Source organism: Spirillospora sp. NPDC048824 (assembly GCF_043198455.1).
Lineage (GTDB): Bacteria > Actinomycetota > Actinomycetes > Streptosporangiales > Streptosporangiaceae > Spirillospora.
In genome coordinates, this window is the sequence record NZ_JBICUS010000013.1 from 157,296 (window position 1) to 254,258 (window position 96,963).

Here is a 96,963-nt window from a genome sequence, read left to right on the forward strand (position 1 = left end):
ACGCCCCCGCCGGCCTGGACCTGATCACCGGGCGCCTCACCCCGCGCGGCACCCTCGCAGTGTGGAGCGCGAACGCGGCACCGGCGTTCGAGACGCTGCTGCGCAGCCGGTTCACCCGCGTCCGGGCCCGGCCCGTCCCCGTCCCGCGCGGCGAACCCGACATCGTCTACCTCGCGTCCGGGCCCCGCCCCGCCGCGCCCTGACACCACCGGCCCGTCCCCGGCCCGCACCACCGGCCCGCACCACCGCGCCCCCGTTCCGGCCCGTTCGGTGACCCGGCTGAACCGAACCGTAAACCCCATTCGCTAGGTTTCGGGCTGACAACACCTATTTGGGAGGATCTGTGGCTACTGCCCACGCAGCCCAGCGGCGCCCCGCCGTCCTGGGCGACCTGCTGCCCGGTTCCCTGGCCCGCGACGCCGCCCTCGTCGCCGGCGCCGCCGCGTTCGTCGGCGCCGCCGCGCAACTCGCGATGCCGCTGCCCGGCACACCGGTCCCGGTCACCGGGCAGACCTTCGCGGTCCTGCTGTCCGGCGCCGCGCTCGGCTTCGGCCGCGCCGGCCTCGCCATGATCGTCTACCTGCTGGCCGGGATGGCGGGCGTGCCCTGGTTCACCGACGCCGGATCCGGCACCGGCGCCCCGACCCTCGGCTACGTCATCGGATTCGCCGCCGCCGCGGCCGCCGTCGGCGCCCTCGCACAGCGCGGCGGCGACCGCACCCCCCTGCGCACCATCGCCACGATGCTCGCCGGAACCGCCATCATGTACGCCGCCGGCGTCCCCTACCTCATGGCGTCCCTGCACATCGACCTCGGCCGCGCCCTCGACCTCGGCGTCACCCCCTTCCTGGCCGGCGACGCACTGAAGGTCCTCCTGGCGGCGGGCCTGCTGCCCGCCGCGTGGAAACTCACCGGAGCAGCCCGCGGCCGCTGACCCGCACCCCCCCCCGCCCATGCCCGCCCGACCCGCACCCGCGCCCCGCGCATGCCCCGGGAACGGGCGGGCATGGGCACACCGGACCGCCACCCCGCCAAGCCGACGAGCGCAGGCAGCCGCCAGCCGCGCACCACCGGGCACGGCCCGTGTGGCGCACACCTCACGCACACCCCCGCCCCGCCCGTTTGAACAGGTTCAAATCTGTCGTACAGTGGCATGCGTGAAGCTCGCCGTGACAGCACCGGACCGCCTGTCCGTCCGCACCGTCCCGGTCCCCGACCCGGGCGACCTCATCGCGCGGCTTCCCCACCCCGCCGCACTGGCCTGGATCCGCCACGGCGAAGGCATCGTCGGCTGGGGCGAAGCCGCCCGCCTCACCCTCCCCGGCGGAACCGACCGCTTCGCCGCCGCCGAACACCACCTCCGCGAACTGTTCGCCGCCGCCGCCGTCGACGACCCCATCGCCCTCCCCGGCACCGGCCCCGTCGCCTTCGGCTCCTTCGGATTCGACCCAAAATCCCCCGACTCCACCCTCATCATCCCCCGCCGCATCCTCGGCCGCCGCAACGGCACCGCATGGCTCACCACCATCGGCGGCGACACCGACCCCCACACCCACACCAACCCCCCGCACACCCCCGCCCACCTCCAATGGACCGACGGCGCACTCCCCGAACACGCCTGGAAGAACACCGTCGCCGCCGCCGTCCACCGCATCAGGCAAGGCCACCTCGGCAAAGTCGTCCTCGCACGCGACCTCAACGCCCGCGCCGACACCCCCATCGACGCCCGCACCCTCCTGCACCGCCTCGCCACCCGCTTCCCCGGCTGCTACACCTTCTCCTGCGCCGGCCTCGTCGGCGCCACCCCCGAACTCCTCATCCGCCGCACCGGCGAACACATCGAATCCCTCGTCCTGGCCGGCACCACCGCCCGCGGCACCGGCCCCGCCGACGACCACGCCCGCGCCCAGCACCTGTTCACCTCCGCCAAAGACCGCGAAGAACACCGCTACGCCGCAGACATGGTCCGCGACGCCCTCACCCCCCTCTGCGCCGACCTCACCATCCCCACCGAACCCGAACTGCTCACCCTGCCCAACCTCACCCACCTCGCCTCACCCGTCCGCGGACACCTCGACACCGACCGCTCCGTCCTCGACGTCGTCGCCGCCCTCCACCCCACCCCCGCCGTCTGCGGCACCCCCACCGACATCGCCATGGACCTCATCCGCGAACTCGAAGGCATGGACCGCGGCCGCTACGCCGGCCCCGTCGGCTGGGTCGACGCCCGCGGCGACGGCGAATGGGGCATCGCCCTGCGCTGCGCCGAAATCGACGGCACCCGCGCACGCCTGTTCGCCGGCTGCGGCATCGTCGCCGACTCCGACCCCGACGCCGAACTCGCCGAAGCCCGCACCAAATTCCGCGCCATGCAGTACGCCCTCCACGGCTGACCCGCCCCCGAACTGCGACGATCACACACCGCACCCGGCGACACAAACCCGGCGTACCCCATGTACGGTCATGGACGACCACGCAACACACAGACGGAGGACGAAGCACCGTGGACGTCGAACGGACCGCTTTGCCCGGCATCGGCCTACAGCACGTCATGACCACCGCACGCGGCCGCCAACTCGGCGTCATCTCCCACCGCACCGGCCGACGCGACCTGGTCATCTACGACAAAGAAGACCCCGACAGCTGCATCGCCACCGTCGCGCTGTCCGGCGACGAAGCCAGCGCCATCGCCGAACTCCTCGGCACCGGCCGCATCATCGAACACCTCGCCGAACTCCACCGCCAGGTCGAAGGCCTCGTCACCGAACAAATCCCCATCGCAGGCGGATCCCCCTACGACGGACGCCCCCTCGGCGACACCCGCTCCCGCACCCGCACCGGCGCCTCCATCGTCGCCGTCGTCCGCGAAGGCAAGGTCATCGCCAGCCCCCGCCCCGACTTCACCTTCACCGCCGGAGACATCGTCGTCGTCGTAGGAACAGGCGAAGGAACCGCCGCGGTCGCCCAAATCCTCGCCAACGGCTGACCCCCGCATGCAGTCGGCCGTTCAACTCATCGAACTCGGCGCGATCATCCTGGCCCTCGGCCTCCTCGGCGCCGTGTCCGTCCGCTTCTCCATCTCCCCCATCCCCCTCTACCTCATCGCCGGCCTCGCCTTCGGCTCCGGCGGCATCCTCCCCCTCACCGACAGCGAAGAATTCGTCTCCATCGGCGCCGAAGTCGGCGTCATCCTCCTGCTGTTCACCCTCGGTCTCGAATACACCGCCGACGAACTCGTCGGCACACTGCGCACCTCCGCACCCGTCGGCCTCGCCGACCTCGCCCTCAACGCCACCCCCGGCGTCGCCGCCGCACTCCTGCTCGGCTGGGGACCCGTCGCCGCCGTCGCCATGGGCGGCATCACCTACGTCACCTCCTCCGGCATCACCGCCAAAGTCATCGGCGACCTCGGCTGGCTCGGCAACAAGGAAACACCCGCCGTCCTGTCCATCCTCGTCTTCGAAGACCTCGCCATGGCCGCCTACCTCCCCATCCTCACCGCCCTCCTCGCCGGCGCCGGACTCCTCGGCGGCGCCGCCGCACTCGGCATCGCCGCCGCCACCATCACCGCCATCCTCTACATCGCACTCCGCCACGGAACCCTCGTCCAGCGCTTCGTCGCCTCCCCCAGCGAAGAAGTCCTCCTCCTCAAAGTCCTCGGCCTCACACTCCTCGTCGCCGGCATCGCACAACAACTCCAGGTCTCAGCCGCCGTCGGAGCCTTCCTCGTCGGCATCGCCCTGTCCGGCACCCTCGCCCACACCGCCCAGAAACTCCTCGCACCCCTACGCGACCTCTTCGCAGCCGTCTTCTTCGTCTTCTTCGGCCTCCACACCGACCCCGGCGACCTGCCACCCGTCCTCGGCATCGCCGCCGCCCTCGCCCTCATCGGCATCCTCACCAAAATGGGCAGCGGCTGGATCGCCGCACGCCACGCCCGCGTCGCCATCACCGGACGCCTCCGCGCCGGAGCCGCCCTCGTCCCCCGCGGCGAATTCAACATCGTCATCGCCGGCCTCGCCGTCAGCGCCGGCATCAGCGCCGACCTCGGCCCCCTCGCCGCCGCCTACGTCCTCATCCTCGCCGTCGCCGGCCCCGTCATCGCCCGCGGCACCGAACCCCTCGCCGGCCGCCTCCGCACCCGCCGCGCCCAACGCCGCGCCCCCCAGACCGACGACGACGTACCGGTCCCCACCCTCCGCCACACCGACGAAGAACACCACACCGCCGACGCCGTCTGAACCCCGCCCCGGCCGCCCTCACCCACCCGGCACAGGCGGCTGGCACCCCGGACACCAGAACAGATTCCGCGCCGCCAGCTCCACCACCCGCACCTCGGCCCCGCACACCAGACACGGCTGCCCCGCCCGCCGGTACACGTACACCTCACCGCCATGACCGTCCACCCGCGGCGGCCGCCCCATCGCCTCCGGCGTATGCTCCGCACGCACCGTGTCGATCCGGCCGTCCCGCACCCCGTCGGCCATCAACACCACCAGATCCGCCCAGATACCCGCCCACTGCTCCCGCGTCAGCCGACGCCCCGGCGACCGCGGATCGATCCCCTGCCGGAACAGCACCTCAGCCCGGTAGATGTTCCCCGGACCCGCCACCACCGACTGATCCATCAACAACACCGCGACCGGCGTCCGCGCACGACTCACCCGCCGCCACGCCACCTCCGGATCGGCGTCCCCACGCAGCGGATCAGGCCCCAGCCGGTCACGCAGCAGCTTCACCTCACCCGGATCCAGCAGCTCACACCTGCTCGGCCCACGCAGATCCGCGAACCCGCCGGCACCCGCCAACCTCAGCCGCACCGCCCCCACCGGCTCCGGCACCGGCAACGCCCCGAACACGAACCGCCCATAAATGCCCAGATGAACATGCAACGTACGCTCATCATCGAACCCCAGCAGCAAATGCTTGCCGTGCGCATCCGCCACCACCAGAACACGCCCGTCCAACCACGCCGCCCCATCGGCGAAACGGCCCTGCGGACTGGTCGCGGCAACACGACGGCCGCCGAACATCCGCTGATGCTCGGCGGCCAGACGATGAACGGTATGTCCCTCCGGCATGGCCGGAGCATAACCCGCCCCTACCGCAGCGGCTCCCCCACCTCACGCATGTGCCCCAGAGCCTGCCGGTACGACGCCACCAGACCCGTCTCCACGTAAGCGACACCCACATCCGCGCAATGCTCACGCACCAGCGGCCGCACACGCCGCAGATTGCACCGCGGCATGCTCGGGAACAGATGATGCTCGATCTGATAGTTCAACCCGCCCATGAACCAGTCGGTGAACAACCCACCCCGCACATTCCGCGACGTGAGAACCTGCCGCCGCAGATGATCCCACCGCTCCCCCGGCTCCGGCATCGCCATGCCCTTGTGATTCGGCGCGAACACAGCCCCCAGATGCACACCGAACAACGCATGCTGCACCGCGACCAGCACCAGCGCCTGCGCCGCAGGCAGCAACGTGAACGCCAGCGCCAGATACCCCACGGCATGAGCGACCAGCAGCCCACCCTCGACCAGCTGATCACGCCGCCGCCGGCCCCGCAGGAACAGCAGGCTCCCGACCTTCAGATTCAGACCCTCCAGCGTCAGCAGCGGGAAGAACAGCACCGCCTGATGCCGCGCCACCCACCGCAGCACACCCCGCTGCCGCCGCGCCTGCTCATCGGTCCACGCCAGGATCCCCTCCCCCACATCAGGGTCCTTCCCGACATGATTGGGGTTGGCGTGATGCCGGTTGTGCTTGTCGCTCCACCACCCGTGCCCCATCCCGAGCAGCAGATTGCCCAGCAGCAACCCCAGCCACCGGTTCCCCCGCGCACTGCGGGCGATCTGCCGGTGCCCCGCGTCATGGCCGAGGAACCCGGTCCGGGCCGCCAGAACGGCCAGCGGAACACCCAGCAGAACCGTCCACCACCCGTCCCCCGCCCAGGCCACCGCGCCCCAGACCGCGGCCGTAGCGGCCAGGTTCAGCCCGATGGCCCGCACGTAGTACCCGGGACGGCGGTCCAGCAACCCGCTCTCACGGACACGCCGCGCCAGCGGCGCGAAGTCACTGCCGGCCGCCCGGCCCGGCGAAACGGGCGGAACAGGCGGGGCGTTCAGGGCTGAGGGCATGAAGGCTCCAATCACCGAACAGGGGGGACGACTCCCTCCAAAGCTACGGAGTGTGACACCGGTCGGTAACCCGCCACGGAGCCATCCACCGCCTGGCTCCCAGGTCCCGGTTACCTCCCCGGACCGGTAGAGCTACCTCCCCGCCACGCCCCCAAACCGAACAGGACCCTCGGCAAAAGACCGGGCACCGCGGCCATATAGGCTCACAGTTCATGGACGACGGAACGCGGTGGATCGAACTGGACGGCGCGGTCAACGCCCGTGACCTCGGCGGGCTGCCCACCGCCGACGGGCGGACCACACGACGCGCGCGGGTGCTGCGCTCGGACAACCTCCAGGCCCTCTCCGTCGCCGACGTGCGGCTCCTCCTCGACGACTACGGCCTCAAGAACGTCATCGACCTGCGCAGCGACGCCGAGGTGCACCTCGAAGGCGCCGGGCCGCTGGTACGGGTACCGTCGGTGACCGTCCACCAGCTGTCGCTGTTCCCCGAGGGCGGACGCCACACCGACGTCGCCGCCGACACCGCCGACCCCGGCGCCGTGGACGTGAACCGGGTCCTGCCCTGGCAGGAACGTTCCGCCGGCGGCACCGAAACCGACCGCCCGGCCGGTCACTACCTCGGCTACCTCAACGACCGCGGCGACTCCATCGTCTCCGCCCTCCGCGTCATGACGCGCACCGACGGGGCCGCGCTCGTGCACTGCGCCGCGGGCAAGGACCGCACCGGCGTCGTGTGCGCCCTCGCCCTGGAGGTCGCGGGGGTCACCCGCGAGGCGATCGTCGCCGACTACGCCCAGACCGGCGAACGGCTGGAGGCCGTACTGCGCCGCCTGCGCGCCAGCGACACCTACGCCGCCGACCTCGACTCGCGCCCCGCCGACTCCCACCGCCCCCACGCGGCGATCATGGAGAAACTCCTCGCCCGGGTCGACGAGCAGTTCGGCGGGACCCTCGGATGGCTGTCCGGGCACGGCTGGACCACCGATGACACCGACGCGCTCCGCACCCGCCTCCTGGGCTGAGCCCCAGCGACGACTGAGGTTCTCGTCGTTGGAGTTGTCTTTTAGAAGATTGAGGTGAACGTCTCCGCCCGCCGCCTTTACGTTGTAAATTGAAAGGTGAAACGTTCAGGCGGCCGGCGGTTTCCGGGGACGCCGGTCAGGCAAGGGCCTCGCGGACGGCGGCGTGGGCGGCCTTGCGCATCTCGGCGTGCAGCGCGGCGTTCGCGTTCCGGTCCGTCCGGGCCTCCACGATCCGCAGCCCCTCCCCCGCCAGCGTCTTCGGCACCTCCGCGGCGGCCTCCAGACGCCGGTACGGGACACCGTGCGCCGCGGCGACCGCCTCCAGGTCCACCCGGTGGGGGGTGCCGAAGACCCGCTCGAACGGATCGGCCAGCGCCGCCTGCGGCAGCAGCGAGAAGATCCCGCCGCCCTGGTTGTTCACCACGATGATCGTCAGGTCGGGGCGCGGGTCCTGCGGACCGAGGATCAGCCCGTTCTGGTCGTGCAGGAACGCCAGATCGCCGAGCAGCGCGAACGAGCGGCCGCCATGCGCCAGCGCCGCGCCGATCGCCGTCGACACCAGCCCGTCGATGCCGCTCGCACCCCGGTTCGCCAGGATCCGGATACCGCGCCGCGGCCGCATCACCTGGTCCAGATCCCGGATCGGCATGCTCGCCGCCGCCAGCAGCAGCGACCCGCCCGGCAGCGCCGCGACCAGGTCGCGCGCCAGCCGCGGCTCGCTCACCTCCGGCACCGAGTCCAGCACCCCGTCCACCGCCGCGGCCGCGGCCAGATCCGCCGCACGCCACGACTTCAGCCACGCGTCGTCACCCGACACCACCGGGATCTCCACCTCCGGCGCCACCTGCGTCGCCGACCGGACCGGATCGGGCCAGTGCGCCAGATCCGGCGCCAGGACGATGTGCTCCTCGGCGCGGCGCAGCAGCGACAGCAGCGGACGCGACAATCCCGGCTTGCCCAGCGTCACCACCACCTCCGGGCGGTGCCGCTCCACGAACTCCGGGACGCCCAGCAGGAAATGATGCGACGACAGCGCGTGGTCGCCGTAGCGGGCGTTGCCCTGCGGCTCGGCCAGCACGGGCCACCCGGCCATCGACGCCGCCGCCACGTACCGCTTCACGTTGGACGCGCCGTCCCCCACCACCAGCACGCCGCGGCGCGTCGGCGGGACGTGCAGCACCGACCCCGGCGTCGCCGGGCGCACCTTCGTCCACGCACCCGTCGCGTCACCGTCGAGGGGCTCGCACCACGACTCGTCACCGTCGGGGATCAGCGGCTCCCGGAACGCGGCGTTCAGATGCACCGGACCCGGCACCGGAGCCCGCGACAGCCCCCACGCGCGGCTCACCAGCGACCGCCAGTACGCCACCATGCCCGGACGGTTCTCCGGGACACCGATCTCAGTGCACCACCGCACCGCCGTCCCGTACAGCTTCACCTGGTCGATCGTCTGGTTCGCGCCGGTGTCGCGCAGCTCCGGCGGACGATCCGCGGTGATCACGATCAGCGGCACCCCCGACTCGTGCGCCTCGATCACCGCCGGATGGAAGTTCGCCGCCGCCGTCCCCGACGTGCACACCAGCGCCACCGGCCGCCCCGACCGCTTCGCCAGCCCGAGGCCGAGGAACGACGCCGACCGCTCGTCGATCCGCACATGCAGCCGCACCCGGTCCGCCTCCGCCGCGGCGTGCAGCGCCAGCGCCAGCGGCGCCGAACGCGACCCCGGCGCCACGACCGCGTCCGTCATCCCGCCGCGCAGCAGCTCGTCGACCAGGACGGTCGCCAGCGCCGTCGCCGGGTTCACGGCGCCGCCCCGATCACCGCGGGCCCGCCCAGATGCGCCTGAGCCTCGGCGGCACGGTCCCGCCACCCCGGACCGGCGACCTCCCACCGGCGCAGCGCCTCCTCGTCCACCACCGGCCGCCGCACCCCGATCTCGCCCTCCACCGGCCACAGCGGATCACCGACGACGTCCCCCTCCAGCAGCGACAGCGTCCCCAGCCCGCACGCGTACGGCAAATCCGGCAGCGCGGCCGCCAGCGCCACCCCCGCCGCCAGCCCCACCGACGTCTCCACCGCGCTCGACACCACCACCGGCAGCCCGCACGCCTCCGCGACCCGCAGCGCCGCGGCGACACCGCCCAGCGGCTGCACCTTCAGCACCGCCACGTCGGCGGCGCCCGCCGCCCGCACCTTCAGCGGGTCCTCGGCGCGGCGGATCGACTCGTCCGCCGCGACCGGCACGTCCACGCGGCGCCGCACCAGCGCCAGCTCCTCCAGCGTCGCGCAGGGCTGCTCGACGTACTCCAACTCCCACCGGTCCAGCGACCGGATCATCCGCGCGGCGTGCTCGACGTCCCACCCGCCGTTGACGTCCACCCGCACCCGCCCGTCCGGGCCGATCGCGTCGCGGACGGCCTCCACCCGCGCCAGATCGTCGGCGTCGGCCTGGCCGCGCTCGGCGACCTTCACCTTCGCGGTGCGGCACCCGGACGCCTTCGTCATCTCGAACGCCCGCTCCGGCCCCACCGCCGGGATCGTCACGTTCACCGGGATCCGGTCCCGGACCGGGGCCGGCCAGCCCTCGTGGGCCGCCTCGCGGGCGGCGGCGAGCCACCGCGCGCACTCGGCCGCACCGTACTCGGGGAACGGCGAGAACTCCGCCCATCCGGCGGGGCCCTGGATCAGCACGCCCTCGCGCCGCGTGACACCGCGGAACCGCGTCCGCATCGGGATGGAGTAGACCCGCACCCACCGACCCCCTGACCTGCCCGTCCAATCACGGTATTCCGGATCACACCGCGCGTTCGGACATTTAGTAGTACCACGGGTAGCGGGACCAGTCGGGATCCCGCTTCTCCAGGAACGAGTCCCGCCCCTCGGCGGCCTCGTCGGTGCCGTAGGCCAGCCGCGTCGCCTCCCCGGCGAACACCTGCTGCCCGACCAGACCATCGTCGACCAGGTTGAACGCGTACTTCAGCATCCGCTGCGCCGTCGGGCTCTTGCCGTTGACCTTCCGCGCCCACTCCAGCGCCGTCGCCTCCAGCTCCGCGTGCGGGACCACCGCGTTGACCATGCCCATCCGGTGCGCGGCCTCCGCGTCGTAGGCGTCGCCGAGGAAGAAGATCTCACGGGCGAACTTCTGCCCGACCTGCCGCGCCAGGTACGCCGACCCGAAACCGCCGTCGAAGCTCGCCACGTCCGCGTCGGTCTGCTTGAACCTGGCGTGCTCACGGCTCGCGAGGGTCAGGTCGCACACCACGTGCAGGCTGTGCCCGCCTCCCGCCGCCCAGCCGGGCACCACGCAGATGACGACCTTGCCCATGAACCGGATCAGCCGCTGCACCTCCAGGATGTGCAGCCGCCCCGCCCGGGCCGGGTCGATCGTCTCCGACGTCTCCCCCTCGGCGTACCTGTAGCCGTCCCTTCCCCGGATCCGCTGGTCGCCGCCGGAGCAGAACGACCACCCGCCGTCCTTGGGCGACGGCCCGTTCCCCGTCAGCAGCACGCACCCGATATCGCTGGACATGCGCGCGTGGTCCAGCGCCCGGTACAGCTCGTCCACCGTGTGGGGACGGAAGGCGTTGCGCACCTCGGGACGGTTGAACGCCACCCGGACGGTGCCGTGGCCGGCGGCCCGGTGGTAGGTGATGTCGGTGAAGCCGAACCCCTCGACCTCTTTCCAGGCGTCCGCGTCGAACAGCTCCGAGACCATGTCTTCCTCTCCGCTAAGGCGACCGCGGCGGCCCGGGCCGCGGCGGTCGTCCCATTCAACCCGCCTTGGATTCGAACACGTTCAGCGGGGTCGTCTACGCTGATGAGATCATGGATCGCCCTCTGCACGCCGCCGTCCTGCCCCCCGGCCCCCGCCTGCTGCGGGCCCTCGCCGACGCGCTCGGCGGCGGCCCGGCGATCTGCCCCCTCTCCCCCGACCTGCCCCGGCCGGCGCTGCGGGCCCTCCTGGACGCCCTGGCCCCCGACGCGATCGAGACGCCGGACGGGCTCGTCCCCCATACACCCGCCGGCGGGCACGTCCCCGCCGCGGAAGGCACCGCGGTGCTGATCGCCACATCCGGCTCCACGGGCGCGCCCAAGTTCGTCGAGCTACCCGCCGCCGCGCTGCGGCATTCCGCCGAGGGCACCCTCACCCGCATCGGGGCCGCGTCCGGCGACCGGTGGCTGTGCTGCGTGCCCACCAGCCACATCTCCGGCGTCCAGGTCCTGGTCCGCTCCCTCGTCGCCGGGACCGACCCGATCATCACGCCGCGCTTCGATCCCGCCGCCGTGGCCGCGGCGGCGGGCGCGCACGTCTCGCTCGTGCCGACCCAGCTGCGCCGCCTGCTGGACGCCGGGACCGACCTGTCGCGGCTCGGCGCGATCGTCCTCGGCGGCGCCGCCGCGGCGCCCGGCCTGCTCGCGGAGGCCCGCGGCCGCGGCGCCCGCGTCTTCACCACCTACGGGATGAGCGAGACCTGCGGCGGCTGCGTCTACGACGGGACGCCCCTGCCCGGTATGCGCGCCGCCGTCGGGGACGACGGGCGGATCCGGCTCGCGGGCCCGTCCCTGTTCACCGGCTACCGGCTGCGGCCGGACGACACCGCCGAGGTCAGGGACGGCGAATGGTTCGTCACCCGGGACCTCGGCGCCATGGAGGACGGCCTGCTCCGGGTCCGCGGCCGGCTCGACGACGTGATCAACACCGGCGGGGAGAAGGTCGTCGCCGGGGAGGTCGCCGCCGCGCTGTCGCGCCACCCGAAGATCCGCGACGTCGTGGTGGTCGGGCGCCCCGACCCCGAGTGGGGCGAGCGGGTCACCGCCGTCGTCGTCCCCGGCACGTCCGGCACACCGGACCTGGCCGAACTGCGCGCCTTCGTCCGCGAGACGATGCCCGGGTACGCGGCGCCGCGCGAGCTGGAGCTGGTGGAGGCCATTCCGCTGCTGGCGTCCGGCAAGCCCGACCGGGCTCGTCTCCGCTCCCCCGCCCGCTGATATCCGGTGGCCTTTGATATCCGGTGGCCTTCGTCACGCTGCCACGACCCGCAGCCTTTACGCAGTAAGGTAGGTCCCGGGTCGTGTTCGCCCGTGTGAGGCGGCCCTTCCCGGGCACCACACCCCTCCGGATCGCTCCTCCACGATCCGCCGGGAACCGGACGCCGGGAACAATGGCCCGGCCGTGCGACGTTCCGGTAAGTGCGTGCGCCACCAGCGAACAACAATCCGCGCCGCACTCACACACCGAAGGGAGAGGGGTGCCCCATGCCGCGAAGCGCCGTCGAGACCCCGCTCACGGAGTCGGCGGGCCCCGCGCTCGACGACCTCCTCCAGCGTGGCCGCGCCCAAGGGCGCCTCTCGCTCGACGAGGTGAGGGGGGCCTTCGAAACGGCCGGCATCAGCCCGGCCCAGGGCCGTTCCATCCTGCGCGAGCTGTCCGAGGCCGGCATCAGCCTGGCGGGCGAGTCCGACACCGTCCGCAAGATGGCCGCGGCCGCCGAGCACGACGGAGGGGACACCGCCCAGGCGACGCCGGGCGCCGCCAAGCGCGCCTCCCGCAAGAAGTCCGCCGTCCCTGCCGCCAAGGCCGCCGGGACCGGCGCGGTCAACGGCACCGGCAAGAGCGCCGCCACCGGGGACGCCCCCGACGGGGGGTTCGAGGTCACCGAGGTCGAGACCGAGCCCACCGACCTGGACGACCAGTCGACGACCATGGGCGATTCGGTCCACACCTACCTCAAGGCCATCGGGCGCCGGCAGCTGCTCACCGCCGAGCAGGAGGTCGACCTCGCCAAGCGCATCGAGGCCGGCCTGTACGCCGAGCACAAGCTGGAGACCGAGAACCTCGGCCCCCGGCGGCGCGCCGACCTGGAATGGGTCGCCGCCGACGGCCGCCGCGCCAAGGCCCACATGCTGGAGGCCAATCTCCGGCTCGTGGTGTCGGTCGCCAAGAAGTACTCCGACCGCGGCCTGTCGCTGCTGGACGTCGTGCAGGAGGGCAACCTCGGCCTGATCCGCGCCGTGGAGAAGTTCGACTACTCCAAGGGCTACAAGTTCTCCACGTACGCGATGTGGTGGATCCGGCAGGCCATACAGCGCGGCTTCGCCGACTCGGCCCGCACCATCCGGCTGCCCGTCCACGTCCTGGAGATGCTGAGCAAGCTCAGCCGCGTCGAGCGCGACATGCACCAGCGGCTGGGCCGCGAGCCCACCCCGGAGGAGCTGGCCGTCGAGCTGGACAAGAGCCCCGAGCAGATCCGCGAGCTGCTGCGCACCAGCCGCCAGCCGATCAGCCTGGACTCCACCATCGGCGAGGACGGCGAGACCCGCATCGGCGACCTCATCGAGGACACCGACAGCCCGGAGGCGTCCGAGCTGGTCGACCGGCAGCTGATGGCCGACCAGCTGCGCCGCACGCTCGACATCCTGTCCCCCCGCGAGGCCAAGATCATGGCGATGCGGTTCGGGCTGTACGACGGGACGCCCCGCACCCTCGACGAGATCGGCAAGGCCCTCGGGCTGACCCGCGAGCGGATCCGCCAGCTGGAGAAGGAGTCGCTGTCGAAGCTGCGGCACCCCAGCAACGCCCGCCCGCTGCTGGACTACGCCGTCTGACCCGCGCGGAACGCACCGGGGCCCGCCGGACCGGCCATGGTCCGGCGGGCCGTCCGGTGGTCAGTCGGAGTGGCGGAACTCCAGGATCGCCACGCCCATCAGCCCGACGCCCATGCCGACGACGATGACGAGCTCCAGCCAGACCGGGACGACCCAGCCGTTCCACGTGACGCCCGGGTTGAACGCCCGCTGCAGCGCCGGCGACAGGTCCAGGCGGGCGAACACCGCCTGGCGCATCGGGTCGACGGCGTAGGTGAGCGGGTTCAGCCGCGTGAGGACGCTCAGCCACGTGGGCAGGCCGTTCAGCGGGTACAGGGCGCCCGACAGGAACATCATCGGCATCATCGCCATCTGCATGAGGGCGAAGAACGACTGCATCTGCTTGATCCGCGCGGCCATCATCACGCCGAAGCCGGTGAGCGCGAACGCCCCGAGGAACATCAGGCCGATCAGCTCGGCCAGCAGCAGCGGATCGTAGGGGACCCCGGCCAGGCCCGCGAGCGCCACGATCACCACGCCCTGCAGCGTCGCCACGAGCGCGCCGCCGATGCACTTGCCGATCACGATGGCGCTGCGGCTGACGGGGGCGACGAGCATCTCGCGCAGGAACCCGAACTCGCGGTCCCACACGATGGACCCGGCGGAGAACATCGCGGTGAACATCACCGACATCGCGCACACGCCCGGGAACAGGAACGTCTTCAGGTCGATGTCGCCGTCGGCGCCCCCGCTGGCCATCAGGTTGGACAGGCCGGTGCCCATGACCAGCAGCCACAGCACCGGCTGGACCAGCCCGGAGACCATCCGCAGCTTGTCCCGCCAGAACCGGAGCAGCTCCCGGTGCAGAACGATCTTCACGGCGCGCACGTCCTGCCGGAGACCCGGCTCGGGCACCCGGACGCGGGCGACGTCGGCGACCGGCCCGGCCGCCCTGGTGGAACCCGCCATCGTCATCTCCTCATCGCGCGCATCGTCATCCGGTTGCGGTCGCTCGACCCGGCCTCGGCGTCGCGGATCGTCGAGCCGGTGAAGGACATGAACACATCGTCCAGGGACGGCCGGGACACGCTCACCGACCGGATCGGGACACCGAGCCCGGCGAACAGCCGCGGCACGAACTCCTCGCCGGAGGCCACCCGGAACGTCACGGCGCCCTCGGACATGACCGCCTCCAGATCGAACCGCTCCTTGATCGCGGCGATCGCGGCCTCGTCGTCGGCGGTCTGGATGCGGACGCGGTCCTCGCCGACGCCGGCCTTGAGCGCCTCGGGGGTGTCCAGCGCGACGATCGTCCCCGAATCCATGATCGCGATGCGGTCGCAGTACTCCGCCTCGTCCATGTAGTGCGTCGTCATGAAGATCGTGATCTCTTCGGCCTCCTTGAGCTGCCGGATGTAGTCCCAGATCGACGACCGCGTCTGGGGGTCGAGGCCGACGGTCGGCTCGTCCAGGAACAGCACCCGCGGCGAGTGCAGCAGCCCCCGGGCGATCTCCAGGCGGCGCTTCATGCCGCCGGAGTAGTTCTGCACCAGGTCACCGCGCCGGTCCCACAGCCCGACCATCTCCAGCACCTGCCGCATGCGCTCGCCCATGACCGCCCGCGGCACCCCGTACAGCTCGGCGTGGAAGCGCAGGTTCTGCTCCCCCGACAGGTAGCCGTCGAGCGTGGGGTCCTGGAACACCAGCCCGATATTGCGGCGCACGCTGTCGCGCTCGCGCAGCACGTCGTGCCCGGCCACCAGGGCGCGGCCGCCGCTGGGCTTCAGCAGCGTGCAGAGCATGTTGATCGTGGTGGACTTGCCCGCGCCGTTCGGGCCGAGGAACCCGAAGATCTCCCCCGCCCGGACGGTGAACTCGATCCCCCGCACCGCCTCCACGTCGCCGAACCGTCTGGTCAGGCCGTCGACCTCGACGGCCGGGTCCCCGTCCGGCATCGGGCCTCCTTCCGCATCGGAACAGACCCATATTCTGGGCCATCCAGCGGTAGGGCCGCACCTGCCCGTCCAGGGGTGCGCCGGGCGGTCGCCCATCACGGCGAGCGCTTCACCGGGCCCGCCGGCGAATCCCGCCGGTCCGGCGTACCCCGCCGCGCCGACGACCACGGTGTCCGGCCGGCGCGGCGGGAGAACGGAGTCCGGCCGGGCGGCGCCGTCAGCCGCCGGCGCCCGCCCGGAGCCGGTCGGTGAGCCGCGGGTCGCACGCCAGCCGGTAGCCGCGCTTGACGACGGTCTCCACGATGCCGGGGCGGCCGAGACCGCGCCGCAGCCGCGCCACGGCCATCTCCACCGCGTGCTCGTCGGCCTGCGGCCGCGCCTCCCGCGGCCGGGTCTCCCGCGCCCACCCGTCCCTGGGCCCGGTGCCGCCCGCGACGAGCCGGCTCGGCAGGACGCCGGACAGCTCCGCCCGCGACACCACGTGCCCGGGACGCCGCGCGAGCGCCCGCAGGATCGCCATCGGCGCCGGCGCGATCGGCCGCAGCTGCCCGTCCAGGACGACGGCGTGGCCGCGCAGCTCCAGCGAGAACCCGTGCACCGACAGCCGCCGCGACCGGCGCCTCGGCAGGTCCGACACCAGGGCCCGCACGAGCGCGCCGAGCCTGGCCCGTTCCGGCTGGACCGTCGGGACGCCGTGGCCGGTGAGCGCCTGCGCGGTGACGGGCCCGACGCACGCCGCCACCACCTGGCCGCGCATGGCCTCCAGCAGCGCCTCCTCCAGCCCGTCCTCGGCGGCGACGGCCAGCGTCGCGGCCACCGCCGGCGCGCTGGTGAACGTGATCGCGTCGACCGTGCCGGCGACGGCCTGGCCGACGAGCCGGCGCAGCGGCGTGGAGTCCTCGGTCCGCGACCACCGGTACACCGGGATCTCGATCACCTCGGCGCCCGCGGCGCGCAGCGCCCCCGTCAGCTCCGGCTGCCGCTCCCCGTACAGCTGGACGGCCACCCGAGCGCCGGCCAGGTCCTTCTCCAGCAGATGCCGGGTCACCTCCGCGCACTCCTCCGACTCCGGCGACCAGACCTCCCGCAGGCCCGCCGACCGGATCGCGCCGCGCGCCTTCGGGCCGCGCGCCACGATGCCGCTCGCGGCCAGCCGGGCGACGAGGGCGTCCCGCATCCCCCACCCGTCGGCCGCCTCCAGCCAGGCCCGGAACCCGATCCCGGTGGTGACGACGACGTGGTCGAGGCCGCCCCCGGCGCACGCCCGGGTGGCCTCCAGCAGCTCGGCGTCGTCGGCGAGCGGGGCCAGGCGGATCGCCGGGGCGAGCACGACCCGGGCCCCGCGCCGTTCCAGGAGCGTCGCGAGCTCCTCGTGGCGGCGGGCCGCGGTCACGCCGACGGCGAACCCGGCCAGCGGCTCACTGCCGGTGCTCATCGGGGAGCGCCACCTCCACCCGGTCGCCGGCGCGGCGGACCGGGAACGCCGGCAGCGCCACCCGGGGATCGTCCAGGCACGCCCCGGTCCGCAGGTCGAACACCTGCTTGTACATGGGGGACGCGACGGTCGGTGCGCCGTCCCGGGTGCCGAGGATCCCCCGCGACAGCACGTAGGCGCCGCTGAACGGGTCGAGGTTCGACAGCGCGTACAGGGCGCCGTCGAAGACCCGGAAGATCGCCACCTGCGTCCCGTCGACCATCGCGCAGGCGCCGCGCTCGGGAGTCAGGTCGGCGTAGGAGCAGATGTCGAACCAGCGGGCCGCGCCGGGCCGGGCCGCGGGCCGTGCCGCCGGGCCTCTGGTGATCGTCGCTTCGTGTGTCGTGGTCATGCGCGGCAACCTCCTGGCGGGAACTGGGCGCCGGGACCACTGCCGTCCGCGCGTGAAATCCGCGTCCGCGCGGCCCCGACGTTCATGCACCGATCCTCGGCAGGGGCCGTTTCGCGGTTGGGTCCCCTTTGTCACCGGCGTGTTAAAAGGCGCTCACGCCTCGGGCGGGGCCGCCGGTTCGAGGCGGACGGCGCAGACCTTGAACTCCGGCATCCGCGACACCGGGTCGAGGGCCGGGTTGGTGAGCAGGTTCGCGCGGCCCTCCCCGGCCCAGTGGAACGGGACGAAGACGGTGTCGGGGCGGATGGCGTCGGTGAGCCGCGCCCGGACGGTCGCCGTCCCGCGGCGGCTGCGCACCCGCACCTCGCCGCCGTCCTCGATGCCGAGCCGTTCCGCGAGGTCGGGATGCAGCTCGGCGAACGGCCCGGGCGCGGCCTCGGCCAGCGCGGCGACCCGCCTGGTCTGCGCACCCGACTGGTACTGCGCGAGGACGCGGCCCGTGATCAGGTAGACGGGGTAGCCGCCGTCGACGTCCTCGTCGGGGCCGCGATGCTCGGCCGGGACGAACCGGGCCCGCCCGTCCGGTGTCGGGAAGCGGTCGAGGTAGGGCCTCGGGGTGCCCGGATGGTCCTCCGACGGGCAGGGCCAGAACACCCCGCCCTCCGCCTCGATCCGCTCGTAGGTGATGCCGGAGTAGTCGGCGATCCCGCCCGCGGCGGCGCGGCGCAGCTCGCCGAACACCTCCGCCGGGTCGGTGCTCCACTCCCCCGGCGCCTTCAGACGCTCGGCGAGCGCACCGATGATCTCCAGGTCGGTGCGGACGCCGTCCGGCGGCGTGACGGCCCGGCGGCGGCGCAGCACCCGGCCCTCCAGGTTCGTCATCGTCCCGGACTCCTCGGCCCACTGCGCGGCGGGCAGCAGCACGTCGGCGCGCCGCGCGGTCTCCGAGGGCACGAAGTCGGCCACCACCAGCAGGTCGAGGGCATCGAGCCGCTCCTCCACGGACGCGGCGCGGGGCGCCGACACCACCGGGTTCGACCCGAACAGCAGCAGCGCCTTCGGCCCGCCGGCGGTGCCGAGCGCCGACAGCAGCTCGTACGCCGAACGTCCCGGCCCCGGCAGGGACTCCGGGTCCACGCCCCACACCCCCGCGACGTGCGCACGCGCCGCCGGGTCGTCGATCCTGCGGTAGCCGGGGAGCTGATCGGCCTTCTGCCCGTGCTCGCGTCCGCCCTGCCCGTTGCCCTGCCCGGTCAGGCATCCGTAGCCCGAGCCCGCACGGCCCGGCAGCCCGAGCGCGAGCGCGACGTTGATGAACGCGCCGACCATGTCGGTGCCCCGGGCGTGCTGCTCGGCGCCCCGCGCGGTCAGGACGTGCGCGCGATCGGCGCGGGCCAGCAGCCGGACCGCCTCCCGCATCTGCGGGACGGGCACACCGGTGATCCTCTCGACCCGGTCCGGCCAGTAGGCGTTCACGACCGTCCGGACGGCGTCGAACCCGGTGGTCCGGGCGGCGATGTAGTCGCCGTCGGTCAGTCCCTCGCCGATCAGCAGGTGCAGCAGCCCGTTGGCGAGGGCGATGTCGGTGCCGGGCGTGGGCTGCAGGTGCAGGTCGGCCTGGCGGGCCGTGGCGGTGCGGCGCGGGTCCACGACGATGAGGGCGCCTCCGCCGTCGCGCATCTCGGTCAGGTGCCGCATGAACGGCGGCATCGTCTCGGCCGGGTTCCCGCCGGCGAGCAGCACGGCCCCGGACGCCGCCAGATCCGTGACGGGGCCGGGCAGCCCGCGGTCCATCCCGAACGCCCGGCCGGACGCCGCCGCGGCCGACGCCATGCAGAACCGCCCGTTGTAGTCGATCTGCGACGTGCCGAGCGCCACGCGGGCGAACTTGCCGAGCTGGTACGCCTTCTCGTTCGTCAGACCGCCGCCGCCGAACACCGCGACGGCGTCCGGCCCGTGCAGCGCCCGGAGCCGCGCCACCTCCGCGGCGACGCGGTCGAGCGCCTCGTCCCACGTGCAGGGCTCCAGCGGCGCGTCGCGGTCGCGGCGCATCATCGGCGTGGTCAGCCGGTCCGGGACGGTGAGCAGCTCCGCGGCCGTCCAGCCCTTCTGGCACAGCCCGCCGCGATTGGCGGGCACGTCGTCGCGGGGCGTCACCCGGATCGCGGCGCCGCTCGTCCCGGTGCCGCCGGTTTCCGTGCCGTCCCGGCTGAGGGTCATGCCGCATTGCAATGCGCAGTACGGGCAGTGCGCAGGAGTCCCGATCATGCACCGAGAATCGGCGGGCGCCGTTTCGGCGGCGAGTCCCCGGTGTGACTCCAGCGTTAAATGGCGTTCACGCCGCGCGTTCGCCGAGGCCAGAGCGCCCGCTCGGGCCACCGCCGCCCGGCGCCCGCACGGACGCTCCGGCCTTGACGGTCGCGGGTCAAGCGTTGTTGATCCCAGTCATGGCCCTTTCGTCGCCATTTACCCGGTTATCGAACGGATTCATGGCGGCACGGCGGTCACGTGGACGGATGCGGCCCCGCCGCCGCCCGCCCCGGACCACCGCGCGATGATCACACCTAATCTCGGTACATGCCCGACCTTGCTTACTACGCCTCACTGCCGCGCTCCCGCGGCGCCGCGGCGGCGCTCCTCCTGGACGACCTCGGGCGGGTCCTGCTGGTCAAACCCACCTACAGCGAGGGCTGGTACCTGCCCGGCGGGGTCATCGAGACCGACGAGTCCCCCCTGTCGGCCTGCGTGCGCGAATGCGAGGAGGAGCTCGGCCTCGTCCCCCGCCTGAACGGCCTGGCCTGCGTCGACTGGGGTTCACCGCGCGCCGACGGCGTCGACTCCGTCAACGTGTTCGTCTTCGGCGGCACGATCACCGGCGCGGAGATCGCCGCGATCCGGCTGCCGCCCGACGAACTGTCCGACCACATCCTCGTGGCGCCGGAGAAGATCCCCGAGCTGGCGCCGCCGCACGTGGCACGCCGCATGGACCCCAGCCTGCGGGCCATGGCCGCGGGCCGCGCCGTCTACCTCGAAGACGGCCGCGAACAACCCTTCGGCGTCCCGCCCGGCTGAGCCGCCGGCGCGGCCCGATTCACCCGCCCGTAGGGGCCGCGCTACGCGGGCACGGCGTCCCTGGCCTGCCGCCCGCGCTCGGGATCGGCCGCGCGGGCGCAGTGCGCGCAGCAGTAGAAATGGCCGTCCACGTCGATGCCGTGCCCCATGATCCGGCACTGGCAGTTCTCGCACACCGGCGCCATCCGGGTGATCGCGCACTCGAACGAGTCGAACGTGTGCACCGCGCCCTGCGCGTGCACCTCGAACGCCATGCCGTAGTCGTTGCCGCAGACCTCGCAGGTCGCCATCGCTCCGTCTCCGTTCCCCCGCCGCCCTCGCGGTCACTCCCTACCCGGGCCGGTCCGGGTCACCCCTGCCTCACAGCCGGCGGAGACACGCTGTGCGGCGGAGTTTTCACCCACGTATGACCGCTCACACAGCGGCGAAACCCGGCGCTCCTACGGTCGTGCCGCCCACCGACCCGGAAAGAGAGAGCCGATGACCGTCACCACCCGAGCCGCCCGCCGCGACCGCGCCCGTCCGCCGAAGGGCCGCCGGATCGACGACTGGCGGCCCGAGGACCCCGCCTTCTGGACGGCCGGCGGCGCGCGCATCGCCCGGCGCAACCTCGTCCTGTCGATCCTCACCGAGCACATCGGCTTCTCGGTGTGGACGCTGTGGTCGGTGCTCGTGCTGTTCCTCGGCCCCGCCTACGGCATCGACGCGGCCGGCAAGTTCACCCTGACCGCCGTCCCGGCGCTGATCGGGGCCGCGCTGCGGATCCCCTACACCCTCGCCGTCGCCCGGTTCGGCGGCCGCAACTGGACGATCTTCAGCACGGCCCTGCTGCTCGTCCCCGCGGTCCTCGCGGCGTTCCTCATCGAGCCCGGCGTCTCGTTCACCACCCTGCTGGTCCTGTCGGCCGTCGCCGGCGTCGGCGGCGGCAACTTCGCATCCTCGATGGCCAACATCAACGCGTTCTACCCCCAGCGGCTCAAGGGCCGGGCCCTCGGCGTCAACGCGGGCGGCGGCAACCTCGGCGTCGCGGTCGTGCAGCTCGCCGGGCTCCTCGTCCTCGCCACCGCCGGAAAGGACCACCCCGGGCTCGTCGCCGGCGTCTACATCCCGCTCATCGTCCTCGCCGCCCTCGGCGCCGCCCGCTACATGGACAACCTGACCCAGGCCCGCAACGACCGGCACGCGATGCGGGACGTCTGCAAGGACGCCCACACCTGGATCATGTCGGTGCTCTACATCGGCACCTTCGGATCGTTCATCGGGTTCGGCTTCGCGTTCGGGCAGGTCCTGCAGGTGCAGTTCGCCGCCGACTTCGACACCCCGGTCAAGGCCGCGTACCTGACGTTCCTCGGCCCCGCACTCGGCTCCCTCCTGCGCCCCGCCGGCGGGTGGCTCGCCGACCGGCTCGGCGGCGCCGCCGTCACCTTCTGGACGTTCGCCGCGATGGCCGCCGCGGCGGGCCTGGTGCTGACCGCCTCGCTGCGCGGGTCGCTGCCGCTGTTCCTCACCGGGTTCGTCCTGCTGTTCGCGTTCAGCGGCGTCGGCAACGGCTCCACCTACAAGATGATCCCGGCGATCTTCCGGGCGAAGGCGCAGCGCGGTGCCGCCCGCGGCGGCGACCCGGCCGCCGCCGCCGAGCACGAGGCCCGCAGGCTCGCCGGCGCGCTCATCGGCATCGCGGGCGCCGTCGGCGCGTTCGGCGGCGTCCTGGTCAACATCGCCTTCCGGCAGTCGTTCCAGGCCTACGGCACCGGCGACGGCGCCTACCTCGCGTTCATCGCCTTCTACGCCGTGTGCTGCGCCCTCACCTGGATGGCCTACCTGCGGACCCGCCCGGGGAGGCCGGCGGGCGTCTGACGTCCCGCACCGCCTGCGCCGGTCGGCCCGCGCGCCGCCCCCGCGTCCGGCCGGGCCCCTCCGCGGGTTCCGGCCCCGCGGGGTCCGGCCACCGCGGCGACCGGCCCGAGGCGCGCAGCACCGACTCCCACGCGTCCCCCGGCGCCAGCGGCAGGTGCGGGACGCCCCAGTGCCACGCCGACACCAGCAGATCGGAGTCGCGCGGCTGGTACCGCTCCCCCACGGCGCGCGCCATGTCCCAGGCGTGCAGATGCCATTCCACGCAGGCCGCGCCCGCGTGGTCGCCGACGGTGTACTTGGTGCCCCGGTAGATCAGATGCGTCCGGTCCCACATGTCCGGCATCAGGTCGGCGTACGCGCCGGCCGACACCCCGAACGCCATGATCCGGTCCGGCCCCGGATCGGGCGGCAGCACCGCCAGCTCGGCCGCGTTCTGCCGCGCCTGCTGCCTGATCAGGACCGCCGCCGCCGTGTCCCGCGCGAACAGCGTGGCCAGCCGGCTGTCGGGCGCGTCCTGCAGGTACTCCAGGAAGTTCTCGGCGACGCACCGCAGATGCCCGGCCAGATCGATCAGCCGCCAGTCGGCGCAGGGCGTCGGGACGTCCCAGTCGCCGGCCTTCTCCGCCAGCGCACGGATCGCCCGCACCCCGTCCTGGTAGGACTCGAGTACGCGGTGCCGGTCCGGCGGCGTGCGCTCCACGTGACTTCCCCCCGCGTCCAGAGCACCGTGTGCCCTCTCCGCCGGGACGCGGCCTCGCGCCCGTCGCGGCAGGCGACGTGCGGCACGGGCCTCCCCCGGCGTTCCCCGAGAGGGCAGACTCTCAAAGTTCGGTGGCCTGTGCCACCCGGTCACGCTGTGTCGTCACACGTCGGAGACGGCTCAGACGATCACGGTGGGCCGCGTCCGGAAGCTGAGCCGGTGCGCCTCGCGGGCCGTGCGCAGCCGGTCGACCTCGTCGGTCCACGGGGCCACCGCCGGGCGCGCCTTGGCCTTGCGGTAGGCGATCTCCGCCGCGCGGCGCGTCCGGGCGTCCTGCGACTCGGCCGCGTACACCTTCGGTCCCATCGCGGCCCGCTCGGACGCCTCGGCGGCGGCGAGCACGGACGTCATCGCCTTGTCGAACGCCACCGTCAGCTCCCGCAGCATCGGCTCGGGCGCGTCCTGGCCCTGCGCGTCCCGCAGCGCCCGCTCCGCCTCGCCGGCCGCCGCCAGCCGCGCCTCGTACTCGGCGGCCAGCCGCTGGTCGGCCTCGTGCAGTTCCGCGACGTCCTTGCTCACCCGGCGCCCCAGCGGCATGGTGGTACTCCCTCAACGGTCTTCGAATCCGGTCGGGGCCAGCGTACGCGGGCCTGCGGCGTGTCGCGGCGGTGGACACCCGGCTTCGGCCCTTTACACAGTAAGGTCGGTGCTCATGGTCAGGCAGCCCAGCATCAACGCCCAGCACCGCACGCCGCTGTCCACCGAGCGGATCATCGAGGCGGCCCTGCGGATCGTCGACGGCCAGGGACTCGGCCGGCTCACCATGCGCCGGCTCGGCGACGCGCTGGAGGTCGAGGCGATGGCGATCTACCACCACCTCCCCCGCGGCAAGGAGCAACTCCTGGACGGCCTCGTCGCGCACGTCGCGTCCGCCCCCCTGCACGCGGACGGCGCGGCGTCCGGGACATGGCGGGACGTCCTGCGCGCGTGGGCCGCCGACTACCGGGGCCGGCTGCTCGCGCACGCCGGCGTGCTGCCCCTCGTCGTCACCCGCCGCAACCCCGCCGCGCTCACCGCCACGGTCGCGTCACTGCGCGAGGTCCTCCGCCGCGGCGGCGTCGCGGAGGACACGGCGGCGGTCGCCGCGCACACCCTCCTCGGCTACGTGATCGGCCACGCCGCCCTGGAGGTGCGGGACACCATGGAGGACGGCGCGGACCGCCCGGTCGACTGGGACGCCCGCTTCACCGCCGGCCTCGACCTCGTCATCGGCGGCGCGGGCTAGCCGCCCGCCGCCCGTTCAGTCCTCCACCACGAGGACCTCCAGGTGGCAGGGGCCGTGAACGCCCTCCACCCGGACCATCTCGATGCCGTCGGTGGCGGAGGGACCGCTGATCCACGTCAGCGGACGCGCCGGGTCCAGCCGCCCGACCGCCTCCGGGACCGTTCCCGCGATCTGGTCGGCGTGCACCACGCACAGGTGGTAGCCGGGGACGAGGGACAGCACCCGCCGCCCCTGCGCGCGGCCGCCGTCCAGGACGACCGTGCCCGTCTGCGCCACCGCCGCCGCGCAGCCGGTGACCACGCCGTCCACGGCGGCGAGGGTGCCGAGGTCCACCGCCGGGGTGTCGGCCAGCGCCCGGACGCCGTCCAGCTCCGCCAGCCACCCGAACGGCAGGTCCGCCGGGACGACGATCTCCTTGACCTCCCGTCCCCACAGCGCGGCGGCCACCGCGGTGCCCAGCTCGTCCGCGCTCACATGCCGCACCGCCGCCCGGTTGTCGGCGAGCCGCTCGGTGAACAGCGCGACGACGTCCGCCCTCGCCGCGGCCTCCGCCTCGGGCAGCCGGCGTGCGTAGCCGCGCGGCACCGGCGGACGCGCGCCGCCCGCCCCGCCGAGCGCCTCCCGCACCCGCCGCAGCACCTCCGCCCGCGACCCGGCGCCGCCGCCCGCGGTCACCGCCGCCTCCGCGTACCGGCCGTCACGGCCGCGTCCACGCCGTCACGGCCGCCTCCGCGTCCACCAGGCGCGGAAGCTCTCGGCCGGCGGCGCGGGCAGGTCGCGGGCCTCCGTCCACGCCCCGAGCAGGCCCGGCAGGCGGCGGATCCGCCCGCCGCGCGACAGCAGCCGCGCCCACCGTGCGCCGCGCCGCACCGCCGTCTCGTGGCGGCGCGGGTCGCCCATCGTCCACGCGAGGCCGCGCATCAGCACCAGCTCGGGCGTCGGGACGGGACGCCTGCGGCGCGACTCGACCACCTTCCCTCGCAGATGGACCAGCACGTCCGGAATGTCGATCTTCACCGGGCACACGTCGGCGCAGGCGCCGCAGAGCGTGGACGCGTACGGCAGCGACGCATCGGCGGCGCGCTCCACACCGCGCATCTGCGGGGTGAGGATCGCGCCGATCGGCCCCGGGTAGACCGGCCCGTACGCCTGACCGCCCGTCCGCTCGTAGACGGGGCAGACGTTCATGCAGGCCGAGCAGCGGATGCAGCGCAGCGCCGCGCGTCCGACCTCGTCGGCGAGGGCCTTGGTGCGGCCGTTGTCGAGCAGCACGAGGTGGAACTCGCGCGGCCCGTCGCCCGGCGTCACCCCCGTCCACGTCGAAACGTACGGGGTCATCCGGTCACCCGATGACGAACGCGGCAGAAGCTGGAGGAACACCTCCATGTCCGCCCAGGTCGGGACGACCTTGTCGATCCCGGCGACGGAGATCAGCGTCTCGGGAAGCGTGAGGCACATCCGCGCGTTGCCCTCGGACTCCAGCACCACGGCCGTCCCCGTCTCCGCCACCAGGAAGTTCGCGCCGGTGACCCCGACGCGGGCGCGCAGGAACCCGTCGCGGAGGTGGGCGCGGGCGGCGGCGGCCAGCGCCGCGGGGTCGTCGGACGGGCCGGGCCCGGCGGCGGGCACCTCCCGCCGGAACAGCTCCCTGATCTCCGCACGGTCGCGGTGGATCGCCGGCGACAGCAGGTGCGAAGGCCGGTCCCCGCCGAGCTGGACGACCATGTCGGCGAAGGCGGTCTCGCGGGCCGCGACGCCCATGCGGGCCAGCGCGTCGTTCAGGCCGATCTCCCGCGTGGTCGCGGAGGAGGCCTTCACGACCTCCTCCGCGCCGGCCGCCCGCACCAGGCCGGTGACGATCCGGCGCGCCTCGGCCGCGTCCACCGCCCAGTGGACGACGCCGCCCGCCTCGGTCACCGCCCGCTCCAGCTCCGCCAGGTGGAGGTCGAGGTCGAGGAGCGTCCCGTCCCGGACGGCACGCCCGGCCTCGCGCAGTTCCTCCCAGTCGGCGGGCTCCTCGGCCGCGGCGGCCTCCCGCTCCCTGACGGCCGCGGTCGCGCCGCGCAGGTTGCGGCGCAGCCGGGTGTCGGCCAGCGCGGACCGCGCCGCGGCGGCGAACTTCGGCGCCGGCGGCGGAACCGGCCCGCCCGTCCCGGCGGAGGACGGGGGCGTCCGCGGGACGGGGCCCGTCACGCCGGCCCCGTCTCGGCGAGGATCTCGGCCAGGTGCATGGTGCGGACGCCGCCGCGCAGCCGCGACAGCGCGCCGCCGATGTGGGCCAGGCAGGAGTTGTCGACCGCGCACACCACGTCGGCGCCCGTGCCGCGGATGTGCCCGACCTTGTCGGCGACCATCGCGACCGACACGTCCGCGTTCTTCATCGCGAAGGCGCCCCCGAACCCGCAGCACTCCGCCGCCGCGGGCAGTTCCACCAGGTCGAGGCCCTTGACGGCGCGCAGCAGCCGCAGCGGCCGGTCGCCCACGCCGAGCGTGCGGGCGGACTGGCAGGACGGGTGGTAGGTGACCCGGTGCGGGAAGTAGGCGCCGACGTCGGTGACGCCGAGGACGTCGACGAGGAACTCCGTCAGCTCGCAGACGGTGAGGGCCTCGGCGGCGCGGGCCAGGCCCGGGTCGCGGGACGCCCGCGCGATCCGCGGGTAGGCGTCGCGGACGGTGGCCGCGCAGGACGCGGACGCGGCGACCACGACCTCGGTGCCCTCGAACGCGGCCGTGTACGCGCGGGCGAGGCCGGCGGCCTCGCGGTGGTAGCCGGACGTCCAGTGGATCTGGCCGCAGCACGTCTGCCCCGGCGGGTACACGACCTCGTGCCCCAGCCGTTCCAGCAGGACGGTCACGGCCTTCGCGGTGCCGGGGAACAGCGCGTCGTCGAAGCAGGCGACGGACAGCGCGACCCGCACCGGCCTCACTCCCCCCACGCCTCGCAAAGCCGTTCCCGCCGAACATCGTAGGGGTTTCCGCTCCCCGACGGCGTGTCGTTCTTCATCCGTCACGTGCGGGAGGGACGCTGTGCCTGGCACCCCGGGGTGAGACGGGTCACAGCGCTCCGGTACCCCGGTACCAAACGACAACCGTCCCAACGGGCTATAGCCGGTCATGGCGAACCGTTCCACACTGGGGTGCGTCAATTAGAGAAAGCACCACGACCGACCAGTAGTTGAGACCGGAGGCACCACGATGTGCCCGCACCAGCCGCCCTGTCCCGCACACACTGCACCCGACCGCGACGCCGCCCGGACGCTGATCTCGCACCCCGAGCAGGGGTGGAGCCTGCTGTGCAACGGCGTCGTGCTCTTCGAGGACACCGGTGAGCTGCTGCCCGACGGGGGAATCATCGCACCGCACCGGCCGACGGACCTGCAGGCTCCGTCCGCCGCTTGAACGGGGTCTCCACGGGGGACTAGTTCGAACGGATGATCATCCTCGGGGGCACGGCCACCTGCCCGGAGTCTCCGGGCCCGCACGGGGCCCGGAGCAGATCCGCCACTACTCCCGGCCGCCCGTCCGCACCGGACGGGCCGCCCATCTCCGCAACCACGGCTCCGCCGCCCTCCCGGCCGCGGCGGGGTCCCGGTTCAGATCGTGCCGCTCCCCCGCCAGCACCGCGACATGCGCCGCGTCCGCCGCGTCCGGAACACCGAACGGGTCACGGTCGCCGTTGACGACGAGGACCTCCACCCCCGCCGAACGCAGCTCCTCCACCCGGGTCTTCTCCGGGTTGCGCGGCGGGCGGAGCGGGAAGGCCAGCGCCACGACGCCCGCCGCACCGGCGGGCGCCGCCGTCCGGCACACCACCCGGGCGCCGTTGCTCCGCCCGCCCTGGATCAGAGGGACGTCCCCGAACCCGTCCCGGACCACGCCGACGATCTCCAGCCACGCCTCGTCCTGCTTCGCCGCGGGGCCCGGTGCGCGGCGCCCGGCGAGCCGGAACGGCTGCGTCACCCGCGCGACGGCGCCTCCCAGGCCGAGCGCGGTCTCCCGGACGGCCAGCAGGTCGGGCGCGTCCACTCCCCCGTTCGACCCGTGCGTCAGCACCAGCAGGAACGGCGGATCGGCCGCCTCGTCCAGCGTCACCTCCGCCGGCCCGTGCACCGTCACGATCTCCATGCGGCTCACCGTAGCCGCCCGCGGGACGATCACTGCGGCAGACTGTCCCCATGGAGAAGATGACCGACGAAGAGTGGCGCGACTTCGTCTCCGAGGGCACCCGCACCGGCAAGGCGGGCGTCACCCGCAAGGACGGAACACCGCACGTCACGCCGGTCTGGTTCGTCCTCGACGGCGACGACGTGCTGTTCAACACCGGCCGCGACACCGTCAAGGGCCGTAGCCTGGCCCGCGACCCGCGCGTCTCGATCTGCGTGGACGACCAGACGCCGCCGTTCTCCTACGTGCTGCTCCAGGCCGAGGCGTCCCTCGTCGAGGACCTCGGCGAGATGCGCCGCTGGGCCACCGTCATCGGCCGCCGCTACATGGGCGCGGAACGCGCCGAGGAGTTCGGGGCCCGCAACGCCGTCCCCACCGAGTACCTCGTCCGCGCCCGCATCACCAAGGTGGTCGCCGAACGCGCCATCGCGGACTGACGGGTTCAGGCGTCGGGCCAGCCGGGGACGGGCGTGCCCGTCGCGAGGCGGAGCCGCTCGGCGAAGCTCTCGTGCAGCAGCGGACCCCACGCGTAGTCGCTCGGGACCCGCACCGCCTTTCCGAGCACCTCGTGCGTCTCGCCCGGCCGCCGCTCGGCCGGGCCGTCGGCGTACCGGACGCCGAGCAGCGCGTACATGTGGTCGAGGGCGCCGAAGGCCTCACCGGTGAGCGCGGGGAGCGTCCCGTCCGACGCCGCCTGCTCCAGGACCGGCTCCCACCACAGGTCGGCGGGTTCGCCGTCCTCCTCGCCGTCGCCGAAGTCGCGGCGCAGCCGCGCCCGGACCTGCCCCGCGGTGCCCGGGTCGGCCAGGCCCCGCCGCCACACCTCGCCCGCCTCGGCGGCGCGTCCCCGCAGCGGCAGCGTCCGCGCCAGCAGCTCGGTGGCCAGCGGCCCCACCTCCGGGTCGGGCGGCTCCTCCCCCAGCGCCGCGCCGAACGCGCCGATCGCCTGATCGAGGTAGGAGATGCCGAGCGCCACGGCGAGCCGCGCGTAGGCGTACGGGGCGGTGGCCCGGTCGATCAGCCTGAGCCCGGCGGCGAGGATCCGCTGGGCCCGCGCGGGATCGCCGCGTTCCAGCAGCCGCTGGGCCAGGTCGTGCGCGGCGGGCGGCCCGTACTCGGCGTCACCGGTCCCGATCACCGCCTCCCAGTGCTCGCGGGCCTCGTCGAACTCGCCGGCGTCGTCGGCGATCCGGGCGAGCGCCAGGTGGGCGGGCGGAAGGTAGGCGGCGTTGCCGAAGTCGACCACGACCCGCCAGGCGGGCGCCGCCCGGCCGTGCTCACCGGCCCGCTCGTGCGTGAGGGCCAGATGGTAGGCGGCGCGCGGCCCGTACTCGGGATCCCCGGTGGCGATCGCGGCGCGGTCCGCCTCCCGCGCCCCCTCCACGTCACCGGAGTCGTCGAGGACGACGGCCAGCCCCAGCGCGGCCTGCGCCCGCCAGGGCGTCTCACCGAGCGCGAGCACCCTCTCGAACAGCGGCGCCGCCCTCTCCGCCGCACCGTTCTCGGCGAGGTTCCGCGCCTCCTCGCACAACTGCGCCGGGTCGTCGGACACACGCTCCGGTGACTCGCTCATCGATCTGCCCTCTGGGGGTCGGGGTCGCCGGAAAAGCCTAGCGATCCGGCCCTTCCACGTCTCGCGGCGACACCCTGAACCTCACCAAGATCACGAATTGTGCCCCCGCTTCCGGGCTCAGTCCTCGAAGGCGTCCGGGGGCGGGCAGGAGCAGACGAGGTTGCGGTCGCCGTACGCCTGGTCGATGCGGCGGACGGGCGGCCAGTACTTGTCGTCGCGCAGGGCGGGGACGGGGTAGGCGGCCTCCTGGCGGGTGTAGGCGTGCTTCCAGTCGTCGGAGATGAGGCAGGCGGCGGTGTGCGGGGCGTTCTTGAGGGGGTTGTCCTCGCGGTCGTAGCCGCCGTCGGCGACCCGCTGGATCTCGCGGCGGATCTCGATCATGGCGTCGCAGAACCGGTCGAGCTCGGCGAGGTCCTCGGACTCGGTCGGCTCGATCATCAGGGTTCCGGCGACGGGGAACGACAGGGTCGGGGCGTGGAAGCCGTAGTCGATGAGGCGCTTGGCGACGTCCTCGGCGGTGATCCCGGTCTCCTTCGTGATCTTCCGGAGGTCGGCGATGCACTCGTGGGCGACGAGGCCGTTGCGGCCGGTGTACAGGATCGGGTAGTGCGGCGCGAGGCGGGCGGCGAGGTAGTTGGCGCCGACGATCGCACCCTCGGTGGCGGCGCGCAGGCCGTCCGGGCCCATCATCGCGATGTACGCCCAGGAGATCGGCAGGATGCCCGCCGAGCCCCACGGCGCCGCGGAGATCGGGCCGACGCCCGTCTCGGGGCCCGCCTCGGCGCGGAGCGGGTGGTTCGGCAGGAACGGGGCCAGGTGCTCGCGGACGCCGATCGGCCCGACGCCGGGGCCGCCGCCGCCGTGCGGGATGCAGAACGTCTTGTGCAGGTTGAGGTGCGAGACGTCCGACCCGAACTCGCCGGGACGGGCCAGGCCGACGAGCGCGTTGAGGTTGGCGCCGTCCACGTAGACCTGGCCGCCGGCCTCGTGCACGGCCGCGCACACGTCGGTGATCGTCTCCTCGAAGACGCCGTGCGTGGACGGGTAGGTCACCATGATCGCGGCGAGCCGGTCGCCGTGCCGGCCGATCTTGGCGTGCAGGTCGTCGAGGGCGACGTTGCCGCCTTCGTCGCACTTGACGACGACGACGCGCATCCCGGCCATGACGGCGCTGGCGGCGTTGGTGCCGTGCGCGGACGACGGGATCAGGCACACGTCCCGGTGCCGCTCGCCGCGGGATGCGTGGTAGCCGCGGATGGCGAGCAGGCCGGCCAGCTCGCCCTGCGAGCCGGCGTTCGGCTGGACGGAGACTTCGGCGTACCCGGTGATCTCGGCGAGCGCGCGCTCCAGTTCGCCGATCAGCTCGACGTAGCCGGCGGCCTGGTCGACGGGGGCGAACGGGTGGATGTCCGCGAACTCCGGCCAGGTGATCGGCTCCATCTCGGCGGTGGCGTTCAGCTTCATCGTGCAGGAACCGAGCGGGATCATGGAGCGGTCGAGGGCGATGTCCTTGTCCTGGAGTCTGCGCAGGTAGCGCAGCATCGCGGTCTCGGAGCGGTGCGCGTGGAAGACCGGGTGGGTCAGGTAGGGGCTCTCGCGGCGCAGCCCGTCCGGGAGCGCCTCGGCCGCCTCGGCGGCGCCGGCGGCCGGGACGCCGAACGCCTCCAGGACGGCGGTGACGTGCCGGGGCAGCGTCGTCTCGTCGCAGGCGATCCCGACGTGGTCGGCGCCGGCGGGACGCAGGTTGATCCCGCGCTCGCGGGCCGCGGCGACGACCTCCGCGGCGCGGCCGGGGACGCGGGCGAGGACGGTGTCGAAGAACGCGTCGTGGACGATCTCCACGCCGCCGCCGCGCAGCCCCGCGGCGATCTCCGCGGCGCGGCGGTGCGTCCGCTGGGCGATCGCGGCGAGTCCCTCCGGCCCGTGGTAGACGGCGTACATGCTCGCCATGACGGCGAGGAGGACCTGCGCGGTGCAGATGTTGCTGGTGGCCTTCTCGCGCCGGATGTGCTGCTCGCGGGTCTGCAGCGCCAGCCGGTGCGCGGGGGCGCCGCCGGCGTCGACGGACACGCCGACGAGCCGTCCGGGGAGCTGCCGCTGGATCCCCTCGCCGACCGCCATGTAGCCGGCGTGCGGGCCGCCGAAGCCGTACGGGACGCCGAACCGCTGCGTCGAGCCCACGGCGATGTCGGCGCCGGACTCGCCCGGCGGGCGCAGCAGCGTCAGCGCGAGCAGGTCGGCGGCGACGACGACCCTGGCGCCGCGGTCGTGCGCCTGGCCGATGACCGGCTCCAGGTCGCGGACGGCGCCGGACGCGCCCGGGTACTGCAGCAGCACGCCGAAGAAGTCCCCCTCGGGAAGCCCGCCGGCCAGGTCGGCGGTGACCACCTCGATGCCGAGCGGGACGGCCCGCGTCCGCACGACGTCGATCGTCTGCGGGAGGGCGTCGGCGTCGACCAGGAACGTCCCTGGGTCCTTGCGCCTGGAGACGCGGTGGGCGAGGGCCATCGCCTCTGCGGCGGCGGTTCCCTCGTCCAGCATGGACGCGTTCGCGACCGGCAGGCCCGTCAGGTCGGCGACCACGGTCTGGAAGTTCAGCAGGGCCTCAAGGCGCCCCTGGGATATCTCCGGCTGGTAGGGGGTGTAGGCGGTGTACCAGCCGGGGTTCTCCATGACGTTGCGCAGGATGACGGCCGGGGTGACCGTGCCGTGGTAGCCGAGGCCGATCATGGACGTCAGGACGGTGTTGCGGGCGGCGAGCTCGCGCAGCCGTTCCAGCGCGGCGGGCTCGCTCAGCGCGGGCGGCAGGTCCAGCGGCCTGGACGTGCGGATCGCGGCGGGCACCGCGTCGTCGATGAGGGCCTCGATGCCGGAGTAGCCGATCACGGCGAGCATCCGGGCCTGGTCGGCGGCGGAGGGGCCGACATGCCGGTCGGCGAACGTGGAACGGGGGTGCTGCGGCGAGGCCACGGGGGCGAAGAACTGGGCGGTCATGGAGAGCCTCCTGGCTGCTGCGATGCTCAGATCCGCCGCCGGCGCGGGGCCGGCGGCCGGTCTCCCCCTCTGTCATCGGCACCTGAGAGCTTCACCCGCGCGGCGGGGTTTCCCCTTCGGTGAGACGCCCTTCCCCGCGTGCGGGGACCGACGCCTGCTTTCCAGAGGTGCCTCGCCCAGCGGTCCTTTTGCCTGAGAGGTTCCGGGGAGGTTGCCCCTTCGGCGCCCCACGCTGGCGGCGTGGGGTCTCTCCCGCACAGGGTCGACGGCATGTCCTCGACAAACCCTACCCAAAGCCGCGGCCCGGGATCGGCCCTCCCCGGCCCGGCGCGAGCGACCGGCGGCATCCCGCCTTACCAATGAGTAGGATATGGAGGTCTGACCTGGGAGGTAACGGGCCTCGGGGCCTCGGGACGCGAGATGGGGCTGCCGGTGCACACACGACGGCCGGACGGCCGCCGGCCGCTCGACGGCGCGCCGCCGGTTCTGGGACGCTGATCGCGATGACGGATGGTCAGGGCGGCGGTACGGCGTGACGCAGACCCGCGACGGAACGGTGCGTCCCAGGCAGGGCGCGGCCTCAGGTGTGCCCGTCGACGAGCCCGCCCAGCCCGACCGGATCCGCCGCCCGTCGGACGCCATCAGGTTCGCCGCGTCGGTGACCGGCCTGGCGGCGGTGATGCTGCTGGTGTCGTTCGCGAAGGGGACGACGCACGGCCTGCACGCCGACATCCAGGAGGGCACCGCGCACGCGCCCTGGCTGCTGCTGTCCCTGGCCACGCTGATCTCCAGCTTCGGCGTGCTGGCCGCGCCGATCGCGTTCGGCATCGAGCGGCTGTTCCACAAGGACGGGACGCGTGTCGCGATCGCGCTGCTGGCCGCCATGATCGCATTCGGGATCACGGTCGGGCTGGACGACCTCGTGGTGCGGGCGGCGCCCGGCGGCGTCTTGGACTCGCTGATCTGGGGCGGCACGGAGACGGCCCCCATCCACACCGACATCGCCCCCGTGATCGCTTTCGTCAGCGCGGTCGGAATGGCCGGGCGCGCCCGGTGGCAGGCCGCGACGTGGACGATGATCGGGCTGGCGGCGCTGACCGGCCTCACCGCCAACTACGCCTCGGTGTCCGCGCTGGCGGCCACCTACTTCCTCGGACGCGCCATCGGCCACGGCACCCTGTACGTCGTCGGCACGCCGAACCCGCGTCCCGCGGGCACGGCGGTCGTCGCGGCGCTCGAACGGCTCGGGCTGCGCCCGGAGCGGGCCGCGCGCCTGGACGACCCCGCCGGCGGCGCCGAGGAGACCCGCCGGTACGGCGTCGTCCTCGCCCCCCGTCCCGAGGACGGGGACGGGGACGGGGACGAGGAGGGGGACGGCGGCGGTGCGCGTCTCCCGGTCCGCCACGGCGGCCGCGGCGAATGGGACCTCGAACTCCGCGTCTTGGACCGCGACCAGCAGACGGCGGGGGTGCTGTATCGCGTCTGGCGGCTGCTGCGGCTGCGGTCCACGACGACGGGGCGGGCGCTGCGGTCGCTGCGCAGGTCCCTGGAGCAGGAGTCGCTGATGGCGTACGCGGTGGACGCCGCGGGCGCCCGGACCCCCCGTCTGGTCGGCACGTCGGAGGTCGGCACGGAGGCGGCGCTGCTGGCGTTCGAGCACGTGCCGGGGCGGCGGCTCGCCGACGTCCCCGGCGAGGAGATCACCGACGCGCTGCTGACGGACGTGTGGCGGCAGTTCCGTTCGCTGCAGGCGGGCCGGCTCGCGCACCGGCGGCTGCAGGACGAGGCCATCGTGGTCGGCGGCGACGGCCGCGCCTACATCACCGACCTGCGGGCCGGGGAGACCGCGTCGGGCGACCTGGCGCTGCGGCTCGACCTGGCGCAGCTGCTGACGACGCTCGCGCTGCGGGCGGGGCCGGAGCGGGCGGTCCGCACCGCCGCGTCGGTGCTGGGCGAGGAGCCTCTGGCCGCCGCGGTGCCGCTGCTGCAGAGGGTGGCGCTGTCGCGGACGACCCGGACGGCGCTGCGCCACGACCGGGAGGTGCTGACCCGCATCCGGGAGCAGATCGTCCGGTTGAAGCCGGAGACGGAGGTCGCACCGGCCAGGCTGGAACGGTTCCGGCCCCGGACGATCTTCAGCATCGTGGCGCTGTCGATCGCGGCCTACATCGTCATCCCGCAGGTCGCGAGCATGGACGTGGGGACCATGGCGTCCGCGGCGAGCTGGCACTGGGCCCTGGCCGCGCTGGGCGGGGCGGCCCTCACCTACGTGGCCGCGGCGCTCATGCTGATGGGGTTCGTGCCGGAGCGGCTGCCGCTGGGGCGGACGGTGCTGGTCCAGGTCGCCGCGTCGTTCGTGAAGCTGGTGGCGCCGGCGGCCGTGGGCGGCGTCGCGGTCAACACCCGCTACCTGCAGCGCTCGGGGCTGCGGCCCGGCCTGGCGGTGGCGAGCGTCGGCGCGTCGCAGCTGATGGGGCTGGTCACGCACATCCTGCTGCTGATCCTGTTCGGGTTCCTCACCGGCTCGACGACGAAGGCGACACAGGACCTCGCGCCGTCCCGCACGATCGTCATCGCGGTGCTGTCGCTGGGGCTGCTGGCGGGGCTGGCGATGACCGTCCCGCGGGTCCGGCGGGAGGTCACGTCGCGGCTGAAGAGCATGTTCTCCGGTGTGGTGCCCCGGCTGGTGGACGTCCTGCAGACCCCGAAGAAGCTGGTCACGGGAATGGGCGGGACGCTGCTGCTGACGGCGGCGTTCGTGCTCTGCCTGGACGCCTCGATCCGCGCCTTCGGCGGGTCGCTGCCGCTGACGACCGTCGTGGTGGTCTTCCTCACCGCCAACGCGGTCGGGTCGGCGGCACCGACGCCCGGTGGCCTCGGCGCCGTCGAGGGGGCCCTGACGCTCGCGCTGACGATCTCGGGGCTCACCGCGGAGACGGCGACGTCGGCGGTGCTGCTCTTCCGGCTTCTCACGCTGTGGTTGCCGGTCCTGCCGGGATGGGGCGCGTTCACCTACCTGCAGCGCCGGGAGTCGCTCTGATCGCCTGCCCGTGGTCGTCAGGCCGTGGTCGTCAGGCCGTGGTCGTCAGGCCGTGGTCGTCAGGCCGTGGTCGTCAGGCCGTGGTCGTCAGCCGGTGCGGCGGGCGCGCCGCCGGCCGGCCAGTTCGTCGTGGGGGTGCTCGGACGGGTCGTCGTCGGCGGCGGCGGCCCGCTCACCGGGTAGTTCCGCGAGGCTGCCCTCCACCTCCTGCCACACCCTCCCGAGCGCGATGCCGAACACGCCCTGCCCGCCTTGCAGCAGATCGACGACCTCGTCGGGCGAAGTGCACTCGTACACGCTGACGCCGTCGCTCATCAGCGTGATCTGCGCCAGGTCCCGGACGCCCCGGTCCCGCAGGTGGGTGACGGCCGTGCGTATCTGCTGCAGCGACACACCGGTGTCCAGGAGCCGCTTCACGACCTTCAGGACGAGGATGTCGCGGAAGCTGTAGAGCCGCTGGCTGCCCGACCCGTGCGCCGGCCGCACGCTCGGCTCCACCAGTTTCGTGCGCGCCCAGTAGTCGAGCTGCCGGTAGGTGATCCCCGCCGCCGAGCACGCGGTCGGGCCGCGGTAACCGACATCCTCCGGCGGCGCCGAGACCTGGGTTTCGAAGAGCAGGCCCTGCTCTCCGGCCTGCCGGGACGCCATGTGCCTGTCGGGGGTCGCCTTGCCCTCGCCGCTGCTCACCGCCACGCGGACCTCCGGCTTCTATCAGCCCGTGCCGCTTCGTCAAGGGGGTTTGACGAATTACACCACGGGTGTTCCACCAGCACGGTAGGTGCCGGTCAGGGTGTGGTCAACGTTCACCGTCGGCGCGTCGCATGCCCGGATGAACCGGCTTCACGTGGGCAAACTGCGCACCTTCACCGCCTCACCACTCTTACCCCGGAGGCCGCCCGGTAAAAACCGGCAGGTCCGGGGCGATGCACAACCAATCGCGGCAGGGCATGACCATACACCCGAGGGTGACATTCCCCACGTTCGCTCTATGCCCCGCGCAGTCGCGGTCATGCGGACCCGGCGGCGGGCGTCCGTCAGCCCGCGCGGCCGAAGTCCTCCGGGGAGATGGTGTCGAGGAACTCGCGGAACTTCTCCACCTCGTCCTCCTGCTCGTCCGGGATGGCCACTCCGGCCTCTTCGAGGACGTCCTCGCTGGCGAAGATCGTGGCGCCGGTGCGCAGGGCCAGGGCGATGGAGTCGGAGGGGCGGGCGCTCACCTCGACGCCGTTGGAGAAGATGAGGTCGGCGAAGAAGATGCCTTCGCGCAGCGCCGTGATGTTGACGGTGCGGAGCTGCACGCTGAGGGCGTCGAGCACGTCGCGGAACAGGTCGTGGGTGAGGGGGCGGGCGGGCAGAACCCCCTGCTGGGCGAAGGCGATCGCGGTCGCTTCCACCGCCCCGATCCAGATGGGCAGGTAACGATCGCCCTCCGTCTCCTTCAACAGGACGATCGGCTGATTGGAGGGCATCTCGACCCGGACGCCGACGACCTCCATCTGCTTCACTGCGGCTCCCTGCTGGTTCTCGCTATCTCGATCACCACGTGCAGCGGATCGATTCGTGACCGAACCCTGTAGCCAACGTACACCCCGCCCCGGACAGCTCGTGTTGCCGCGGGTCCGGCAAAATCCTCCGCGGCGCCCATGATCAGCGGTCGAGGCTTTCACGGAGACCGGCCGACACCAGGGCGGCGTGGAGCCTGACCGACAGGGCGGCGATCTCCCGCGCGATCTCGGCGGCCTGCTCGTGGGCGCCCCGGCTGCGGCGCCGCAGCTGCGGCGCGACCATCTGCTCGATGAGGCCCGCCTGCCGGTCGGCGGCGGCCTTGACCGCCCGCAGGTGCCGGACCTCGAATCCGAACTCGCCGAGCGCCGCGGCGGCCCGCGCGATGCTGAGCGCGTCGCCCTCGTAGTGCGCGCCGGCCCTGCGGACGAGCCCGTACTCCTCCAGCCTGGCCAGGAGGGCCTCGTCGATGCCGGCGCCGTCCAGGAGCTGGCGGCGCGTCAGCCGGACGGCGGGGTCGTCGGCGGTGGTGTCGGCGGCGACGAGCGTGCGGGGGCGGCGCTGCGGCGTACCGGGGTCGCCGGGCTTGCGGGAGCCGAGCGGCGGAACGCTCTCGCCGCGGTCGCACGCCTCCAGATGCTGCCGGATGACGCGCAGCGGCAGGTAGTGGTCGCGCTGCGCGGCGAGGACGAACCGGAGCCGCTCCACGTCGGCGGCGCCGAACTTGCGGTAGCCGGACGGGCTGCGCTGCGGCTCGACCAGGCCCTCGGACTCCAGGAACCGGATCTTGGAGATGGTGATGTCGGGGAATTCGGGCCGGAGCAGCCCGAGGACGTCCCCGATCGTCATCAGGGACCGGGCTGGCTGCGCGTTCAAGGCCCCTCCCATCGTCGCCGCGACCTCGTGTCGTGCTCGCCGTGCTCCGCCGGTCAGCCGTGCGCCGGGTTGGTCAGGAACACCAGCCGGAACTTTCCGATCTGGACCTCGTCGCCGCCCGACAGCGCGGCCTGGTCGATCCGCTGCCGGTTGACGTAGAGGCCGTTGAGGCTGCCCACGTCGCGGACGGAGAACGCACCGCCCTGGCGGGAGAACTCGGCATGCCTGCGGGAGACGGTGACGTCGTCCAGGAAGATGTCGCTCTCGGGGTGCCGGCCGGCGGACGTGCGGTCCTTGTCGAGGAGGAAGCGGCTGCCGGCATTGGGGCCCCGCTTGACCACGAGCAGCGCCGTCCCCGGAGGGAGGGCCTCCATGGCCATCTGGTCGGGGCCGGCCGGCTCCTCGGCGCCCGCGTCGGTGTCCAGGGCCTCGAACCCGCCGATGGAGATCGTGGACGTGGACTCACCAGGGGACTCGCGGGGAGGCGGCGACGGCGAACTCCGCGTCAGCGGAGTGCCGCAGTTCGAGCAGAAGCGGGCATCGTCCGGGTTGGCGTGACCGCACTGCGTGCAGTAGACGCTCGGCATCGATCGGCTCGGCCTCCTACCATCGGCGTACCGCCCGCGGCCGTCCCGCCGCAGCGGGAGCCGCCTGCGCCACGCGCATCCATCAAACCAACCCACGCCGGGGACCCGTCCCCCGACCACGGTCCAACTCACCGGCCGCTCACGCGACGGTCGCCGCAACTTACGCGGGTATTACCCGAGGGGTCAACTGGAACGGTGAGCCGACCGGTCCAAACTACATTCGTCAATGATCGCAGGTCTATGCCGCCGCGCGGACGGCCCGATCGCGACGCCTGTGCCGGGCGCCCGGTTCACCGCTTCCCCCGTTCCCTCTACGGAGACCGTATCGCGCCGACGGTCACTTTCGCGCGCGGGTTGATCAGGACGGACGCCCCCGCTCCCTGGAGCGTCTTCACCAGGCCGCCGGGGATGTTCAGGGCGGTCGTCATCGTGTGGGGGTCGCCGATGGCGAGGAAGCGGTACGGGGCGGTGAGGGGCTCCCCGTCGGCCAGGATGCCGCCGGGGCCGTCCAGGAAGTAGGTGTCGACCCCGGCGCGCACGTTGTTGACCTGGACGACCTCCGCGCCCGCGTCCCGGAGTTCCTCCAGGGCGTCGAGCAGGTTGATCGCCTTGACGCCGCCGCCCGGGTCGCCGACCACCATCTCGATGCCGGGCCCCTCGGCGGGGACCGTTCCCGCCAGCAGGCCGTAGGTGGCCGCCCGCTCGCGGGCCTCCTCCAGCGCGGTCTCGCCTTCGGCGTCCCGTTCCAGCTCGGCCCTGGTCTCCTCCAGCTCGCGCAGGTCGCCTCGCAGCCGCTCGGACCGCTGGCCCAGATCGGACAGGATTCCGACGAGCTCGTCCTGCCGCGCGGTGGCGAACGTGGTGTCCCGCCCGGTCGACTCGACCTGGGCGACGACGGCGAAGCCCAGCAGGAGGCACAGCACCCCGCCGGCGAGCTGGCCCCGGCTGACTCGCGGCCTCAACAGCGCGGCGAGCCCGCGCAGGCCGGCGGGCTCGGCCGGACGCTCGTCCGCGCCGGTGTCCGGACGCCCGTTCCCGGGCCCGCCGTCCCCGCGTTCGCTCTCCTTCATCGTCATGCCCCGAACAGCCTCCGCCGGATGCCCGCCACGTTGGAGAAGATCCGGATGCCGAGGACGACCACGACACCGGTGGACAGCTGGGAGCCGACGCCGAGCTTGTCGCCGAGGAAGACGATCAGCGCGGCGACGACGGTGTTGCCGACGAAAGAGACCACGAACACCTTCTCGTCGAAGATGCCCTCCAGGCGGGCGCGGACGCCGCCGAACACGGCGTCCAGCGCCGCGACGATCGCGATCGGCAGGTACGGCAGCAGCCAGAGCGGCACGTCCGGCTGCAGCAGCAGGCCCAGCGCCACGCCGATCACCAGCCCGATGAGCGCGATCACGCCCGGGTCACCTCTCTCACGGGCCGTCCTCCCCGCGGGGGACGGCGTACCGCAGCCGGACCGGCCCCGCGGCGGGCAGGCGCACGTCCGGCGCGCGGCGCGTACGGTACCTGATCCGGTAGCGGTCCTTCAGCGCCCGCAGGCGCCGGTCGGCGGCCGAGCCCGCGAAGGCGTCCCGCAGGCCGCCGGGGTCGCCCAGCGCCGTCACCTCGTAGGGCCGGGCGAGCGGCCGGTAGTCGACCATGATCGCCTCACCGGCGGTGCGGATCGCGGTCGTCGCCGTGAGCCGCTGGCCGTTGACGGCGATCGCCCGGGCGCCCGCCGCCCAGAGCCCGTTCACCAGGACCTGGAGATCCTGATCATAGACGCGGGCGCCCGCGGCGGCCTCGTCCCGCGTGCCGGGCGCGTCCGGATCGCCGCGCGGCGCGTCGTCCAGTGTGATCACCAGGCCCTCGCCGGCGACGGGCGCGGCGGCCGCCGCCGCGGCCGCGCGGGCCAGCCGGGCCCGGGCGCGGCGGCCGGCGTCGCTGCGGGCCAGCGCCGCGGCGCGCCGCCGCTCGGTCTCGGCCCGGAGCCGGCCGAGCCGGTGCTGCAGGCCGTCGGTCTCGGCGGTGCGGGCGTTGATCTCGCCGACGAGCCGGGAGCGCTGCTCGGCGGCGACGGGCTCGCTGCGGCGCACCTCCGCCCCCGCGACCGTGACCAGCGCCCCGGTGAGGACGAGGACGAGCAGGACACCGCTCCCCCGCAGCCGTCCCCGCCGGGGGCCGGGGGCGCCCGGCCGGTCCGCGCGGCGGGCCCGCCGCGCGGCGGCCTCCGCGTACCCGGGGTCGAGGAGCTTGCCCGCGAACAGGTCGGCGAGCAGCGACATGGACGCGTCGGGCCGCCGCCATCCGGGGGCGTCGTCGTCCTTCCGCGCGATCATCGCCCCATCATGGCAAGGGACGGCGGACGGCGCGGCATCAGCCGTCCCTCGGCAGGCGGAGGATGTACCCGACCCGCGGCACCGTGTGGATGAGGCGGGGGCCGCGGTCGTCGAGCTTGCGGCGGAGGCGGCTGATGGAGGTCTGGACGACGCCGTCGCCGCCGTCGAAGTCGTAGGGCCAGACATGGTCGAGGAGCCGCCTTTTCGCCAGCACCCGGCCGGAGTTGAGGAGCAGGTAGCGCAGGAGGGTGAACTCGGTGGGGGTCAGGCCGATCGGGACGCCGCCGCGCCGTACCTCGCAGGCGTCCTCGTCGAGTTCCAGGTCGGCGATCGTCAGCCGGGCCCGTTCCCGCGCGGAGGGCCGGGTGCGGCGCAGCACGGCGCGGATGTGCGCGATCAGCTCCGCGAGGCTGAACGGCTTGGCCATGTGGCCGTCCGCGGCGGTGGTGGGGCCCTTGGACTCGTCCCCGGCGGCGTCGCGGTCCGCGAGGAACACGACCGGCGCCTCGCAGCCGGCCCGCCGCAGCCGGGTGCGGGCGTCCGCGCCGGGCCCGTCCGGCAGCATCGCGTCCAGGACGATCAGGTCGGGGCCGAACCGCGGGACGCCCGCCAGCGCCTCGGCGGCGGACCCGGCCACGGCCGTCTCGAAGCCCTCGTAGCGCAGCGCGGTCGCGACGAGCTCCGCGAGGCGGGCATCGCCGTCCACGACGAGGATCTTGGTGGGGGTCACGTGCCCAGTCTTCCCGCTGATCGCCGTGGGCCCGCACGCGGGCCCTCCGCTGCGGGCCGGGCGGTGGCGATACGGGCGGTGGCGATACGGGCGGTGGCGGGTCAGGCGGTGGCGGGGCGGCCGAGGCCCATGTGGACGGCGAGGCCGGCGAGCACCGATCCCATCAGGTAGCGCTGGGCCCGCTGCCAGCCGGGCCGCCGGGCCAGGAACACGGCGATGCCGCCCGCGCCGAGCACGATGAGGGCGTTGACGGCGACGGCGACGGCGATCTGGGTGACGCCGAGCAGCATGCTCTGGACGGCGACGTGGCCGCGGTCCGGGTCGGTGAACTGCGGCAGCAGCGACACGTACAGGATCGCGATCTTGGGGTTGAGCAGGTTGGTGACCAGGCCCATGGTGAACAGCCGGCGCGGCCGGTCGGCGGGCGGGTCCGCGGCGGCGAACGCCGCCGTCCCGCCCGGCCGGACCGTCCGCCAGGCCAGCCACAGCAGGTAGACCGCCCCGGCGGCCTTGATGGCCGTGTAGAGCGGCGGGACGAGCGTGAAGACGGTGGTGATCCCGGCGGTGGCGGCGGCGACGTAGACCAGGAACCCGGCGGTGACGCCGGCGAGCGAGATCAGCCCGGCGCGGCGGCCCTGCGCCACCGACCGGGACACCAGGTAGATCATGTTGGGGCCCGGGGTGAGGACGAGGCCGAGGGCGATGAGGGCGATGGCCGCCATGGCGGTGAACGAGATCATTATGCTCCTGGTGCATTGAATGACCCGAGCCTAGATCTCGTAACTTTCTCAGTGCAATAATTAAATTGATCTCGGTGCAATCAAACTTGGGGGGTGGCGATGGAGGACTACCGGAAAGTCGCGGACGCGGTGGCCGCCGAGATCCGGGCGGGCCGGCTGCGGCCGGGCGACCGGCTGCCCCCGCAGCGCACGTTCGCACGGGAGCGCGGCATCGCGAACTCGACGGCGAGCCGCGTCTACCGGGAACTCGCCCGGCGCGGACTCGCGGTGGGCGAGGTGGGGCGGGGCACGTTCGTCCGCGCGGCCGGGCGCCCGTCCGGCCCGGCGCTGTCGGAGCCGGCGGACGCGCGCGTCGACCTGGAGCTCAGCTACCCCGAGGTGCCGGAGCAGAGCGGGCTGATGGCCGCCGGAATGGAGCGGCTGCTGCGCCCGGACGTCCTCGGCGCGGCGCTCGGTCCCGCCGGCGTCACCGGGACGCCCGCCGCCCGCGAGGCGGCGGCCGCGCTGCTGGCCGCGCCGGGCTGGCGGCCCGAACCGTCCGGCGTCCTGTTCGCCGGGAACGGGCGGCAGGCGATCGCGGGCGCCGTGGCCGCCCTCGTGCCGCCCGGCGGGAGGCTCGCGGTCGAGGCGGTCACCTACCCGGTGATCAAGGGCATCGCGGCGCGGCTCGGCGTCACGCTCGTCCCGGTCGAGGCCGACGAGCACGGCCTGTGCCCGGACGCCCTGGCCCGCGCCCACCGCGGCACCCCGCTCGGCGCCGTGTACGTCCAGCCGACGCTGCACAATCCGTACGGGACGACCATGCCGCAGGAGCGCCGCGCCGACCTGGCCGCCGCCCTGGAACGGCTCGGCCTGCACGCGATCGAGGATCGCATCTGGGCGTTCCTCCGGGAGGGCGGCCCGGCGCCGCTGGCGGCGGCGGCCGCGGATCGCACCGTGCTCGTCGACAGCCTGTCCAAGCGTCTCTCCCCCGGCCTGAGCATCGGGTTCGCCGTCCCGCCCGCCGCGCTGGCCGGGCGCGTCGCCGCCGCCCTGCGCTCCGGTGCGTGGGCGCCGCCGGGGTTCGCGCTGGAGGCGGCGTCCGGCTGGATCGCCGACGGCACCGTCGAGTCGGTGACCCGCGCCAAGCGCGTGGACGCCGCGTCCCGCCTGCGGCTCGCCGGCGAGCTGCTCCCGGGCGCCGCCGCCCCGTCCGGCCCGTCCTACTTCTGCTGGTGGGACCTGCCGCCGCGGTGGCGGGCGGAGACCTTCGTGGCGGCGGCGGCGCGGCGCGGGATCGCCGTGACGCCCGGCGCCGCCTTCGTCGCCGGAACCGGGTCCGCTCCCCGCGCCGTCCGCGTCGGGCTCGCCTCCCCGCCCCCGCGGGCCCTCGCCGCCGCCCTCGGCGTCCTCGCCGAGATCGCCGCCGGGTCCCCCGAGGACGTTCCCGTCGACTGACGTCCCGCCGGGTCAGGAGCCCGCGCGTTCGACGACGACGGCCCACTCCTCCAGGAGCGCCTGCGCCGCGTCGGCGTCCGGCCCCTCGGCCCAGAGGTGCGTGACGGGCTCGGCGGGGTCGGGCAGGACGAGGACCCAGCGGCCGTCGTCCTCGACCACGCGGACACCGTCGGTGGTGTCGACCGTGCGGTCGCCGGCGGCCTCCACCACATGCCGCATCACGCTGCCCTTGGCCGCCCACGGCGTCGGGACGGAGCGGCGCAGCAGGTGCGCGTCCGGGATGCGGCGGTCGATCTGCGACAGCGTCAGCCGCGTCCGGGCGACCAGGCCGACGAGTCGGACGAACGCCGCGATCCCGTCGACCGTGCCGCTGAACTCCGGCATCAGGAACCCGCCCCGCCCGTCCCCCGCGAAGACCACGCTGGGCTGCGCGGCGGCCTTGGTGAGGACGTCCTGGGACGTGGACGTCCACTCGACCTGGACGCCGTGGAACCGGCACACCTGCTCGGCGACCCGCGTCGTCGTCACCGGCAGCGCGACCTTGCCGCCGCGCCGCTCCGCCGCGACGAGGTCCAGCATGACGAGGAGGGCCCGGTCGTCGCCGACCAGCTCGCCGTTCTCGTCCACCAGGGAGATCCGCTCCCCCACCGGGTCGAACCGGACGCCGAACGCGGCCCGCGACGACGACACCAGCTCACCGAGCCGCTCCAGGTCGCGCATGCGCTCGGCGAGCGTCTCGGTCGGGTTGGCCTCGTCCAGGCCGGCATTGCGGGTGAGGACCTCCACCCCGACCTTGCCGAGCAGGTTCGGCAGGACGAGCGAGGCGACGCCGCCCGCGCAGTCCAGGACGATCTTGAGCTCGGCCTCGCGGACCCCGCGGATGTCGACGCGCCGCAGCAGGTCGCGGGTGTAGGTCTCCACGACGCGCGGCGGGTAGGCGAGTTCGGCGATCTCGCCGGGGAACGCGCGGCGGTACTCCTGCCGGCCGAAGACGCGTTCCAGCTTGCGCTGCGCGGCCTGGGACAGGTCGGCCCCGTCGGGGTCGAGGAAGATGATGTCGACGCCCTGCGGGTCGCCGAGCGTGGTGCGGATGTAGATGCCGCCGACGCTGTCCTCGCGCCCGGTCTCGAACCGGGCGACGGTCAGCGGCGTCGCCTCCAGGTCGTGGACGTTGATCGCGCTGGCGGTCAGGGCGCTGTTCACCGCGCGTTTCAGCGTGCGGGCCGCGCGGGAGACGTCGCGTCCGGTGACGACCGTGGTGCCCTTCTTCAGCGTCGTCGCGTACGCGCTGGCGAGCCGCACCGCCAGCTCCGGCGTGATCTCCACGTTGACCAGGCCGGACACGCCGCGCGGCCCGAACAGGTTGCGCTGACCGCGCGACTCCCAGATCACGCTGGTGTTGACGACCGCGCCGGCCTCGATGGTCTTGAACGGGTAGACCTTCACGCCGCTGGAGACGTACGCCTCCGCCTCGATGACGCACTCGTCCCCGATGACCGCGCCCTCCTCGACGCGGGCGCCGGCCATGATGTCGGTGTTCTTGCCGACCACGCAGCCGCGCAGGTTCGTCGACGGCGCGACGAACACGTTGTCGTGGACGATGGCGCGGTGCAGGAACGCGCCCTCCTTCACCACCACGTTGCTGCCGAGGACTGTGTACTCCCGCAGTTCGACGCCCGCCTCGACCTTGGCGTAGTCGCCGATGTAGAGCGGGCCCTTCAGGACGGCCTCGGAGTCGATCTCGGCGCCTTCGGCGACCCAGACGCCGGGTGACACCTCGAACCCGTCCAGGTCGATGCCGACCGCCCCCGACAGCATGTCGGCCTGCGCCTTGAGGTAGCTCTCGTGGGTGCCGACGTCCTCCCAGTAGCAGTCGGCGATGTACCCGAACAGCGGTGCGCCTTCGGCCAGCAGCTTGGGGAACACGTCCCCGGACCAGTCGACCGGCTCCCCCGGCGCGACGTGCTCCAGGACCTCCGGCTCCATCACGTAGATGCCGGTGTTGACGGTGTCGGAGAACACCTGGCCCCACGTGGGCTTCTCCAGGAACCGCTGCACGCGGCCCTCGTCGTCCACGATGATGATGCCGAACTCCAGCGGGTTCGGGACGCGTTTGAGCCCGATCGTGACGAGGGCGCCGTTCTCCTCGTGGAACCGCACCATGTCGGTCAGATCGATGTCGGTGAGCGCGTCACCGGAGATCACCAGGAACCGGTCGTCGCGCAGCGCCTCCTCGGCGTTCTTGACGCTGCCGGCGGTGCCGAGCGGGATCTCCTCCGTCGCGTAGCTCAGCGACATGCCGAGTTCCTCGCCGTCGCCGAAGTAGTTGCGGATCAGCGCGGCCAGGAACTGGACGGTGACGACGGTCTCGCTGAACCCGTGCTTCTTCAGCAGCCGCAGCACATGCTCCATGATCGGCCGGTTGACGAGCGGAAGCAGGGGCTTGGGCTGGTTGGCGGTCATCGGACGCAGCCGCGTCCCCTCGCCTCCCGCCATCACGACGGCCTTCATCGGGGGGTCTCAGCTCCCTTCTGGTCGCCGGCCGACGGATCCGCGCCCGGTCCCCCCGGCTCATCCGGTTCCGGCGCGGGGCCCGGCCCGGAGGCCGGGGACGAGCTGCGGCCGGCCAGCACAAGTTGCCGCGTCTGCGTCCAGTAGAGGACGGCCGCCCACCAGTACAGGCCCGTTCCCCAGACGGCGAACGACCATCCGGTGACCTTCGCCGCGGTCGCCGCGCCGCCGTCGTGGTCGCCCAGCAGCAGCAGCGGGAACGCGTACAGCAGGCACATCGTCCCGGCCTTGCCGATGAAGTGCACCGGAAGCGTCCCGCTGTACCCGAGCCGCCGGACGATCGGCGCGATCGGCAGGATCGCGAACTCGCGGGCCACCAGCACCAGCACCAGCCACAGCGGGATGATGTCGCGGATCGTGAGCCCGATGAGCGTCGCCAGGATGTAGAGGCGGTCGGCCGCCGGGTCGAGGACCGTCCCGAGCCTGCTCATCTGGTTCAGTGCGCGCGCCAGCTTGCCGTCCAGCCAGTCGGACAGTCCCGCGAAGACGAGCACGCCGAGGGCCCACCAGTCCGCCTCGACGAGCACGAGCCACAGGAACAGCGGGACGCCCACGAGCCGGGCCAGGCTCAGGCTGTTCGGCACCGTGAAGATCCGGTCCTGCGGGGCTCCCTGCTGTGTGCTCACCGACGCGTTCGCCTCCCCTGGTCCCTTGATCCTGACCCTACCGGTAAGGGTTGTGAAAGCCCCCGATGACGTCGCCCGCAGCGGCCGCCGGCACCCGGGGCGGGCCGGACCCGATCCTCTCCCCGGCCCGCACGCCCTGAGCGCCGCGGGACCGGGAGGTCACCGCGGGCTGACGGCGTCCGCGAGCGGGAGGACGGCCGTGACGACGAAACCGCCGCCGTCTCCCGGGCCGGCGTCGAGCGTCCCGCCGACGCTGCGCGCCCGCTCGATCATCCCGAGGATCCCGAAACCCTCGGGAGCCGTGCCGGACGATCCCGTCCCGTCGTCGGCGACCCGGACGACGAGGCCTCCCGCGTCGCGGGTCAGGCGCACCTCCACGCGCCGCGCCGCCGCGTGCTTGACGACGTTGGTCAGGGCCTCCTGGACGATCCGGTACGCCGCGACGCCGATCTCCGGCGGCAGCGGCCCGGCACCGGCGTCGCCGGGCCCCTCCCGCCGGGAATCGGCGTCGAACCCGACCTCGATCCCGGTGGCGCGCGCCGCCCGCACCAGGTCGGCGATCCCGTCCGGGCCGGGCAGCGTCCCGGAGGTCTCGACGTCGGTGCCGCGCAGGACCTGCAGGGTGCCGCGCAGTTCCGTGCGGGCGTCGCGGCACGTCTGCGCGATCGCCCCGAACACGTCCGCCAGCTCCGCCCGGTCGAGCGGCCGGTCGGCGTGCAGCAGGTGGGAGGCGGCCCCGGCCTGGACGCCGATGACCGTGATGCTGTGGGCGAGGAGGTCGTGCAGGTCCCGGGCGATCCGCAGCCGCTCCTCGGCGACCCGGCGCCGGGCCTCCTCCTCCCGCGTCCGCTCGGCCCGCTCGGCCCGCTCGGTGATCGTCGCCAACCGGGCCCGGTGCACCCGCCATACCTGGACGGCGATCACGACGGCCACGACGGCCTCGATGACCGCGATCTGCTCCCGCAGCGAACCGCCGCCGGCCCGCATCGCCATCCCGAACACGCACACGGCCAGCAGGAACGCCACCACGGTGACGACGGCCCGCACCCGGCGCCCGAGCACCGCGTAGGCGAACAGCGCGATCACCTCGGCGGGCACCAGCGCGTGGTGCTGGAACTGCGCCAGGTGATAGGGCAGCACCAGGATCACCAGGGCGACCAGACCCGGGGCGGGCCACCTCCTGATCAGCGCGAGCGGGACGTGCGCGGCGATCAGCAGCAGAGCGCCGGGCACGTCCAGCGCCCGCACACCGGGCCACATGACCGCCACCACGGCCGCGACGGCCGCCAGCAGCGTCGTGAGCAGGGCGTCTCTCGCCGTCACACCGATCCGGGGCACCACCACGCGCCCATCTTCCCCGACGCCCGCGCCCCGCGCGAACCGCCTCGGCCCTGGTTCTGCGGACCCGTCACGAAGGGCCGGCGGTCTCCGCCCCCCGCCGCACCCGAGATCCGCGAGGTGCCGGTCAGGTGTCCGGGGTGCAGGTGAGGACGGGTTTCACGTCCAGGATCGGGGTGCCGTCCAGGGCCTCCAGGTCCCGGACGCGCAGGCGGTTCCCCGCGGCCTCCAAAATCTCGACCGGGTGCAGCCCGATCGGGTTCGGGCGGTCCGGTGAGCGGGTCGCGAAGACGCCGCGCATCGGGGCGGCGGGGTCGTCGCGCGGATGGACCCGCAGGACGTCGCGCGGTGACAGGTGCAGCCAGGTCAGGACGAAGACCCGGTCGCCCGGCCGCAGGCCGTCGAGGGCGTCGAGGACGGACGGCTCGAAGACCAGCCACGCCTCGGGTGAGCCCTCCGGCCCCTGTTTGGGCGCGGCGGCGCGGTCGGTCAGCGTGGACTCGACGTGGCCGACCGCGGTCACGGTGAAATCGTCGGGCATGCGTCCGATTCTCTCAGGCCGCCCCTATCCCATGGACGCCGGTTGCGGCAACCGGGGTACGCCGGGTTAGCGTCGGGGGCGACAGATCGCGGGGGTCCGGCGAACCGGGCTGAGATAGCGGCTGGGACGGCCGCTGACCGCATGAACCTGACCGGGTAATGCCGGCGTAGGGAGAGATCGAGTCGTCATGACCGAACCTGTGGTTCCAGCCGCCCGCAAGATCTACCTCCAGGGCTCGCGCCCGGAGATCCGCGTCCCGATGCGGGAGGTGCCGCTCACCGGCGGCGACGCCGTCGTCCTGTACGACACGTCCGGGCCGTACACCGATCCCGGACACGAGACCGACCTCCGCAGGGGGCTGCCGCCCCTGCGGGAACCGTGGATCGCCGAGCGCCGCACGGCCGGCGGCGCGGTGACGCAGCGGGCCTGCGCGCGGCGCGGGGAGATCACGCCGGAGATGGAGTTCGCGGCGCTGCGGGAGGGCGTGGCGCCGGAGTTCGTCCGGGACGAGCTCGCGGCCGGACGCGCCGTCCTGCCCGCCAACGTCAACCATCCCGAGATCGAGCCGATGGTCATCGGCCGGAACTTCCTCGTCAAGGTGAACGCGAACATCGGCAACTCCGCGGTCGTGTCGTCGATCGAGGACGAGGTCGAGAAGATGACGTGGGCGACCCGCTGGGGCGCCGACACGATCATGGACCTGTCGACGGGCCGCGACATCCACACGACGCGCGAGTGGATCCTGCGCAACTCGCCGGTGCCGGTCGGGACGGTCCCGCTGTACCAGGCCGTGGAGAAGGTGGGCGGCGATCCGGCCGAGCTGACCTACGAGATCTTCCGCGACACGGTGATCGAGCAGGCCGAGCAGGGCGTCGACTACATGACCGTCCACGCGGGGGTGCTGCTCCGGTACGTGCCTCTGACGGCGCGCCGCAAGACCGGCATCGTGTCGCGCGGCGGGTCGATCATGGCGGCGTGGTGCCTGGCGCATCACGAGGAGAACTTCCTCTACACCCGCTTCCGGGAGCTCTGCGAGATCTTCGCGGCCTACGACGTCACCTGGTCGCTCGGGGACGGGCTGCGTCCCGGCTCGATCGCCGACGCCAACGACGAGGCGCAGTTCGCCGAGCTGCGCACCCAGGGCGAGCTGACGCGGATCGCGGCGGAGTACGGCAACCAGGTGATGAACGAGGGGCCCGGGCACGTCCCGATGCACAAGATCAAGGAGAACGTCGACCTGCAGCAGGAGTGGTGCGACGGCGCGCCGTTCTACACGCTCGGGCCGCTGACCACCGACATCGCGCCCGGCTACGACCACATCACCTCGGCGATCGGCGCCGCGATGATCGGCTGGCACGGCACCGCGATGCTCTGCTACGTCACGCCGAAGGAGCATCTCGGCCTGCCGGACCGCGACGACGTCAAGGCCGGCGTCATCGCCTACAAGATCGCCGCGCACGCCGCGGACCTGGCGAAGGGGCATCCGGGCGCGCAGGCGTGGGACGACGCGCTGTCGGAGGCGCGGTTCGACTTCCGGTGGGAGGACCAGTTCAACCTGTCCCTCGACCCGGACACCGCCCGCGCGTTCCATGACGCGACACTCCCGGCCGCCCCGGCGAAGACCGCGCACTTCTGCTCGATGTGCGGGCCGCACTTCTGCTCGATGAAGATCACCCGGGACGTCCGGCGGTACGCCGGCGAGCGCGGCCTGGCCGAGGACGAGGCCCTCGGCGCGGGGATGCGGGAGAAGGCCGAGGAGTTCAACGCCGCGGGCGGGCGCGTCTACCTGCCGCTCTCCCCCGGCGGTTCCTGACCCGGCGGCGCGGGCCCGGCACGGGCCGGAGCGGGAACGGCGGGCCCGCCGCGGAACCGTCCGCGGCGGGCCTCCGCATCCCCGGGAAGGGGCATCGGTCCGCCGCGGCTAGTATCAGGGGACCGTTCCAAAGCCGCGGATCCCCCCGAATCGCCGCCGGCCCGTTGACCCGCCGGGAAGGACCCACGACCGAGGTGACCAGCGACGACACGCCGATGGCCCCCGCCCGGGCGGTGCGCGCCGACGTGCGCCGCAACCGCGCGCGGCTGCTCGCCGCGGCCGGGGAGATGTTCCAGCGCGACGGGGCGGGCGCATCCCTGGAGGGCGTCGCGCGGCTGGCGGGCGTCGGCATCGGGACGCTCTACCGCCACTTCCCGACGAGGCAGGACCTCCTGGAGGCCCTGCTCGCCGACGCCTACGCCCGGCTGGCGGCGCACGCGCGGGAACTGATGGCCTCCCCCGCGCCCGGGGACGCCCTGGCGGACTGGCTGCACGCGTTCATCACGCAGGTGACCGCGTTCCGCGGGATGGCGGCCGCGGCCGTGACGTCGCTGCGGGACGAGCGGCCGGCGGCGTCCCGCGCGATGCGCGAGGCCGGCGAGGCGCTGTTCGCCCGCGCCCAGGAGGCCGGCGACGTCCCCCCGGACGCCGTGTTCATCGACGCGCTGCGGCTCGCGGGCGCGATCGCGACGGTCACCGAGCACGACCCGGGCGCGGCCGGAAGGCTGCTGTCGCTCGCCGCCGCCGGGGTGATCCCGGGCAAGGCGGGCAGGCCGGGCTAGGACCGCGGGGACACGGCGATCGCGGTGGCGATCAGCCCGTTTCCCGCCGTCCAGCGGCCCTTGAAGCCGGCGAACGGGGAGTCCGGGACGAGCAGCCGGGCCGTGAACGTCCCGCCGGGATCGAGGGCGAGGGCGGCGTCCTCGAAGCCGAGCCACCGGCCCGTGACCGGGAACCACGCCTTGTAGACGGCCTCCTTGGCGCAGAACAGCAGGCGGTCCCAGTGGACGTCCGGGGACGTGCGGCGCAGCTCGTCCAGGAGCGGCAGCTCCTCCTCCCGGGCGATCGTGCGCAGGACGCCGCCGGGCAGCGGCGCATGGGGTTCGGCGTCGATGCCGAGCGCCGTCATCTCGCCGGCCCTCGCGACGGCGGCCGCCCGGTAGCCGTCGCAGTGCGTCATGCTGCCGACGACGCCGTCCGGCCAGCGCGGCGCGCCCCGCTCCCCCCGCGTGATCGGTCCGTGCGGCACGCCGAGCTCCGCCAGCGCGCGGCGGGCGCACCATCGGACGGTCGTGAACTCCAGCCGCCGCTTCTCGACGGCCCGCTCCACCGCGGCCTCCTCCTCGGGGAGCAGAACGGCCTCGGGCGGGTCGTCGTAGGCGGCGGCGGTGGCGACGCCGGGCGGCAGGATGCGCTCGATCATTCCGTCTCCGGGACGGGGAGGATGCGGCGGGGACCGCGCGGCGCCTCGCCCCGTTTGCGCCATTCGCGGGGGTAGCCGACCGACACCTCGATGTGCGGGACGCCGCCGGTCCAGATCGTGCGGGGGATGTGGAGGTGCCCGTACACGACGGACACCGCGCCGAACCTGCTGTGCCAGTCGGCGGTGCGCTCGGTGCCGCACCACTGGGCGAACTCCGGGTACCACAGGACGCGGGTGGGTTCGCGGACGAGCGGCCAGTGGTTGACGAGGACGGTCCGCGTTCCCGGCTCCAGGGCGGCGAGGCGCTCCTCGGTGTAGGAGATCCGGGCGTCGCACCAGGCGTCCCGGGTGGGGTGCGGGTCGGGGTGGAGGTACACCTCGTCGGTGCACACGACGCCGGACTCGTGCGCGATCGCGAGGGCCTCCTCCTTGGTGGACGCCCCGTCCGGCCGGAACGTGTAGTCGTAGAGGAGGAACAGCGGCGCGATCGTCACCGGGCCGCCGTCGCCGTCCCACACGGGGTACGGGTCCTCGGGCGTGAGCACGTCGAGGGCCCGGCACATGTCGACGAGCCTCCGGTAGCGCGCCTCCCCCCGCAGCCGCACCGGGTCGTCCTTGATCGTCCACAGCTCGTGGTTGCCGGGCGTCCAGATCACGGTGGCGAAGCGTCCGCGCAGCGTGCGCAGGGTCCATTCGACGTCGGCGAGGCGCTCGGCGACGTCGCCCGCCACGATGAGCCAGTCGTCCCCGGACGCGGGCCTCAGCTCCTCGACGAACGCGCGGTTCTCGGGGAACCCGACGTGCAGGTCGCTGATCGCGTGAACACCGCTCATCCGGCGATCGTAGGCCCCGCCCGATCGCGGATCCCTCGAAGGGGGCTCAGTCGCCGTCGGCGGGAAGGGTGAAGAGCCGGATGTGGACCGGACGCGCGCCGGGGGGCGCGTCCTCCCGGCGGTGGGCGTGCTCGTTGAGGAGCCGGATGTAGGCCTCGAAGAACTCGGCCAGCCCCTCGTCGGTCATGTGCGCGAAACCCCGCGAGAGCAGCGCCCAGGCCCGGTCCCGCCGGTACTCCTCGGGAAGCCTGCGGAACAGTTCCATGTCCTCGGCGTGCCCGACGCGTATCAGCTCGTCGAGGACGGCCCGGTCCTCGGGGGCGACGGTCTCGGGGTGGGGCAGCCGCATGTCGCGCGGGGTGTCGGCGGGGCGCCACCAGCGTTCCCGGCCGGCGGACCGCTCGGGGATCTCCTCGATGAACCCGTACCTCTCCAGCTGGCGCAGGTGGTAGCTGGTCGTCCCGGTGTTGGCGCCGAGCACCTCGCCGATCGTCGTGGACGTCGCGGGGCCGTGCGCGCGGAGCCGGTGCAGGATCCGGCGGCGCAGCGGGTGGCTCAGGGCCTTGATCCTCCCCGGGTCGTCCAGGATGACGGGCTCCGCATCGTCCTTCATGCGGAGCAGTCTAGTACTACGGAAGTATCTTTGCAGAGAACTCTTTGCAGAGCTTTCTCTGCAGTTTACGGTCTCCACCATGAAGACATCGATGACCGTCGCGCTGACGCTCCTCGCCAGCGCGCTGCTGAGCGTCCTGTGCCTGCCGCCCGCGAGGGCCTCGGCGTCCCCCTCGATCCCGGCGCCCGCCGGGCTGACCGCCACCGACGTGAGCTTCAAGGGATTCGGCGGGCTCACCCTGCACGGCACGGTCCTGGCGCCGCAGAAGGCCCGCGGTCCCCTGCCGGGCGTCGTGCTCGTGACGGGATCGGGCTCCGGCGTGCCGCGCGAGGCCAAGCTCACCGAGGCCACGGAGTTCGCGCGGCGGGGCATCGCCGTCCTGATCTACGACAAGAGGTCGGCCGGCTACACGGACTTCCGCCGCTCCTACTCCGAACTCGCGGACGACGCCCTCGGGGCCGTCGGGGCGCTGCGCTCCCGGCCCGGTGTCGATCCGGCGAAGGTGGGGCTGTGGGGGCTCAGCGAGGGCGGCTGGGTCGTGCCGCTCGCCGCGTCCCGGTCGGCGGACGTGGCGTTCGTGATCGTGGTCGGCGCAAACGCCATGCCCCCGATCCGCCAGCAGGTCTGGAACGAGACCTCCGGGCTGCGCCGGGCGGGCGTGTCGGGTTCGCTGCTCGACCACGGCAAGCGCAACTTCGCCCGGATGGGAGCGGACGCGGGCCTGTTCGCCGAGGCGTTCTTCGACGCCCGGGGCGTCCTGGAGAAGGTCCGGCAGCCGCTCCTCGGCGTCTGGGGAGGACGCGATCTGCAGACCCCGCCCGCGGACAATCCGCCGCTGTTCGCGCAGGCCCTCCGGCGGGGCGGCAACGACCATTACACGTTCCGCTTCTTCCCCGAGGCCGACCACGGCGCGCACGTGACCCCCGACGGCGGCCTCACCCGCGGGGACGCGCTGGCACCCGGATACGCCGACCTGGTCGGCACGTGGGTCCATGACGTGACGAGCGGGCGCCTGCCCGAGGCCGACACCGCGCCGCTCCCGGAGCAGGACCACCCGAGCATCGCGATCTCGCCATCGCCGTGGTGGGCGTCGGCCTGGATGCAGCTTGCGGCGTTCGCGCTGTTCGTCGTCGCGTTCACCGGCTACCCGCTCGCCGCGCTGGTGCGGCGGCTGCGCGGCCGGACGGCGCGTCCGGTGAGCCGCTGGGCCCGGCTGCTCGCCGGGGCGGGTCTCGCCGCCGCCGCCGGGCTGTTCTTCTACATCTTCTACCTGATGGCCGCCGGGAGGTATCCGGACCCGGGTCCCGTCCTGGCGGGCAGGCCGCTGCCGTGGCTCGCGCTGCAGGCGCTCGCCGTCGCCGCCGTCGGCGCCGGAGTCGCGACCGCGGTGGCGTGGCGGCGGGCCGCCGGCACCGTCCCGGCGGGCGAGCGCGTCCGGCTCGGGCTGCTGCTCACCGCGGGCGCCGTGTTCGTTCCCTGGGCCTTCTACTGGGGGCTGCTCCTGCCCTGACGGCGGACGACGCGGCCCGGCTCCCGATGGAGCGCGGGCCGCGTCGTCCCGATGCGGTGTTCCCCGCCGTGTCAGTCGCTCTTGCCCCAGTAGTAGACGCCGAGGCTCATCGCGAGGAGGCTCGCCCAGCTGAACAGGGCCCGCACGGTGTTCCAGGCCGTCCAGCGCCCGGAGTGGTCCGACCAGACCTTCGCCGCCTCCGCCGCGTCCGCGGGGATCGCCACGGCGTCCAGGGCGTTGTTCATCGGGATGCTCACCGCGAAGCTCGGGACGAGCGCCCCGACGAAGTACACGCCGGCCGCGACGAAGAACAGGAGGGCCGCGGACTTCTCGTCCAAGGTCAGCAGCAGCACCCCCGCCGCGGCCGCCAGGACCGGCACGAGCAGGAAGCAGGCGATGAAGACCGGGTTCTGGATCTTCTGGTTGATGCCCTGCATGGCGTCGATCGCCGACGCCGGTCTCGCCGCGTTCAGGCCCGGCATCACACCGGTGGAGAAGCCGAAGAACGTCCCGGCCATGCCGGCCGCCATGATGATCGAAAGGGTCACCGAAGTACCCGCGAGCATGGTTCTCATCGAAATTCCGATCTTCCGGGGGTGGTCGCGTCAGGTGTTCCAGATGCCGCTGGCCGCGGTGCGCCGCGCGTACCCGGCGAAGTCTCCCGGCTCGCGGCCGAGCGCGCGGCGCACGCCGTCGGCGGGCCGGGTGTTGCGGCCGTCCAGGATGGTGCCGAACAGGTACGTCAGGAACTCGATGAGCTCGCCGGGGAGCCCGTGCTCCCGGAGGACGGCCGCGTACTCGTCCACGCCGCAGGAGACGAACGCGATGTCGCGTCCCGCCGCGCGGCCGATCTCGGCGACGGCCTCGGCGAAGGTGAGCGCGCGGGGCCCGGTCACCTCGTAGACCTCGCCGGCGTGCCCGTCGCGGGTGAGGGCCGCGACCGCCACGTCCGCGATGTCGTCGGCGTCCACGAACGGCTCGGGCACGTCGCCGGCCGGCAGGACGACCTCGCCCGCCAGGACGGGGTCGAGGAGGTAGTCCTCGCTGAAGTTCTGCGCGAACCAGCTCGACCGCACGACCGTCCAGGCCGGGCCCGAGTTCCGGACGATCCGCTCGCACTCCAGTGCCTCGTCCTCGCCGCGCCCGGACAGCAGCACCACGTGCCGCACCCCGGCGTCCGCCGCCTTCGCCGTGAAGCCGGCGACGGCCTCGGCCGAGCCGGGGGCGGCCAGGTCCGGGTAGTACGACAGGTAGACCTTCTCGACGCCGCGCAGGACGGGCGCCCAGGTCGTCTCGTCCTCCCAGTCGAAGGCCGGGGACGCCGACCGCGACCCCATCCGGACCGGGACGTCCAGGGCCTCCAGCCGCTCGACGACGCGGCGGCCGGTCTTGCCGGTCCCGCCGAGGACGAGGGTGAGGCCGTTCTCGATGATCTCCTGTGCCGTGTTCGTCATGCCCTTGAGTCAACCGGCGGACGATCCCGGCCACCATCGTTGAGAAACTCGCCCGCATACGCGAGCGTCTACCCTTACCCCATGGACGCCCTCACCGACCTCCTCGACGGGCCCCGGGCACGGGGGGCGTTCCTGCTGCGCGCGTCGCTCACCCCGCCCTGGTCGATGCGGATCCAGGACGAGGCGCCGCTGACGCTGCTGTCGATGGTCAGCGACGAGGCGTGGCTGACCCCGGACGCCGGCGAGCCGCGGCGCGTCTCCCCCGGCGACATGGTGATCTTCCGGGGACCCGACCCGTACACGGTCGGCGACGACCCGGCGACCGAGCCCCAGATCGTCATCCACCCGGGGCAGCGCTGCACCACCCCGGACGGGACGAGCCTGTCGGGGGTGCTGGACCTCGGCGTCCGCGCCTGGGGCGACGACCCGGACGGGCCGGCGGTCATGCTGGTCGGCACCTACCAGATGCGCGGCGCCGTCACCCAGCGGCTGCTCGCCGCGCTGCCCCCGATCGCGATCGTGCGCGGCGACACCTGGCGTTCACCGCTGGTGGACGTGCTCGGCGAGGAGATCGGCAGGGACGACCCCGGCCAGGAGATCGTCCTCGACCGGCTGCTCGACCTGCTGCTCATCGGGACGCTCCGCGCCTGGTTCTCCCGGCCGGAGGCCGAGGCCCCCGGCTGGTACCGCGCCCACGGCGACGCGATCGTCGGCCCGGCGCTGCGGCTCTTGCACGACGACCTGTCGCACCCCTGGACGGTCGCCGGCCTCGCGTCCAGGGTCGGCGTCTCCCGCGCGGCGCTCGCACAGCGGTTCGCGAAGCTGATCGGCGAGCCGCCCATGGCGTACCTGACCGGCATCCGCCTCGCCCAGGCCGCCGACCTGCTGCGGGAGAGCGACGCGACGCTGGAGGCGGTGGCGCGCCAGGTCGGCTACGGCAACGCGTTCGCCCTCAGCACGGCGTTCAAGCGCGAGCACGGCCTCAGCCCGCAGGAGTACCGCACCGGCCCGGGCACGGGCCGCGCCGCCGGCTGACGCGCTACCGCTCCTTGCGCAGGGTGGGCTCGGCGCGGACGACCGGGTCGCCCGCTCCGTCCGGGATGAACGGGACCACGAACGCGTACTCCGCGAGGACCGGCTCGGGGATCTCGCCCGACTCGCCGAAGGCGGCGATCTCGCCCCAGCACGGCGAGCCGAGGGAGCCGCTGCGGTGCCGCACCGACAGCCCGGCGCACAGGTTGGCGAACCGGAGCCGCTCGGCCAGGGAGAGGCCGGCGAGGGTGGCGAACACGAACCCGGCGGCGAACACGTCGCCCGCGCCGGTCGGGTCGAGCGCGGCGACCGGCAGCGCGCCGACCTCGGCCCGCTCCCCCGTCGCCGAGTCGATCGCGATGGCGCCGTCGCCGCCGCACTTCACCACGACCACCGGCACGCCGCGCCCGGCCAGCGCGTCCGCGGCCTCCCACGGGGTGCTCGTGCGCGTGTACGCCATCGCCTCGGCGGCGTTCGGCAGGAACACGTCCACGTGCCGGAGCCGGTCGAGGACCTCGGCCGCCCAGGCGCCGGTCTGGTCCCAGCCGAGGTCGGCGAACACCAGCGCGCCGCGGCCGCGCATCGCCGCGGCCCACGCCGGCACCGGCCGGTCGACGTCGACGAAGCACGCCCGCGCGGACGGCGGGGGCGCGTCCGCCAGGTCGTCCGCCGGCTCCTCCTCCGAGACCGGGACGGGACGCGCGTAGGTCACCATGCTGCGGTCGGAGTCGTAGGCCATGGACACCGTCACCGGCGTGGACCAGCCGCGCACCCGACGGGACAGCCCGAGGTCGACGCCCTCCTGCTCGGCGAGGGTCCGCCACAGGTAGGCGCCGAACATGTCGTCGCCGAACGGCGCCGCCAGCCCGACCCGCAGGCCGAGCCGGCTCATCGCGACGGCGATGTTGGCGGCGCCGCCGGGCGCCGAGCCCAGCCCGTCGGTGACGATCTCGGTGCCCGGCGGCGGCAGCCCCGGCAGCCCGGTGAAGATCATGTCCATGAAGACCCGGCCGGACAGGAACACGTCCAGCGCGGGCGCCGGGCCCGCCCCGCCGCGCAGCCGGCCGCCCGCCGGCTCCCGCTCCGCGCAGGGGTCGGCGAGGGACGGCTCGGGCGGCCGGCCCGGCGCGGTCTGCTGAGTCACGAGGCCCCCCAGTGCGAGGCTTGGGCACGTTCTCCGGACCCTAGCCCCCGCCGCCGACATCGACGCCTACCTCGGAACGTACAGCCGGATGTCGTCGACCTGCGCACTCCCCTCGTAGAAATTCATGTGCGGGTCACCGATCATGAACCGGTCCGGGTAGGCGGATCCGGCGGGCCAGGTGTCGCGGTCGGTGAGCGTGCCGCCCGGTCCCTGCCAGGTCCAGTCGGCGTTGAAGCGGCCGTCGTACTCGTCCGGCCGCCGGTTGTAGTGCCAGATCGGCTCGCCGTCCTGAACGAAGGAGCGCGTGTAGCGGAAGGTCGCCTGCCCGGTGTGCGCGAAGACGCCGGACATCTCCATCGTGTAGGCGCCGCCGCGCCGCTCGATCGCGAACGTGTAGGGCTCGTCCGGCAGCAGTTGCGGTTTCATGTCGACGGCCGAGACGATCGCGCCGCCCTTCTTGAACCCGCACTCGCTCTCCATCAGGTACTCGGTGCCGGGCATGGTCGCGTACCGGCGGTCGTCGGTCATGAAGAGCGCGTTGACGCCGTTGCCCGTTCCGGCGGAGTACGGCTCGTACTCCCCGGTCACCGGGTTGCAGTACAGCAGGCCGGAGCCGGTGTACTTGTAGCGGTTGTAGCCGTCCATCGCGACCTTGCGGTGGGCGTGGATGAAGATGTTGTTGTGCGGCGCGACCCGCCGGTAGTCCATGATCGACATGTAGTAGAAGCCGTTGGAGTCGGTGCGGACGTCCGCCCATTCGCACTCCGGCCTGGTGAAGTCCCCGCCCGAGGCCCACGGGAAGTTGGTCTTGCAGCCCTCCGGGGAGTAGCCGTTGATCCGGCCGTCCGGGTAGTCCCACGACCCGTCGCGCCGCCCGCCGAACTCGAGGCCGCGCAGCGTCATCTCCACCCGGTACTCGGCGGGCAGATCGCGGGTCGAGCGGATGACGACGCCCGCCTGGTGGCCCGGCTCCTCCAGGTGCGCGACGCCCTTGCCGGACGTGAGCGACGGCGGCTCGTCCGGCCTGCCGTCGCCGTCGGCGTCGCGGGCGGCCAGCTCGGCGGTGAGCCAGCGGCGCTCACCGAACTCGAAGGACTTGCGGTAGGTCTTCATCTCGGCGAGCCGCTCGCGGAACGCCGGGCCGCCCACGGTGTCGAAGTAGGCGCCGTCGTTGTCGTACATGTCGACGTCGTAGGGGCTGGACGGGCCGTCGCCGTCCCGCTTCCAGGGCGCCTCCGCGCTGTCCAGGTGGCGGTCGAACGGCTCGGCGGCGACCAGCCGCCACCCCTCGCGGGCGCCGGGCGGACCCGCGCCCGCATGGGCCGGGCCCGCGCACAGGGCCGCCGGGAGGATCAGCGGGAGCGTCAGCGCCAGGGCGCCGCGTACGGATTCGCGCATGTCGCAGCCTTTCTCGCCGCGCGCCCGGCGCGGCTCGGCACGGTCAGGACGATCGTCGGTGACGCTAGGCGGCCGCCGCGGCCGGGGCCACGGCAAACATCGCCAAAGTGGTATTGACCAGTCGCCACAATGGGACATACCGTGTGCTGCGATAGGAACAGCGTCAAGGGAGGTGAGCGGCGTGCCATCCGGCGGTGAGGCCCGGTCCGGGAACACGAAACGGCAGGCGGTGCGCCGCAAGCTGCTGGCGATGCTGGACGGGCTGGACGTCGGGGACGCCCTGCCGTCCGAGCGCCGGCTGGCCGACGAACTCGGCGTCTCCCGGCCGACGCTGCGCCAGGCCATCGACGGTCTCGTCGCCGAGGGCCTGCTGGACCGGCGGCACGGGAGCGGCACCTACGTGGCCGAACCCCGGATCGCCGTCTCGCTGACCATGACCTCGTTCACCGAGGACATGATCAGGCGCGGGATGAAGCCGGGGGGCCGGGTCCTGTCGTTCCGCACCGAGGCCGCGGGGGCGCGGATCGGCAGGCGGCTGGCCCTGTCGCCCAGCGAAGAGGTATTTACCATTCGGCGGCTCCGGCTCGCCGACGGGACCGCCATGGCCATCGAGACCCTCTCCCTGCCGCGGTCGCTGATGCCGGGCCTGCGGCGGCACGACCTGGAGGGGCGGTCGTTCTACGACCTGCTGAGAGCCGGCGGCATCGCGATCGCCTCGGGCACCGAGACGATCGAGCCGACCGTCACCACCGCCGAGGAGGCGGCCGAACTGGACGTGCCGGTGCACACGCCGGCGTTCCTGTTCGAGCGGATCACCAAGGACGAGAACGGACGACCCCTCGAATACGTCAGGTCGGTCTACCGGGGCGACCGGTACCGCCTGGAACTCGACCTGCGACCACCGATCCACTGACCCGCCCCCGGGCACGCCGCCCGGGGAGCACGACCGTCCGTCCGCGCTGACGGGGGCGACAGCGCATGACCCACCCCCCGGAGAAGTGAGGCGACTTCACCATGGACGTCATCAAGGACATCCTCACCTTCCTGGCCGACAACGTGTTCGGCCAGGTGCCCATCCTCATCGGCCTCATCACCCTCATCGGGCTGATCCTGCAGCGCAAGCGGTTCGAGGACGTCTTCGCCGGCGCGCTGCGCGCCACGATCGGCGTCGTCATCCTGTTCATCGGCGTGGAGGTGTTCACCGGCGGGCTGACCAGCTTCCAGACCGTCCTCGCCAGCGCGATGGGGACGACCCCGCCGAAGTCCGAGAACACCCTCGCCGGCTTCCTCACCGACCAGGGCGGGACGATCGCCCTGGTCATCACGGTGGCGTTCCTCGTCCACGTGCTGGTCGTGCGGCTGTTCCCGGCGGCCCGGTACCTGTACCTCACCGGGCACCTGATGTTCTGGATCAGCACGGTGACGGTCGCGTCGCTGGTGACGATCGCGCCGGGCGCCGACCAGCTCACGCTGGTGCTGTGCGGGGCCGGGTTCGTCGCCGCGTACTGGACGCTCCAGCCGCTGTGGATGCGGCCGCTGATGCGCCGCGTCATGCCGGACGACCGGTTCGGGTACGCGCACACCAGCTCGCTCGCCTGTCTGATCACCGGCTACGCCGCCCGCCCCCTGGGCAGCCGCGAGAAGCACGACACCGAGAGGCTGAAGCTGCCGCGCCAGCTGTCGTTCTTCAAGGACGTCAACGTCAGCACCGCGCTGATCATCAGCGTGATCATGCTGGTGGCGGTCGCGTTCGCCGACGACGGCGTGGTGGGCGAGGCCGCGGCGGAGATGGACGCCAAGCTGTCCCCGTGGGTGTGGGCGCTGCTGGTCGCCCTCCGGTTCGCGGGGGGCATCGCGATCCTGCTGTTCGGGGTGCGGATGTTCCTCGCCGAGATCGTCCCCGCGTTCAAGGGGTTCAGCGACCGGGTCATCCCCGGCACCCGCCCCGCGCTGGACGCGCCGACCGTCTTCCCCGTCGCGCCGACCGCCGTCATGGTCGGGTTCGTCGCGTCCACCGCGGTGTTCCTGGTCTGCCTCGGCGTGTTCGCCGGCGCGGGCTGGTTCACCCTCGCCCCGCCCATGATCATGCTGTTCTTCGTGGGCGGCGCGGCCGGGCTGTTCGGCAACGTGGTCTCGGGCTGGCGCGGCGCCGTCCTCGGCGGCGTGATCACCGGCCTGATCCTCGCGGTCGGGCAGGCCGTCACCTGGGGCCTGTACGAGACGACCGCGCCCGAGCTGGCCACCCTCGCCGATCCCGACTGGTACGCGATCGCCTGGCTGCTGGAGGCGGCCGACCCGGTCATCGGCGACAGGTCGATCTGGCTCGTGCCCGCCGTCGCGATCGCCGCGACCGTCGTGACGCTGCTGCTCCTCGGCCGCGCCGAGAAGCGCCGGGAGGCGGACGGCGGCGACACCGCTCCGGAGGGCGGCGGCAAGGCGCCCGCGAAGGCCTGACCGCGGTCATCCGACCGCGGCGACGAGAGAGAGGGACCGAGATGGCACTGGACCGGCGGCTGGAGATCCTCGCGGTCTGCGGCGTCGGCATGGGCACCAGCCTCATGCTCAAGATGACCGCCGAGGACGCGCTGCGCTCGCTCGGCGTGGACGCCCGTGTCGAGAACACCGACCTTTCGTCCGCGCGCGGGATGTCCCCCGACGTGGTGATCGGCCAGGGCATGCACACCGGCGAGATCGCCGACCTCGCGCCGGTCGTCATCACCATCAGCGACTTCATGGACAAGGACGGCCTGGAGGCACGGCTGAGGGAGCGCCTGACCGAGCAGGGCTGGCTTCCGTGAGCGTGGTGACCGCGACCGACGCGGTGCCGGCGGGCGGCTGGCGGGAGGCCGTCCGCGCGGCGGCCTCCGCGCTGGTCGGCGCCGGCGCCGCCGGGGAGGGCTACCCGGACGCGTGTGTCCGGGTGGTCGAGGAGAACGGGCCGTACATCGTGCTGACGAAGGGCCTGGCGCTCGTCCACGCCCGCCCGGAGGAGGGCGGGCTGGCCGTCGGCGTCGGCGTGACCCGGCTCGCCGCGCCCGTCGAGTTCGGCCACCCCGACAATGATCCGGTGGACCTGCTCCTCGCGTTCTGCACACCCGGCCCGGACGAGCACGTCGGCACGCTGTCCGGTCTGGCACGCGCCCTGTCGGGCGGCCTGGCGGACCGGCTCCGCGCGGCGTCCGGCGAGGACGGCCTGGCCCGCACCCTGAAGGAGGCCCTGCCCGATGCCTGACGCGGTGTCCCCCGGGGGGCGGCCACCAGACCCCCGCGGAGGGCGGTTCCCCGACCGGGTGCGGGCACTGCTGGACGGCCTCGACGCGGCCTCGGGCGAGGCGATCGGCGACACCGCCGCCCTGCTGCTGGAGTCGATCGGGTCCGATGGGATCGTGCACGTCGCCGGGGCGGGGCATTCCCTGGCGATGGTGTGCGAGACGTTCTACCGGGCCGGCGGCCTGGCCGCCGTCCGCCCGATCTGGGACCCGGGGGTGTTCCCGCTGGACGACGCCGTGCGCAGCACCCGCGTCGAGCGGCGCGGCGGGGTGGGGCGCGCCGTGGCCGCCCGGGCCGCGCCCGCCCCGCCGGACGTGGCGGTGGTGTTCTCCACCAGCGGCCGCAACCCGTATCCGGTCGAGGTCGCCGAGGAGTGCGCGGCGCGCGGCGTGCCGGTCGTCGCGGTGACCTCGGCGCGGGCGGCGGAGGGCGCCGCGGCGCGGGCCGACACGACGCTGGCCGACCACGCCGCGATCGTCCTGGACACCCGCGTCCCGCCCGGCGACGTGCTGCATCCGGCGGAGGGGCCGCGGACGGCGGCGGTCTCCACGATCCTCGCCGCGTACGCGTGGTCGCGGGTGCTGGCCGCCCTGGACGACCTCGCGGCGGCACGCGGCGTGGAACTCCCCCGCTGGACGAGCGCGAACGTCCCCGGCGGCGACGAGGTGAACCTCGCTCTGCTGGAGCGCTACCGGCACCGCGTCCCCGAGCTCACGGGCGAGTAGGAACCGGCTCTCTTCCTGCGGCGTTTCTCATATGGACCGGCCCGCCCCCTATGACATGATGCGGGCCACATCGGACCGGAACGAGGAGCGAGATGACGGCGAAACCGACCGAGGACGACCTTCTTGCCGTGTTCGGGCGCGCGGACCTCGGCGGCGACGACAGGCTCGACCTGATGGAGTTCACGCTCGTCCTGGAGGAGCTCGGGCTCTCGTGGACCCGCGCCGAGACGCAGGACAGGTTCGAGAAGGCGGACAGCAACCTCGACGGGTTCATCTCCTACGGGGAGTTCCGCGCCGTCCTGGAGTCCCAGGGCTGGGCCGAGGGCCCGCTGCCCGGCGCGCGCGCCTGACGGGCGGCGTGCGCGAGGGCCCGCCGGCCGTGCCGGCCGGGCCCCTGCGGTGTGCGGTGGCCGGGCTCAGACCTCGCGGCCGCGCAGTTCGCGGTATCTGCGGACGAGGGCGGCGGTGGACGCGTCGGGCGCCTGCGCCGGCGGCCCGCCGGAGGTGAGCGCGGGCACGAGGTCCATGGCCATGACCTTGCCGAGTTCGACGCCCCACTGGTCGAAGGAGTCGATTCCCCAGATCGTTCCCTCCACGAACACGATGTGCTCGTAGAGGGCGACCAGCGAGCCGAGGGTCTTCGGCGTCAGCTTCGGGACGAGGATCGTGCTGGTCGGGCGGTTGCCCGGCATGACCTTGTGGGGGACGACCGCCGCGGGCGTCCCGTCGGCGGCGATCTCCTCGGCGGTCTTGCCGAACGCGAGCGCCGAGGTCTGCGCGAGCAGGTTCGCGGTCAGCAGGTCGTGCATGCCCGCCGGTCCCTCGACCGCGGGATCCTCGAACGGCTCGGCGAAACCGATGAAGTCGGCCGGGACGAGCCGGGTGCCCTGGTGCAGGAGCTGGTAGAAGGCGTGCTGGCCGTTCGTGCCGGGCTCGCCCCAGAAGATCGCGCCGGTCTGCGCGACGACGGGCGCGCCGTCGGCCCGTACCGACTTGCCGTTGGACTCCATCGTGAGCTGCTGGAGGTAGGCGGGGAAGCGGGCCAGGCGCTGGCTGTAGGGCAGGACGGCCCGCGTCTGCGCGCCGAAGAAGTCGGTGTACCAGACGCCGAGCAGCCCCATCACGACGGGCATGTTCGCCTCGAACGGCGCGGCCCGGAAGTGCTCGTCGATCTCCCGGAACCCGGCGAGCATCTCGCGGAACGCCTCGCCGCCGATCGCGATCATCAGGGAGAGGCCGATGGCGCCGTCGAAGGAGTAGCGGCCGCCGACCCAGTCCCAGAAGCCGAACATGTTCGCGGTGTCGATGCCGAAGCCGGCGACGCGCTCGGCGTTGGTCGACACCGCGACGAAGTGCCGGGAGACGGCCTTGTCGTCGCCGAGCCGCTCGACGAGCCACTGCCGCGCGACCTTGGCGTTGGTGAGGGTCTCCAGCGTCCCGAACGTCTTGGAGCTGATGACGAACAGCGTCCGCTCGGGGTCGAGGCCGGCGAGCTTCCCCACGATGTCGGCCGGGTCGATGTTCGACACGAACCGGCAGGAGATGCCCGCGTCGGCGTAGTCGTGGAGGGCCTCGTAGGCCATGGCGGGGCCGAGGTCGGAGCCGCCGATGCCGATGTTGACGACGGTCGTGATGCGCTTGCCGGTGAAACCCGTCCACTCCCCCGAGCGGACGCGTCCGGCGAAACCGGCCATCTTGTCCAGGACGGCGTGCACGTCGCCCGCGACGTCCTGCCCGTCCACGGTCAGGGCCTCGCCGGGCGGAAGCCGCAGCGCGGTGTGCAGGACGGCCCGGTCCTCGCTGGCGTTGATGTGCTCCCCGGTGAACATCGCCTCGATGCGGCCGCGCAGCCCGGCCCGCTCGGCGAGCGCCACCAGGAGCCTCATCGTCTCGCCGGTGACGCGGTGCTTGGAGTAGTCCAGGTGGAGGTCCCCCGCGGTGACGGTCATGCGGCCGGCGCGCCCCGGATCGTCCGCGAAGAGCTCGCGCAGATGCCGCCCCGCGATCTCCGCCTGGTGCCCGGTCAGCGCGGACCACTCGGGCGACTCGGTGATATCAGCCATTGCCTCTCTCATCTCCTCGCGGGGCGGGTCATCTCCTCGCGGGGCGGGACGGGCACCGGTGTCCCCCGGGCGCCGCGCCGTCCCCCACGGCGATCATAGGTCGACCGCGCGTGACCGTATCAGGCTCTCCCCGGCCACGCGGCCGGACCGCACTTCCGGGGCGCGGGGGCCGCCCGCCGCCGGGAGGCGGGCCCGCCGGTAGGGTCGCGGCCACGGCGCCGGGTGCAGGAGGCGCCCTGATGAGCGAGGTTCCCGGATGAGCGAGGCCCCCTTGGAACTCACGCGGATGTTCGACCTGACGCCGCTCGGCGAGGACGCGTTCCTCGCCACCTCCCCGTCGGTGGGACGGCCGCGGCTGTTCGGCGGGCAGGTCGCCGGGCAGAGCCTGCGCGCCGCGTGCCTGACGGCCGGCGGGCGCCCGCCGCACTCGCTGCACGCCTACTTCATCCGCCCGGGGACACCGGACGAGCCGCTGACCTTCGACGTGTCCCGCACCCGGGACGGGCGGTCGTTCTCCACCCGGCACGTCACCGCGAGCCAGGGCGGGAAGCCGATCCTGGAGCTGATCGCCTCCTTCCACGACCGGGAGGACGGGTTCGACTGGCAGGCCGCCCCGCCGTCCGGCACGCCGGGGCCCGAAGGGCTGCCGGGGCTCGCGCTTCCGTCGTTCTTCAAGCACCCCATGGGGTTCGACATCCGCGTGGTGGACCCGCCCGGCGAGGGCGAGTGGCCGATCGCGCACCCGTTCTGGATCCGGGCGTCCGCGCCGGTCGGCGACGATCCGGCGCTGCACGCGTGCCTGGCCGCCTACCTGTCGGACATGGGGGTGGTCAGCAGCGCCCGCGCGCCGGGCTCGCCGAGAAGGCTGGTCACGGCGGTCACGCTGGACCACGCGATGTGGTTCCACCGGCCGCCGCGCGTCGACCAGTGGCTGCTCTACTCGGTGGACCCGGTGACGAACCACGGCGCCCGCGGCCTGGCGCGCGGAACGCTCCACACGGCGGACGGGACGCTGCTGGCCTCGGTCGCGCAGGAGGCGCTGCTGCGTCCCGCGTCCTGACCGCGGCTCAGGCGTCGGCGGCGGCCAGGGCGGGGACGGGCTGCGGTGCGGTGGCCCGGGACGGGGCCGCCACGGCTGTGCGCCCCCTGCGGACCCGGGCCGGCCCGTACGCGGCGGCGACGGCGGCGGTGAGGCAGGCGGCGATCGGCAGCATCGCGGCGCCGAACAGCAGCAGGCTCGGCGCGGTGCCGCTGAGCGTCTGCCCGGTCGCGCAGACCGCCGCGGTGATCAGCAGCAGCCGGAGCGGGAGCCGGGCGCGGGACGCCGCGTAGACGCCGCCGAGGACGGTCCCGACGGCGAACGCCACCGACAGCGCGCCGTAGCCGGCGGCGCCGGCGTCCAGGGGGCCCTGGCTCATCGCCGCCATGGTGACCTGGTAGTCGCGGCCGAGGCTGCCGAGCATGAACGCCAGCCCGAACATGATCAGGAGCCGGGGGGAGGCGAGCACGTACCGGAAGCCGGCCACGATCCCGCGCTCCCCTGCGCGGACGGGCCTAGGCTCGCCTTCGGCCCCCCCGGTCCCGGGCGGGCGAGGTACTCGTGCATGGGAATGGAGTCCGGGTGGGCGAGCGGGCGTTCTGGGTGGGCACCTACACCGGCGGGGCCGGCGGCGGCGCGGGCGTGTACAGGACGGAGCGGCGCGCCGACGGCACCCTCGCGGAGCCGGTGCTCGCGGCCGAGGCAGTGTCCCCGTCCTACCTGGCCGCGCACCCCACCGGGAGCGTCCTCTACGCGGTGCGGGAGGACGACGAGGGCGGAGTCCTCGCCTACGCGGTGACCGGCGGGCGGCTGCGGGAGATCGGAAGGCGCGCGGCGGGGGCGCTGCCCTGCCACCTGTCGGTGGCGCCGGGGGGCGGGCACCTGGTCGTCGCCGACTACGGGTCAGGGACGGTCAGGGCCGTCCCGCTGGCCCCGGACGGCGGGTTCGCCGGAGACCCGGACGTCGCCGGGGGGCACGGGAGCGGGCCGCGGGCCGACCGCCAGGAGGGTCCGCACGCCCACGCGAGCGCCCACGCCCCGGACGGGACCGTCCTGACGGCCGACCTGGGCGCCGACCTCATCCGCGCGTTCCGCATCGAACGCGGTGCGCTGCGGCTCGCCGGGGAGACGCCCCTCCCGGCCGGGTGCGGGCCGCGGCACCTGGTCGTCCACCCGGGCGGGCACGTGCACGTGGTGACCGAGCTGGCCGCGACCGTGATCGTCCTGCGGCCGCTGGACGGCTACGCCGGCCTGGAGATCGTGGCGGAGTCGCCCGCGACGGCGGATCCGGCGGGCGGCCCGGCGCAGTGCGCGGCGATCAAGCTCGGTCCCGGCGCCCGGTACGTGTACACCTCCACGCGCGGCGCCGACGTGGTGACGGCCCACCGGGTGCTGGACGGCGGCGCGGCGCTCAGGCCGGTCGCCGACGTCCCGTCCGGCGGGAACTGGCCCCGTGACCTGCACGTGGACGGCGAATGGATGCACGTCGCCAACGAGCGCAGTGACACGATCGCGACGTTCCGGATCGGGCCGGACGGCGTTCCCGTCCCGGCGGGAGCACCGCTGCGCGTGCCGTCACCGGTGTGCGTGATCCCCGCCTGACGGGCGCCACCGGGGAGCATCCCGGCATGAAGCGCTCCGGTCACGGGCGCGAGCCGGCCGTGTCAGTCGTGCTTGGGCCGCTTGGACACCAGCGTCAGGACGTCGTACTTGGCCACCGAGGCCCCTTCCTGGTTGGTGACGTCGGTGTCCCAGCGGACCTCGCCGTAGCCGGCGCCCTCCCGCGGTGAGATCTGCTTGGCGGTGAGCGTGACGGTCAGCTCGTCGCCGGGCTTGACCGGGGTCAGGAACCGCAGGTTCTCCAGCCCGTAGTTCGCCAGGACGGGCCCCGGGTCGGGCTCGACGAACAGGCCCGCCGCGAACGACACGACGAGGTAGCCGTGCGCGACCCTGCCGCCGAAGAACGGGTTGGCCTTCGCGGCCTCCTCGTCCATGTGGGCGTAGAAGGTGTCGCCGGTGAACTCGGCGAAGTGCTCCACGTCGGCGAGGGTGACGACGCGGGGGCCGCCGACGGCGGTGTCGCCGACGCGCAGGTCCTCCAGGTGCTTGCGGAACGGGTGCTCGCCGGTGACCGTCCGGCCGGTGCCGGGGACCCACCGCCCGGTGATCGACGTGAGCATCGCCGGTCCGGCCTGCACGGCGGTACGGCGCATATGGTGGACGACCCCGCGGATCCCGCCCATCTCCTCGCCGCCGCCGGCGCGCCCGGGGCCGCCGTGGACGAGCGCGGGCAGCGGCGAGCCGTGCCCGGTCGACTCCCCGGCGTCCTCCGAGTTCAGCACCAGCAGGCGGCCGTGCCACGGCGCGGTGCCGAGCACGACGTCCCGGGCGAAGCCGGCGTCGCCGGTCACGATCGACCCGGCGAGGCTGCCGCGGCCGCGCACGGCCAGCTCGACCGCCTGCCCGGCGCCGTCGTAGGGCAGCAGCGTGCTGACCGGCCCGAACGCCTCGACCTCGTGCGGCTCGGCGCGGGCGGTGTCGTCGGCGCGCAGCAGGATCGGCGACATGAACGCGCCGCGTTCGGCGTCGGCGCCGCGCACGTCCACCCGTCCGGGGTCGCCGAAGACGAGGTGCCCGGCGTCCAGCAGCGGCTTCAGCGAGCGCCGCACCTCCTCGCGCTGGTCGAGCCCCGCCAGCGCGCCCATCCGCACGTCCGGGTCGGCGGGGTTCCCGACCGTGACCTTGGACAGCCGGTCGCGGACGGCCTCGGCGACGTCGTCGATGAGGGCGGCGGGGACCAGCGCGCGGCGGATCGCGGTGCACTTCTGTCCCGCCTTGACGGTCATCTCCGCGGCGAGCTGCTTGACGTACAGGTCGAACTCCGCCGTCCCGGGGGCGGCGTCCGGCCCGAGGATCGAGCAGTTCAGCGAGTCGGCCTCGGCGTTGAACCGGACCGCGTTCCGCACGATCGCGGGGTGGGTGCGCAGCAGCCGGGCCGTGGACGCCGAACCGGTGAACCCGACGATGTCCTGCTCGGTGAGGTGGTCGAGCAGGTCACCGGGGTCGCCGCAGATCATCTGCACGGTGCCCTCCGGGAGGATGCCGGACTCGACGATCAGCTCGACGAGCCGGGCCGTCAGGTAGGCGGTCTGGCTCGCGGGCTTGATCAGGCTCGGCACCCCGGCGAGGAACGCGGGCGCGAGCTTCTCCAGCGGCCCCCACACCGGGAAGTTGAACGCGTTGATCTGCACCGCGACGCCGTGCGACGGGGTGCACAGGTGCTGCCCGACGAACGTGCCGCCCTTCCCGAGGGGCTCGACGTCCCCCTCGATCAGCACCGTGTCGTTCGGCAGCTCGCGCTTGCCCTTGCTCGCATAGCCGAACAGGACCCCGATGCCGCCGTCGATGTCGAACTTCGAATCGCCCAGCGTCGCGCCCGTGCGCGCCGACAGCGCGTACAGCTCCTCGCGATGCTCCCGCAGGTGGGAGCCGAGCGCCTTCAGCAGGGCGGCGCGCTGGTGGAACGTCAGCTCCCTCAGCACCGGGCCGCCGGCCGTCCTCCCGTACCGCAGGGCGGCGCCCTTGTCGATCCCCGCCGAGGAGATCCGGGCGACCTCCTCCCCCGTGACGGCGTCGCGCAGCGGCGCCCCCACGTCCTCCGGAGCACGCCAAGAACCCGACACATAACTGCGCAGCACGACCACCGGGACCTCCTTGTCCGTTATCTCTGAGTCTTCCTGCCACCCATGAGCCCGGTTCACGCATCGCAGAGATGACAGCCGGGACGCGGTCCGTTCGTGTACTCGTTCCAGCGCGGGATCAGAGGGACAGATCTTGTGGATTTGTTCCTCTGGTGCATACGCTGCCGGTCATGGTCACGCGCACCAGGATGATCTCCGCCGAGCTGAACGGGCTGCGGGCCGCCGTCCGCGCCGGGATGATCGGCCCGATGCCCCCGAGGGCCCTCGCCGCGGCGGCGCGGGCCCTGCGGTGGTACGGGCCGCTCGGCGCCGCGACGGCGCTGCCCGCGCACCGGTTCCCCGGCCGCACCGGGCTCGCCGACGATCGCGGGACCCTCACGTTCGGCGAGCTGGACCGCCGCTGCAACGCCCTCGCGAACGCCCTGCGGTCGCGCGGCGTCGGCGTCGGCGACACCGTGGGAATCCTGTGCCGCAACCACCGCGGCCTGCTGGAGGCGATGTCGGGGGCGGCGAAGACGGGCGCGTCCGTCCTGTTCCTCAACACCGACTTCGCCGCGCCCCAGCTCCGCGACGCCGTGGACCGCGAGGGCGTCACCGTCCTGGTGCACGACGACGAGTTCGCCGCCGCCGCGGACGGCCTCGACCTGCCGCGCCTCACCGAGTCCGATCTCGACGACCTCATCGCCGGCGCGGACGGCGCGCCGCCGCCCGCCCCGTCCGGGCACGGGTCCATGGTGATCCTCACCAGCGGCACGTCCGGGCGGCCGAAGGGCGCGCCGAGGCCGCAGTCCCGGTCGCTGGCGCTGCCGGGCGGCATCCTGTCGAAGGTGCCGTTCCGGGGCGGGGAGGCCATGTTCGTCGGCCCGCCGCTGTTCCACGGACTCGGCCTCACCTCCGCCGTTCTCGCGCTGGGGCTCGGGTCGACGCTCGTCCTGCGCCGCCGTTTCGACGCGGAACGGGTCCTCGACGACCTGGAGGCGCATCGCTGCACGTCGCTCGTCGCCGTCCCGGTGATGCTGAGCCGCATCCTCGCCGTCCCCGGGGTGCGGACGCGCGACCTGTCCCGCCTCAGGGTGGTCATGACGGGCGGGGCACGGCTGGACGCCGGGCTCGGGGGCCGCGCGCTGGCGGCGTTCGGGCCGTCCCTCTACAACTTCTACGGCTCGACCGAAGCGTCCTGCATCACGATCGCCACGCCGGACGAGCTGGCCGCCGCGCCCGGCTGCGTCGGCCGCCCGCCCGCCGGCACCACCGTCGCGATCCTCGGCGACGACGACCGGCCCGTGCCGCCGGGCACCATCGGGCGGATCTTCGTCGACACCCCGGCCCGGTTCGGCGGCTACACCGGCGGGGGCGGCAAGGACGAGGTCGGCGGCCTGATGGCGGTCGGCGACCTCGGCCACCTGGACGGCGGCGGCCGGCTGCACGTCGACGGCCGCGCCGACGACATGATCGTGTCCGGTGGCGAGAACGTCCACCCCGGCGAGGTCGAGGACCTTCTCGCCGCCCATCCCGGCATCGGGGAGGCCGCCGTCGTCGGCGTCCCGGACGAGGAGTTCGGGCAGCGGCTGCGCGCCTACGTGGTCGCCGCCGGCCTCACCCGGGACGACGTCAGGGGCCACGTCGCCGCGAACCTCGCCCGCCACAAGGTCCCCCGGGACGTGGTCTTCCTGGACGCGCTGCCCCGCAACCCGGCCGGCAAGGTCCTCAAGCACGCCCTGCCGGACGCCGCCGGGCCACCTCCGGGGTGATCGCCCGCACGACGCCGCGTCCGTAGCGTCATGGTCGTCGACGATGAGGGGAATCCCGATGACCACGACCCGTTCCCTCACCCCGGACGGCCTGTTCACCGACGCCCGCCGCCTGCTGGCCTCGCGCTCCGCCGCTGATCCCGGTCACGGCGGGGGGATGACGTCCCAGGCGTTCTGGCGGACCTCCACGTGCCCGGACCGGCGCAGCTCGTCCAGGAGGTCCCGCCAGCCGGCGGGCCACCCGGCGGCCGGGCCCGCCTGCCGGACCAGCGCGGCGGCGAGCAGGTGCGAGACGATGTCGCCGCGGCCGGCGAGCAGCCGGGCGGCGGGCAGCAGCCGGGCGGGCCCGCCCGGCTCGCGCGCGCCATGGCCGCCGACCGCGTGGAACAGGCGGTTTCCGGTGAACGCCGCGGTGAGGACGGGGCGGTCGCGGAGCAGGTCCGCCAGGGCGGCCAGCTCCCCGGCGATCTGCTCGGCGGTGACGCCGTCCTCGGTCAGGCGTGCCGCGCGGAGTGCGACCTCGGCCGCCTGGGCGGCATAGAGGGGATGCCCGGCCAGGATCCGGACGGCGCGGCGGGCCAGCGGCGCGTTGGCGTGGCCGGCGGGCAGGCCGCCGATCGTCTGCGCGATGGCCTTCGCCCGCGACCTGGACCGCTCGCCGAGCTCCGCGTCCACCAGGGCGGAGAGCACGCCGAGCGCCTCGTCCGCGACCGTCCCCGCCCTCACCAGGGCGTGCAGGACCTGAAGATCGTCGTCCCCGGCCGGGTCGCCGGGATCGGCGACGGCGGCGAGGATGTCGCCGTACCCCTCCGCGTACCAGGGCGCCCATGCGCCGAACGCCTTGGACGCCCGGAACCGGACGCCCGGGCCGTCGGCGGCGGAGACCAGTCGCCGGACGAGCGCGGCGTAGGCGGGACGGTGCGCCGGCGCGTACTCCGAAGGTTTCGCCTGGAAGAGCGTGCGCAGCATCAGCTCCGATGCGTACGGGCCTGCGGCGTCGCCGAGCGCGGCGATCACCCGGGGGTCCTCGGGCATGCGGCGCAGCGCGTCCGCGACGGCGACCCGGACGTCCCGGTGCAGGCCGGGGTCGTTCCAGGCGTGCAGGAGGACGTCCGCCGCGCCCGGGACCCGCAGCCGCTGGAGGAGCCGGGCGGCCTGCTTGCGGGCGGTCACCTTCCCGTCCGGGCCGGTCAGCGTCTCCGCCAGGACGGGCCCCAGCCCGGACGGCGGCACCGACGCGCCGCACCGTCCCACGGCCGCGACCGCGACCGCCGACCTCGGCCCACGCGCATGGAGGAGGAGCATCGCGAGGGCCTCGGCGGGACGGTCGGTGGCGGCCATCGCCTCCAGCGCCGCCTCGGCGAGGACGGTGTCCTCCTCCTGTTCCGCCCACGGCACGAGGTCCCCGAGCCCGCCGGGAAGCAGGCCGAGCCCCGCCACGGCGGTGAGCCTGGCGTCCACCGGTCTCCGCTCGTCCCGGGCGGCCGAGGCCAGTACCGCCCGCACGGCCCCGGCCTGCGGCGGCGTCCAGCGCCCCGGGTCCTGCGGCCGGACCTCCGGAACCCGTCCGGCGGTCTCGAACCGGCCCGCCCGGGCGCCGTCCAGGGCGGCCGGGAGGAGGTCCGTGCGGCGTCCGGCGACGACGCGCCACACCTCGGGCAGGACGATCGCGGAGGCGTCGGCGGCCAGCAGGTCCACCGCGCGCCCCTCGCGGCGCGCCGGGTCGGCGAGCCACAGGTCCGCCGCCTCCCGGGCGAGGTGCCCGGGAGCGTCCAGGATCACCGAGCGCAGATCGTCCTGGAGGTCCTCCAGCGCGAACGCCCTCCGCCCGAGGGAGCGGGCCAAGGCGACGACGGTCTCGTGGTCGCGCAGGTGCGGGCGCAGGACGTCCAGGAGGACGCGTTCCCCGCCGCGCGGCAGAACCCGGTCGAGCCGGTGCTCGTCGAGCGCCTCGGGTCCGTGCCTCGCCACGAGCGTGGCGTAGACGCGGTACGCCCAGCGGGTGAGCGCGGGCGGCGCCCCGTCCTGCGAGCCGGCCGCGCCGAGCATCCGGTCCGCCAGGCCGCGCAGCCTCCGGCGGGTGGCCGGGGAGGAGTCGCGTGCCGTCACGGCCGGGTCGGCGATGGCGGCGAAGGGCGGGGCGAACGAGTCGTCCAGCAGGCGGAGCGGGACGGCCGCCAGGGCGGCGATGAGCGTCCCCCTGAGCGGGTCCCGCTCGTTCCGCGTGCGGTCCGCGAACTCGGTGACCAGGCTCAGCAGGAGCGCGGGGTCCGCGGTGCGGGCGGTGAGCTCGATGAGCAGCGTGCGGGCGAGGCCGCGCCGGCGCGGGTCGCCGCCGAACGCCGCCTCCCGGACGGGCCCGGCCGCCTCCTCGTAGGGGAGGTGGGCCGTGAGCTTCAGCGGGATCTCCGGATCGTCCAGCCTGGACCGCGCGGAATGCCACACCGAGCCGTGCCACTCCAGCATCCGGCGGGCCTCGGCCGCCGCCCGGCCGGGCGGCAGGACGGCGAGCAGCGGGAAGTTCCGCATCCCCGGGGCCTGCCCGTGGCGTTCCTGCGCGAGGTCGAGGATCTCCGCGCGCCGGGCCGGCGGGACGTGCGTGAGGAACTCCCTCAGCCAGTGGGGGTCGTCCGGTACGAACTCGCGGAGGTCCGCGGCCGGGAGGCCGCTCAGGTACCTGGAGTACGACCACGAGAGGCGGCCCCTGCGGCGTCCCATCCGCCGCACCACCCGTGCGGCGCGGACCGCGTCCACCCTGAACAGCGCCGGAACGAGCGTGGGCGGGAAGTACATGGCGGGCCTGCGTGAGCCGTCCCGCTCCATCAGGTCCAGCAGTCCCGCAGGGTCACGCCGCGCCAGCGCCGGGAGACCGGATCGGCACCGCCGCCACCACGACCATTCGGCCAGGTGGTCTCGGGCATGGGCGAGGAACGGGCCGGGGTGGCGCCCGGCCATGGCGCGCCAGGCGGTGACGCCGTGGGCGAGTTCCGGGAGGACCCGCGCGACGGTGCCGCCCGTGCAGGCGGGCAGCAGCGCGGCGGCCTCCCGGTCGCCCCGGCGGGCCCGGACGTCCGGCAGGAGCCGGTCGGCGAGGGCGGCGCGGCGGGAGTGGCGGAGCGTCCTGTAGAACGCGCGGCGCAGGTCGGCGGGCGCGTCGTCCAGCACGGCCGCCGCGGCGTCGTCGGAGACCGGCAGGGTCCGGACGGCCCGGAGCGCCGCGCGGCGCAACGCCATGTCGGGTCCGGCGAGCACCCGTTCGATGTACGGGAGGTCGCGGGCCGCCATGGCCATGTGCAGGGCGAGCCGGCGCTCGTACCGCCCGCCCGCGGACAGGCCGGCGAGGAGGTCGCGGAGTTCGTCGGTCCCGGCGAGATCGCGGGCGCGCAGCGCCAGTTCCCGCATGCGCGACGGGTACGGCAGGGATTCGAGGGCCGGTTCCAGGACCGGCTCGATGGGGCTCAACGGCCCGGGCGGAGACCGCCCTTCCTGGAGATCATGGGGTCGATGATGGCGGATCACCGCCGCGTCCGGCAAGCGGGACGGCCCTGGGATACTCGTGACCATGACATATGTGGCCGACGATGATCGGTACGAGCGGATTCCCTACCGGCGGTGCGGGCGCAGCGGGCTACGGCTCCCGGCGATCTCGCTGGGCCTGTGGCACAATTTCGGCGACGACCGGCCCCTGGACGCGCAGCGGGCCATCCTGCGCCGCGCGTTCGACCTCGGCGTCACGCACTTCGACCTGGCGAACAACTACGGGCCGCCGTACGGCTCCGCGGAGACCAACTTCGGGCGGATCATGCGGGAGGACCTCCGGCCGTACCGGGACGAGATGATCATCTCGACCAAGGCGGGGTACGACATGTGGCCCGGCCCGTACGGTGAGTGGGGGTCGCGCAAGTACCTGCTCGCCAGCCTCGACCAGTCGCTGAGCCGGATGGGCCTGGACTACGTCGACATCTTCTACAGCCACCGTTTCGACCCCGAGACGCCGCTGGAGGAGACGATGGGCGCGCTGGACCGTGCCGTCCGGTCCGGGAAGGCGCTGTACGCGGGGATCTCGTCCTACTCCCCCGAGCGCACGGCGGAGGCGGCGGCGATCCTGCGTGAGATGGGGACGCCGCTGCTGATCCACCAGCCATCCTACTCGATGCTCAACCGCTGGATCGAGGGCGGGCTCCTCGACACGCTCGGCCGCGAGGGCGTGGGCTGCATCGCCTTCTCGCCGCTGGCGCAGGGGATGCTGACCGACAAGTACCTCGGCGGCATCCCCGAAGGGTCGCGGGCCAGCAAGGGCACGTCGTTCTCCACGAGCCTGCTCACCGAGGAGAACCTGCGGCACGTCCGGACGCTGAACGAGATCGCCGAGGGGCGCGGGCAGTCGCTCGCGCAGCTGGCCCTGGCGTGGTCGCTGCGGGACGGCCGGGTCACCTCCGCGCTGGTCGGCGCGAGCAGCGTCGCCCAGCTGGAGGAGAACCTCGCGGCCCTGAACCGGCTGGACTTCACCGCCGACGAGCTCGCCGCGATCGACCGGGACGCCGTCGAGGCGGGGATCAACATCTGGGCGGCCTCCAGCGCGGGCTGACCGCCGGGCGGGCGGGCCGGCCACCGGGCATACGCATTGACCTGGCAGGACGGGGCACGAGCAGCACATGGAAGAGATGATGCTGCGCAGCGCCGCGTTCAACGATCACACGCTCATGCCGTCGGAGTACTCGCACGACAGCGGGGACGTCTCGCCGCCGCTGGAGTGGTCGCAGGCCCCCGAGGAGGTGGTGGAGCTCGCGCTGGCCTGCGAGGACCCGGACGCGCCGGCCGGCACGTTCGCGCACTGGCTGGTCGCCGGCATCGATCCCGTGACGACCGGGCTGGACGCCGGGGAGCGGCCGACCGGGGCGATCACCGGGCGCAACGACTTCGGCGCGGACGGGTACGGCGGGCCGAAGCCCCCGGCGGGCGACGACCCGCACCGGTACTTCTTCCGGCTCTACGGGCTGTCCGAGCCGTCCGGGCTCCGTCCCGGGTTCACGGCCGAGGACCTGCGCGTCGCCGTCCAGGAGAAGATCGTGGCGTCCGGCACGCTCGTCGGGACGTTCGTGAGGTGACCGTGGGCGCCCCCGACCAGAACGACCCCCGCCGGAGCCGCCCCGGCCGGGACGACCCGGGCCGGGACGACCCGGGCCGGACCGGCCGGGACGACGCCGATGGGACCGCGCCCGAGTGGCGGGATCCCGAGTGGCGCGGCCCCGGCTCACACGGCCGCTACCGCCACCGGCAGCCGAGCGGGCGTGAGCCGCTGACCGCCCGCAGCCCGCTGCTGCTGCGGGCGATCCTGTCCGGCGCGGCCCTGGTCGGCGCGGCGGCGGCCGCGGTGCTCTTCGCCGTCCGGGCGCAGAGCGGCGCCGGGGACGGCGCCTGGACGGCGGCCGCCATCTGCGCGGTCGTCGCCGTCATCGCCGCCGTCGACCTGATCGTCATCGCCCGGCGCACCCGGACGTGATCAGTAGCGGGTCAGGCGGGCGCGGGCGGCCTCCACCGCGGGCGGGACCGGATGCCGGGCGCGGGCGAGCGCGGGCAGCGCGCGGGCCGCGTCCGCGAGACCGGCCCGGCCGTCGCGGCTGCCCAGCGCGGACGCGGCGGCGCGGGCGACCGCCGGGAGCGGACGGCGCAGCCACGCGGTCAGCAGCCGGTTGCGGGCCTCGCGGCGGCGGCGCGCGGCCGGGTCGCGGCCCGTCGTGGACGGGTGGTGGTGGACGACGAGTTCGGGCACGTAGGCCAGGCCCCACCCGGCGGCGGCCAGGTCGAGGGCGAGCAGTTCCTCCTCGCCGCCGAAGTGCAGGACGTCGGAGAAGCCGCCCGCGCGGAGGAACGCCTCGCGCCGCACGATGACGGAGCAGGCGAGGAACCCGAGGATGGCCGGCCCGGGCAGGCCGTCCGGCCGGCCGAGAGGCGAGCGGGCCATCTGCCCGGACACCGGCTCCAGCCGCCCCTCGTCGCCGACGAGCACGCGGGCGGCGAGCAGCGCCGTCCGCGGATGGGCGTCGAGGATCCCGGCGGCGCGGTCCAGCGCGCCGGGCGCCCACCAGGAGTCGTCGTCGGCGAACGCCACATAGCGGGTCGAGGCGTGCTCGGCCGCGACGGTGCGGGCGGCGGCGCCGAGGTTGCGCGGCAGCCGCAGCACCGTCGCGCCGGCGTCCTCGGCGACGGCCGCGGTGGCGTCGGCGGAGGCGTTGTCGGCCACGATCACCGGGGCGTCGTGGTGCGCGAGGCTGCGGCGCAGTTCCGGGGCACGGTCACGGGTCGCGACGAGAATGGTCACATCGGGCATCGGCCGCTCTCCTAGCTCACGTACCGGCGCGCGGTGGACTTCCGCTGGGACGCCTCCAGGCGCCGGAGCCGCTCCTCGACGTCCGCCGGCAGCGTCCGGCGTTCGCGCGCGACCCAGGCCAGCCCGGCGGCGGCCTCGGCGAGCGCGCCCGCCGTGACGCGGTCGCGCGGCAGCGTGCGCAGCAGCCCGGCGGTGCGCCGCACCGCGGCGGGCAGCGGGCGGCGCAGCCAGGTGAACCACAGCGTGTTGCGGATGCCGTGGCGGCGCCGCACGTGCGGGTCGCGCAGCGGGGACGGCTCGTGGTGCACGACGACGTCGTCGGCGAAGCACAGCTGCCAGCCGAGCGCCATCAGGTCGGCGCCGAGCAGTTCCTCCTCGCCGCCGAGCCACAGCCGCGGGGAGAATCCGCCGGCCTCGCGGAACGCGTCCGTCCTGACCATGGACGCCCCGGCAAGGAACGAGCCGAGCGCGGGGCCCGGCAGCCACGGCGGGCCGGGCACGGGCGAGTGCCGCAGCTCGGGCACGATCGGGTCCTCGCGGCCGCCGGGCTCCACCAGGATCCGCCCGGTGACGACCGCGAGCCGCGGATGGGCGTCGAGCAGGCCCGCGGCGCGGGACGGCGCGTCCGGTTCCCACCAGGTGTCGTCGTCGCAGAACGCGATGTACGGAGTGCGGACGTGGTCGGCCGCGACGTTGCGGGCGACCGCGCCGAGGTTGCGCGGGGAACGGATCAGCCGGAATTCCGGGAATTGTTCCTCGACGGCGCCGGCGGTGCCGTCCCGTGAGGCGTTGTCCACCACGATGACCGGGGGCCGGTCCGCGATTTCCCGCGTGCGCGCGAGCGTCGCGAGCAGCGAGTGCCGCCGGTCCCTGGTGATGACGACGACGGTGTAACGCATGAACCGCCCGTACCCGCAGCCTTCGCCTCTATGTGCACGTCATTGCGCCTACGTCACACTTCGCCCACCAGCGACTTTTGTGACTTCAGCGTTTAGAGCCACAGTTATCGGCAATACCGAATCACCTATAGGGGATTTGCTCCCGGCGGGACCGCCAAGTGCCGATGGCTACGACGACGTCATCGGCACATCACCGAACGCTGCGCCGAAACGGGGCTCTACATGCGCGTGCTCGGAATCAATGCGATCTTTCACGACCCGGCCGCCGCGCTGGTGTCGGACGGCGCCGTCGTCGCGGCGGCGGAGGAGGAACGCTTCAGCCGCCGCAAGCACGGCAAGCGGCCGGTGCCGTTCTCCGGCTGGGAACCGCCGGAGAAGGCGGCCCGGTGGTGCCTGGACGAGGCCGGGCTGGAGCCCGGCGACCTCGACGCCGTCGCCTACTCCTACGATCCGGGCCTCGTCGAGCCCGGCCTCGACGGGCACGACGTCCAGTGGGAGCGGCTGCGCACCCTCTACGCGCAGCGGGCCCCGAACTTCCTGTCGACCGCGCTGCCGGGGCTCGACCCCGGGATCGTCCGGTACGTCCCGCACCATGTGGCGCACGCCGCGTCCGCCGCGCTCGCCGCACCCGCACCCGGCGACGGCGACGTCCTGGTCCTGGACGGCCGCGGCGAGTCGCACTCGCACCTGGCCGGGACGTACGAGGGCGGCGTCCTGACCACGCTGCACGCCCAGCGCCTCCCGCACTCGCTCGGGCTGATGTACGAGGACCTCACCGAGCACCTCGGCTTCCTGCGCTCCAGCGACGAGTACAAGGTCATGGCGCTGGCGTCCTATGGCGAGGCCCGCTTCCTCGGCGAACTGCGCGAGCACGTCCACGCGACCGGGGACGGCGGCTTCGCCGCCGCGGGCGTCGACTGGGGCGCGCTGGCCAAGGCCCGCCCGCCCGGCGGCGAGTGGACCCGCGACCACGCCGACCTCGCCGCGAGCGTCCAGGCCCGGCTGGAGGAGGTGCTGCTGGACCTGGCGGCCTGGCTGCACGGCCGCACCGGCTCCCGCCGGCTGATGCTCGCCGGCGGCGTCGCCCTCAACTGCGTCGCCAACTCCCGGCTCGCCGAGGCCGGGCCGTACGACGACATCTGGATCCAGCCCGCCGCGGGCGACGCCGGGACGGCCCTCGGCGCCGCGCTGCACCTGGCGCAGGCCGGGGGCGACCCGCTGACGCCCATGCCCGGCGCGGACCTCGGACGGCGGTGGGACGACCGCGAGATCGCCGAGCGTCTCGACACCGCCGGGATCCCGTACGAGCGGCCCGACGACCTGGCCGCCACGGTGGCAGGCGCCCTCGCCCGCAACGAGATCGTGGCGTGGTTCCAGGGCCGCTCCGAGTTCGGCCCGCGCGCGCTCGGGCACCGCTCCCTACTCGCCCATCCGGGTCATGAGGGCAATGTGGAGCGGCTCAACGACGTCAAGGGCCGCGAGCAGTTCCGCCCGATCGCGCCGATGGTCGCGCTCGACCACGCGCCGGAGATCTTCGACGGGCCGCTGCCGAGCCCGTACATGCTGTTCGTCCACCGGGTGCGCCCCGGCTGGCGGGACCGGATCCCCGCGGTCGTCCATGTGGACGGCACCGCCCGGATCCAGACCGTCGCCGCGGAGGACGAGCCGCTCGTGGCCCGCCTCCTGGAGGAGTTCCGCCGCCGGACCGGCCTGCCCGTCGTCATCAACACCAGCCTGAACACCGCCGGGCGCCCCATGGTCGACGACCCGCGCGACGCGCTGGAGTGCTTCGGCTCCGCCCCGGTGGACCTGCTGGCCATCGGGCCGTACGTGGTCCGCCGCCGGGAGGTGCACGCCCGATGAGCCACCCCCTGGTCGGCCATACCGTGACCGGCCATACCGTCGTCATCCCGACGATCGGCCGGGAGAGCCTGCGCGTGACGCTGGACGCGCTCCTCGCGGGCCTCGGCTCCGGGCGCGGGCACGCGCCGCACGAGATCATCGTCGTGGACGACCGCCCCGCGCCGGGCGCGCCGCTCCCCCTCCCGCCGGGCGCGCCGCCGGCCGCCGGACCGGACATCCGGGTGATCCGCTCCGGGGGACGCGGGCCCGCCGCCGCCCGGAACGCGGGCTGGCGCGCCGCCGCGACCGAGTGGGTCGCCTTCCTGGACGACGACGTCGTGCCCGATCCCGGATGGGCCGCCGGGCTGGCCGCCGACCTCGCGGACCTGACACCGGAGGCCGGCGGCTCACAGGGCCGGGTCACGGTCCCGCCGCCGGACGGCCGCCGCCCCACCGACTGGGAGCGCAACACCGCGGCGCTCGCGGACGCCGAATGGATCACCGCCGACATGGCCTACCGCCGCGCCGTCCTCGCCGAGCTCGGCGGCTTCGACGAGCGGTTCCGCCGCGCCTACCGTGAGGACGCCGACCTGGCGCTGCGGGCCATGGACGCCGGGCACGGCCTCGTCCTCGGCAGGCGGCAGGTGACGCACCCCGTCCGTCCCGCCGGCTTCTGGGCGTCGGTGCGGGCACAGGCGGGCAACGCCGACGACGTCCTCATGTGGCGGGTGCACGGCGGCTCGTGGCGGACCCGCGCCGGCGAGGGCCGCGGGCTGCTCCGCCGCCACGCGCTCACCACCGCGGCCGGCGTCCTGGCGGCGGGCCTGCCCGCGGCCGTCCCCGGGCGGCGCGGCACGGCCGCCGGCCTGATCGCCGGAGGCGCCTGGGGCGCGCTGACCGCCTGGTTCGCCTACGAGCGGATCCGGCCGGGGCCGCCCGCACCGGCCGAAATAGCGAAGATGATCGCCACGAGCGCCGTCATCCCGCCCGCCGCGGTGTGGCACCGGGTGCGGGGACTGGTCGTCCACCGGGACGCGCGGCCGTGGGCCGGCCCCTGGGTCGTGCTGTTCGACCGCGACGACACCCTCATCCGGGACGTCCCCTACAACGGCGACCCGGCGCGGGTGAAGCCGATGCCGGGCGCCCGGCGCGCCCTGGACCGGCTGCGGCGGCACGGCGTCCGGATCGGGGTCGTGTCCAACCAGTCGGGCGTGGCGAAGGGCCGCATCACCGCCGGCGACGTCCGGCGCGTCAACGCGCGCGTCGAGCGGCTCCTCGGACGCGTCGACGTGTGGGAGTTCTGCCCGCACGACGGCGGCGACGGCTGCGCATGCCGCAAACCCCGCCCCGGGATGATCGAGCGCGCGGCGCGGCGGCTCGGGGCGCCGCCGTCCGACTGCGCCGTCATCGGCGACATCGGCGGCGACGTCGAGGCCGCCGCCGCGGCCGGCGCGCGGGGGATCCTCGTCCCGACCGGGCGCACCCGGGCCGACGAGATCACGCGGGCGGCGGAGACGGCGCCGACGCTGCGGGCGGCCGTCGAACTGGTCCTCGGCGGAAGGCGGCGCCGATGAGGGTCCTCGTCTCCCGCCAGGACAACATCGGCGACGTGCTGCTCGCCGGGCCCGCCGTGCGGGCGGTCGCCGAGCACGCCGACGAGGTGGTGCTGCTGTGCGGCCCGCGCGGGCGCGCCGCCGCCGACATGCTGCCCGGCGTCGACCGCGTCATCGAATGGCGCGCCCCCTGGATCGACCCGGACCACGTGCCCGTCGAGCGGTCCGGGATCGACGCGCTCACGCGCCGGCTCAAGGGCTTCGACCGGGCCCTGATCCTGACGTCGTTCCACCAGTCGCCGCTGCCGCTCGCGCTGCTGCTGCGCCTGGCCGGGACGCCCTGGATCGGCGGCATCAGCGAGGACTACCCCGGTTCGCTGCTCGACCTGCGGCACCGGCCCGGCGAGGACATGCCCGAGCCGCTGCGGATGCTCGCCCTCGCGGAGGACGCGGGGTTCCCGGCGCCGGCCGACACCCGGCTCCGGGTCCGCGGGCCGCTGCCCGCCACCGACCACCTCACCGGAGGCCCCGGGTACGTCGTGGTGCATCCGGGGACGTCGGTCCCCGCACGCGCCTGGCCCCCCGGGCACTGCGCCGAGGCCGTCCGGCTGCTGGACGCGGCGGGCCACCGCGTCGTCGTCACCGGGCACGGGGACGAGAAGGAGCTGACCGCGTCCGTCGCCGGGGAGGACGGCCTCGACCTCGGCGGCCGCACGACGCTGCCGGAACTGGCGTCCGTGCTGGAAGGGGCATGCGCCGTCGTCGCCGGAAACACCGGCCCCGCGCACCTGGCGGCGGCCGTCGGCACACCGGTCGTGTCGCTGTTCGCGCCGACCGTGCCGGCGGCCCGGTGGGCGCCGTTCGGCGTCCCGATGGCGCTGCTGGGCGACCAGGGGGCGCCGTGCAAGGACAGCCGCGCCCGCGAATGCCCCGTCGGCGGGCACCCCTGCCTGGCGTCGGTCAGCGCCGACGAGGTCGCCGCGGCAGTGGAGATCGTGAGGTCCGAGGAGGAGGTGCCCGCCCGGTGAGAGTCCTGATGTGGCACGTGCACGGATCGTGGGCGACGTCGTTCGTCCACGGCCCGCAGACCACCCTCGTCCCCGTCCTTCCCGGCCGGGGGCCGGACGGGAAGGGGCGGCCCGACACGTTCCACTGGCCGGACCGCGCGGCCGAGGTCGCGGCGGAGCGGCTGCGCGACGAGGACGTGGACGTCGTCGTCCTGCAGCGCCCCCACGAGCTGCGGCTCGCCGAGGAATGGCTCGGGCGCCGCCCCGGCCGCGATATCCCCGCCGTCTACGTCGAGCACGACACGCCCCGCCGCACGCCGTCCGACGCCGGCCTCCCCGAAGAGGTCGTCCCCGACAGCCGCCACTTCCTGCACGACCGCTCCGACATCCCGGTCGTGCACGTCACCCACTTCAACCGGCTGTTCTGGAACTGCGGCCGCGCCCCCGCCACCGTCATCGAGCACGGCGTCGTCGACCCCGGGTACCGGTACTCCGCCGACATGCCGCGCGCCGGCGTGGTCATCAACGACCCGCTGCGCCGCGGGCGCGTCGCCGGCACCGATCTGCTCCCCGAACTGGCGGCGGCCGTCCCCCTCGACCTGTTCGGCATGAACGTCACCGGCGTCCCCGGCCGGCTCGGCATCGCCCCCGAATCCCTCTGGACCTTCGAGGACCTGCCGCAGGCGAGGATGCACGGGGAACTCGCCCGCCGCCGCGTCTACGTCCACCCCTACCGGTGGACCTCGCTGGGCCTCGCACTGATCGAGGCCATGATGCTCGGCCTGCCGGTGGTGGCGCTCGCCACCACCGAGGCGGTCGAGGCGGTGCCGCCGGAGGCCGGGGTGCTGTCCACCCGCGTGGCCGCGCTGGCCGGCGCCGCGCGGTCCCTGGCCGCGGACCCGCCGCGTGCGCGCCAGATGGGCAAGGAGGCGCGGGCCTACGCCGTCGAACGCTACGGCCTGCCGCGGTTCCTGCGCGACTGGCGGCGAACTCTCCAGGAGGTAACGCGATGAAGATAGCCATGATCTCCGAGCACGCCAGCCCCCTGGCCGCCAGGTGCGGCCCCGCGGAGAAGGGACTGGGCGGGGCCGACGGCGGCGGGCAGAACGTGTTCGTCGCGGAACTGGCCGCCGAACTCGGCCGGCAGGGCCACTACGTCACCGTCTACACGCGGCGGGACGCCCCCGCCCTGCCCGACCGGGTGCGGTTCGCGCCCGGCGTGACCGTCGAGCACGTCCCGGCGGGACCGGCCGAGCGGATCGCCAAGGACGATCTGCTGCCCTGGATGCACGACTTCGGGCGCCACCTCGAGCGGCGCTGGGCCGCCGACCCGCCCGACGTCGCGCACGCCCACTTCTGGATGAGCGGCCTCGCGGCGATCCAGGCCGCGCAGCCGCGCGGGTCGCGGCGCGTGCCGGTGGTGCAGACCTTCCACGCGCTCGGCACCGTGAAACGCCGCCACCAGGGCGACAAGGACACCAGCCCGGCCTCCCGGGTGCGGCTGGAACGCGCCATCGGGCGCGCCGCCGACACCGTGATCGCCACCTGCTCCGACGAGACCGCCGAGCTGACCGCGATGGGCGTCCCCGGCGACCGCGTCCGGGTCGTCCCGTGCGGGGTCGACCTGAGCCTGTTCGCCCCCGGCGGCGGCCCGCCCGCCGGCCCTCACCGGCTCGTGGTGCTGTCCCGGCTCGTCGAACGCAAGGGCGTCGACACCGCCATCAGGGCGCTCGCGCACCTGCCCGGCGCCGAGCTGGCCGTCGCCGGCGGGCCGCCGCGCGGCGACCTCGGCGGCGACGCCGAGGTGCGCAGGCTGCGGAGGGCGGCACGGGACGCGGGCGTCGCCGGCCGCGTCGAGTTCCTCGGCCGGCTCGGCCGCGACGAGGTGCCCCCGCTGCTGCGGTCGGCGAGCCTCGTGCTCACCCTGCCCTGGTACGAGCCGTTCGGCATGGTGCCGCTGGAGGCGATGGCGTGCGGCGTGCCCGTGGTGGCGAGCGCCGTCGGCGGGCACCTCGACACGGTCGTGGACGGCGTCACCGGGACGCTCGTCCGGCCGCGCGACCCGGAGGCCGCCGCCGCGGCGGTCCGGGCGCTGCTGGACGACCCCGCGAAGCGCGCCGCGATGGGGATCGCGGGCAGCGGCCGGGCACGCGACCGCTACTCGTGGGCCCGCGTCGCCGCCGACACCGCCGGCGTCTACCAGCGCGCGGCCGCCCTGAGCGAGGTGGCGGCATGACGGCCGGCACCACCGGGGCCGCCTCCCGGACCAGGACGGCGACGGCGCAGGACCGGCGGCTGGAGGCGCTCGCCGAGGCCGCGCTGCGGTTCCGCGAGCACGTCCCCACGATCGGGACGTGGGGCCGCCGCCTGGCCGGCGTGCTGCGCGGCGGCGGGCGGCTGCTGGCGTGCGGCAACGGGGGAAGCGCCGCCGAGGCGCAGCACCTGACCGCCGAGCTCGTCGGCCGGTTCGAGGACGAGCGGCGCCCGCTGTCGGCGATCCCGCTGCACTGCGACACCTCGTCGGTGACCGCGATCGGCAACGACTACGGGCCGGCCGACATGTTCGCGCGGCAGGTGCAGGCGCACGGCCGGCCCGGCGACGTGCTGATGTGCCTGTCGACCAGCGGCCGCAGCCCCAACGTGGTCGCGGCGGCGCACCGGGCCCGGCATCTCGGCATCACCGCGTGGGCGATCACCGGCCCCGGGCCGAACGCCCTCGCCGGCGCGTGCGACGACGCGATCACCGTCGAGGCCGCCGCCACCTCGACCGTCCAGGAGATCCACCTCGCCGCGATCCACCTGCTGTGCGGGGTGATCGACGATGTCCTGGGGGTGAGACCATGACCGCCCCGCTGGTGGTCGTCGGCGACGTCCTGCTCGACATCGACATCGTCGGCAGCAGCAGCCGGCTCTGCCCGGACGCGCCCGTCCCCGTCGTCGAGCAGGCCGAGGAGCTGCCCCGGCCCGGCGGCGCGGGCCTGGCGGCGCTGCTGGCGGCCGCCGCCGGACGCGACGTGGTGCTGGTCACCGCGCTCGCCGACGACGAACCCGGCAGGCGGCTGCGCGCGATGCTGGAGAAGCACGTGGAGGTCGCCGCGTTCCATCTGCACGGCGGCACCCCCTGCAAGCTGCGCATCCGGTCCGGCGGGCAGTCGGTGGCGCGGCTCGACGCCGGGGAGGGGCAGGCCCTCGACGGGCCCGTCGGCCCGCGCGTCGCCGACGCGATCGCCGGGGCGGGCGCCGTGCTGGTCGCCGACTACGGGCGCGGCGTCACCCGGCACCGCGCCGTCCGGTCCCTGCTCGGCGGGCTGCCCGCGGGCGTCCCCGTCGTGTGGGACCCGCATCCGCGCGGCGAGCCGCCCGTCCCCGGCGTCCGGCTGCTCACCCCGAACGCACAGGAGGCCGCCCGGCTCGCCGCCGCCGACGGCGCCGAGATCACCGGGTCCGGGCTGTCGGCCGCCGGGCGGTGCGGCCGCCACCTCGGCCGCGCCTGGGGCATCGAGGGCGTCGCGGTCACCCTCGGCGCGGAGGGCGCGCTGCTCTGCGACGGGTCGGAGGCGCCGTTCCTCGCGCCGGCGCGGCCCGCCCGGGGCGACTCGTGCGGCGCGGGCGACAGCTTCGCCGCCGGCGCCGCGGGCGTCCTCGCCGACGGCGGGACCCTCACCGGCGCCGTCACCGAAGGCGTCCGCCACGCGTCGGAGTTCGTCCGCGCGGGCGCCGCCGCGGCCCTCGCGACGCAGCTCGCCGAGACCGGCACGGCCCGGCTCGTCCCCGAGCGCGGCGAGGACGCCTGGGACGTCGTCGAGCGGACGCGGCGGGCGGGCGGGACGGTCGTGGCGACCGGCGGCTGCTTCGACCTCCTCCACGCGGGCCACGTCAGCATGCTGCAGCAGGCGCGGCGGCTCGGCGACTGCCTGATCGTCTGCGTCAACTCCGACGCGTCCGTGCGGCGCCGCAAGGGGCCGACGCGTCCCGTCACGCCCGCCGCCGACCGCGTCCGGGTGCTGGAGGCGCTCAGCGACGTCGACGCCGCGGTGGTGTTCGACGACGACACCCCGGCCCCGCTGCTGGAACGGCTCCGCCCGGACGTCTGGGTGAAGGGCGCCGACTACGCCGGGACCACGCTGCCCGAGGCCGAGACGGTCCGGGCCCACGACGGCGAGGTGGTCCTGCTGCCCCTCCTTGAGGGGCGCTCCACCACCCGCCTGCTGTCGACCACGAAGGGAAACGCATCATGAACGTCCTCATCACCGGAGGCGCCTCGGGACTCGGCGCGGCCGTCGCGCGGAAGGTCGCCGACGACGGGGGACGCCCCCTCGTCCTCGACCGGCATCCGCCGAAGGACGATTTCCAGCACATGCAGGCCGATCTCGCCGACCGCAGATGCGCCGAGCGCGCCGTGCACGGCCTGGCCCGCGCCGCCGGCGGGCTGAACGCCGTCGTCACCGCCGCCGGCATCGACGCCTGCGGGACGCTGTGCGAGGTTCCCGCCGAGGACTGGGAGCGGGTCGTCCAGGTGAACCTGCTGGGCACCGCCGCCGTCGTCCGCGCCGCACTCCCCTACCTGGAGAACGAGCCCCATGGACGCGTCGTGACCGTCGCGTCCACGCTCGGGTTCCGGGCGGTGAGCGACGCCACCGCGTACTGCGCGTCGAAGTTCGGCGTCGTCGGTTTCACCCGGGCGCTCGCCGCCGAGATGGCCGGGCGGGTCGCCGTCACCATGGTCGTGCCCGGCGGCATGGACACCGCGTTCTTCGACGACCGCTCCGAGCAGTACAGGCCGGGCCCGGACGCCAAGCTGAACCGGCCCGAGGACGTGGCGGCGACCGTCGCGTTCGCGCTCTCCCAGCCCGCCGGGTGCGAGGTGCGGGAACTCGTCGTCTGCCCCTCGCAGGAACCGTCGTGGCCGTGACGGTGCGACCGGCGGCCCAGCGGATCCTGGTGCTGCGCGCCCTCGGCCTCGGGGACCTGCTGACCGGCGTCCCGGCGCTGCGGGCCCTGCGGCGCGGGGCGCCCGGCGCGCGGATCGCGCTCGCCGCCCCGGCGCCGCTCGGCTTCCTCGCCCGCGCCACGGGCGCGGTCGACGACGTCCTTCCCTCGGAGGGCCTTGCCCCGCTGCCGCCCGCGGGCCCGGTGGACGTGGCGGTCAACCTGCACGGCCGCGGCCCGCAGAGCCACCAGCTCCTCACCGGAACGCGTCCGGGCCGCCTCCTCGCGTTCGCCTGCGCCGGGGCGGGCCACGCCGCCGGTCCGGACTGGGACCCGGGCGAGCACGAGGTGGCGCGCTGGTGCCGGTTCGTGTCGGCGTACGGGTTCGACGCCGACCCCGCCGACCTGGACCTGGACCCGCCCGCGGTCCCGTCGCCGGCGCCGGGCGCCGCCGTCGTCCATCCGGGCGCGGCGTTCCCGGCGCGCCGCTGGCCCGCCGACCGGTTCGCGGCCGTCGCGGCGGCGCTGCGGGACGGCGGCGAACGCGTCGTCGTCACCGGCGGCCCCGCGGAGACGGCGATCGCGCGCCGCGTCGCCGAACTCGCCGGGCTGGACGAGCGGGCCGACCTGTCCGGCCGCACCCGCCTCCCGGAACTGGCCGCGCTCATCGCGGGCGCGCGGCTGGTGGTGTGCGGGGACACCGGCGTCGCGCATCTCGCGACGGCGTTCCGGACCCCGTCGGTCCTGCTGTTCGGCCCGACGCCGCCCGGCCGGTGGGGGCCGCCCGACCGCGCCGAGCACCGGGTCCTGTGGGCCGGGCGGCACGGCGACCCGCACGGCCGCGAACCGCATCCCGGCCTGCTGGAGATCTCCGCCGGGCAGGCGGTCGAGGCCGCCGGCCGGGTGCTCACCCGCAACCGCTGAAGGGGGACATGATGAGACATCCACGCGCCGTCGTCACCGGAGGATCCGGATTCCTCGGCTCGCACCTGTGCGAGGCGCTGCTGGCCCGGGGGATCTCGGTGGTGTGCCTGGACAACCTGCTGACCGGCACGTCCCGCAACATCGCGCACCTGACCGGGCGGCGCGACTTCCGGTTCCTGAGACGCGACCTCACCGAGCCGGTCAGCGTCCCCGGCGACGTCGGCTACGTCTTCCACCTGGCCTCGGCGGCGTCCCCGGCCGACTATCTGCGGCTGCCGATCCAGACCCTGGAGGTCGGCAGCCAGGGCACCCGCAACGCGCTCGAGCTCGCCGAGGCCAAGGACGCGCGCTTCGTGCTCGCCTCCACGTCCGAGGTGTACGGCGACCCGCTCGTGCATCCGCAGCCCGAGTCGTACTGGGGCAACGTGAACCCGGTCGGGCCGCGCAGCGTGTACGACGAGGCCAAGCGGTTCGGCGAGGCGCTGACGTCGGCGTTCCGGCACTCCCGCGGCCTCGGCACCGCGATCGTGCGGATCTTCAACACCTACGGGCCGCGGATGCGGCCCGACGACGGCCGGGCCATCCCGACGTTCCTGCGGCAGGCGCTCACCGGCGAGGACCTCACGGTGACGGGGGACGGCTCCCAGACCCGCTCGATCTGCCACGTGGACGACACCGTTCGGGGCATCATCGCCCTCGCCCTCTCCGGCCATCCGGGGCCGGTCAACATCGGCAGCCCGTACGAGGTGTCCATGGCCCGCCTCGCGGAGCTGATCATCGACCTGACCGGGTCCCCGTCCCGGATCCGCTTCGTCGACCGGCCGGTCGACGACCCGCACGTCCGGCGGCCCGACACCGCGCTCGCCGAGGAGGCGCTCGGCTGGCGTCCCCGGATCTCCGTCGAGGACGGCCTGCGCACCACGATCGAGTGGTTCGCCCGGGAGCTCATGGTCGCCCGCCCCGCCTGACCGGACCCGGCCGGGTCTGCGCGGCCGGGACGAGGGCACCTCGCGGCCGCGCACGCCCCGGCGGCGCACGCGTCCACGCCCAGGCCGCGCACGCCCCGGCCCAGGCCGCGCCACACCCCGGGGACCGGGGCGCCCGTTCAGCCGTTCGTTCAGCCGTTGTGGCCTGCCGCCACCAGGTTTCTGAGGTCGGCGGGGAGGCTGTGGCGCACCTTGTCCGTGACCGCGCCCTGGGTGGCCTCGTCGGTCACCTCCAGCACGACCCGCGCCAGGTACGCGGACCGTGGCTCGTCGGCCCCGGACCTGACCGCGATCCGCTCGATGAAGTCGTGCCGGTCGAACCGCTCGCCGCTGCCCGCGCCGCCGTAGATCTCCGTCCGGCGCAGATGCTCGCCGATCTCGTGCGGCAGCTGCGCCGCGAGGTTGTCGGCGAGCCCCTCCGGGATCCGTTCGCCGAGCGTCTCCAGGACGGCGCGTGTCGCCCGTTCCGCCTCACCGTGACCGGAGAGGCGGGCGCGGGCCTGGACCTGTCCGATGAACTCCTCGTGCCGCATGACGGACGCTCCTTCCTACGTCTGAAATGCAGAAATGCCCGAAATGGACGGTCCTTAACGTGCGCCGAGCACGTCCATCAGCTCGCCGATCACGGCTCCGCCGGCGGGCAGGGCGCAGGCGCGCCCGGTCCCTTCGGGCGACAGGCACCACTCCCACCACCCGTCCAGCTCCCGCGGGTCCAGCAGCGGCCCATCCCGCTCCGGATCCTCCCGCCCCCGCCCCGCCCGCTCCGGGACGGTGACGACGGCCGGCCACGACCACGCCCGTGCCTGCGCGGTCACCTTCGCGCCGCCGCCCACCGGGTCCACGGCCAGCGCGGGAACCCCGTTCTTCAGGGCCAGGACGAGGCCGTGCAGCCGGGTCGTGACGACCAGGTCGAGCCTGCGCAGTGCCGACTCCAGCTCCGCCGCCGTCGTGCACAGGCGCCAGTCGCGCGGATCGAGGCGCGTGTCGAGGGGCAGCCGGGCGCATTCGCGGGCGGCGAGCCACTCCGTGAGCTCCCGCTCGATCCGGTCGTGCCGCCGCCGCGTCCCGTACTCGGCCTGCCCCGGCGCCAGCACGACCCCGGCGACGGGCACCGGCGGGGTCGCCGGCAGCGCCGCCAGGTCGCGCCGCGGCGCCGCCGAGGGCGTGTCGCGCGCGAGGACGGCGTCGAACCCGGTGACCGCCGGGTCGTCCGGATCGATGACCGACACCCCGACGGCGACGCGGGTACAGCTTTCGTACCGGCGGTGCAGTTCCTCGATCTGCCTGCCGTGCAGCGGCCCGCAGGCGAACACGAGGTGGGTGTAGCGGCCCGGGTCGGCCCGGCCGAGGTCCAGCCCGCCCGGCCGGAAGACCGGGCTCCACGCGAGGTCGCACGGGACCCCGCGGCCGGCCAGCGCCCCCCGCACCGCCTCCATCGCCAGCACATCGCCCGCCGTGGCCTCGCCGTGCAGGAAACTCGGCCATCCGGTCACCAGGACACGCATCCGCCGGCCGCCTTCCGCGATCTCGATCCTCGCCCGGCGCCTTTCCGGGACGGGAAGGCACTGCCCGTGCCGTGACACTTGAGACACTTACCGGTTTACCGAAACGACCGGATGGGCAGAGTCAGTTCGCGGCCCACTCGCGAGCTCGGAGCCAGGTGCTCGGATCTGCGAGCCTGGGCCGCACCAGCGTTCAGGCGGCCTTCCCCCGCCCGCTACCCCCCTGCGGCGCCGTCAACCGCCGGCGAACCGGGCGGCCGCCATGCCGCAGTAGGCCGCGCCGAGCCCCGCGGCGACACTGCCGGCGGCGTTGAGCAGCGCCTGGAGGCGCGCTCCGCCCTCGGCCAGCCGGACGGTCTCGTAGCCGAACGTGGAATACGTGCTCAGGGCGCCGCAGAAGCCCGTCCCCGCGAAGGCCGTCACACCGCCGCCGACGGGGACGGCCGCCAGGAAGCCCAGGAGGAACGACCCCGCGACGTTGACGGTCAGCGTCCCCCAGGGGAACACCGAATCGTGCCGGGCCTGCACGGCGCGGTCGGCCAGGTAGCGCAGCGGCGCGCCGAGCGCGGCGCCCAGCGCGACCAGCAGAACGGTCACGCGCCGCCCTCCCCGGCACGGCGCCTGGTCAGCGACCGGGCGGCCAGCACCCCGGTGAGGACGGCGGCGAGCGCGGCGGCCGGCGTCGCCGCGAGGTACACGAGCGCCACCCGCGGTTCCCCGCCGTCAACGGTCCGCTGGAAATCGACGGCGAAGGTCGAGAACGTGGTGAAGCCTCCGAGCACCCCGGCCCCGAGGAACGGCCGCACCAGCGGGTTCACCCGCCACGTCTCGGTGATGAGCACCATCAGCACCCCGATCACCAGGCAGCCGGAGACGTTGATCCAGAAGACGACCCAGGGGAACTCCCCCGGCCCGTACGGGAACGCGCCACTCAGCCCGTACCGCGCCAGCGCCCCGGTGACGCCGCCCGCCGAGACGGCACCGAGCGTCGCCCACGGCGCACGCCGCAGCTCGTCGCGCTGCTCCGCCACATGAAGATCGACATCGGGATCGACGGCACCATCGCGCACCCGCGAGAGTCTACCGGCGCCCCCGTCAGGGTTCGGGGCGGTCGACCCGGCCGCGCCAGCCACCGGTCTGGACGCCCCGGGCCTCGATGAAGGTCTTGAAACGCTGCAGGTCGCCCTTGACCCGGCGGCCGAGGGCGCCGAGCCTGTCACCGGCCCTCTCGGCGAGGCCCTCCGGGTCGATCTCCATCTGGGCGGTGACGCGCGTGGTGGTCTCGTCCAGCCGGTGGAAGGTCACCACCCCGGCGTGCGTCGGCCCCTCCAGGGACTTCCAGGCCACGCGCTCGTCGGGCAGCTGCTCGGTGATCCTCGCGTCGAACTCGCGGGTGACGCCGGCGATTCGCGTCCTCCAGCGGACGGTGGTGTCGTCGAGCTGGCGGATCTCCTCGACACCGTCCATGAACTGCGGGAACGTCTCGAACTGCGTCCACTGGTCATAGGCGGTGCGGATCGGGACGGTGACGTTGACCGACTCGGTGATCGTGCTCACGGCTCCCCCTCAGTGCGTCACCGGGGCGGTACCCGGGGGAGCGTCCTTTATCCGGGGGACGGGTCGGCGGCGCGGCGCCCGGCAGGCCCGATCCCCCACGCGGGCGGGCATTTCAGTGTGATCAGCCGATTGCCGGGTACTGGGCGGGGACCGAGCGATCGCCCCCTGCCTTTGCCGGCCTCTTCGGAAGGGAGACGACCCGCATGACGTCGGCGCAGTCCACCACCACCCGGTTCAACGACGGACAAGCCGAGACCCTGCTGGCGGAGATGAACCGGCTCCCGGAGGACGATCCCCGGCGAGAACGGCTCCGGGCGCGCATCGTCGACATGCACGCCGCCCTCGTCCGCGGCGTGGCCCGCCGGTACGCCAACCGCGGGGAACCCATCGACGACCTCCAGCAGGTCGCCTACCTGGGGCTGGTCAAGGCCATCAACCGGTTCGACCCCGGCATCGGCGACCGGTTCGTCACCTACGCCTACCCGGTGGTGACCGGGGAGGTGAAGCGGCACTTCCGCGACAAGACGTGGGGAATCCGGGTGTCGCGCCGCATCCAGGAGCTGCGTCCGGTCCTGCAGCGCACCATGCAGGAGTACACCCGCGAGCACGGCCGCTCCCCCACCACGGCGGAGGTCTCCGCGCTCATGGGCATCACCGAGGAGGAGACCGTCGAGGTCATCATCGCCTGCGACGCCTACCGCCCGCTGTCCCTGGAGGCGCCCGCCGACGGCTCGCCGAGCGGCGACAGCGGCACGGTCGGCGAGTACCTCGGGGCGGACGACCCGGCGCTCGACAGCTTCATCGACGGCCACGCGCTCGGCCCGCTGATCGACGAACTGCCCGAACGCGAGCGGACGATCCTGCTGCTGCGGTTCTTCGGCAACAAGACGCAGACGCAGATCGCCGAGCAGATCGGCCTGTCCCAGATGCACGTCTCGCGGCTGCTCCGCGCCACCCTGGACCGGCTCCGCGCCGGGCTGCTGGCGGAACGGTGACGGGACGGCTCTCGACGGTCCCGGTCAGGGCCTGGGAAGGGCGCACGCACCGTCCAGTACGACGTCGTTGCCCTTGCCGAGGCAGCGGGCGAGCAGGTACGTCTGCTGCCCGTAGTTGATGCCGTGGCGGACGGTGATCTCGCCGTCCGGGCCGACCTCGCACGGGTTGTTGAGCGTGCAGCGCTCCCCGTCCTCGTTGCCGGTGTTGTTGACCCCGACGACGCGGCGCGTCCCCACGTCGATGATCGGGGAGCCGGACGTGCCGCCGATGGTGTCGCACTCGGGCGTGTACCGGATGGAGTTCTTCCAGGTCCAGCCCGCCTCGCGCAGCCGGTGGACGGTGTCGTCGATCTTGCAGCCGTAGATCTTCTTCCAATAGCCCGACACGACCCGGATCTCGGTGCCGTCGTGCGGCCTGGCCGGCGACAGGCGCAGCGCCGGGATGCCGTACCGCCGCTGGATGTCGGCGTAGGTGGCGCCGAGCCGGTAGACCGTCACGTCGGTGTCGGTCATCGTGGCGTACTCGACCTTGGTGGCCCGCAGGGAACCCAGTTCCTTCTTCCCCGTCCGGTCGAGGAGCGTGAACGTCCGCGACGACGCCTGGTCCACGATGACCTCGCCGGCCTCGGGCATGCCCGTCTCCAGGCAGTGGCCGTTCGTCAGGACCAGCGCCGCGTCGGTGTCGCGGGACCGCGGCCCGCGCACGAGGGACCCCGAGCAGTTGCTGAGCGCGACGATGCCGGTGAAGTCGACCTCCGCCCTGGGCTTGTGCGGGGCGGGCGCCGCCGGGCCGGCGGGCGCGGCCTGCGCCGCACCGGCGCCGGCGAGGGCGAGGGTCGCGGCGCCGGTGACGGCGGCGAGGGCTGCTGCGGCGAGGCGTCGTCCTGTCATGGGGATCCTCTCGGGCGGGGCCGGTGGCGGGGCACCGGCCGGTGACGGCGCTGTCCGGCCGGATGCTAGATCATCTTCGCCCGCGAAAGAAGGGGGCCCGCCGCCTGGTTTCCCTCAGTCCACGTCCACCCAGCCGTAGGTGCGTTCGACGGCCTTCTTCCAGCCGGCGTAGCCGGTTCGGCGTTGTTCGTCGGTCCAGGTGGGGTTCCAGCGGCGGTCTTCGTTCCAGTTCTGGCGGAGTTCGTCGGTGGTGTTCCAGAAGCCGGTGGCCAGGCCGGCGGCGT

General features: G+C 74.2%; 93 protein-coding genes and 3 riboswitches (1 of these 96 cut by a window edge). Of the genes, 42 read left to right on the forward strand and 51 right to left on the reverse strand.

Features of this window, described 5'->3' with window-relative positions; all coding sequences use genetic code 11:
- The 5 genes from ACGFIS_RS25250 to ACGFIS_RS25270 all read left to right on the forward strand — a co-directional run.
- Positions 1 to 203, forward strand: the end of a protein-coding gene (locus ACGFIS_RS25250; protein ID WP_392906547.1) for a spermidine synthase. It extends 487 nt beyond the left edge of the window; only the last 203 of its 690 coding nucleotides appear in the window; its start codon lies off the left edge, out of view; the stop codon is at positions 201 to 203.
- 140 nt (positions 204 to 343) lie between these two features.
- Positions 344 to 934: a biotin transporter BioY gene (locus ACGFIS_RS25255; protein WP_392906548.1), complete on the forward strand. Its 591-nt coding sequence runs from the start codon at positions 344 to 346 to the stop codon at positions 932 to 934.
- A 223-nt stretch (positions 935 to 1,157) separates the two neighbouring features.
- The gene (locus ACGFIS_RS25260; protein ID WP_392972757.1) at positions 1,158 to 2,393 is read left to right on the forward strand and encodes an isochorismate synthase MenF; all 1,236 of its coding nucleotides are present in this window, start codon (positions 1,158 to 1,160) and stop codon (positions 2,391 to 2,393) included.
- Between the two features lie 110 nt (positions 2,394 to 2,503).
- Positions 2,504 to 2,986 carry a cation:proton antiporter regulatory subunit gene (locus tag ACGFIS_RS25265; RefSeq protein WP_392906550.1) on the forward strand — a complete coding sequence of 161 codons (483 nt, stop codon included), beginning with the start codon at positions 2,504 to 2,506 and terminating at the stop codon, positions 2,984 to 2,986.
- Positions 2,987 to 2,993: 7 nt separating this feature from the next.
- The gene (locus ACGFIS_RS25270; RefSeq protein ID WP_392906551.1) at positions 2,994 to 4,241 is read left to right on the forward strand and encodes a cation:proton antiporter; all 1,248 of its coding nucleotides are present in this window, start codon (positions 2,994 to 2,996) and stop codon (positions 4,239 to 4,241) included.
- Between the two features lie 18 nt (positions 4,242 to 4,259).
- On the opposite strand, the gene ACGFIS_RS25275 is transcribed toward ACGFIS_RS25270, so the two are convergent.
- Both ACGFIS_RS25275 and ACGFIS_RS25280 read right to left on the reverse strand, forming a co-directional pair.
- Positions 4,260 to 5,081, reverse strand: a complete 822-nt coding sequence (locus ACGFIS_RS25275) for an Fpg/Nei family DNA glycosylase (RefSeq protein ID WP_392906552.1) — start codon at positions 5,079 to 5,081, stop codon at positions 4,260 to 4,262.
- A 20-nt stretch (positions 5,082 to 5,101) separates the two neighbouring features.
- Complete coding sequence (locus tag ACGFIS_RS25280) at positions 5,102 to 6,142, reverse strand: fatty acid desaturase family protein (RefSeq protein ID WP_392906553.1); 1,041 nt, start codon at positions 6,140 to 6,142, stop codon at positions 5,102 to 5,104.
- Positions 6,143 to 6,354: 212 nt separating this feature from the next.
- On the opposite strand from ACGFIS_RS25280, the gene ACGFIS_RS25285 reads away from it, so the two are divergent.
- A complete protein-coding gene (locus ACGFIS_RS25285) occupies positions 6,355 to 7,167 on the forward strand; it encodes a tyrosine-protein phosphatase (RefSeq protein ID WP_392906554.1) in 813 nt (270 codons plus the stop codon).
- 136 nt (positions 7,168 to 7,303) lie between these two features.
- Here ACGFIS_RS25285 and menD read toward each other — a convergent pair whose 3' ends face one another.
- From menD to ACGFIS_RS25300, 3 genes are all read right to left on the reverse strand, one after another.
- Entirely contained in the window at positions 7,304 to 8,971 is a 1,668-nt protein-coding gene (gene menD / locus ACGFIS_RS25290) for a 2-succinyl-5-enolpyruvyl-6-hydroxy-3-cyclohexene-1-carboxylic-acid synthase (RefSeq protein ID WP_392972759.1), read from the reverse strand.
- Positions 8,968 to 9,918 carry an o-succinylbenzoate synthase gene (locus ACGFIS_RS25295; protein WP_392906556.1) on the reverse strand — a complete coding sequence of 317 codons (951 nt, stop codon included), beginning with the start codon at positions 9,916 to 9,918 and terminating at the stop codon, positions 8,968 to 8,970. The genes menD and ACGFIS_RS25295 overlap by 4 nt, the downstream gene beginning before the upstream one ends.
- A 64-nt stretch (positions 9,919 to 9,982) precedes the next feature.
- Positions 9,983 to 10,882: a 1,4-dihydroxy-2-naphthoyl-CoA synthase gene (locus ACGFIS_RS25300; protein ID WP_392972761.1), complete on the reverse strand. Its 900-nt coding sequence runs from the start codon at positions 10,880 to 10,882 to the stop codon at positions 9,983 to 9,985.
- Positions 10,883 to 10,992: 110 nt separating this feature from the next.
- Between ACGFIS_RS25300 and ACGFIS_RS25305 the strand changes: the two genes are divergently transcribed.
- Complete coding sequence (locus ACGFIS_RS25305) at positions 10,993 to 12,156, forward strand: AMP-binding protein (protein ID WP_392906560.1); 1,164 nt, start codon at positions 10,993 to 10,995, stop codon at positions 12,154 to 12,156.
- Between the two features lie 267 nt (positions 12,157 to 12,423).
- Positions 12,424 to 13,773 carry an RNA polymerase sigma factor gene (locus ACGFIS_RS25310; protein WP_392906561.1) on the forward strand — a complete coding sequence of 450 codons (1,350 nt, stop codon included), beginning with the start codon at positions 12,424 to 12,426 and terminating at the stop codon, positions 13,771 to 13,773.
- 60 nt (positions 13,774 to 13,833) lie between these two features.
- On the opposite strand, the gene ACGFIS_RS25315 is transcribed toward ACGFIS_RS25310, so the two are convergent.
- From ACGFIS_RS25315 to ACGFIS_RS25335, 5 genes are all read right to left on the reverse strand, one after another.
- The gene (locus tag ACGFIS_RS25315) at positions 13,834 to 14,721 is read right to left on the reverse strand and encodes an ABC transporter permease (RefSeq protein WP_392972763.1); all 888 of its coding nucleotides are present in this window, start codon (positions 14,719 to 14,721) and stop codon (positions 13,834 to 13,836) included.
- 2 nt (positions 14,722 to 14,723) lie between these two features.
- On the reverse strand, positions 14,724 to 15,707 hold the full coding sequence (locus ACGFIS_RS25320; protein ID WP_392906565.1) for an ATP-binding cassette domain-containing protein: 984 nt from the start codon (positions 15,705 to 15,707) through the stop codon (positions 14,724 to 14,726).
- A gap of 217 nt (positions 15,708 to 15,924) precedes the next feature.
- Positions 15,925 to 17,142 carry a uroporphyrinogen-III synthase gene (locus ACGFIS_RS25325; RefSeq protein WP_392906566.1) on the reverse strand — a complete coding sequence of 406 codons (1,218 nt, stop codon included), beginning with the start codon at positions 17,140 to 17,142 and terminating at the stop codon, positions 15,925 to 15,927.
- Positions 17,126 to 17,533 (reverse strand): nitrite reductase small subunit NirD, encoded by a 408-nt coding sequence (nirD, locus tag ACGFIS_RS25330; RefSeq protein WP_392906568.1) that lies wholly within the window; start codon positions 17,531 to 17,533, stop codon positions 17,126 to 17,128. Before nirD ends, ACGFIS_RS25325 begins: the two co-directional genes overlap by 17 nt.
- A gap of 153 nt (positions 17,534 to 17,686) precedes the next feature.
- Positions 17,687 to 19,801 (reverse strand): molybdopterin oxidoreductase family protein, encoded by a 2,115-nt coding sequence (locus ACGFIS_RS25335; protein WP_392972765.1) that lies wholly within the window; start codon positions 19,799 to 19,801, stop codon positions 17,687 to 17,689.
- 309 nt (positions 19,802 to 20,110) lie between these two features.
- Here ACGFIS_RS25335 and ACGFIS_RS25340 point away from each other — a divergent pair, with 309 nt between their 5' ends.
- Positions 20,111 to 20,605 carry an NUDIX domain-containing protein gene (locus ACGFIS_RS25340; RefSeq protein ID WP_392972767.1) on the forward strand — a complete coding sequence of 165 codons (495 nt, stop codon included), beginning with the start codon at positions 20,111 to 20,113 and terminating at the stop codon, positions 20,603 to 20,605.
- A 41-nt stretch (positions 20,606 to 20,646) separates the two neighbouring features.
- Here ACGFIS_RS25340 and ACGFIS_RS25345 read toward each other — a convergent pair whose 3' ends face one another.
- Complete coding sequence (locus ACGFIS_RS25345) at positions 20,647 to 20,895, reverse strand: hypothetical protein (protein WP_392906574.1); 249 nt, start codon at positions 20,893 to 20,895, stop codon at positions 20,647 to 20,649.
- 190 nt (positions 20,896 to 21,085) lie between these two features.
- Between ACGFIS_RS25345 and ACGFIS_RS25350 the strand changes: the two genes are divergently transcribed.
- Entirely contained in the window at positions 21,086 to 22,462 is a 1,377-nt protein-coding gene (locus tag ACGFIS_RS25350) for a nitrate/nitrite transporter (protein WP_392972769.1), read from the forward strand.
- On the opposite strand, the gene ACGFIS_RS25355 is transcribed toward ACGFIS_RS25350, so the two are convergent.
- A complete protein-coding gene (locus tag ACGFIS_RS25355; protein ID WP_392906578.1) occupies positions 22,410 to 23,162 on the reverse strand; it encodes a maleylpyruvate isomerase N-terminal domain-containing protein in 753 nt (250 codons plus the stop codon). The genes ACGFIS_RS25350 and ACGFIS_RS25355 overlap by 53 nt on opposite strands.
- A 180-nt stretch (positions 23,163 to 23,342) precedes the next feature.
- Positions 23,343 to 23,759: a plectin gene (locus ACGFIS_RS25360; protein WP_392906580.1), complete on the reverse strand. Its 417-nt coding sequence runs from the start codon at positions 23,757 to 23,759 to the stop codon at positions 23,343 to 23,345.
- Between the two features lie 115 nt (positions 23,760 to 23,874).
- Here ACGFIS_RS25360 and ACGFIS_RS25365 point away from each other — a divergent pair, with 115 nt between their 5' ends.
- Entirely contained in the window at positions 23,875 to 24,447 is a 573-nt protein-coding gene (locus tag ACGFIS_RS25365) for a TetR/AcrR family transcriptional regulator C-terminal domain-containing protein (RefSeq protein ID WP_392906582.1), read from the forward strand.
- A 15-nt stretch (positions 24,448 to 24,462) separates the two neighbouring features.
- Here ACGFIS_RS25365 and ACGFIS_RS25370 read toward each other — a convergent pair whose 3' ends face one another.
- From ACGFIS_RS25370 to ACGFIS_RS25380, 3 genes are all read right to left on the reverse strand, one after another.
- Positions 24,463 to 25,122, reverse strand: a complete 660-nt coding sequence (locus tag ACGFIS_RS25370; protein WP_392972771.1) for a lactate utilization protein C — start codon at positions 25,120 to 25,122, stop codon at positions 24,463 to 24,465.
- Positions 25,123 to 25,164: 42 nt separating this feature from the next.
- The gene (locus ACGFIS_RS25375) at positions 25,165 to 26,541 is read right to left on the reverse strand and encodes a lactate utilization protein B (RefSeq protein ID WP_392906951.1); all 1,377 of its coding nucleotides are present in this window, start codon (positions 26,539 to 26,541) and stop codon (positions 25,165 to 25,167) included.
- A gap of 95 nt (positions 26,542 to 26,636) precedes the next feature.
- Complete coding sequence (locus tag ACGFIS_RS25380) at positions 26,637 to 27,365, reverse strand: (Fe-S)-binding protein (protein ID WP_392906586.1); 729 nt, start codon at positions 27,363 to 27,365, stop codon at positions 26,637 to 26,639.
- A 277-nt stretch (positions 27,366 to 27,642) separates the two neighbouring features.
- Here ACGFIS_RS25380 and ACGFIS_RS25385 point away from each other — a divergent pair, with 277 nt between their 5' ends.
- Positions 27,643 to 27,846, forward strand: coding sequence for a DUF5999 family protein (locus tag ACGFIS_RS25385; RefSeq protein ID WP_392906588.1), 204 nt, complete (start codon positions 27,643 to 27,645; stop codon positions 27,844 to 27,846).
- A gap of 105 nt (positions 27,847 to 27,951) precedes the next feature.
- Here ACGFIS_RS25385 and ACGFIS_RS25390 read toward each other — a convergent pair whose 3' ends face one another.
- A complete protein-coding gene (locus ACGFIS_RS25390) occupies positions 27,952 to 28,572 on the reverse strand; it encodes an alpha/beta family hydrolase (protein WP_392906590.1) in 621 nt (206 codons plus the stop codon).
- A gap of 50 nt (positions 28,573 to 28,622) precedes the next feature.
- Between ACGFIS_RS25390 and ACGFIS_RS25395 the strand changes: the two genes are divergently transcribed.
- Positions 28,623 to 29,048 carry a PPOX class F420-dependent oxidoreductase gene (locus ACGFIS_RS25395; RefSeq protein WP_392906592.1) on the forward strand — a complete coding sequence of 142 codons (426 nt, stop codon included), beginning with the start codon at positions 28,623 to 28,625 and terminating at the stop codon, positions 29,046 to 29,048.
- A 5-nt stretch (positions 29,049 to 29,053) separates the two neighbouring features.
- On the opposite strand, the gene ACGFIS_RS25400 is transcribed toward ACGFIS_RS25395, so the two are convergent.
- Both ACGFIS_RS25400 and gcvP read right to left on the reverse strand, forming a co-directional pair.
- Positions 29,054 to 30,184 carry a tetratricopeptide repeat protein gene (locus tag ACGFIS_RS25400; RefSeq protein WP_392972773.1) on the reverse strand — a complete coding sequence of 377 codons (1,131 nt, stop codon included), beginning with the start codon at positions 30,182 to 30,184 and terminating at the stop codon, positions 29,054 to 29,056.
- Positions 30,185 to 30,301: 117 nt separating this feature from the next.
- The gene (gene gcvP / locus ACGFIS_RS25405) at positions 30,302 to 33,178 is read right to left on the reverse strand and encodes an aminomethyl-transferring glycine dehydrogenase (protein ID WP_392906595.1); all 2,877 of its coding nucleotides are present in this window, start codon (positions 33,176 to 33,178) and stop codon (positions 30,302 to 30,304) included.
- A gap of 62 nt (positions 33,179 to 33,240) precedes the next feature.
- Positions 33,241 to 33,348, reverse strand: a riboswitch (glycine riboswitch).
- Positions 33,349 to 33,443, reverse strand: a riboswitch (glycine riboswitch).
- Positions 33,444 to 33,710: 267 nt separating this feature from the next.
- On the opposite strand from gcvP, the gene ACGFIS_RS25410 reads away from it, so the two are divergent.
- Positions 33,711 to 36,218, forward strand: a complete 2,508-nt coding sequence (locus tag ACGFIS_RS25410) for a YbhN family protein (protein ID WP_392906597.1) — start codon at positions 33,711 to 33,713, stop codon at positions 36,216 to 36,218.
- An 87-nt stretch (positions 36,219 to 36,305) separates the two neighbouring features.
- Here ACGFIS_RS25410 and ACGFIS_RS25415 read toward each other — a convergent pair whose 3' ends face one another.
- From ACGFIS_RS25415 to ACGFIS_RS25455, 9 genes are all read right to left on the reverse strand, one after another.
- Positions 36,306 to 36,911, reverse strand: coding sequence for a MerR family transcriptional regulator (locus ACGFIS_RS25415; protein WP_392906599.1), 606 nt, complete (start codon positions 36,909 to 36,911; stop codon positions 36,306 to 36,308).
- Positions 36,912 to 37,252: 341 nt separating this feature from the next.
- Positions 37,253 to 37,723, reverse strand: a complete 471-nt coding sequence (locus ACGFIS_RS25420; RefSeq protein WP_067468341.1) for a bifunctional nuclease family protein — start codon at positions 37,721 to 37,723, stop codon at positions 37,253 to 37,255.
- Positions 37,724 to 37,865: 142 nt separating this feature from the next.
- Positions 37,866 to 38,597: a MerR family transcriptional regulator gene (locus ACGFIS_RS25425; RefSeq protein ID WP_392906601.1), complete on the reverse strand. Its 732-nt coding sequence runs from the start codon at positions 38,595 to 38,597 to the stop codon at positions 37,866 to 37,868.
- A 53-nt stretch (positions 38,598 to 38,650) separates the two neighbouring features.
- Complete coding sequence (locus ACGFIS_RS25430; RefSeq protein ID WP_392906602.1) at positions 38,651 to 39,184, reverse strand: FHA domain-containing protein; 534 nt, start codon at positions 39,182 to 39,184, stop codon at positions 38,651 to 38,653.
- 311 nt (positions 39,185 to 39,495) lie between these two features.
- Complete coding sequence (locus tag ACGFIS_RS25435) at positions 39,496 to 40,260, reverse strand: DUF881 domain-containing protein (protein WP_392972775.1); 765 nt, start codon at positions 40,258 to 40,260, stop codon at positions 39,496 to 39,498.
- Positions 40,257 to 40,589: a small basic family protein gene (locus ACGFIS_RS25440; protein WP_392906606.1), complete on the reverse strand. Its 333-nt coding sequence runs from the start codon at positions 40,587 to 40,589 to the stop codon at positions 40,257 to 40,259. The genes ACGFIS_RS25435 and ACGFIS_RS25440 overlap by 4 nt, the downstream gene beginning before the upstream one ends.
- Before the next feature lie 16 nt (positions 40,590 to 40,605).
- Positions 40,606 to 41,511 (reverse strand): DUF881 domain-containing protein, encoded by a 906-nt coding sequence (locus tag ACGFIS_RS25445; protein ID WP_392906607.1) that lies wholly within the window; start codon positions 41,509 to 41,511, stop codon positions 40,606 to 40,608.
- A gap of 37 nt (positions 41,512 to 41,548) precedes the next feature.
- A complete protein-coding gene (locus ACGFIS_RS25450) occupies positions 41,549 to 42,241 on the reverse strand; it encodes a response regulator transcription factor (protein ID WP_392906609.1) in 693 nt (230 codons plus the stop codon).
- 101 nt (positions 42,242 to 42,342) lie between these two features.
- The gene (locus ACGFIS_RS25455) at positions 42,343 to 42,981 is read right to left on the reverse strand and encodes a LysE family translocator (RefSeq protein ID WP_392906611.1); all 639 of its coding nucleotides are present in this window, start codon (positions 42,979 to 42,981) and stop codon (positions 42,343 to 42,345) included.
- A 99-nt stretch (positions 42,982 to 43,080) separates the two neighbouring features.
- Here ACGFIS_RS25455 and ACGFIS_RS25460 point away from each other — a divergent pair, with 99 nt between their 5' ends.
- Positions 43,081 to 44,418 (forward strand): PLP-dependent aminotransferase family protein, encoded by a 1,338-nt coding sequence (locus ACGFIS_RS25460; RefSeq protein ID WP_392906952.1) that lies wholly within the window; start codon positions 43,081 to 43,083, stop codon positions 44,416 to 44,418.
- A gap of 12 nt (positions 44,419 to 44,430) precedes the next feature.
- Here the strand turns inward: ACGFIS_RS25460 and ACGFIS_RS25465 are convergent, their stop codons facing one another.
- The 4 genes from ACGFIS_RS25465 to tsaA all read right to left on the reverse strand — a co-directional run bounded on the left by ACGFIS_RS25465 (position 44,431) and on the right by tsaA (position 49,494).
- The gene (locus tag ACGFIS_RS25465) at positions 44,431 to 46,929 is read right to left on the reverse strand and encodes a sugar phosphate nucleotidyltransferase (protein WP_392972777.1); all 2,499 of its coding nucleotides are present in this window, start codon (positions 46,927 to 46,929) and stop codon (positions 44,431 to 44,433) included.
- Positions 46,926 to 47,615, reverse strand: coding sequence for a CDP-alcohol phosphatidyltransferase family protein (locus ACGFIS_RS25470; RefSeq protein WP_392972779.1), 690 nt, complete (start codon positions 47,613 to 47,615; stop codon positions 46,926 to 46,928). Before ACGFIS_RS25470 ends, ACGFIS_RS25465 begins: the two co-directional genes overlap by 4 nt.
- A gap of 159 nt (positions 47,616 to 47,774) precedes the next feature.
- Complete coding sequence (locus tag ACGFIS_RS25475; RefSeq protein WP_392972781.1) at positions 47,775 to 48,938, reverse strand: sensor histidine kinase; 1,164 nt, start codon at positions 48,936 to 48,938, stop codon at positions 47,775 to 47,777.
- Positions 48,939 to 49,080: 142 nt separating this feature from the next.
- Positions 49,081 to 49,494, reverse strand: a complete 414-nt coding sequence (tsaA, locus tag ACGFIS_RS25480) for a tRNA (N6-threonylcarbamoyladenosine(37)-N6)-methyltransferase TrmO (RefSeq protein WP_392972783.1) — start codon at positions 49,492 to 49,494, stop codon at positions 49,081 to 49,083.
- A gap of 78 nt (positions 49,495 to 49,572) precedes the next feature.
- Positions 49,573 to 49,686, forward strand: a riboswitch (TPP riboswitch).
- Here tsaA and thiC point away from each other — a divergent pair.
- Both thiC and ACGFIS_RS25490 read left to right on the forward strand, forming a co-directional pair.
- Positions 49,682 to 51,307 carry a phosphomethylpyrimidine synthase ThiC gene (gene thiC, locus ACGFIS_RS25485; protein WP_392972785.1) on the forward strand — a complete coding sequence of 542 codons (1,626 nt, stop codon included), beginning with the start codon at positions 49,682 to 49,684 and terminating at the stop codon, positions 51,305 to 51,307. (Overlaps the previous riboswitch by 5 nt.)
- A 194-nt stretch (positions 51,308 to 51,501) precedes the next feature.
- Entirely contained in the window at positions 51,502 to 52,089 is a 588-nt protein-coding gene (locus ACGFIS_RS25490) for a TetR/AcrR family transcriptional regulator (RefSeq protein WP_392972787.1), read from the forward strand.
- On the opposite strand, the gene ACGFIS_RS25495 is transcribed toward ACGFIS_RS25490, so the two are convergent.
- The 3 genes from ACGFIS_RS25495 to ACGFIS_RS25505 are packed head-to-tail and all read right to left on the reverse strand — an operon-like array spanning position 52,086 to position 54,176.
- Positions 52,086 to 52,730 carry a 4'-phosphopantetheinyl transferase gene (locus tag ACGFIS_RS25495; RefSeq protein WP_392972789.1) on the reverse strand — a complete coding sequence of 215 codons (645 nt, stop codon included), beginning with the start codon at positions 52,728 to 52,730 and terminating at the stop codon, positions 52,086 to 52,088. The two genes, ACGFIS_RS25490 and ACGFIS_RS25495, sit on opposite strands and share 4 nt — an antisense overlap.
- Positions 52,727 to 53,563, reverse strand: a complete 837-nt coding sequence (locus ACGFIS_RS25500; protein ID WP_392906625.1) for a metallophosphoesterase family protein — start codon at positions 53,561 to 53,563, stop codon at positions 52,727 to 52,729. The genes ACGFIS_RS25495 and ACGFIS_RS25500 overlap by 4 nt, the downstream gene beginning before the upstream one ends.
- A gap of 46 nt (positions 53,564 to 53,609) precedes the next feature.
- Positions 53,610 to 54,176 carry a helix-turn-helix domain-containing protein gene (locus ACGFIS_RS25505; RefSeq protein ID WP_392906627.1) on the reverse strand — a complete coding sequence of 189 codons (567 nt, stop codon included), beginning with the start codon at positions 54,174 to 54,176 and terminating at the stop codon, positions 53,610 to 53,612.
- A gap of 79 nt (positions 54,177 to 54,255) precedes the next feature.
- Between ACGFIS_RS25505 and ACGFIS_RS25510 the strand changes: the two genes are divergently transcribed.
- Positions 54,256 to 55,686: an alpha/beta hydrolase family protein gene (locus ACGFIS_RS25510; RefSeq protein ID WP_392972791.1), complete on the forward strand. Its 1,431-nt coding sequence runs from the start codon at positions 54,256 to 54,258 to the stop codon at positions 55,684 to 55,686.
- Positions 55,687 to 55,757: 71 nt separating this feature from the next.
- Here ACGFIS_RS25510 and ACGFIS_RS25515 read toward each other — a convergent pair whose 3' ends face one another.
- A complete protein-coding gene (locus ACGFIS_RS25515) occupies positions 55,758 to 56,234 on the reverse strand; it encodes a DUF1772 domain-containing protein (protein ID WP_392972794.1) in 477 nt (158 codons plus the stop codon).
- Positions 56,235 to 56,291: 57 nt separating this feature from the next.
- A complete protein-coding gene (locus ACGFIS_RS25520) occupies positions 56,292 to 57,140 on the reverse strand; it encodes an NAD(P)H-binding protein (protein ID WP_392906633.1) in 849 nt (282 codons plus the stop codon).
- Positions 57,141 to 57,221: 81 nt separating this feature from the next.
- Here ACGFIS_RS25520 and ACGFIS_RS25525 point away from each other — a divergent pair, with 81 nt between their 5' ends.
- Complete coding sequence (locus tag ACGFIS_RS25525; RefSeq protein ID WP_392906635.1) at positions 57,222 to 58,175, forward strand: cupin domain-containing protein; 954 nt, start codon at positions 57,222 to 57,224, stop codon at positions 58,173 to 58,175.
- Positions 58,176 to 58,179: 4 nt separating this feature from the next.
- On the opposite strand, the gene ACGFIS_RS25530 is transcribed toward ACGFIS_RS25525, so the two are convergent.
- Together ACGFIS_RS25530 and ACGFIS_RS25535 are read right to left on the reverse strand one after the other, a co-directional pair.
- Positions 58,180 to 59,316, reverse strand: coding sequence for a carbohydrate kinase family protein (locus tag ACGFIS_RS25530; RefSeq protein WP_392906637.1), 1,137 nt, complete (start codon positions 59,314 to 59,316; stop codon positions 58,180 to 58,182).
- Between the two features lie 66 nt (positions 59,317 to 59,382).
- Positions 59,383 to 60,714, reverse strand: a complete 1,332-nt coding sequence (locus ACGFIS_RS25535) for a hypothetical protein (RefSeq protein WP_392906638.1) — start codon at positions 60,712 to 60,714, stop codon at positions 59,383 to 59,385.
- Positions 60,715 to 60,886: 172 nt separating this feature from the next.
- Here ACGFIS_RS25535 and ACGFIS_RS25540 point away from each other — a divergent pair, with 172 nt between their 5' ends.
- The 6 genes from ACGFIS_RS25540 (at position 60,887) to ACGFIS_RS25565 (ending at position 65,059) form a co-directional block, all read left to right on the forward strand.
- Positions 60,887 to 61,627 (forward strand): GntR family transcriptional regulator, encoded by a 741-nt coding sequence (locus tag ACGFIS_RS25540; RefSeq protein ID WP_392906640.1) that lies wholly within the window; start codon positions 60,887 to 60,889, stop codon positions 61,625 to 61,627.
- A gap of 101 nt (positions 61,628 to 61,728) precedes the next feature.
- On the forward strand, positions 61,729 to 63,168 hold the full coding sequence (locus ACGFIS_RS25545) for a PTS ascorbate transporter subunit IIC (RefSeq protein ID WP_392906642.1): 1,440 nt from the start codon (positions 61,729 to 61,731) through the stop codon (positions 63,166 to 63,168).
- A gap of 41 nt (positions 63,169 to 63,209) precedes the next feature.
- Positions 63,210 to 63,512: a PTS sugar transporter subunit IIB gene (locus ACGFIS_RS25550; RefSeq protein ID WP_392906644.1), complete on the forward strand. Its 303-nt coding sequence runs from the start codon at positions 63,210 to 63,212 to the stop codon at positions 63,510 to 63,512.
- Positions 63,509 to 63,946 carry a PTS sugar transporter subunit IIA gene (locus ACGFIS_RS25555; RefSeq protein ID WP_392972796.1) on the forward strand — a complete coding sequence of 146 codons (438 nt, stop codon included), beginning with the start codon at positions 63,509 to 63,511 and terminating at the stop codon, positions 63,944 to 63,946. Before ACGFIS_RS25550 ends, ACGFIS_RS25555 begins: the two co-directional genes overlap by 4 nt.
- Complete coding sequence (locus tag ACGFIS_RS25560; protein ID WP_392906648.1) at positions 63,939 to 64,709, forward strand: sugar isomerase domain-containing protein; 771 nt, start codon at positions 63,939 to 63,941, stop codon at positions 64,707 to 64,709. The genes ACGFIS_RS25555 and ACGFIS_RS25560 overlap by 8 nt, the downstream gene beginning before the upstream one ends.
- 92 nt (positions 64,710 to 64,801) lie before the next feature.
- Positions 64,802 to 65,059, forward strand: a complete 258-nt coding sequence (locus ACGFIS_RS25565; protein ID WP_392906650.1) for an EF-hand domain-containing protein — start codon at positions 64,802 to 64,804, stop codon at positions 65,057 to 65,059.
- A 66-nt stretch (positions 65,060 to 65,125) separates the two neighbouring features.
- On the opposite strand, the gene pgi is transcribed toward ACGFIS_RS25565, so the two are convergent.
- Positions 65,126 to 66,772, reverse strand: a complete 1,647-nt coding sequence (gene pgi / locus ACGFIS_RS25570; RefSeq protein ID WP_392906652.1) for a glucose-6-phosphate isomerase — start codon at positions 66,770 to 66,772, stop codon at positions 65,126 to 65,128.
- A 256-nt stretch (positions 66,773 to 67,028) separates the two neighbouring features.
- Here pgi and ACGFIS_RS25575 point away from each other — a divergent pair, with 256 nt between their 5' ends.
- Positions 67,029 to 67,832: an acyl-CoA thioesterase gene (locus tag ACGFIS_RS25575; protein ID WP_392906653.1), complete on the forward strand. Its 804-nt coding sequence runs from the start codon at positions 67,029 to 67,031 to the stop codon at positions 67,830 to 67,832.
- Positions 67,833 to 67,839: 7 nt separating this feature from the next.
- Here the strand turns inward: ACGFIS_RS25575 and ACGFIS_RS25580 are convergent, their stop codons facing one another.
- A complete protein-coding gene (locus ACGFIS_RS25580; protein ID WP_392972798.1) occupies positions 67,840 to 68,298 on the reverse strand; it encodes a hypothetical protein in 459 nt (152 codons plus the stop codon).
- A gap of 95 nt (positions 68,299 to 68,393) precedes the next feature.
- On the opposite strand from ACGFIS_RS25580, the gene ACGFIS_RS25585 reads away from it, so the two are divergent.
- Positions 68,394 to 69,413, forward strand: a complete 1,020-nt coding sequence (locus tag ACGFIS_RS25585; RefSeq protein ID WP_392906657.1) for a lactonase family protein — start codon at positions 68,394 to 68,396, stop codon at positions 69,411 to 69,413.
- Positions 69,414 to 69,475: 62 nt separating this feature from the next.
- Here the strand turns inward: ACGFIS_RS25585 and paaZ are convergent, their stop codons facing one another.
- Positions 69,476 to 71,515, reverse strand: a complete 2,040-nt coding sequence (gene paaZ / locus ACGFIS_RS25590) for a phenylacetic acid degradation bifunctional protein PaaZ (RefSeq protein ID WP_392906659.1) — start codon at positions 71,513 to 71,515, stop codon at positions 69,476 to 69,478.
- 167 nt (positions 71,516 to 71,682) lie between these two features.
- Between paaZ and ACGFIS_RS25595 the strand changes: the two genes are divergently transcribed.
- Complete coding sequence (locus ACGFIS_RS25595) at positions 71,683 to 73,263, forward strand: AMP-binding protein (RefSeq protein WP_392972800.1); 1,581 nt, start codon at positions 71,683 to 71,685, stop codon at positions 73,261 to 73,263.
- 144 nt (positions 73,264 to 73,407) lie between these two features.
- Here the strand turns inward: ACGFIS_RS25595 and ACGFIS_RS25600 are convergent, their stop codons facing one another.
- Positions 73,408 to 76,725, reverse strand: a complete 3,318-nt coding sequence (locus ACGFIS_RS25600; RefSeq protein WP_392972802.1) for a hypothetical protein — start codon at positions 76,723 to 76,725, stop codon at positions 73,408 to 73,410.
- Between the two features lie 100 nt (positions 76,726 to 76,825).
- On the opposite strand from ACGFIS_RS25600, the gene mgrA reads away from it, so the two are divergent.
- The 3 genes from mgrA to ACGFIS_RS25615 all read left to right on the forward strand — a co-directional run bounded on the left by mgrA (position 76,826) and on the right by ACGFIS_RS25615 (position 78,766).
- Positions 76,826 to 77,851 (forward strand): L-glyceraldehyde 3-phosphate reductase, encoded by a 1,026-nt coding sequence (gene mgrA, locus ACGFIS_RS25605; RefSeq protein WP_392906665.1) that lies wholly within the window; start codon positions 76,826 to 76,828, stop codon positions 77,849 to 77,851.
- A gap of 67 nt (positions 77,852 to 77,918) precedes the next feature.
- Positions 77,919 to 78,371, forward strand: a complete 453-nt coding sequence (locus ACGFIS_RS25610) for a YbhB/YbcL family Raf kinase inhibitor-like protein (protein WP_392906667.1) — start codon at positions 77,919 to 77,921, stop codon at positions 78,369 to 78,371.
- Complete coding sequence (locus ACGFIS_RS25615; RefSeq protein WP_392906669.1) at positions 78,368 to 78,766, forward strand: DUF6343 family protein; 399 nt, start codon at positions 78,368 to 78,370, stop codon at positions 78,764 to 78,766. Before ACGFIS_RS25610 ends, ACGFIS_RS25615 begins: the two co-directional genes overlap by 4 nt.
- Here the strand turns inward: ACGFIS_RS25615 and ACGFIS_RS25620 are convergent, their stop codons facing one another.
- Complete coding sequence (locus ACGFIS_RS25620) at positions 78,767 to 79,594, reverse strand: glycosyltransferase family 2 protein (RefSeq protein ID WP_392906671.1); 828 nt, start codon at positions 79,592 to 79,594, stop codon at positions 78,767 to 78,769.
- Positions 79,595 to 79,605: 11 nt separating this feature from the next.
- Entirely contained in the window at positions 79,606 to 80,493 is an 888-nt protein-coding gene (locus ACGFIS_RS25625; protein WP_392906674.1) for a glycosyltransferase family 2 protein, read from the reverse strand.
- Between the two features lie 222 nt (positions 80,494 to 80,715).
- Here ACGFIS_RS25625 and ACGFIS_RS25630 point away from each other — a divergent pair, with 222 nt between their 5' ends.
- Genes ACGFIS_RS25630 through ACGFIS_RS25675 form a run of 10 tightly spaced genes read left to right on the forward strand, consistent with a single transcriptional unit; the run spans position 80,716 to position 91,716 of the window.
- The gene (locus ACGFIS_RS25630; protein WP_392906676.1) at positions 80,716 to 82,356 is read left to right on the forward strand and encodes a carbamoyltransferase; all 1,641 of its coding nucleotides are present in this window, start codon (positions 80,716 to 80,718) and stop codon (positions 82,354 to 82,356) included.
- The gene (locus ACGFIS_RS25635; protein ID WP_392906677.1) at positions 82,353 to 83,909 is read left to right on the forward strand and encodes an HAD-IIIA family hydrolase; all 1,557 of its coding nucleotides are present in this window, start codon (positions 82,353 to 82,355) and stop codon (positions 83,907 to 83,909) included. Before ACGFIS_RS25630 ends, ACGFIS_RS25635 begins: the two co-directional genes overlap by 4 nt.
- The gene (locus ACGFIS_RS25640; RefSeq protein WP_392906679.1) at positions 83,906 to 84,916 is read left to right on the forward strand and encodes a glycosyltransferase family 9 protein; all 1,011 of its coding nucleotides are present in this window, start codon (positions 83,906 to 83,908) and stop codon (positions 84,914 to 84,916) included. Before ACGFIS_RS25635 ends, ACGFIS_RS25640 begins: the two co-directional genes overlap by 4 nt.
- Positions 84,913 to 85,908 (forward strand): glycosyltransferase family 4 protein, encoded by a 996-nt coding sequence (locus ACGFIS_RS25645; protein WP_392972804.1) that lies wholly within the window; start codon positions 84,913 to 84,915, stop codon positions 85,906 to 85,908. Before ACGFIS_RS25640 ends, ACGFIS_RS25645 begins: the two co-directional genes overlap by 4 nt.
- The gene (locus ACGFIS_RS25650) at positions 85,905 to 87,131 is read left to right on the forward strand and encodes a glycosyltransferase (protein ID WP_392906682.1); all 1,227 of its coding nucleotides are present in this window, start codon (positions 85,905 to 85,907) and stop codon (positions 87,129 to 87,131) included. Before ACGFIS_RS25645 ends, ACGFIS_RS25650 begins: the two co-directional genes overlap by 4 nt.
- Entirely contained in the window at positions 87,128 to 87,739 is a 612-nt protein-coding gene (locus ACGFIS_RS25655) for an SIS domain-containing protein (RefSeq protein ID WP_392972806.1), read from the forward strand. The genes ACGFIS_RS25650 and ACGFIS_RS25655 overlap by 4 nt, the downstream gene beginning before the upstream one ends.
- Positions 87,736 to 89,133, forward strand: coding sequence for a PfkB family carbohydrate kinase (locus tag ACGFIS_RS25660; RefSeq protein ID WP_392906685.1), 1,398 nt, complete (start codon positions 87,736 to 87,738; stop codon positions 89,131 to 89,133). The genes ACGFIS_RS25655 and ACGFIS_RS25660 overlap by 4 nt, the downstream gene beginning before the upstream one ends.
- On the forward strand, positions 89,130 to 89,807 hold the full coding sequence (locus ACGFIS_RS25665) for an SDR family oxidoreductase (protein ID WP_392906686.1): 678 nt from the start codon (positions 89,130 to 89,132) through the stop codon (positions 89,805 to 89,807). The genes ACGFIS_RS25660 and ACGFIS_RS25665 overlap by 4 nt, the downstream gene beginning before the upstream one ends.
- Positions 89,804 to 90,748, forward strand: coding sequence for a glycosyltransferase family 9 protein (locus ACGFIS_RS25670; protein ID WP_392972808.1), 945 nt, complete (start codon positions 89,804 to 89,806; stop codon positions 90,746 to 90,748). The genes ACGFIS_RS25665 and ACGFIS_RS25670 overlap by 4 nt, the downstream gene beginning before the upstream one ends.
- A gap of 11 nt (positions 90,749 to 90,759) precedes the next feature.
- On the forward strand, positions 90,760 to 91,716 hold the full coding sequence (locus tag ACGFIS_RS25675) for an NAD-dependent epimerase/dehydratase family protein (protein WP_392972814.1): 957 nt from the start codon (positions 90,760 to 90,762) through the stop codon (positions 91,714 to 91,716).
- A gap of 149 nt (positions 91,717 to 91,865) precedes the next feature.
- Here ACGFIS_RS25675 and ACGFIS_RS25680 read toward each other — a convergent pair whose 3' ends face one another.
- The 5 genes from ACGFIS_RS25680 to ACGFIS_RS25700 all read right to left on the reverse strand — a co-directional run bounded on the left by ACGFIS_RS25680 (position 91,866) and on the right by ACGFIS_RS25700 (position 94,793).
- Positions 91,866 to 92,267, reverse strand: coding sequence for a DUF2267 domain-containing protein (locus tag ACGFIS_RS25680; RefSeq protein WP_392906689.1), 402 nt, complete (start codon positions 92,265 to 92,267; stop codon positions 91,866 to 91,868).
- 54 nt (positions 92,268 to 92,321) lie between these two features.
- A complete protein-coding gene (locus ACGFIS_RS25685) occupies positions 92,322 to 93,239 on the reverse strand; it encodes a polysaccharide pyruvyl transferase family protein (protein WP_392906691.1) in 918 nt (305 codons plus the stop codon).
- A gap of 231 nt (positions 93,240 to 93,470) precedes the next feature.
- Positions 93,471 to 93,833 (reverse strand): fluoride efflux transporter FluC, encoded by a 363-nt coding sequence (locus ACGFIS_RS25690; RefSeq protein ID WP_392906693.1) that lies wholly within the window; start codon positions 93,831 to 93,833, stop codon positions 93,471 to 93,473.
- Complete coding sequence (locus tag ACGFIS_RS25695) at positions 93,830 to 94,306, reverse strand: fluoride efflux transporter FluC (RefSeq protein ID WP_392906694.1); 477 nt, start codon at positions 94,304 to 94,306, stop codon at positions 93,830 to 93,832. The genes ACGFIS_RS25690 and ACGFIS_RS25695 overlap by 4 nt, the downstream gene beginning before the upstream one ends.
- A gap of 25 nt (positions 94,307 to 94,331) precedes the next feature.
- On the reverse strand, positions 94,332 to 94,793 hold the full coding sequence (locus tag ACGFIS_RS25700; RefSeq protein WP_392972810.1) for an SRPBCC family protein: 462 nt from the start codon (positions 94,791 to 94,793) through the stop codon (positions 94,332 to 94,334).
- A gap of 203 nt (positions 94,794 to 94,996) precedes the next feature.
- Between ACGFIS_RS25700 and ACGFIS_RS25705 the strand changes: the two genes are divergently transcribed.
- Positions 94,997 to 95,788: a SigB/SigF/SigG family RNA polymerase sigma factor gene (locus ACGFIS_RS25705; protein ID WP_392906696.1), complete on the forward strand. Its 792-nt coding sequence runs from the start codon at positions 94,997 to 94,999 to the stop codon at positions 95,786 to 95,788.
- A 24-nt stretch (positions 95,789 to 95,812) separates the two neighbouring features.
- Here ACGFIS_RS25705 and ACGFIS_RS25710 read toward each other — a convergent pair whose 3' ends face one another.
- A complete protein-coding gene (locus ACGFIS_RS25710) occupies positions 95,813 to 96,679 on the reverse strand; it encodes a trypsin-like serine peptidase (RefSeq protein WP_392906697.1) in 867 nt (288 codons plus the stop codon).
- Between the last annotated feature and the right edge of the window lie 284 nt (positions 96,680 to 96,963).

Coding starts and splice junctions, on each gene's coding strand:
- ACGFIS_RS25320 (WP_392906565.1), bottom strand. CDS start 15,707: ATGCCGGACGGGGACCCGGCCGTCGAGGTCGACGGCCTGACCAGACGG.
- ACGFIS_RS25535 (WP_392906638.1), bottom strand. CDS start 60,714: ATGCGCGAATCCGTACGCGGCGCCCTGGCGCTGACGCTCCCGCTGATC.
- ACGFIS_RS25270 (WP_392906551.1), top strand. CDS start 2,994: ATGCAGTCGGCCGTTCAACTCATCGAACTCGGCGCGATCATCCTGGCC.
- ACGFIS_RS25705 (WP_392906696.1), top strand. CDS start 94,997: ATGACGTCGGCGCAGTCCACCACCACCCGGTTCAACGACGGACAAGCC.
- ACGFIS_RS25350 (WP_392972769.1), top strand. CDS start 21,086: ATGACCGTCACCACCCGAGCCGCCCGCCGCGACCGCGCCCGTCCGCCG.
- ACGFIS_RS25665 (WP_392906686.1), top strand. CDS start 89,130: ATGAACGTCCTCATCACCGGAGGCGCCTCGGGACTCGGCGCGGCCGTC.
- ACGFIS_RS25435 (WP_392972775.1), bottom strand. CDS start 40,260: ATGACGATGAAGGAGAGCGAACGCGGGGACGGCGGGCCCGGGAACGGG.
- ACGFIS_RS25300 (WP_392972761.1), bottom strand. CDS start 10,882: ATGGTCTCGGAGCTGTTCGACGCGGACGCCTGGAAAGAGGTCGAGGGG.
- pgi (WP_392906652.1), bottom strand. CDS start 66,772: ATGGCTGATATCACCGAGTCGCCCGAGTGGTCCGCGCTGACCGGGCAC.
- ACGFIS_RS25565 (WP_392906650.1), top strand. CDS start 64,802: ATGACGGCGAAACCGACCGAGGACGACCTTCTTGCCGTGTTCGGGCGC.
- ACGFIS_RS25710 (WP_392906697.1), bottom strand. CDS start 96,679: ATGACAGGACGACGCCTCGCCGCAGCAGCCCTCGCCGCCGTCACCGGC.
- gcvP (WP_392906595.1), bottom strand. CDS start 33,178: ATGACCGCCCAGTTCTTCGCCCCCGTGGCCTCGCCGCAGCACCCCCGT.
- ACGFIS_RS25360 (WP_392906580.1), bottom strand. CDS start 23,759: ATGCCGCTGGGGCGCCGGGTGAGCAAGGACGTCGCGGAACTGCACGAG.
- ACGFIS_RS25345 (WP_392906574.1), bottom strand. CDS start 20,895: ATGGCGACCTGCGAGGTCTGCGGCAACGACTACGGCATGGCGTTCGAG.
- ACGFIS_RS25335 (WP_392972765.1), bottom strand. CDS start 19,801: ATGATCGGGACTCCTGCGCACTGCCCGTACTGCGCATTGCAATGCGGC.
- ACGFIS_RS25575 (WP_392906653.1), top strand. CDS start 67,029: ATGAGCGAGGCCCCCTTGGAACTCACGCGGATGTTCGACCTGACGCCG.
- ACGFIS_RS25495 (WP_392972789.1), bottom strand. CDS start 52,730: ATGATCGAGCGCATCCTGCCGCCCGGCGTCGCCACCGCCGCCGCCTAC.
- ACGFIS_RS25525 (WP_392906635.1), top strand. CDS start 57,222: ATGGACGCCCTCACCGACCTCCTCGACGGGCCCCGGGCACGGGGGGCG.
- mgrA (WP_392906665.1), top strand. CDS start 76,826: ATGACATATGTGGCCGACGATGATCGGTACGAGCGGATTCCCTACCGG.
- ACGFIS_RS25630 (WP_392906676.1), top strand. CDS start 80,716: ATGCGCGTGCTCGGAATCAATGCGATCTTTCACGACCCGGCCGCCGCG.
- ACGFIS_RS25510 (WP_392972791.1), top strand. CDS start 54,256: ATGAAGACATCGATGACCGTCGCGCTGACGCTCCTCGCCAGCGCGCTG.
- ACGFIS_RS25655 (WP_392972806.1), top strand. CDS start 87,128: ATGACGGCCGGCACCACCGGGGCCGCCTCCCGGACCAGGACGGCGACG.
- ACGFIS_RS25685 (WP_392906691.1), bottom strand. CDS start 93,239: ATGCGTGTCCTGGTGACCGGATGGCCGAGTTTCCTGCACGGCGAGGCC.
- ACGFIS_RS25280 (WP_392906553.1), bottom strand. CDS start 6,142: ATGCCCTCAGCCCTGAACGCCCCGCCTGTTCCGCCCGTTTCGCCGGGC.
- ACGFIS_RS25650 (WP_392906682.1), top strand. CDS start 85,905: ATGAAGATAGCCATGATCTCCGAGCACGCCAGCCCCCTGGCCGCCAGG.
- ACGFIS_RS25310 (WP_392906561.1), top strand. CDS start 12,424: ATGCCGCGAAGCGCCGTCGAGACCCCGCTCACGGAGTCGGCGGGCCCC.
- ACGFIS_RS25455 (WP_392906611.1), bottom strand. CDS start 42,981: ATGATCTCGTTCACCGCCATGGCGGCCATCGCCCTCATCGCCCTCGGC.
- ACGFIS_RS25595 (WP_392972800.1), top strand. CDS start 71,683: ATGGTCACGCGCACCAGGATGATCTCCGCCGAGCTGAACGGGCTGCGG.
- ACGFIS_RS25385 (WP_392906588.1), top strand. CDS start 27,643: ATGTGCCCGCACCAGCCGCCCTGTCCCGCACACACTGCACCCGACCGC.
- ACGFIS_RS25635 (WP_392906677.1), top strand. CDS start 82,353: ATGAGCCACCCCCTGGTCGGCCATACCGTGACCGGCCATACCGTCGTC.
- ACGFIS_RS25430 (WP_392906602.1), bottom strand. CDS start 39,184: ATGCCGAGCGTCTACTGCACGCAGTGCGGTCACGCCAACCCGGACGAT.
- ACGFIS_RS25325 (WP_392906566.1), bottom strand. CDS start 17,142: ATGAGCACCGGCAGTGAGCCGCTGGCCGGGTTCGCCGTCGGCGTGACC.
- ACGFIS_RS25505 (WP_392906627.1), bottom strand. CDS start 54,176: ATGAAGGACGATGCGGAGCCCGTCATCCTGGACGACCCGGGGAGGATC.
- ACGFIS_RS25610 (WP_392906667.1), top strand. CDS start 77,919: ATGGAAGAGATGATGCTGCGCAGCGCCGCGTTCAACGATCACACGCTC.
- ACGFIS_RS25460 (WP_392906952.1), top strand. CDS start 43,081: ATGGAGGACTACCGGAAAGTCGCGGACGCGGTGGCCGCCGAGATCCGG.
- ACGFIS_RS25500 (WP_392906625.1), bottom strand. CDS start 53,563: ATGAGCGGTGTTCACGCGATCAGCGACCTGCACGTCGGGTTCCCCGAG.
- thiC (WP_392972785.1), top strand. CDS start 49,682: ATGACCGAACCTGTGGTTCCAGCCGCCCGCAAGATCTACCTCCAGGGC.
- nirD (WP_392906568.1), bottom strand. CDS start 17,533: ATGACCACGACACACGAAGCGACGATCACCAGAGGCCCGGCGGCACGG.
- ACGFIS_RS25365 (WP_392906582.1), top strand. CDS start 23,875: ATGGTCAGGCAGCCCAGCATCAACGCCCAGCACCGCACGCCGCTGTCC.
- ACGFIS_RS25560 (WP_392906648.1), top strand. CDS start 63,939: ATGCCTGACGCGGTGTCCCCCGGGGGGCGGCCACCAGACCCCCGCGGA.
- ACGFIS_RS25315 (WP_392972763.1), bottom strand. CDS start 14,721: ATGGCGGGTTCCACCAGGGCGGCCGGGCCGGTCGCCGACGTCGCCCGC.
- ACGFIS_RS25445 (WP_392906607.1), bottom strand. CDS start 41,511: ATGATCGCGCGGAAGGACGACGACGCCCCCGGATGGCGGCGGCCCGAC.
- ACGFIS_RS25680 (WP_392906689.1), bottom strand. CDS start 92,267: ATGCGGCACGAGGAGTTCATCGGACAGGTCCAGGCCCGCGCCCGCCTC.
- ACGFIS_RS25305 (WP_392906560.1), top strand. CDS start 10,993: ATGGATCGCCCTCTGCACGCCGCCGTCCTGCCCCCCGGCCCCCGCCTG.
- tsaA (WP_392972783.1), bottom strand. CDS start 49,494: ATGCCCGACGATTTCACCGTGACCGCGGTCGGCCACGTCGAGTCCACG.
- ACGFIS_RS25550 (WP_392906644.1), top strand. CDS start 63,210: ATGGCACTGGACCGGCGGCTGGAGATCCTCGCGGTCTGCGGCGTCGGC.
- ACGFIS_RS25465 (WP_392972777.1), bottom strand. CDS start 46,929: ATGAAGGCCGTCGTGATGGCGGGAGGCGAGGGGACGCGGCTGCGTCCG.
- ACGFIS_RS25340 (WP_392972767.1), top strand. CDS start 20,111: ATGCCCGACCTTGCTTACTACGCCTCACTGCCGCGCTCCCGCGGCGCC.
- ACGFIS_RS25400 (WP_392972773.1), bottom strand. CDS start 30,184: ATGAGCGAGTCACCGGAGCGTGTGTCCGACGACCCGGCGCAGTTGTGC.
- ACGFIS_RS25395 (WP_392906592.1), top strand. CDS start 28,623: ATGGAGAAGATGACCGACGAAGAGTGGCGCGACTTCGTCTCCGAGGGC.
- ACGFIS_RS25625 (WP_392906674.1), bottom strand. CDS start 80,493: ATGCGTTACACCGTCGTCGTCATCACCAGGGACCGGCGGCACTCGCTG.
- ACGFIS_RS25545 (WP_392906642.1), top strand. CDS start 61,729: ATGGACGTCATCAAGGACATCCTCACCTTCCTGGCCGACAACGTGTTC.
- ACGFIS_RS25675 (WP_392972814.1), top strand. CDS start 90,760: ATGAGACATCCACGCGCCGTCGTCACCGGAGGATCCGGATTCCTCGGC.
- ACGFIS_RS25640 (WP_392906679.1), top strand. CDS start 83,906: ATGAGGGTCCTCGTCTCCCGCCAGGACAACATCGGCGACGTGCTGCTC.
- ACGFIS_RS25275 (WP_392906552.1), bottom strand. CDS start 5,081: ATGCCGGAGGGACATACCGTTCATCGTCTGGCCGCCGAGCATCAGCGG.
- ACGFIS_RS25660 (WP_392906685.1), top strand. CDS start 87,736: ATGACCGCCCCGCTGGTGGTCGTCGGCGACGTCCTGCTCGACATCGAC.
- ACGFIS_RS25285 (WP_392906554.1), top strand. CDS start 6,355: ATGGACGACGGAACGCGGTGGATCGAACTGGACGGCGCGGTCAACGCC.
- ACGFIS_RS25620 (WP_392906671.1), bottom strand. CDS start 79,594: ATGCCCGATGTGACCATTCTCGTCGCGACCCGTGACCGTGCCCCGGAA.
- ACGFIS_RS25390 (WP_392906590.1), bottom strand. CDS start 28,572: ATGGAGATCGTGACGGTGCACGGGCCGGCGGAGGTGACGCTGGACGAG.
- ACGFIS_RS25520 (WP_392906633.1), bottom strand. CDS start 57,140: ATGACGAACACGGCACAGGAGATCATCGAGAACGGCCTCACCCTCGTC.